Origin of the sequence: Nocardiopsis xinjiangensis YIM 90004, from assembly GCF_000341145.1 — a bacterium.
In the GTDB taxonomy this organism is placed as follows: domain Bacteria; phylum Actinomycetota; class Actinomycetes; order Streptosporangiales; family Streptosporangiaceae; genus Nocardiopsis; species Nocardiopsis xinjiangensis.
Genome location: NZ_ANBE01000011.1, coordinates 115,343 through 230,685, shown reverse-complemented (window position 1 = coordinate 230,685; position 115,343 = coordinate 115,343). Strand labels below are relative to the sequence as shown.

Below are 115,343 nucleotides of genomic sequence, written 5' to 3'. Positions count from 1 at the left end.
GTCGTCGGCAGCAACCACAGCGACAGGTCCACCGACAACCCGATCACGACCACGTTGCTCAGTGTGCCGAGCCCGGCCTTCTGGCGCAGGGGGAGCCACAACAGCATGAGCAGGGCGCCGACGATGATGCTCCACGTGCCGATCGACAACCCCGTCTGCAGGGACAACCCCTGGTGCAGTACGTCCCAGGGGGTGGCCCCCAGGCCCGAGCGGATCAGCAGGGCCCCGCTGAGCCCGTACAGGTACAGGCCGACGTAGAGCTGCACGAGGCGGCGCAGCCGGGGCCGCGGCAGAACGGGGGTGATCAACAGCCCCTGGACCAGGGCGGGGGCCGAACGGCGGCGGGACGGTGTGGACAAGGGGGACCCTTTCATCGATCGAAAACAGATCGGGTGGTCGGATGAAAAGCCTTAGGGTGAGCCGATTCCGTATACTGGCTCAGTACGTGGCCGGACGAAAAGAGCCAATCCGAGAAACTGGCCCGTTCCGGTTCCGGTGAGGGGGACTCACATGGCGAGGCAGCGTACGGACCGTCCGGGGACCGGGGGCGGCACACGCCGGATCAACGGCACACTCCTCGCACGAATGATCGGTGCTTCTCCCGTCGAACGCCCCTATTATCTCGCGATCGCCCGGGCCGTGAGCGGGTTGGTCCTGGACGGGCGGGTGCCCACCCACACCCGCCTGCCCGCTGAACGCGACCTGGCCACTGCGCTGGGGGTCAGCCGCAACACCGTCACCGCGGCCTACGCGTGGCTGCGCGACCACCGTTTCCTCGACAGCAGGCAGGGGGCGGGGAGCTGGACCGTGCTGCCCGACAGCGGCGGCAAGGGGCCCACCCCCTTCGCGCCCACCACCGAGCACATCGACCTCGGGGTGGCCGCGCCGCCGGCCGTCGACGGTCTGCGCGAGGCCTCCTTCCACGCCTCCGAGCAGCTTGCCGCGCACATCGGCGGGATCGGCTATTACCCCTACGGCCTTCCGGAGCTGCGCCACGCCATCGCCCGGCGCTACGTCGAACGCGGACTGCCCACCGCGCCCGAACAGATCTTCGTCACCAACGGGGCCCAGCAGGCGATCACACTGGTCATGGACATGCTCCTGCAGCAGGGCGACCAAGTGCTGGTGGAATCACCCACCTACCCGCACGCTCTGGACGCCGTACGCCGCAACGGGGCCAGGATCCGCACCGCCGGCGCGACCCCGCAGGGCTGGGACATGGAGTACCTGGTGGAGGCCTTCCGCCAGTGGAAACCCGCCCTGGCCTACATGATCCCGGACTTTCAGAACCCGACCGGTGCGCTCATGGACGACGACGAGCGCCGGGTGCTGGTACGCGAGGCCCGCCGGGCGGGTACCCACCTGCTCGTCGACGAGTCCGTCGCGGAGCTGGGCATCGATTCGGGTGACCTGCCCGCCCCGGTGGCCGCCCACGACCCCGACGGACGCGTACTGACGGCGGGTTCGGTCGCCAAACTCCTGTGGGGCGGTCTGCGGGTGGGGTGGATCCGGGCCACGGCGCCGATGGTGTCCCGGCTCATGGCGGTGCGGCAGCGCTTCGACCTGACCGGTTCGGTGCACGACCAGCTCACGGCCACACACCTGCTGGCCGACATGCTGCGCATCCGCGCCGAGCGCAGCCGCCAGTTGCGCCGCAACCGCGACGCGCTGGTCGAGGCGCTGCGCGAACGCCTGCCCACGTGGCGTCCCAGCGTGCCCCCGGGCGGTCTCGTGGTGTGGACCTCGATGCCCCAGCCGGTCGCCACCGCCCTGGCCGAGACGGCGGGCCGGCACGGGGTGCACCCGGCGGCAGGCCCGGTCTTCGGTTCCGAGGGCACGCTCGAACACCATCTGCGCCTGGCCTACACCCAGCCGCCGGATGTGCTGGCCGACGCGGTGGACCGGCTGGCCGCGGCCTACGGCGAGACCTTGGACCATCCCGTCCAACCACGCGGGCGCCTCTACGTCTGAGCGGCCGCGCCCGGCGCGGAGCCGGGCACGGCCCGACTTCTCAAAGCGAGAACCGGCCGGCGAAGCGGGTCACCTCGGCCAGCACCTCGTCCCGGTTGGTCTCGTTGAAGATCTCGTGGCGGCCCCCGGGGAAGATTCGCGCGCTCACGTCCTCACCGGCCAGCGCCTCGATCCCCATGGCCGTGTCGGAGACCGGCACCAGCTGGTCGTCGGAGCCGTGCAGCCACAGCAGCGGCAGCGATCCGATCGAACCCGCCTGGCGCCCGCGCTCCAGCTCCCTCATGAGTGCGTCGACGGTGGGGCGCTTGAAGGGTCCGTGCCAGACCAGTTCGTCCTCGACGTAGGCCCGTCCCACTGCGGGGTCGCGGGAGAGCACGGCCGGGTCGATGGGGGTGTCGGGGATCTCCTCGGCCGCCTGGATCTGTTCCAGGGAGGTCCACCGGCCCAGGACCGGGCCGGAGAGCACCAGTGCCTGCACGGCCTCGGGGTGGACCTGGGCGTAGCGCGCGGCGACGAGTCCGCCCATCGAGTGGCCGATCAGCACCAGGGGAAGGTTGCGGTAGGCGGTGCGGGCCTGGGAGACGATCCGGTGCACGTCCTCGACCACACCGCTGTAGTCGTCGATGAGGACCCGCTCGCCCGAGGACTTGCCGTGCCCGCGGTGGTCGGCTCCGTAGACCACCGCCCCTGCGGCGACCAGGTCCTCGGCGACCGCGTGGTAGCGGCCCAGGTGTTCTCCGTATCCGTGCACCAGGATCGCCAGCCAGGTCGGTTCGCTCCCGGCAAGGGCCCAGGCCCGTGCGGCCAGCTTGGCCGTTCCGGCGGGGGCGCCCGCCACGGCCCACTCGCGTGTGGTGATCACCGTGTTGTGCCTCCTCATTCCGTTCCCTCGTCTGGGAGCATCTGTGTGATGGTCCGAGGTCGGTCCACCGAACGAAGCCTAGAGGGCAGGAGAGGCATCGGGCGCGTAACGATCGGGGATCGACCCGCCGCCAAAATTCTCAGCAGGCCCTATTGTTCCCTTGACGCCTGTGAATCGTGCAATATGGCGTATATCAGTTACCCACTGTTAAAAGGGATTATTTGTGCTAAACAGTGAGTAACGCTCGGGTGGGTAGAAACACGTATAGACCCCCCGAAAGCTCAACGTGGAGAGGGGACGCCCGTGCTGGCCGACTCCTATGGCCGTGTGGCGACCGACCTTCGAGTGTCGCTCACCGACCGCTGCAACCTCAGGTGCACCTACTGCATGCCGCCCGAGGGACTGGAGTGGCTCCCCAAACCGGAGCTGCTCACCGACGACGAACTACTCCGGCTCATCGACATCGGTGTCACCCGGCTCGGCATCACCGAGGTCCGCTTCACCGGCGGTGAACCCCTCCTGCGTCGCGGACTGCCCAACATCCTCGCCGGAACCACGGCCCTGCGGCCCCGGCCCCGCACGGCCCTGACCACCAACGCCATCGGACTGGCACGCACCGCCGAGGCCCTGGCCGAGGCCGGCCTCGACCGCGTCAACGTCTCCCTCGACACCCTGCAGCCCGAGATCTTCGAGAAGCTCGCCCGGCGGCGCCGCCTGTCCGACGTCCTCGACGGTCTGGCCGCAGCAGCCGAGGCCGGGCTCACCCCGGTCAAGGTCAACACCGTCCTCATGCGCGACATGAACGAGCACGAGGCCGCCGACCTGCTGCGCTTCAGTATCGAGCACGGCTACGAACTGCGCTTCATCGAGCAGATGCCGCTGGACGCCCAGCACGGCTGGCGCCGCGACACCATGATCACCGCCGACGAGATCCTGCGCTCGCTGGAGGCCGAATTCGACCTCCGGCCCGCCGACGCCGAGACCCGCGGCAGCGCCCCGGCCGAACTCTTCCACGTCAACGNNCGGCCCCCCGCCCCTTCTGCGGGGCCTGCGACCGCGTGCGCCTGACCGCCGACGGCCAGGTGCGCAACTGCCTCTTCGCCCGAGAGGAGTCGGACCTGCGCACCCCGCTGCGCGAGGGCGCCACCGACGAGGAGATCGCCGAACGCTGGAAGGCCGCCGTGGCTCCCAAGCTGCCCGGCCACGGCATCAACGACCCCAGCTTCCTGCAGCCGGCCCGGCCCATGTCGGCGATCGGCGGCTGAGCCGATCGGCGGCTCTCAGGGCGCCGGGGCGGTACCGACCGCCTCGGCGCCCGTCCGCGTTCATGACCAGGGGTGGCAGCACACCGGTGCGGGTATGGCACTCGGACTCGCCTCGCCCGGAGCGGCGGGCCCGATGTGAGGAGCGCGGGATGAGTACCGTACAGGCTTGCGAACCCGTTCTGTTCCGTGGCGTACGGGTCTTCGACGGTGCGCGCGAGGAGCTCTCGCAGCTCCGCGACGTCTATATCGAGAACCGCCGTATCGCCGACCCCGCCACCCGCCCCGACCCCGAGGCCCGTGTGATCGACGCGGAGGGCCGGGTCCTCATGCCCGGCCTCACCGATGCGCACGTGCACCTGTTCGGCATCGGTTCCACACAGGCCGAACTGCTGCTGGGGCCCACCGGACTGGGGTATTACAACGCCTTGGCCGAGGCCGCAGGCATGCTCATGCGCGGTTTCACCACCGTGCGCGACATGGGTGGCGACACCGGCGCCCTCAAGAAGGTCCTCGACGCAGGGCTCTTTCCGGGGCCACGCATCTACCCCAGTCAGGCCACTGTCTCCCAGACCGCCGGACACGGTGACTTCTCCGCGGTCCATGAAACCCCGCTGCCTCTGGGCGGCACGCCTTCCAGAGCCGAGGACATCGGCTTGACCAGGATCGCCGACGGGCGCCCCCAGGTGCTGACCGCTGTACGGGAACAGCTCAAGAAGGGCGCCAGCCAGATCAAGGTCATGGCCGGCGGGGGAGCGGCCTCCAACTACGATCCCCTCGACGTGGTCCAGTACACCCGCGACGAACTCCGTGCCGCTGTCCAGGCCGCCCAGGACTGGGGCACCTATGTGGCCGTGCACGTCTACAACGTCACAGGTGTCCGCCGCGCGGTCGAGGCCGGGGTCCGCTCGATCGAACACGGACATCTGGCCGACGAGGAGACCATTGCGTTGCTCGCCGAGAACGATGTGTGGCTGAGTACCCAGCCTTTCCTGGAGAGCGACCACGTCTACGCCTCACCCGAATCGAGGGCCAAGAACGAGGAGATCTGCGACGGAGTCGCCCGGACTCTGGAATGGGCACGCCGGTTCGACGTCCGCCTGGCCTTCGGCACCGACCTGCTGCTGGACCCCGCCGCGGCCCACCGCCAGATCGACATGTTCGTGCGCCTGCACACCGAGTTCGGCTTCAGCTCCGTGGAGGCCCTGCGCACCGCTACCTCCGGCAACGCCGAGCTCTTCGCCCTGGCCGGAGCACGGGACCCCTACCGGGACGCACGCCTGGGCGTGATCGACACCGGCGCCTGGGCCGACGTGCTGCTCGTGGAAGGCGATCCCGTCCAGGACCTGAGCATCCTCGCCGATCCCGCCCACGCCCTGGCCGTCATCGTCAAGGACGGGCGCGTGTACAAGGACACGCTCACCGGCGCCGGCTGACTCCGCGCGGGGAAAACCGGTTGCCGTTGCCCTCCGACTCTGGCTCGATGTGCGGTGGCGCCCCGGACCCGCGCCGTCCATGATCCGACCCAGGAGGAGGTGAACCGGCGATGTCCTACCAGGAGGTGCCCGGCACCCGCGTGCCCATCCGCATGTGGGCCGGACCCGACGACGTCGACGATCAGGTGATGGGCCAGCTCCGCAACATCAGCGCGGTCCCCTGGGTGCACGGCCTGGCCGTCATGCCCGACGTGCACTTCGGCAAGGGGGCCACGGTGGGGTCGGTGATCGCCATGCGCGACGCCGTCAGCCCCGCCGCGGTCGGCGTCGACATCGGCTGCGGGATGACCGCGGTGCGCACCGGACTGCGCGCCGAGGACCTGCCCGAGGACCTGCGCCGCGTGCGCTCGGCCCTGGAGGCGGTCGTTCCCGTCGGCTTCGACATGCACGGTGAAGAGGTCGACCCGGCCTCCCTTCCACTGCTGGACGAACGCGACTGGGACCGCTTCTGGTCGGCCTTCGAGGACCTGGCCCCGAGCGTGCACCACCGCCGTGACCGCGCCCATCGCCAGATGGGCACCCTCGGCGGGGGCAACCACTTCCTCGAGGTGTGCCTGGACGACGACGGGCGGGTGTGGATCGTGCTCCACTCGGGCTCGCGCAACATCGGCAACGAACTGGCCGCCCACCACATCGAGCAGGCCCGTTCCCTGCCGCACAACCAGGACCTGCCCGACCGCGACCTGGCCGTTTTCGTCTCCCGGACCCCGCAGATGGAGGCCTACCGCCGCGACCTGTTCTGGGCCCAGGAGTACGCCAAGCGCAACCGGGACGTCATGATGGCCCTGGCCTGCCGCGCCGTCCTCGAGCAGATCCCGCACACGACCTTCGAACAGTGGATCTCCTGCCACCACAACTACGTGGCCGAGGAGACCTACGACGGTGTCGACCTGCTCGTCACCCGCAAGGGCGCCATCCGCGCGGGCCGGGGCGAGTACGGCGTGATCCCCGGAAGCATGGCCACCGGCACCTACATCGTCCGCGGGCTGGGCAACCCGGACTCGTTCAACTCCGCTTCCCACGGCGCCGGCCGCCGCATGAGCCGCAACAAGGCCCGCCGCACCTTCTCCCGCCGCGACCTGCTCGAACAGACCCGGGGCGTGGAGTGCCGCAAGGACACCGGTGTCATCGACGAGATCCCCGGCGCCTACAAGGACCTGGAGTCGGTCATGGCGGCCCAGACCGACCTGGTCGAGGTCGTCGCCCACCTGCGCCAGGTGATCTGCGTCAAGGGTTGAGAGCGCACCTGCCCGGCACGGTGCCCGGGCAGGTGCGCCATGCTGGGAGCATGCACCGCACCGACCCTGATCCGCACGGGCCCGTACTGGCCGCCGTCGTCCTCGCCGGAGGGGCGGCCCGCCGGATGGGCGGTGCCGACAAACCCGGGCTCGTCGTGGGCGGGCACACTCTGCTCGAAAGGGTCGTGGCGGCCGTGCGGACCCACCGCCCCGACACGCACGTGGTCGTGGTCGGCCCCGAGCGCCCCAGCCCGGCGGCGGAGTACGTCCGTGAGGATCCCCCCGGCGGCGGCCCCGTACCCGCCCTGCGCGCCGGTCTGGCCCGTGTGCACGCCCCGTACACGGCCCTGCTCGCGGCCGACCTGCCCCATCTGGGCGCGGCCGATCTGGCCGCCTTGGAGAGGGCCGCGGCCCCGGGCCCCGGCGCCGTCTACGCCGACACCGTCGGACACCCCCAGTGGCTCACCGGCCTCTGGCACACCGACGCCCTGCGCACCGCACTGCGGAGCTATGAGGGCGCTTCCCTGCGCGGCCTGTTCGGCCCCATGGAGCCCCGGCGGGTCCGTCCCGCCGACGACCGTGCCGTGACCGATTGCGACACCCCCGAGGAGCTGGACCGCGCCCGCAACCGGTGGTGAAGCCGGTCCCGCCCGGGCCGGCGCGGCAGCAATCGGACCGGCGGGCTCAGCCCTCGAACTCGTCCCAGGCCACGGTCTCGCGCAGGAACCCGCGCATGTCCAGGAAGTTGGCCAGGTACTCGCGGTGCTCGCCGCAGGCCGTCCACACCTTGCGGCGGTCCGGGGTGTGCAGCTTGGGGTTGTTCCACACGAGTGCCCACTCGGCCCCGGCGCGGCAGTCCCGCCGCGAGCACTGCGGCTCGGTGGTGTTCATCGTGTGGCCCCCTCGTGTCGGTGAATGTGCTCCGACGCCTCTGCGCCGGTACCGGCTGCAGCGTACCGGGTGCACAAAAAAGTGGCGCCGGGTGGTTACGGGGGCAAACCACCCGGCGCCGCACGCGATGTTCCGACGGGGGCTCGAAACATCGCCCCGCGCTCCGACGGGGGACCGAAGCGCTGTTCCCAATGTACACCGATGTGCCCCTCTGTACGTCAAGAGTCAGTTACGACGTTGTCTCGGGAGAGTCCCGCCAGGACAAGGGATTTCGTTCCGCCTCGTGTCCGAAATCGCTTCATGGGCGCAGATTCGGGGCCGTGCCCGGGGCAAACGGAGGATGCTGCGGGTCATGTGGGCGCCGGTCGGGCTCCACGTCCCGGTCAAGCCGGGTCAAGAACTCCTGCTCGGTCCCGCGCGTGCGTTCGGTCCCCGTGTGGTCCACGGGACGCGGGGGCAGGGGGTGAACGAGGCCGCCGGCGGGGCGGCCGGCTGCACCGATCGACACGAGAGGTTGCCATGTCCGACAACACCTATCGAGTCACGGAGATCGTCGGGACCTCGCAGGAGGGCGTGGACCAGGCGATCCGCAACGCGATCAGCCGCGCCTCCGCGACCCTGCGCAGTCTGGACTGGTTCGAGGTCACCGAGGTGCGCGGCCACATAGAGGAGGGCGAGGTCGCCCACTACCAGGTGGGTCTGAAGGTGGGGTTCCGCCTCGAAGAGTGAGCCTTGCCCAACGCCGAGGCGGACGGGTCCGCGCCGCCGGGCCCCGTCCCCTCGTGCGTGCCGGTGCGGCCGGCTCAGGCGTCCTCGGAGCCCTCGTCGCCGGCCTGTACGTCCACGTGCACGTGGTCGAGGTGGCGCAGGATCTCGTTGTCGGGATCGGCCTCGTAGTCGCGCCAGCCCATCGACGGGTGGTACGTGCTCCAGATCCGGTCGTCGAAGATGATGACGTCGATCTCGTGGTCGGGGGCGTGGGCGATCAGCCAGTGCGCCATCACCCAGCCCGCACGCCGGTTCTCCTCGTTGACCGGACGGAAGAAGGCGTCGATGGCGCGTCCGTCGTAGTGCGCGGAGCCCTCACCGTGGCCGGTGTCGTAGCCGCCGGGTTCGTAGCCGCCCAGGCTCGGATCGGCGTAGACCTCCTCGATGCCGTCCTTGAGGTTCTGCGCACGCGGCGTCAGCCCGGACGGTTCCAGCTCCTCCTCCACCTCCAGATCCGGGTTCTTGGTGGAGCGGCAGGTCAGCGACGGGCCGGCGTCCTCCTCCGGGCCGTCCTGCAGCACGGCCATGGCGTCGTCGGGCACATCGCTGGTATCGGGGGCCCGGACGGGGGAGTCCTCACCCTGATCGGCGGCCACGGCGGCGGTGGTGGCGCGTCGGGCCTGTTCGCGCTCGAGCTGGATCTGCTCCTCGCCGACCGTCACGGTGCATTCGGGTCCCCACGGTGTGCTGGGGAGGGGGACGTCGGCCCGGTCGATCGCCCAGCGGGTGCCCAGGACCCCGATCACGGAGAGCACGCCGAGGAACACGACCGAGAGGAGGAGGCCGTACCAGCGTCGCTGCGGCATGGTGGATCTGTGCATGACTCCTGTTCCCCTGGGTCAGGGCCGGGGCGGACGAGACAGGGCCGGGCCGGAGGTGCTCCGACCCGGGTTCCCCATGACACAACGAACAAGTGATCCATAGATTTCCGGCAAACGGAATCTGATGGCCAGATCACACCCGGGTCACTGTCCCAGGACCGACCACAGGACGAACAGGCCGCCCGACACCAGGGTCAGCGCCCAGATCCGGTCCATGGTCACTCCACGCCACCGCAGGGCGTGCACGCCGAAGAAGTCGTAGGCGATCAGCGCTGCCACGCTCGCCGCGGCCAACATCGCCAAGGTGTGCGCCCCGGTGGCGAGCAGCCCCGTGGCGGTCGCGTCCCACAAGCTCCAGGAGCCCTCTGAGGCCGTGGTGGGCTCCACCCCGGCCGTGGCCCCTGCCCCGCCGTCCTGTGCCTCGTGCGTGCCGTGTGAGCCGTGGTCGTGGTGGGCGTGCGTGAGCCGACCGGCCATGACCGGGAAGACCATCAGTCCCGCCCCGTGCGCCGACGACATCAGGAACGCCCACGTGCCCACCTGCCACAACGGCAACCGGATCTCCCGCCAGTGGTAGTGGCGCCGTCGCACCAGCATCCACAACCCGTACAGGGCGATCGCCGTGCCGCACACCACCGGGAAGAGCACCGAGGCCGACATCGAACCGGTCACGGTGATCGCGACCGCGGCGACCGCGACGGCCCCCGCGTGCCCGAGCGCGACCACCGGCAGGGAACGCAGGACCTGCGCGCGTCCGCCCTCCTGCAGGCCGCGGGTCACGGCCAACAGCCAGCCCATGCCGGGGTGAAGGCCGTGGAAGGCGCCGAGTGCGACCAGGGTCCAGAGTTGCGCAGCGGTCACCGGGAAAGGCTCACACGCCCGTGTCCGAACGGCAATGGGACGTAAGCCATCGACCGGTTCCGGCCAACCGCGGTGGTCGCGGCTCGCATGCCTGCCCCGGGGCAGTCCTCAGGGCCTCAGGGGCAGATCGTGTCCAGGTCGGTGGCCTCGGCACCCACCTGGCGGCCCGGGTCCTCGGGGGAGGGCTCGGCCAGGCCGGTGTAGTCCTGCCACTCGGTGCTCTCCTCCTCGCCGGAGCCTTCCTCGTCCCCGGCCTCCTCGGAGCCCTCCTGCGAATCCTCACCGGAGGGGCCGCCGCTCTCGGGCTCGGCAGGCACGTTGTCGCCGTTCTCGGAGCCGGCGGCGATGGCCTCCACGACCAGGTCCTGCACCTTGCCCCAGTCCGGGTCGGCGGTGCTCACCTGGGGCGGGGACAGCTGCAGCGCGCTCATCGACCCGGTCTCGGTGACCTGCTCCGCCAGATCGACGAAGGCCGGGACCTTCGACTGCGGAATGTCCGTGGTCAGCGTGCGCTGGGTGGCCCCGGCCAGATCCCGGTAGCTCGTCAGCAGCGTCGTGGGATCGATCTGCTCGGCCACGTACTTGACCAGGCACCCCTGGCGCCCCATACGGCCGTAGTCGTCGGAGCCGATGCGCGAACGCCCGTACCAGAGGGCCTCGTAGCCGTTGAGGAGCTGACTGCCCTCCTCCAGTACATTGCCCTGCATGCCGTACGGGATCGGCTCGTCGATGTGGACCTCGATCCCGCCCACGGCGTCGATCAGGTCGCGGAATCCCATCATGTCGACCATGGCGTAGTACTCCACGTCCAGGTCCAGGTTGTGGCCGATGACTTCCTTGAGGGTGTGGGCCGCGGGGTCGCGCACCCCGTCGTTGATGGCCAGCTCCTCGGGTTCGTCGGCCACCGTCTGGTAGACGTCGTTGAGCAGCAGGTCGAAACCGTAGGGCTCGGGGTAACGCTCGGCCAGCGCGGAGCCCTCGGGGAACTGCGCGTTCTCCAGATTGCGCGGCAGGCCCACGAGGACGGTGTCGCCCGTCTCGGCGTCGATGCTGGCCACCATCATGGTGTCGGTACGCACCCCGTAGCGGTTCTCGCCGGAGTCGGCCCCCAACAGCAGTACGTTCATGCGCTCGGCGCCGTCCCACGGGTCGGCCTCGTCGTGGGGGAGCCCGTCCTCCCCACCGCCGAACACGTCACCGACGGTCTCGTACGTCGTGTAGCCCGCGTGCAGCGCGTAGGCCGAGGGCACGGCGATGGTCAGCACCAGCAGTGCGACCACCGCGCCCGAGCCCAGGCGCAGGCCGCGTGAACCGCCGGGCGGGCGGGTGATGACCCAGGAGTGCACGATCACCGCGATCCACACCACGGCCGCCACGAAGACCACGGCCATGGCCTGCAACAGCCACTGGCTCGAGGTCGCCATCCCCGCCACCGCCGCGAGTGTGTTCGACTCGTCCGCCCCCAGCGCGTAGGCGCCCCACCCCAACAGAGCCAGCCCGCCCAGGTAGGCGAGCAGGAGGAGGGTGCCCCCGGTGCGCCGCCCCATCCGCAGATGGGTGATCCCCGGGAGCGGCACAGACGCGGCGGTCCACAGCAGGGCCCGCGGTGCGCTGCTCGGGCGCGCGGGCGCCCCCTCCTGCTGTTCGTCGTCCGCTGCCACCGACGTATCCTCTCCAGCCGGAGGGCGGACTTCTTCCCCGCCCCTCGTGTTACCTGTGTACCCGCCTCGGCCGTCGAACGCCGGGAAGGTCGCCGCGCTCCCGCGCGCCCCCTCCGGGCGTCACGAAACCCCGGGGCGGGAACAACGGGCGCCCGGCCTGCTGCGGCCGAGGGCGCCCACCGAACACACCTTGCCTCACAGTGTGGTGGTTGCGCGTGGCGCCGCGCACGGTCGTGGGTGACATGAGGGGTGTTCTATACAAGTCTGTTATGTAGCTTCGTGGTCGCTGATGGGGGATTGCGTGGCGCTTTCGGACGGCCGAACGGTCCGAATCAGGCCATTTCTTTTGCGATCAGTAGTGAATGCGCGCGACAGCTGCGATGATCTGGCCGCAGGAGGGGGCGCCGCCAGGTCGGGAAGCGGGCGGCGTCATGGGAACGAAAGGCAGCACCATCGTGCTCGATGCGGTTGACGCGGCGCTCATGCGTGCGTTGCAGGGGGACGGAAGAGCGACATTCCAGGCACTGGCCGACGGGGTCGGACTCTCGCGCACGGCCGTGCGCGCCCGGGTCCGGCAGCTCGTCCAGTCGGGTGCCATCAGAATCGTGGGGGTCCTGCACACGGGGATCCTGGGGATGGAGGCCCTGGGGCACGTCTCGTTCACGGTCAATGGTCCGGTCGGGCCACTCATGGGCGAACTCGACGAACGCGAGGCGGTGACCTTCGCGGCCCTGACGGCGGGCCGGGCCCAGGCCGTGGCCCAGGTGCGTGTGGCCGACGACCGCGCGCTCACCGCCGAACTGGCCGAACTGCGCTCCCTGCCCGGGGTGGAGCACGTGGAGGTCTTCCGGGCCGGGGCCGTCTTCAAGGACTCGCACAGCAGTGTGCGCCGGCTGCAGGACGTCGAGCTGGACGCCCTGGACTGGAGCCTGGTGCGTCGGCTCCTGGGCAACGGGCGCGCCTCCTACGCCGACCTGGCGCGCCAGGTCGGTCTCTCCCAGGCGGCGGCGCGCTCGCGGGTGGTGCGCCTGCTCGACTCCGGTGTCGTGCACGTGACCGCGCTGGTGGAACCCTCGGCCCTGGGAAGCAACGAACAGCTGGGGCTGGGGGTGCACTGCCGGGGCGATGCCGAGGCCCTGGGGGCGCGGCTCGCCGCCATCGACGGGATCTCGTTCCTCGCGAGCGGTTTCGGACGTTACGACCTCGTCGCCACCCTCATCGCTTCCGACCGCTGCCGTTTGGTGGAGGTGCTGGAGACGGTGCGCGCCGCCTCCGGTGTGGGCAGAGTGGAGACCTGGGACCATCTCTCGGTGCGCAAGGAACGCCGCGGCGGTGAGCATCTGGTGGACTGGCCGGCCGGGTGAGCGGCCCGGGGGTAACGGACACGGCCCTGGTTTTCGGTCTCACCTGTAACCAGCGGTAACATTTTTCTTTGTTTCCGTTCCCTATGGCTTGCGTCACGCTTAAGTTACCCGTGAGTATAGAAGGTGGGCCGGTGTCGGCCGGTCACACCAGGCGCGGGTGTAATGGAGGCATACGTGACGCTTGCGGAGACGTTGAGTGCGGTGGGAACCGTGGCGCTGGCGCGCTGCGGCGGTCGGCCCCTCGGGGCCCATCTCTTCTCCGTCTGGCCCGGGGCCGCCTTCGCCGCCTCGGTCTTCCCCGTGCGGTGCGCCCCCGGCGACAACCTCGCCCTGCACGTTGCGGTCGAACAGGCCCCGCCCGGGTCCGCGCTCGCCGTGGACGTGGCGGGGGAGACCGAGTACGGCTACGTCGACGAGATCCTCGCGGTGGCCGCGCACACACGCGGTATCGAGGGCATCGTCCTGGACGGTTGCGTGCGCGACATCGCCGCCATCGCCCGCTGTGAGCTGCCCGTCTTCAGCGCGGGCGTCTCGGTGCGCGAGGCCGGCCACCATGCCGGGGGCTCGGTGGGGCAGGCGATCACCATGAGCGCCACGGGCCCCGTCCCGCTCCAGGCCCGCCGCGGCGACTGGATCGCGGCCGACGACGACGGCGTGGTGCTCCTGCCCCGCGGCCAGGTCAGTTCCATCATCGGCAAGACCGTGGACAGCCTGTCCCACGAACAAGAGCTCATCGAGGCCGTGCACGCCGGACAGTCCACCCTCGACCTGCTGGGGCTGGACCCCTCCCAGGTCAGCGGTTGGGAAGGCGCCGGCGAACACCGCCAGCGCCGGGGCGTGCGCCCCGGCGGCCCGCCTCATGAGGGCGCCGTACACGGGGAGGCCCGCACACAGCTGCGTTCGTGCAACCCCCCGCACACCTCGGTGGGCGAGGGGCGCCGGCGGGATTGAAGGACGACGGCCCGGGGGCGGTGCTCGCCCCGGGCCGTCCGGCCTCACTCCCGGGTCAGGTTCAACAGCTCGTCGATGTAGCAGTTGGCCTCCCGCGCCGCCTCGGCGGGATCGGCGGCGCGGATCGCCTCCACGAGCTTGCTGTGGTCCATGCCCTCGTAGGCCGAGGAGGGCCGGTCCCGCCGGCCCGTGCGCTCGTCGTCCTGCTCGTAGGCGGTGTGGGCGATGCTGGCGTAGACGACCTGGGCGATGTCGTCGTACAGGTCGATCAGCAACCGGTTGTGTGTGGCCAGAGCCACCGCCTTGTGCAGTGTGAAGTCCGCCTCCACGAAGGTGCCCATGTCCCGGTCGCGCCAGGCTTCCTCGCGCATCGCCAGGGCACGGTCGATGTCGGCCATGTCGGCCTCGCTGTGGCGCTGCGCGGCCAGGCGCGCGGCCTCGACCTCCAGCGCCCGGCGTACCTCGAGGTTCTCCCGGAGGCGCGAGCGTTCCAGGCGGCGGCGCAGGGCCCCGCCGAGCTCGCTGGAGGCGCGGACGAAGGTGCCCGCTCCCTGACGGATCTCGAGCAGACCCGCATGGGCGAGGGCGCGTACCGCCTCGCGTACGGTGTTGCGCCCCACCTCCAGCTGTTCGGACAGTTCCGACTCGGTGGGGATCCGGTCGCCCACGCCCCATTCACCCGAGTCGATCTGTGCTCGTAACTGACTGATGACCTGGTCGACAAGACCGGTCCGGCGTGTAGAGGCGAGGGGCACGCGGATACCTCCTAGGGGCGGGGTCGCCGGATGACAGGACCAGCGCACGAATGCGGACGGTTAGGCGGGAGCATAGACCAGTTGGGAAGAGGAAATGGCTACGAACGGCAATGCGTTATGCTCATGATGTACATCGGGTCATCCTACGAATAATGCGAGTCGACTTCCATGAGTGCCGGAGTGGGGCCCCGCGAGCCCGTGGCCACTGAACCCCCGGCGGCACGACCGAACCCGGCACCGACACGATGGGTCCTGCTCATCATCGGTGTCGGCGTCGCGCTGGCCGCCCTCAACCTGCGAACCGCCATCACCAGCGTCGGTCCGGTCCTCGACGAGGTCACGGGCGGTCTCGGCATGTCCGGGGCCGGGGCCGGGCTGCTCACCACCCTGCCCGTGCTGTGCTTCGCGCTCTTCGGCGGGTTCACCCCCGTGCTCTCCCGCCGCCTGGGCGACCACCATCTGCTCGTCTACGCGCTCGCGGCCCTGACCCTCGGCCTGACCACCCGGGCACTGGCGACCGAACCCTGGCTCTTCCTGGCACTGAGCGCCGTCGCACTGTCCGGTGGCGCAGTCGGCAATGTCATCCTCCCGGCCCTGGTCAAGAAGCACTTCCCGCACCGGGTCGGGCTCATGACCACCGTCTACACCACCGCCCTGGCCGCGGGCACCGCCATCGCCGCCGCGGCCACCGTGCCGGTCGAACAGAGCACGGGGGAGTGGCGCCTGGCCCTGGGCATGTACGCGGTCTTCGGTGTGGTCGCCGCCCTGCCCTGGCTGGCGGTCCTGCGCCACAGCACCCGGGGCCGCAACGGCAGGGACCACCTCGGCTTCTCCCAAGTACTGCGAACCGGCATCGGATGGCAGGCGGTGGTCTACTTCGGAACCCAGTCCTCCATCGCCTACATCATGTTCGGCTGGTACGCGCAGATGCTGCGCGACCAAGGGATGGACCCCTCCACCGCCGGTGTGGCCCTGGCCTACCTGACCACGCTCGGCATCCCGATGTCGCTGATCCTGCCGGTCCTGCTCACCCGAACACGCGACCAACGCTTCTTCGTGGTGCTCTTCGCCACCGCCTACCTGGCCGGAGTGGCCGGTCTGTGGCTCTCCCCCCTGCAGGGCGTGTGGGTGTGGACCACCCTCATCGGCATCGGCATGGGCAGCTTCGTCTTCGCCCTGACCATGTTCGCGCTGCGCACCCGCACCAGCGCCGGTACCGCCGCGCTCTCCGCGGTCGGCCAGAGCCTGGGCTACCTCATCGGCGGGGCCGGCCCCTTCCTGTTCGGCCTGCTGCACGACCTCACCGACTCCTGGCAGGCGCCGCTGCTGCTCGTGGCCTTCCTGGTCGTGGTCAACCTCGCCATCGGGCTCCTGCTCGGCCGCAACCGCTACCTGGAGGACGCGGTGGAGGCCCTGGACCAGAACCCGGCCTGAGCCCCGGCCTCCGGGGGCAGAGGAATCTCCGTCCCCAGAAGCAGTGACGCCAGCGTCTTGCCATGGGTGTCCACGTGCAACGACGTGGTCACCGTGTCCTCCGAGGACCGCGCGAACACCAGGACGAGCGCGTGCACCGTGTCCAGGCGGTGCACCGTCAACGGGCCCCGCATCCGGTCCGCCAGCGCCCCGCGGACCCGATCCGGGGTCAGCGCCTCCCGCAGCACCGGGTACCAGCGGGGCTCGCGCGCGATGACCGAGACCGTGTTGAGGTTGCCCTTGTCGCCGGCCCTGGCATGGGCGATCTCGTGCAGCAGGACGTTCACCGTGTCTCCTCTCCGACGTGGGTGATGCCGGGCTCGACGAGGTCGCGGCCGACGGTGGTGGACAGGATGCCGATCACCTCCGTGCTACGGGTCCGTGCTCCTCCACCGCCCGCAGGACCGCACGTGTACAGCGCCGTGACCTCTTCCTCCACCGCCTCGGCGCCGGCCCGGTCGGGGCCCGTCCCCGCCACACGCAGCCGGCACTCGCCCGATACCTCGGTGGCGTCGCCGAGCACGTCGACCCGGGTCCGCACACGGTCCCCCAGACGCTCACGGACCACCTCACCGGCCAACCGGGCACGTGCGGCGGCGCCGGGACCCGCGTAGGAGATCTCCCCCTCGCCCCGGAACCCGGCCCGGTACCCCACACTGACCTTCAGACGGTCCGGCCGCGGCCTGCCCCGGGCCCCGGCCACACGCACACGATCCGCACCCGCCCGGGACAGCTCCACCCCCCTCATGTCCAGACTCACGTCCGGCGTCAGGTACGCGGCCGGATCCGTGACCTCGTAGGTCAGCTGCTCGGCCACCGTCATCCCGTCCACGCGCCCGCCCGTCCCGGGCAGTTTGGTGATCACCGCCGAACCGTCACCATCGACCTCCGCGATCGGAAAGCCCAGGTTCGCCAGGTCCGGCACGTCCTTGACCCCGGGGTCGGCGAAGTAGCCTCCGCTCACCTGGCCGGCGCACTCCAACAGGTGCCCGACCAAGGTGCCCGAGGCGGCCAGTTCCTCGTCGTCCGGATCCCAGCCCAGGCGTTCCGACAGCGGGGCCAGGAACAAGGAAGGATCGGCCGCGCGACCCGCGATCACGATGTCCGCGCCGCCCCGCAGGGCCGGCAGCAGGGTCTCGGCGCCCAAATAGGCGTGGGCCGAGACGAGTTCGCCGTGCGACTCCAGGGGCAGGCCGTCCTCCCAAGCCGGCGCCGAACGGTCGATCCGGTCCAGGACGTCGTCACCGGTCACGGCGGCGATCCGCGGTGAGAGGCCCTCGGCCCGGGCCAGCTCGCGCACCATCCGCGCGGCTCCGACGGGGTCGGCGGCCCCCGCGTTGGTCACCAGCCTGGTGCCGTGGCGGGCCAACGGCTCCAGGAGCGGGAGCAGGCGCCTGCGCAGCAAGGGATCGTAGCCGGGCCCGGACCCGTCGCCGGCGCGCAGGGCCGCCAGGGACACCGTCCTCTCACCCAGGCACTCCAGGACGAGGGTGTCGAGCTCCCCCCGTTCCACCAGGTCGACGGCGGGTTCGATGCGGTCACCCGCGAACCCCGCTCCGCAACCGATACGGACACCAACGGACACGAGTTCTCCTTTGTTCGTGTGGTTCGGACCCGCCGGATCAGGAGACCCACAGCGGGACGGCCCCCATCGCGGCCGCGGAACCGAAGACCACCAGGCTCACGAGCCAGGCCCACGGCAGCAGGAACCGGATGTGGGAGCCGATGGGCACCCCGGTCAGACCCACCAGGAGGTAGAAGGCACCGGTCATCGGGCTGACCGGGAAACCCACGGTCTCCTGGCCGGTGATGGAGGCCTGTGCCACCTCCACCGGAGCCACACCGAAACTCTCGCCCACCGCCGTCAGGACCGGCATCACAGCGAAGTAGTAGGCGTCGGGGCCGAACAGGAGGCTCATCGGGACGGCGAGGACCCCGATGAGCAGGGGCAGACCCGGGCCGAGGAAGGAAGGCATGGCGCCGGTCATGGACCCGGCCATGGCCTCGATCATGCCGCTCTCCTCCATGACCCCGAGGAAGACCCCGGCCGCCAGCAGGGTGCTGGCCATGAGGACCGCCCCTCGCGCGTGGGCGTCGATCCTGGCGGTCTGCTCCTTCATGCCCGGGTAGTTCAGGGCCAGGGCGAGCACCAGAGCCAGCATGAAGGCCAGCTCCGGGGTCAGAAGACCCGAGATGAGCACGCCGACGGTGGCCACGGTCAGGGCCGCGTTGACCCAGTACAGGCGCGGACGCAACAGTTCGGGCTGCTCCGACTCGTCTCGGGGCCCCTGCTCGGTCTCCTCCCGCGGAGGAGGCTCGGAGCCGGCGTGGCCGCCGCCGACAGGGTCGGCGACCCTGGAGCCCTCCGGCACGGCGCGAAGGCGGTTGCGTTCGCGTACACCCAGGTAATAGGCGATGGCCACGCAGGTGACCATGCCGATCAGCTGGGCGGGGACGAGCGGGGCCCACAGGTCGTTGGCGGGGATACCGGTGGCTGTGGCGGCCCGGGCGGTCGGCCCGCCCCAGGGGACGAGGTTCATGATGCCCGCGCCCAGGCCGGTGAGCGCGGCCAGCACGAGTCGGCGCATCCCCAGGGCGTCGTACAGCGGCAGCATCGCCGGGACGGTGATCAGGAACGTGGTGGCCCCGGCCCCGTCGAGTTGGGCCGTCATCGCCAGGAGCACGGTCGCCACCGCGATGGTCACCGGGTTGTCCCCGGCGAATCGCAGGACCCGGCGCACGATGGGATCGAAGAGGCCCGCGTCCCGCATCACCCCGAAATAGAGGATCGCGAAGACGAACATGGCCGTGGTGGCGGCCACCCCGTTGATGCCCTCCCCCACGAACCCGGCGATCTCGCTCGGGCCGAAACCCAGCAGGAAGGCCGCGGCCACCGGGACACCGATCAGGGCGACCACCGCGCCGACACGGTTGGACAGCAGGAGCACGAGAACGACGGCGATCGTCGCGAATCCCATGAAAGTCAGCATCGGGACTCCTCGGGGCCGGGGGAGGGGTGAGGGTGGCTCGCGCCACATGAGCACCATGTTTCCCTCGAGTTTCCGTGCGTGTCCAGCATCAAATAAGCAATAATTTATGATCTGAAGGCATGGATGTGACACTGAGGCAGTTCCAGGTCTTCGCAACCGTCGCGCGCTGCGGGAGTTTCACCGACGCCGCCGAACAGCTGCACGTGGCCCAGTCCTCCCTGAGCCGGACCGTGATGGCCATGGAACGTGCCCTCGGCGTTCCTCTGTTGGAACGCACGACCAGGAAGGTCCGGTGCACCGCGGAGGGGGCCGAAGTGCTCGCGGTCGCGGAGCGACTGCTGTCCCGGCACCGGGCGGAGATGAACGGTCTGGAGCGTTACCTGCGCGGTGATCGCGGGGCGGTGACCGTGGCGACCCTGCCCTCCCTGGCTGCCACACTCCTGCCTCCGGCGATCGTGCGTCTGCGCGAGGAGGCCCCCGGGGTCGACGTGCACGTGCTGGACGGCATGTCCGAGGCAGCACTGGACCGGTTGGAGGCAGGCGAGTGCGACCTGGCACTGGTCGTGGTCGGCCGCTCCCGCCCCGGAACCCGCTCCTCGCCGCTGGTCAGGGACCGGTTCCAGGCCGTACTGCCCGTGGGACACCCCCTCGCCGACCGCGCGGCGTTGGCGTGGACGGACCTGGCCGCCGAACCCTTCGTCGTCACCGGCGGGGACTCGAGCGTCCGCCGGGTCGCCGAGGGCGCACTCAGCGACGCCGGGGTCCTCTCACCGCACCTGATCCAGGCCGGGAACATCTCCACGGTCGGGGGACTGGTCTCGGCCGGCCTCGGTGTCTCGGCCCTGCCCGCTCTGTCCCTTCCTTTGATGGGCTTCGCCTCGCATGCCCGCAGGCCGATCGAGGGGCCGGTGACCGAACGCAGCCTCAGTGTGGTGGTGCCCGAACACGGAGCCCCGAGCCCGGCGGCACGGCGTTTCCTCAGGGTTCTGCGGAACATGCGTGAGGAGGGGCTGTCGTTGCCCGAGGGTGCGGAGTGGGACCGGTGAGCAGGGAAGGGGAGCACGGGTCATGAGACAGCCACGGGAAGGAGGGGCCGGGGAGTCGGCGCCTGGTTTGCGTTCGGGGTCTCAGGGCTTGGATGCGGTGGTTTTGGCCCCTGGGGCGGTGATCGGATGGTTCATTCTTCCTGGGGGCAGCGGGGGCGGGACCGTGGGGTTTCTCGTGGTGCCGGAGGTGGTGGTTCGTCGGGGTCGGGCTAGGATCGATGCTCCACCGAACACCACCCACCCCGAACCGATCCATCCATGAACCCCGCCCCGGGCCGGCCCGGGGCAGGACCGAGCGGCCCGCACGGGTTCGAGGGGGCGGGCCGCCTCCCAGGGTCAGTGCTCCGTGGCGGTGCCGAAGGCAGCGGGATCGATCGGGCGTTCGGCGCGGGGCAGGTTCTTCACCACCAGGCGGTAGGACTCGGTCACCAGCTCCTCCACCAGTTCCCCCACCATGTCCCCGACCACCCCTCGATCGCCCGAGCCGTCGGGGTACAGCGTGATCCAGTGGCGTTTGTTCATGTGGTAACCGGGGCCGATGCCGGGGTGCTCCTCCCGCAGGGCTTCGGCCTCCAGGGGAGTGGCCTTGAGGGTGAGGACCGGCTTACCGGCGAGCTCCGTCATCAGCAGGAAGACCTTCCCTCGGACCTTGAAGACCTCGTGCTCGGGGCCGAACGGATAGACCTGCTCGGTGCCCGGGAGTTCCTCGGCACGCTGCCGGGCCGTGTCCTGCAAGGTGTCGCCGTCCACGGCGCGCCCCTCCTGCTCTTCTCGTGCCGTCCGAGTCCACGGGTCCGCCGGAGCTGCGCGGCGCTGCCGGCAGTCGGTGGCCCTGCGCGATTATGCCCGATCGGTGCGGCCGACCTGGTCCGGGCGAAGAAGCCCGCGGAACGGGCAAGGGCCGGGAAGCGGTGGTGGCTTCCCGGCCCTCGTCACGGCTGTGCCCCGCTCACCGCTGGGGCCGGCCCCGTTCGCGGTGCGGCCGTCTCACCGCACGGGCAGTCCGGTGATCTGGCGGCCGATGATGAGCTTCTGGATCTCGCTGGCGCCCTCGAAGATCGTGAAGATCGTCGCGTCGCGGTGCCAGCGCTCGACCGGGTACTCGCGCGTGTACCCGTTGCCGCCGAGGATGCGTACGGCGTTCTGGGTCACGAACGTGGCGGTCTCGCTCGCGTAGAGCTTGCTCATGGAGCCCTGCGCGCTGTCGAAGTCCTTGTCGTTGCGGGCCATCCACGAGGCGCGCCACACGAGCAGGCGGGCGGCGTCGATGCGGGTGGCCATGTCGGCGAGCGTGAAGGCCACGCCCTGATTGTCGCCGATGGGCTTGCCGAACTGCTCGCGCTGGGTGGAGTACTCGAGCGCGTACTCGTAGGCGGCGCGGGCGCAGCCGATGGCCATGGCGCCCACGGTCGGGCGGGAGGCCTCGAAGGTCTTCATGGCGGCTTGGCCGCTGGAGCGCTTGCCCTCGCGGACGCGGGCGAGGCGCTCGTCGAGCTTCTCCTTGCCGCCCAGCAGGCAGGATCCGGGCAGGCGCACGTCGTCGAGGACGACCTCGGCGGTGTGGGAGGCGCGGATGCCGTGTTTGGCGAACTTCTGGCCCTGGCTCAGCCCCGGGGTGTTCGGCGGTACCACGAAGGTGGCCTGGCCGCGTGAGCCGAACTCGGGCTCGACGGAGGCGACGACGACGTGGATGTCGGCGATGCCGCCGTTGGTGGCCCAGGTCTTGACGCCGTTGAGGACCCACTCGTCCTTGGCTTGGTCGTAGACCGCGCGGGTCTTGATGGCCGAGACGTCACTGCCGGCGTCGGGCTCGGAGGAGCAGAAGGCGGCGAGCTTGATGTCGTCGGCGGTGCCGAACATCTGCGGGGTCCACTCGAACAGCTGCTCCTGGGTGCCGTTGGCGGCCACCGAGACCGCGGCCAGGCCGGTGCCGGTGAGGGCCAGGGCGATGCCGGGGTCGCCCCAGTACAGCTCCTCGAAGGCGACCGGGATGCCCAGACCGCTGGGTTCCATCCACTGGTTGGCGAAGAAGTCCAGGGAGTACAGGCCGATCTTGGCCGCCTCCTGGATCACCGGCCAGGGGGTCTCCTCCCGCTGGTCCCACTCGGCGGCGGCGGGGCGGATGACATCGGCGGCGAACCCGTGCGCCCAGTCCCGGACGTCGCGGACATCCTCGTTCAGTTCCAGATTGAAGCCGGATTCCGTGGCCTCGCTCATGCGTTCTACATCCTTTGTCGGGCCCTCGGGGGAGGGGCGGCCAAGTGCGTGTTACCAACGGTAACAGCGCGCTCGGGGCAGGCACAATCGTCCCCCTGCCCCTGCCCCTGCCCCTGCCCCGCGTCGGGCCCGTAGGTGGATTCGGCGCCCGGGGTGTTCGCTCGGGCCGATCCGGCGCTGCCTGACCCGCGGCCGGGGAACGGAACCCTCTGTCCTTCCGTCCCCCGGTTCTCCTGGCCCGGGGCCGTTACGCGTGCGCGCCCCGAGGCGGCAGGGACGGGTCCTCGACCACCGCGCCCGGGTGGGCGATGACCTTCGACGCCAGCGCGTGGCCGTTGCGGGCCGCCTCCACCATGGAGGCGCCACCGAACCGCCCCGCGAGGTAGCCGGCGTTGAAGGAGTCGCCCGCGGCCGTGGAGTCGACGACCTTGTCGACCGGGCCGGTCGGCACGTGCACGGGACCGCCGTCGACACCGACGACGCACCCGCGGGAACCGTCCTTGACCACGACCTCCTGCAGACCCCCTTCGCGCAGCCGCCGCACCGTGTCGTCGGGGGAGGCGTCACCGAACAGCGCCTGCTCGTCCTCGAAGGTCGACAGCGCCGTGGTGGAGAGCTCGTAGGTGGCCGAGACCGCCGCACGCGCCTCCTCCGGGCCCGGCCACCCGACCGGGCGGTAGTTGCTGTCGAAGACGATCTGGGCGCCCTTGCCACGGGCCTCCTCCAGCAGCGCCCACAGGTGTTGCCTGGCTCGCGCCGTCAACAACTGCAGGCTCACCCCGGACAGGTAGACCACGTCGTGACCGGACAGGCCCCCGGTAGGGGTAGGGGTGTGCCCGTCGTCGAAGAGCCGGCGTGCGGGGGACTGCGACCGGTAATAGGTGAAGGAACGCTCACCCTCCTCGTCGGTGCGGATCAAGTACAGGCCCGGATGCGCGCCCGCGACGCGGCCCACCAGGCCGGTCCCGATACCCTCCTTCCGCATCCCCGCCACCATCAGGTCGCTGTAGTGGTCATCGCCCGCCAGCGTCAGGTAGTCCACGCCCACCTGGTCCGGGTCCGTGCTGCGGGCCAGATACAGGGCGGTGTTGTAGGTGTCGCCGCCGAACCCCAACCGCAGGTCGTGGTCGCTCTTGTGGGTGAGTTCGACCATGCACTCACCGATGGCCAGGAAACGTGTCACCGCTCCACCTCCGCCGTCACGTGTCGTTCGCCCATCACGGCCTCCTTCACCAGTCGTGCATCGAGCCGTCCATGCGGCGGTTGACCGGCAGGTACTTGCGTTCGTACGGGTACCGCGCCGCGGCCTCCTCGTCGATCTCCACGCCGAGCCCGGGGGCCTCACCCGGGTGCATGTAGCCGTCCTCGAACGTGTAGGAGGTCTTGAAGACCTCGCTCGCCGGCTCCAGATGCCCCATGTACTCCTGGATGCCGAAGTTGGGAACGGTCAGGTCCAGGTGCAGCGCGGCCGCGAACGAGATCGGAGACAGGTCCCCGGGGCCGTGGGAGCCGGTCCTGACCCCGTACAGGTCGGCCAGGTCGAAGATCTTGCGCAGATGCGAGATGCCACCGGCATGTGAGACGGAGGCGCGGATGTAGTCGATGAGCCGTTCACCGATCAGGTGCTGGCAGTCCCAGATGGAGTTGAAGACCTCTCCCACGGCCACGGGGGTCGTGGTGTGCTGGCGGATGAGGCGGAAGGCCTCCTGGTCCTCGGCCGGTGTCGGATCCTCCATCCAGAACATCCGGTAGGGCTCCAGGGACTTGCCCAGCTGCGCGGCCTCCAGGGGAGAGAGCCGGTGGTGCACGTCGTGCAGCAGGTGGAAGCCGTACCCGAACCGCTCCCGGACCGCGGCCATCATCTCGGGGGCGAAACCCAGGTAGTCCGGGGTGTGCCACAGGTTCTCGGCCGGCAGGGAGGCGTCCGCCGGTTCGTAGATGCGGCCCGTGTCCGGATGGTGCAACCCGTAGGTGCCGGCCAACCCCGGCACCGCCGCCTGGACCCGGACGGCCCGGTAGCCGTTGTCCAGGTAGCCGGCCACGTCCTCCAGCAGCTCCTCGACGCTCTGCCCGCTGGCGTGGCCGTAGACCATCACCCCGTCGCGCGCCGCCCCGCCGAGCAACTGGTGGACGGGCTGCCCGGTCACCTTGCCGAGGATGTCCCACAGCGCGCAGTCCACAGCGGCGATGGAGGTCATCGTCACCGGACCGCGCCGCCAGTAGGCGCCCCGGTACAGGTACTGCCAGGTGTCGTTGATCTTGCCCGAGTCCCGCCCCACCAGCAGCGGGCAGACGTGGTCGCGCAGGTAGGAGGCCACCGCGAGCTCGCGCCCGTTCAAGGTCGCATCGCCCAGGCCGGTGACGCCGTCCTCGGTGGTGATCTTCAGGGTGACGTAGTTGCGTCCCGGGGACGTCACGATGACGTCCGCGGAGGTGATCCTCATGCTCGGTCCCCCGTTCGGTTCGTTCGGTCGGTCTCCGCGAGCTCCTCGACGTGGTGCAGGACCGTGTCGACCAGCGCGGTCTCGTGGGCAAGTGAGGTGTCCAGCAGGGCCAGGACGCGGGCGACGGCCTCCGGCGCCGGTCCCCGGGCCGCCTCGCGCGCCTGTTCGGACCGGGTATCAATGACCGGTGCACCCGGGCCGCGCAGATGGCATACCCACGCGGCCAGGATCCGCGCCGCGCCATGGGGCAGACGTGCCCGCTCCCGTTCGGCCTTGAGCGTGGGCAGGATCCGTACCGGGAGCTCGGCCGATCCGTCCGCCGCGATCTGGGAGAGCAGATGGCGCATCCGCGGGTTGGACCAGCGCCGAAGCAGCGCGTCCAGGTACGAGCGGATCTCGTCATCGGGCAGGCCGAGGTGGCGGGAAGCCTCCTGCCACCACTCGTGCAGCCAACCGAGACAGACCTGGTCCTCCACGGCGCCGGCGACCGTGGTGTTGCCGCGCAGGCTCCCCGCGTAGGCGAGCAGCGAGTGCCCTCCGTTGAGCAGGCCGAGCTCGCACCGCTCGTAGGGGGCCACGTCGTCGGTGACGACCGCGCCCGCGGCCTCCCTGACAGGGCCGGGATCGAGCAGAACGCCCTGGTGTCGGCGCCGAACCCCCGGAACGTGGGTGTGCGGTGGTTGCGCAGCACGCCCGGGTGCAGCGTCATGCCCAGGCCGTCCTCCGTGGACATCCGGGCCATCTCCGACAGCGTGTGGCGCCGGAACACCGTGGTCCCCGCGGGGGTGGCCGCCCCCGCGCGGGCGGAACGGTAGATGCGCTCGGCCTGCCCGGTACTGAGCGGATCGGTGCGCATGTCCACGTGGCTGTGGTCGGAGGAGGTCGCCCCGAGCTCGATGAAGCGGCCGCGCCGTTCCTCGAGGGCGCGCAGGTGACCCCGGTAATGATCCGTGTCGACACCGGCCACCTCGCTCCGGTGTTCCACTGCCCGGGACCACCCGTCGGCGCCGGCCGGGCAGGCTGCGCTCCACCGAGCGGGTGTCCCTGAGGCAGGGGCTCCTCGTGATCTGGCGTGCGGTGCCCTCGCTCCTGGTGATCGTCGAGGGGTTCGGGGATCGGCCCGGTGCACCTCGCGCTGATGGCGGTGCTGCTCCTCGTGGTGTTCGTACCGCAGCTCTCCCTGTGGCTGCCCACGGCCCTGGGGTTGTGAACCGCTCCGAACCACGGCGCACACGGGGGCGTGCTCAATCCCGGTTGTGGCGCTCCAGGAACGTGTACACGTCGTGCTCGTCCACGCCCGGGAAGGTCCCCGAGGGCAGGGCCGAGAGCACGTGCGAGTGGGCACGCGCCGACGGCCACACGTTGCCCTCCCAACGCGCCGCCAGGTCCGCGGGCGGGTGCACGCAGCACTCGCCGCCGGGGCAGTTGGACTTGGTGCGGTTGGTGGTCTCGCGGCCCCGGAACCACCGGGACTCCTTGTAGGGCACTCCCAGCGTGATGGCGAAGTTGTGCTCGTTGCTGGGGTCGACGTGGGCCACGCACCAGTGCGTCGCGTTGGGCTTGTCCGTGTACTGGTAGTAGATCGAGTACCGGTCGGGGGACGCGAAGACCTGGCGTCCGGCCCACTGGCGGCACATGCGCTGGCCCTCGATCGCGCCGGACTCATCGGTGGGAAAGACCAGTCCGTCGTTCTCGTAGGCCTTGTAGATGATGCCGGTCTCGTCGTTGCGGATGAAGTGGCAGACCAGGTCCAGGTGGCGGTTGGCCAGGTTGGTGAACCGGTGCGCGGCCATCTCGTAGGAGACGGAGTAGACGTCGCGCAGGTCCTCCACCGACAGGTCCCGCGCCGCCTTGGCCTCCTGCAGGTACTTCACTGCTGTGGACTCGGGGATGAGCACGGCGGCGGCGAAGTAGTTGGCCTCCACACGCTGGCGCAGGAAGTCGCCGAAGTCGGAGGGGCGGCTGTGGCCCAGGATCACGTGTCCCAGCGTCTGCAACAGGATCGTGCGCGGGCTGTGCATACCCAGCGTCGTTTCGCGCTTGAGGTAGATGCGCCGGTTGACGTGGTCGGTCAGTGAACGCACCGAGCGCGGCAGGTCCTGCACGTACTTGAGGCTGAAGCCGTGGTGGGTGGCGATCGCCAGGATCTGGCCCTGGGAGAGGGGGCCGGCGGTGTAGTTGACCGCGCGCAGGGTCTCGGCGGCGGCCCGCTCGATGTGCTCGAAGTAGTTGCCGCGCTCGCGCATCTGCCGGCGCAGCTCGGCGTTGGCGCGGCGCGCTTCCTCGGGGGAGGCGGTCGGCTTGGCGCTGCGCCGCTTGAGCTCGTCGTACAGGCCCACGATGTGTTCGAGCACGTCGTTGGGGACTCGCTTGCCCACCTTCAGGTGCGGCAGGTCCAGCCCTTGGTAGAGGGAGTCGCGCTGGGCCTCCTCCACCGAGATCTCCAGCTGTGCGCGCCGGCTCGGGGGTTGCTTGGACAGCAGTTCCTCGACGGAGACGCCCAGCGCCGTGGCCAGTGAGGTCAACAGCGACAGCTTCGGTTCGCGCTTGCCGTTCTCCAGCAGGGACAGCTGGGAGGGAGCCCGCCCCACGCGCTCGCCCAGGTCGGAGAGGGTCATCCCGCGTGCGCGGCGGAGGTGGCGGAGCCGCTGCCCGAAGGTGACGAGATCTAGGTCACCTGTCAAAGACGGGATTTCTTCGTTCCCAAAGTACGTCATGCGTTCATGGTACGGAAAGAATCAAGGATCTTCATCAAATTTTGGGTGGAAAACTCTTGGATCTTCCCGAAGAATCATAGTTACCGGCGGGGAACTTACCGGCCGGGGCTCACCCCTCAGCCCCGGACAGGACTCCCTCGACCGGTACGAACACCTTGGGGACTACACGTAAGGCGGGAACGAACATGAGTACCAGCGCTCGTCGCCAGGAAGCCAGCGCCGCGCTCCAGCGCGAGTGGGAGACCAACTCCCGCTGGGCCGGTATCGAGCGGAACTACTCCGCCGATGACGTGATCAAGCTGCGCGGTTCGGTCACCGAAGAGCACACCCTGGCCCGTCGGGGTGCCGAGCGCCTCTGGGAGCTCCTCGGCAGCGAGGACTACGTCCACACTCTCGGAGCGCTCACCGGTAACCAGGCGGTCCAGCAGGTCCGTGCGGGTCTGAAGGCCATCTACCTCTCCGGTTGGCAGGTCGCCGCGGACGCCAACCTGTCCGGTCACACCTACCCGGACCAGAGCCTGTACCCGGCCAACTCCGTTCCGTCCGTGGTTCGCCGCATCAACAACGCGCTCCTGCGCGCCGACCAGATCACCTGGTCCGAGGGTGACGACGACGCCCCGGACTGGCTCGCCCCGATCGTCGCCGACGCCGAGGCCGGCTTCGGCGGCACCCTCAACGCCTACGAACTGATGAAGGGCATGATCGCCGGCGGCGCCGCCGGCGTGCACTGGGAGGACCAGCTCGCTTCCGAGAAGAAGTGCGGTCACCTGGGCGGCAAGGTCCTCGTCCCGACCAGCCAGCACGTCAAGACGCTCAGCGCCGCCCGCCTCGCCGCGGACGTGGCCGGAGTCCCGTCCCTGGTCATCGCGCGGACCGACGCTCAGGCCGCGACCCTGATCACCAGCGACATCGACGAGCGCGACCGGCCCTACATCACCGGTGAGCGCACCGACGAGGGCTTCTACCGTTTCCGCAACGGTGTCGACGCCTGTGTCGCCCGCGGCCTGGCCTACGCGCCGCACTCCGACCTGCTGTGGATGGAGACCGCGACGCCGGACCTGGAGGTCGCCCGCGACTTCGCCGAGCGCATCAAGGCCGAGTACCCCGACCAGATGCTCGCCTACAACTGCTCGCCGTCCTTCAACTGGAAGCGTCACCTGGACGACGCGACCATCGCCAAGTTCCAGCGCGAGCTGGCCGCCATGGGCTACAAGTTCCAGTTCATCACCCTGGCGGGCTTCCACTCCCTGAACTACTCGATGTTCGACCTGGCCAAGGGCTACGCCGAGAACGGCATGGCCTCCTACGTCGAGCTCCAGGAGAAGGAGTTCGCGGCCGAGGCCCGCGGCTACACCGCCACCCGCCACCAGCGCGAGGTCGGTACCGGCTACTTCGACGAGATCAGCACCACCATCTCGCCCGAGGCCAGCACCACCGCCCTCACAGGTTCCACCGAGGAAGACCAGTTCTCAGCGGCTCACTGACTCTGGCTCTTCCCTTCCCTCGGCGGTCACCCCCTCCCCGCTTTCGTGGCTGGGGCGGGGCGGGGGTGACCGCCACCCCCCTAGCCGTCGACCATGCGCGTCCGTGTCACACGCGCATGGTCGACGGCTTTCTGCGGCCAGAAGAGGGCGGGTCCACCTCTGCTCACCGAACGGAGGCAGGAATAAGCTGACGGTTCTGGGTAACAGATGAATAACGCCCGGTTCGTGTCCTCGGTTCGGGCCGAGTATCGCGAGAGGGCCACCACGGTCCGCTCCGGGCTGACCCACGGCACACCATCCCCGACCTGTTGGAGCCACCGTGAAGCTCGAGGACATCAGCAACGAGACCCTGACCACGCTCCGCCGCACCCTGGCAGGCAGCGCCATCGCGGCCGCGGCCGTCTTCGGTGTGGCGGCCTGTGACGACACCGCCCCCGAGGACCCGGGTACGGACGACCCCGGTGTCGAGGTCCCCGAGGATCCGGGCGTGGACGAGGCGCCCGAGGACGGTACGGAGGGCTATTAGCACCGCATCGGCCGGGGTTCGCCCCGTCGCGCTGCTCAGTACGGCACCTCGCCGTGCCGGCGCAGAGCCCGTACAGGAACTACCGTGCGGGCTCTCCGCCGCCCTGTGGTGCACCAACCTGAGCACCGCTCCGCAACGGGCAGAGCCCGACCGACGCAGCACCGGTGGTCCTGCACCCGATCGATCGTCGCGGCGATCGCCCGGCGGGGGGTCCGTCCCCCTTCCGGCGGTCGCCGCTTCCGTGGCACGAGCCCGCCCCCGGCACGTAGATTCGACACGTGACCGACAAGACCCACGCCGCACCGGGCCACCGCACACCCGCAGCCTCCGCGCTCACCCCGCGCCTGATCCGTTGGGAGATCCTCTGCGTCCTGGCGCTGTCCCTGGGCGCGGCGGCCGTTTCGGCGACCATCACCTTCCTGGGTGTGGCCACCGCACCCGAGTCGCTCTCGGAGCAGAGCACCAGCCTCGTCAACACCCGGGCCGAGGACCGTCCCTGGCTCGACCTGTCCCTGCAACTGCACGCGGTCGTCTTCGCCCTGGCACCCGTCGCGCTCGTGGTGTACCTACTGCACCGCAGCTCCGACAGCGCCCGCACCATCGGCTTCGACCTGCGCCGGCCCGGGTTCGACCTGTCCAGCGGTGCGGGGCTGGCCGCCCTCGTCGGCCTGGGCGGACTCGCCGTCTATGTTCTCTCCTGGCGCCTGGGGCTCACGCTCACCATCACCCCCAGCACCCTGGAGGGCAACTGGTGGGACGTGCCCGTGCTCGTGCTGCAGGCCGCCAAGAACGGGATCCTCGAAGAGGTCATCGTCGTGGGATACCTGCTGCACCGGCTCGCCCAACTCGGCTGGAGCCCGTGGAAGGCCGTCCTGGCAGGCTCGGTGCTGCGCGCGTTCTACCACGCCTACCAAGGGGTGGGGATGTTCTTCGGCAACCTCGTCATGGGTGTGGTCTTCGGCTGGTTCTACCTGCGCTACGGGCGAGTGATGCCGCTGATCGTCGCACACACCCTCATCGACGTCGTCGCCTTCGTCGGCGCCGTGTACCTGCTCGGAAACACCGACTGGCTCCCGGTCTGAGCAATGCCGGGGCACCCCGGCCGGGGTGGAGGGGAGGGCCCGTGCCTATCCTGTGGCGCATGAGCCACATCACGCCGGTCGACGGCGACCCCCTCGTCACCATCGGCACAGCCCACAACGGGCCCGACGGATCGGGTAACGGCGGTTACAGCGCCGGTCTGCTCGCCGAACGCCTGACCGCGCCCGGCGGCCCGGCCGTGGAGGTCACCCTGCGTACCCCGCCGCCCCTGGAGACCCCGCTGACCCTGGCCACCGACGGCACGACCCTCACCATGAGCGGCCGCCGACTGGTGGCCGAGGCCCGCGCTGTCGACCTCACCGAGGAGGCCGTCCCCGGCGGGCCCGTCGACACCGCCACCGCCCGGGACGCCGAGCAGCGCTACCCCGGCCATGACGGGCACCCTTTCCCGCGCTGTTACAGCTGCGGACCCGAACGCGGACCGGGCGACGGACTGCGCCTGTTCCCCGGCAGCGTCCGCTCCGGCCACGGGCCCGACAACATCGGCAACACCGTCGCCTGCACCTGGGTCCCCGGGCCCGAACTCGACGACGGCACCGGGCACGTCGACCTGCGCCGGACCTGGGCCGCCCTCGACTGCCCCGGAGGATGGTCCAGCGACATCCAGGGGCGCCCCATCGTCCTCGGACGCATGACCGCCCAGGTCACCGCGGTCCCGCGCATCGGCCGCACCCACGTGGTCACCGGCCACCTGCACGCCGTCCAAGGGCGCAAGGTCCTCACCGGGAGCGCCCTGCACGACGCCGACGGACGCCTCCTGGCCCGGGCCCGCGCCACCTGGATCACCCTGCACGATTGACCGGACCCCGCCCCCTGCCCCGCAGACCCGCTAACGTGAAGCCCCGTGGCCCTCGAAGAAACACAGCACAGCGCCCCGACCGAGAACGGTGCCCGCCCGCGCCAGGCACCCCGCGCCCGGGAACGCAGCGCGCGCGGACGCGACCCCGAGCGGCGCCGGACGATCCTGGACGCCGCCGACCGCGTCATCCAGCGCGACGGCCCCGACGCCTCCATGCTCGCCATCGCCGCCGAGGCCGGCATCAGCAAACCGATCCTGTACCGGCACTTCGGCGACAAGGGCGGGCTCTACCGTGCGCTGGCCGAACGCCACGTCGATCCCCTCATCGAACGGATCCGCGCCGAGCTGCACCAGCACACCGAACTCCAGGTGCGCGCCCGTGCCACGGTCGGCGCCTACCTGTCGATGATCTCCCAGAACCTCAACCTGTACCGGTTCCTCATGGACCGGGCCACCTCCGAGGACCGGCGCACCCGCAGCGACCTGGGGCTCATGGTGCGCCGCCTCGGAGACGAACTGGCCGAACAGCTCGTGACCGAACGCGACATCACTTCCCGACCGCGTTCGCAGATCGTCGCGCACGCCGTCGTGGGCATGGTCCAGGCGGCGGGGGAGTGGTGGCTGGAGCACCCGGAGGTGAGCGGGGGCGAAATCATCGACGACCTCACCGACGCGGTCGTGGGTGCCATCCGGCAGAGCGAGAGCTGAACCGGTTTCCAGACACCTGGGAACAGGTGGCGCCGCAGATGGACAGAAGTGCCACAAGGACACCTTCTGTCTCATAGGTGTACATATGTGCGATCGTGCGGTTTTCGCGGCCCCCGAGCGGATACCTTCCCTACCGGGGCGGCCCCGCCGCTCGTCCACGGAACGCCGAGGAGGGGCACGTGTCGGAGAGCATTTACCACCAGATCCATTTCGCCTGGGCAGAACCCACCCTGCTCGGGCGCGTGGGGCCCGGCCCCGCCGCCTCCTCCCTGACCGAGAGCGACCAGCCCGCCCTCCGGTCCTGGCGCGACCGCCTCGTCCCCGCACTGACCGTGGACTACCGCTCCGCCCTGCCCGGAACCGCCCCCGCAGACCTGCCCGAAACACTGTGGTCGCGTACTTACGCCGACGGGCAGGCCGCCCTCGTCTACCGCTGGCCCGGCGACGTCCGTGAGGCCCACGCATGGGCCGTGGTCGGCCCCGCCCACGGGCTCACCCTGCCCCGCATCCTCAGCCTGCACGAGAACCCCAACACCAGGCCCGCCGCGCGCAGGCCGCCCACGCCCGGCTGGGCGAGCATGCCCACTCTGGCGACCCCCACCCCCTGGGAGCTCACCGCCGCTCCGGGCGCCGTCCGTACCCGGGACCGCCGTGCCGCCGAGACCGCGGTTCAGGGGCAAGCGGTGCTCGTGGGCGCGGTCGCCTCCGCCCTGTGCAGCCCCGAGCGGCCGATCCGCATCGCCCTGGCCCCCGAGAACGCCGACCTGTGGCAGGCCACCCAGATCCGGGTGCTGTGGGGTGTGCACCGGATCTTGCACGACATACTCACCCCGCCCCGGGCCATCCCCGCGGCCGGGTGGCAGTGGTCGTTCTCCACCTACGACCCCGACCTGAGCACCGAAGGCCGGCACCTGTCCTTCGGCCCGCCCGGGCAGGAGACCGACGGGCCCTTCATGGACCCGCCGCCCCCGGACCACCGCCGTGTCGCCGAGCGCCTGGTCGAGGTGTTGCGGGACGAGGGCGGAGACGCCCTTGCCGAGTACCTGCACGAACGCGGCGTCCCCGACGCGCCCACGTTCGGTGACCGGCGCGCATTGCTGCTGGAGTGGCTCGACCCGCGCGCGGCCACCGTGGCGTCGGGGCCGGGTCCCGGGGCGGACGTGAGCCCTGCGGACGGGGCCGAGGCCACACCCGGTGAAGGGAGCGACGTCGACCTCCCCTCCGCCGAACCGCTGCCCACCGACGACGAGGCGGAGAGGAGGGTCTCCTCCCGCGCCGCCCCTCGGCCCGGAGCGAGCGCGCCGGCGGCCGCGGGTTCCCCCGGTTGCACGGGCGGTCCCGTCGATGACCCCGATCCCGCTGGTGCCCCCGGACCTGTGGACGGTCCCGGCCGCGCAGACGATCACGTTCACACGGGCGAGCACCACCGCCCACGCCCGTACCCGCTCTCGCGTTCGGTGGCCGGCGCGCACCCCTCGTTCCGCCTGAACCGTCCGCCCGAGGGCGAGGACGGTGAGCCGCTGCCGGAGGCAGAGGATCTCGACGCGCCCTCCTCCGCGCACGAGGCGTCTGCGCGTGAGAGGCCCGGGGACGAGACGCACGCGCCCGAGCCCTCCGTGCACGAGGCGCCCCAACGCCCACCGGGGCCCTCCCGCGTCCTCTTCGGTGAACGCAGGCCCGGGTCGACCGCACGCGCAGACCATCCCATCTTCGGGGCCCCCGAACCATACGATCCCCCTTCGAACCCCGCCGACGAAGCCCCGCCTCTCGACCTCCCCCGCGCCTCCGCCCCCGAGCCCCCCGAAACCCCCGAGGAGCCCCGAGAACTTCAGCAGCCCCCCGAGGAACGTCCCGAGAGCCCCGAGAACCACACCTCCGCACCCGGCGATCTCGACCTGGAGAGCGCCCACGCACGCACCGGGGCACGCAGGCATGCCGAGGAAGCGTTCGGGGGCCCCGCCCGCCTCACCGAGGAGGACACCCGGACCGAGGACACCGGCCCCGGGACCGCAGAAGGGAACAGGGACGAGGGGCTCCTCCCACACGGGCGTTCCCCGGAACAGGCCCCGCCGCTGATGGTCGCGCACGACGCGGTCCCCGCTTTCGACTACGTCACGGAGACCGAACCCGAGACCGACCCCGCCTTCCACGACAGCGGAGCCAACTGGCCCACCCAGTACGCGGACCTGCCGCTGTCCCGCCTGGAACGCTGGCACGCCAAACGCGGCCCTGAGGGAGCCCACACCGACGTCGTCGACGCCAGGGCCGCGGTCCGGGCCGAACGTTCCGAACTGCAGCGGGTCCGGGAGGAACGCGACCACTACCACTCCGAGGTCCAGGACCTGCGGCGCGAGATCGCCCGGATCGATCGGCCCTTCCTCGACGGCCACGCCGACCAGGAGAGCGGAGCCGGAACCGGGGGCGGAACCGGAACCCGTCGAGGGCCGGTCCGCTTGCTGGTGTTCGTACTGCTGCTGGCCTTCCTCGCCACCGGGTTGGAGGCCGGGGCACGCTTCGGCGTCAGCACCCTGGATGTGCTCACGGCCCTGCTGCCCTGACAAGGCACGGGGGTCCTTCCCCTCGGATCTTCGGTGGGGGCGGGACGGGGTTTCTCGTGGTACCGGGGGTGGGTGGCTCGCCGGGGTCGGGCCAGGCTCGAGGCTCCGACGGACCACCACCCGCCCCGATCCCGAGTTCTCGGCCCTCACACCTTCCGCACGTGAGCCGGGACAAGCGTTTCCACATGGCCGGAACAGCCCGCACACGCTCTAGCCTGGAGCGATGAGTGGACTTTCCGAGGAGCAGACCAAACGTGTCATCGAACTGGCCATGGACCTGGCCCGAGCAGGGCAGACCGAAGAACTGCTCGAGTTCTTCGACCACGGTCTTCCGGTCGACGTGTGTGACGATGACGGCAACACCCTGTTGATGCTGGCCGCGTACCACGGTCACGCGGGTACCGTCACCGCCCTCATCGGGCGGGGCGCCGACGTGGACCTGCGCAACAACAATAATCAGGCTCCCGTGGCCGGGGCACTGTTCAAGGGCGAGGACGCCGTCGTGGCCGCGTTGGTCGAGGCCGGCGCCGACCTGGACGCGGGCATCCCCAGTGCCAGGGCCACCGCCGAGATGTTCGGGCGCAAGGACCTCCTGCCCGCGAAGGACTGACCGACGGGGCCGGGCACAGGCCCCATCAGGCAAAAAAAGGGGCCGGCGTGGTCGGTGAGGACCACGCCGGCCCCTCATGTGCGCGGATGCCGTTCAGGGCATCTCACGTGGCACATTCATTCTCAGAGGTTGCCGGCCTTGAGGGCCTCGATGGCCTTGCGCACACCCTCACCGTAGGCCGGGTCGGCCTTGGTGCAGTTGTTGATGTGGCGTTCGACGACGACCTCGGAAGCACCGTCGATGGCGCGAGCGGTGTTGGCGAACAGCCGCTGCTGCTCCTCCGAGCTCATCATGCGGAACAGGTCACCGGGCTGCTGGAAGTAGTTGTCGTCGTCCTCGCGGTAGTCGAACCGGTCGGCGGTGGCCCCCACACCCTGCGAAGGCTCGGCGTAGGCCGGCTGCTCGGCCCAACGGCCGTAGGAGTTGGGCTCGATGCCGGGCACACCGCCCTGGTTGCCGTCCACACGCATGGCACCGTCACGGTGGTAGGTGTTGACCTGCTTGACCCCACGCGGGTAGTTCACCGGGATCTGGTGGTGGTTGACACCCACGCGGTAACGGGCGGCGTCACCGTAGGAGAAGAGACGGCCCTGCAGCATACGGTCCGGGGAGGCACCGATGCCCGGGACCAGGTTCGCCGGGGTGAAGGCGGCCTGCTCCACGTCGGCGAAGTAGTTCTCCGGGTTGCGGTTGAGCTCGAACTCACCGACCTCGATGAGCGGGTAGTCCTTCTTGGACCAGACCTTGGTCAGGTCGAAGGGGTGGAAGCGGTAGTTCTCCGCCTCCGCCTCCGGCATGATCTGGACGTAGAGGGTCCACTTGGGGTTGTCGCCGCGCTCGATGGCCTCGAACAGGTCCTTCTGGGCGGACTCGCGGTCGTCGGCGACGACCTCGGCGGCCTCCTCGTCGGTCAGGTTCTCGATGCCCTGCTGGGTACGGAAGTGGAACTTGACCCAGTAACGCTCGTTGTCGTCGTTGATGAACGAGAAGGTGTGCGAACCGAAACCGTGCATGTTGCGGTAGCCCGAGGGGATACCGCGGTCCGACATCACGATGGTGACCTGGTGCAGGGCCTCGGGCAGGTTGGTCCAGAAGTCCCAGTTGTTCTCGGCCGAGCGCATGTTGGTGCGCGGGTCGCGCTTGACGGCGCGGTTGAGGTCGGGGAACTTCAGCGGGTCGCGGAAGAAGAAGACCGGGGTGTTGTTTCCGACGACGTCCCAGTTGCCCTCTTCGGTGTAGAAGCGCAGCGAGAAACCGCGGATGTCGCGCTCGGCGTCGGCGGCGCCGCGCTCACCGGCGACGGTGGAGAAGCGGGCGAACATCTCGGTCTGCTTGCCGACCTCGGAGAAGATCGCAGCCTTGGTGTACTGGGTGATGTCCTGGGTGACGGTGAAAGTACCCCAGGCACCCGAACCCTTGGCGTGCATGCGGCGCTCGGGGATGACCTCACGGGAGAAGTGCGCCAGCTTCTCGAGGAACCACAGGTCCTGGAGCAGCATCGGGCCGCGCGGGCCGGCTGTGAGGCTGTCCTGGTTGTTGGCGACCGGTGCACCACTGGCCGTGGTCATCGGGTTGGTGTTGTCTTGCGACATGGACTCCTGCTTCCTTGGGTGAAGACCTTCGATGCTGTGCGACAAGAGCTGGAGGATCAGGCTGCTTGACACGCGGGGCACATGCCCCAATAGGTGACCTCGACCTCGTCGACGACGAAGCCGTGGTCGTCCGAGCCCTCGAGGCAGGGCGTGTCTCCTGTGGCGCAGTCCACGTCCGAGATCGCGCCGCATCGACGGCAGATCACGTGGTGGTGGTTGTCGCCCACACGGCGCTCGTAGCGTGCGGGTGACCCCTCGGGTTCGATACGCCGTAGGAGTCCTGCTCCGGTCAGGGCGTTGAGGACGTCGTACACCGCTTGATTGGACACCGCACCGAGCCGAGCGCGGGCCACCTGGAGTACGGCGGCGGCGTCGGAGTGCGGGTGGGCCTCGACAGCCTCCAGTACCGCGACCCGGGGCCCGGTCACACGTAGCGAAGCTGCCCGGAGGACAGTTTCGGTGTCGGTCTGGTGCATGGCCCCAGTAAAGCACCTTTTCTTGAGTAGATCCAATCTTGGAGTCATGCTGCTTTAGTCACAGCGGCACACACCCTACGAGAGCCCGCGGCCCCTCGGAGAACCTCGGCCGATGCGGCACTAACCTGTGCCCATGACCGAAAGCGCGACCCCGGCCCCGCTCCCGCCCGAACTGGTGACGGCCGTCCTGGACCTCGATCTGCCCCAACGCCACGTGGACGCCATGGCCGCCGCCCCCGAAACCGTCGGTGACATCCTCCTGGAGGCCGCCGGGGAGCTGCGCGAGCACGACGCCGCCTCCGCCGAGGCCCTCCTCCAGGTCCTTCGCGAACACGCCCCGCAGGAGGACCACCGCCAGTACGCCGCACACATGCTCTCGCAGATCCTGCGCTCCGATGGCCGAACCGAGGAGGCCGACCGGCTCATCGGCGACCTCCTGCGCCCCGGTGCGCTCGGACGCGGGATGGCGGCCGTCCTCGCCGAGGAGTACGCCGAGAGCGCACCCGAGACCGCCCTGTACTGCTACAACGTGGCCTGCCGCAGTATCCTGGCCCAACCCGCGCAGATCGTCCGGCAGCTCGATCCCCTCGGGCTCGTCCTGCTCACCGGACGCGCACGCGTGCGCGAACGCCTCGGACTCGCCCCCGACGCCCACGACGAGCAGGCCCGCGCCGCCGACGAGTCCGGGCCCGGGATCGGCACCGAGACGGACATGCTCGAACAGGCCCTGCACGGCGCCTCGCAGGAGGAGGAAGGCGGCGGCCCGGCCGTGTACGTGGCCTACGCGCGCGAACACCTCGACGAGGCCCGCGCGCACGGCCTGGTCACCGACGCGCACACCCACCACCACGACGTCGAACGCGCCCTGCGCGCTGCCGCCCGGGACACCCCCGGCGTGCCGCTGCACACCGCCACGGCCACACCCGACCAGATCACCGCCTTCGCCATGGCCGCCGACCTCGACCCGGCCGATCCCGCCACCCGCGAGCGTTGGGCCCAGGCCCTGGACCCCGGTGCTCTGCAGCCCTGGCCGCCCGAGCGCAACCAGGCCTGCTGGTGCGGGGCCGGGCGTAAGTACAAGAAGTGCTGCGGGTCGCCGACCGTGCGCTGACACCGGGGGAGAGGCCCGCAGCGCACCGGCCGGTACCGAACACACGGCCGGGATCACCGGTGGCCTCACCAGGGGCGAAGGTCTTTGCGGCCCATCGTGGGCCAGTGTGGTCCCTGGCCAACACCCGGTCCGCCCCCAGGACGATCAGGAGCGCGAAGATCTGCCCGCGGTTGGTGGTGTCCACCCCGCGAACACCTCCTCCAACAGGATGCACCGGGGCGCGTGGGGACCGGTGGCGCAGTGCCTCGTCCACCTCGGGTCCCGTCCGTTCCGTGTTCTCGGATGCAACCGTGTGCGCGATGCACAGGGGGCGCTCAGTTCTCGTGGAAAACGGCGAGATCGATCTCGGGTGCGTCCGTGTACCTCACCCCTTCCTCCGGTGGGAGAGGCTCTCCCGATGCCGCGTCCATGCAGTGGGCGTCGAACATCGCGGTCTCGTCGAGCGGGTACAGGGTGCGGTCGCACGCCCACCATCCGCGAACCAGCTTCACGGGGATGTCGACCCCGTCCGTGCGTGTGTGTGAGACCTCGTCGGTGAAGCTGCGCAGCACCACCGACGCGAGGTCTCCGCGTGCCAGGGCGGTGCACAGCCTTTCGACCACCGCCGGGAGCTCGACCCGGAAGCCCTCTCCCCGGCGCTCGACGGCCGTGGACCGCACGCTTCCGGTGTTGACGGTCAGGATGTGGTTCTCGTGGGGCAGGTCCGAGAAGAGCGCGGCCAGCAGGAGGGGGGCGAGTGAAGAGGACATGTCATGAGTATCGCGCGATGTACAGGCCCGGAACGGGTTGTCCACAGGCCGGATTCGGGGACCGATGGTGCGGTGGCCGAAGAACCGCGTCCTGCGCTCTGCACCGGGCGCCCTCCGGACAACACTGGGACCGATCGAGCGGCCGTCGGCGCCGGTACCGGCCACGGCCCGCACCGGCGCCCCCGACGTTTGGCGAGGCCGTCCCCGGTCAGGACCACGAACAGGGACCGGAGCGCGAACACGCCGGTCCCAGCGACTCGAGGGGGACGAATGATCGCTTACCAGGAACTCATGGAGCATGTGGTCCGCGAGGGGAACGCGGTCGACAAAGACGAGGCGCGCCGGGCACTGGAGGCAGTGACGGGTGCCCTGGCCCGGCACACCAGACCGGACACACGCAAACGCCTGCGCGCAGACTTCCCCGCGGCTCTGCGGGATCACGTCCCCGCCCAGCCGGACGCTCCCGAGATGGAGACGACGGGAGCACTCTCGGAGGAGGTCGCACAAGAGATCGGCTGCCCCGAGGAGAAGGGGGTGCGCTTGGTGGGGGCGGTCCTGACCGGGATCCGTGAGAGTGAACCGGGGCTCGCCGAAGACCTGGCTTCCCAGCTTCCCGGCGAGCTCGCCCAGTGGGCCCATGATCCCGAGGGCGCTCACGGGCGTGCCGACACCGGGGAGTCCGGGAGCCCGAGCCGGCTCGATCGACCGACGCTGGAGCGGGCGCTGGAGCGGCTCCCCGCCTGGCAGGGCGACACCGCCGGCCTGACCAGGGACGTGGAGCTGCCCACCGACCGGGTCACCCCGCTGCTGAACCAGGCGGAGAAGGCCGCGCGCCGACTCGGGCACTCCTTCGAACACCGCACCACCGACAGCGGGGTCACCTTTACCGTGCGGACCGAGTCGACCGGTGCCGTGACCACCCGCGACATCGAGATGGCCGAACGCATCGACGCGGCCGTGGCCACCATCGGCTCGGGCGGCTGAGGCCGCCCCGCACCGGTCGCGGGCGCGCGTGCCCGCCCCGGGGCACGGATGACTCGTCCATGCCCCGGGTCGTGCCCGGACGATCGAGACCGACAGGATTCTTGTACCGGCTCTGCTCATCTGGACATGGAGGGTGCACGCACGGTGCACAGGGGTGGCCGGGTTCGGCCATGAACGGGCGGTTCCCCCCTTCCGGGGTGAGAATTCCGGGAGACCGTCAAGAAAAGAGGAATACCCCCGATGCTCAGGCGTGGTTTTGGTGGGCTGATCACCGATGCACAGTGGAGGACCCTGACCTCCTCGATCGTTCCGCGTGCTTTCACCCCGGGCCAGACTCTCCTACGCCAGGGAGATAACGGTGCCGGCGTACATTTGATCCTCAACGGCAGCGCACGAGTCGTTTCCGTGAGCACGGACGGTACTGCTGTCCCTTTGGCGTTCCGGACCTCCGGTGAGGTCCTGGGGGAACCGGCGCTCACAGCTGTGGGCAGGGTCCGCAACGCCACCGTGACCGCGGTCAACGGCGGGAGCACCGTGTTCCTCTCCGCAGAGCGTTTTCAACGCAGACTCACTGAGCTCGGCCTCGAAACGGCGTTGTGGCGCAGTGTTCTCATGCGTCAGGCCGAGAGTGATCAGCTCCGGGTCCAGCAGGCGACTCTGTCGGCCGAGCGCAGACTGTCGGCGGCGCTCGTCCAGCTCGCCGGGATGTTGGGTGAGCCCATGCCGCCTGCCTTGGGCCGAGCGGGTGTGCCGCAGGGTGGCGGTCACCTGTTGCGTATCGCCCTGCCGCAAGAAGATATCGCCGGTTTTGTGGGGTTGTCCCGCACCTCGGTCCACAACGCCTACACAAAATTGAAGGAGAAAATGCTGATCAGGACCGGACGGCAGTACGTCGCCCTCCTCGATCTGGCGGCCCTGAAGTCCTTGGCCCACGGCTCACCCAAGGACTGATGACGTGTTTCACCTCACACCTCGCTCGTAGCGTTCAGAAATGAACAGAGCAAGAACCTGCGTACGTGGAGGCTGACGTTCGGCAGTCGAAAAGCGGCTGCCCGACGTGAGGAGCCACCATGGACATCGATCTTTCCTCGCTCGGTAAGAGTGCGCCCTTGCCTCCCTACCGGGCCGTTCTCGCCGTGGACATGGAGAACTTCAGCCGTACCAGTGCCCACCATCAGCAGATCATCGGCCCCATGATCCTGAAGGTCCTGGAACAGGCGTTCACCCGTTCCGATATGCTTTCGGTCTGGAAAAACGCGCGTTTTCCCCGGCACAACGGCGACGGGTACGTGATGGGGGCCGATCCCGAACACCTGCCGTTCCTCATCGATCCGTTCCTCGAAGAGCTCCAGCGCGCGCTGAAAGAGGTCCAACCTTTCCTGGCCGCCCACGACCGCAGTCTACGTATGCGCCTGCGTGCGAGCATCGACGTCGGCCCTTTGCCGGACCTGGGTGACGGAAGCGGGATCGATGCCATGGGCGAAGCAATGATCAGTACCCACCGTCTCCTGGACTCGGACCCGGTCCGCGACGAACTCAAGCACACCGATCCCGACACCACTCTGCTGGCGACCATTGTTTCCCGGCGCGTTTACGAGGAGGTGGTGCTGGGCGGTTTCACCTCGATCAGTAGTGCCCGGTGGAAGCCCGTCCACGCTTCCGTACCCAGCAAGGACTTCCAGGCGGAGGGGTACCTCTTCGTACCCACACCCTCCTGGGGCTCTCCGCCGGAACAACCCGTGGAGACCCCTGGCGGAGGTGGTCGTTCGGATGCGTCGGGCCCGGCGTCCGACTCCCCGGACTCTCCGACCGTCAACCAGGTCGGGCACAACAGCGGCCAGATGTTCCAAGCCGGAACGGTCCACGGAGGTGTCAACTTCGGGGGCCGTGATGAGCGCTGAGCGTGAGAAGGAGAACGGGCCGGAGGAGGGCACCGACCGCCAGGACCAGAAGGGCCCGGCATCGGGGGAGGAGACACGGCCCACGGACGACCGGGACGACCAGAACGACAGGGACGAGCGGTCCGAGACGCAGCGACGCAAGGAGCAGTGGGCGAACCGGATACGGAAGAACACCGGGCAGGCGCTCCAGGCCGGGGAGATCAAGGGCGACGTCCATTATCACCAGCACATCGGTGAACAGACGACACGAAGGCTCAGGCAGACCGCTGAGGTGCCGCGGGAGCGGGTGGAAGAGGTGGTCTCTACCTTCTGCCCCCCGGACACACACGCGTATTCGGCCTTTCTCGCCGGACTCGACCGATCGGGGACCGGGGTCATCATGGGAAGGCCCGGTACCGGTCGCACGGTGACGGCCATCCACTCTCTGGTGAGTTGTCGGCCCGGAAAACCGATCGAACAGCTCACTCTCGATCTCGAGGAGAAGGACGCCGGCGTCTCCCACATCGACCTCGACGCCGACCATACGTATTATCTCGACCTGACTTCGTTCCCCGCCCTGGAGAGCACGCACCAGGTCGCCTTGCGCAATCTGGTGAAGCAAAATCGTGTGGCAGAGAGCATGCTGGTCTTCATCGCTCGTGCCGAACAGGCGAACGAACATGTGCAGGACCTGCAGAGCCGGTTGACCATCGACGGATCGGCCCGCGCCGTCGACGTCTTCGACCGGGTGATGCGCAGCCGCTGCGGAGACACCGACACTGCACACTGGCTCGGACACCGTGGGCTCCAGGAGACTCTGGACGGAGCCGAACCCGTCCGGGCCCTGCGGATCGTTCACAAAGCGAAGGAGTGCCGTCCGGGGGAAGGAGCCCTCACCGACGAGGACTACACCACCTGGATCAAAGAGGTCCTCCAGGAGTGCGCCGACGCCACCGAAGAGCTGGCAAGTTGGTTCAAGCGCCAGGATTTGGACACCGAGTTCCGACGGGTGCTTCTGGCCACAGTGGCCGTGCTCGAGGGCGGCCACCGTACGGTGATCGTCGAACACGCCGACCGGCTGGCCAGAAGATGGCACATTCCCTCGCTCTGGCGCACCCCTATCTCCGGTGAAGGCCTCACGCCACACCTTTGGGAGACGGGCGCCCAAGTGCGGGAGGACACTGTGCGTTTCAAGCGGCCGGGGAGCGCCGCCGACGTGCTCGACTACCTCTGGCGGGAGCATCCCGGTACTCGTGGCTCTCTCCAGGAATGGGCGGCCGAGGCTGTGCTCGACCTCCCGACGGACAGGAAGGTCGAGGCCGCACGGCGTTGGTTCGAGCTGGCGCGGCGCCACGAGGACGTGGCCCCGGTGCAGTCCCTGATCAACTTCTGGGGGGTCTCCCGCGACTTGATGTGGTATGCGGTTCCGGCGATCGCCGAAGCAGCGGTCACCCCCGAGTTGGGGGCACTGGTCCGGGCCGCCCTGTATGACATCGTGCGGAGCACCGGATCGCCGATGAAGGACCGGACCGTTCTGGAAGTCTGCCGAGTCTATGGTCGTGTGCGTCCCGAAAGCGCTCTGACCAGGATCCGGCTCATCACGGAGAAGGCCTCGGCCCTGTGGGACCAGAATCTGGTCAGCGCGCTCCAGGACATCGCGGCCGAACCCGACCACACTGCCGTGGTTCTACGGACCCTGGGAAGTTGGACGGCGGATCCCGGGAAAGGACGTAGGAAAGCGGTGGCGGGCACGGCCCTGGCACGCCTTCTCGGTGACCGCGGCGACGCCTCCGTACCAACTGTGCTCAGTGACGGTGTGGCCCCCGATGTGCTCGTCGATGCTTGGCGCACGCTCACGAGTGCCGGACAGAAGACCGGCCGACCGCTGTGGAACTGGTTCGACTTCCTGGAGTCCGGAGGCCGCGAGCGCAAGGCAGCGTTCGAGGTCCTCTGGTCGGCTGCGCACGGTGACGAGGTCTTCCACCGTGACCTGGAACGGTCCGTCCAACGCTGGAAGTGCGCCCATGAATTGGAGGGGACGGTCCCGGACCGGCTGCTCGAGCTGCTGAACGAACGTGAGGAGGACCGGTGATCGGACGCCGCAGGAACACCCGAGGTGAGGTCCCGTCCTGGAGCATCGCCTTCAGGCCCCCCGATGACACACACGCCTTTCAGGCACGTGTCCCGACCAATGCCGAGGGCATGTGGTTCGACGGTTCCTTCGAGGTCATCGTCTCGTGGAACGGCGCTTCCCCCGTAGCCCGGGCCCGGGCTACGGCACGGATCCAACGTGAGGTCATCCGTGTGGCAACGGAGGTGGGGGCGCGGTACTGCCTCGGTGACCGGGGCACGGCCGAGGCCGAGATCGCCTGTGCGGTCTCCGACAAGCAAGGGTTTCGTGACGACGCCGTACGCGACGTCGCCGTCTCCGTCACGTTGGCTGCCGACAAGGACGACCTGGCCATCGAACGTGAACGCGAACGGGTCGGTCCACGCAACGAGGTGCACAAGGCCATCCACCGTGTGCGCATGCAGCGGGTGGACGAACTGCGCCGGGACGTGCTCAGCGATCCGGAGGTCGCCCGCGTGTGGTGGTACGAACAGAACCCCGAGATGCTGTACGAGATCGAGAAGGCCGGGGAGGCCCTTGATGCCATGGCCACCACGGCCGAAGGGGCGACACCGGCCGTAGGCACGGGTGAGGGTAAGGCGGACCCCATCCTGGAGGCCTTCGTCGGAGGGTTGGACGAGGAGGAGAAGGAAGCGGTCCTGACACGGTTGACCCGTATGTTGGAGGGGCTCGGGCGCCCGGATCTGGCCGAACGGTTGCGGCAGCACTGGTCGCCGTCGCCTCCCGGCTGATGGAGACGTACCCCCCGTCCGGTCCGGAACACGTCCCGGGCCGGCCTCCGGCGCTGCGCTGGGCCCACTCCGCTCGGAGACGGGTGCCCACGCGGTACAGCCGCACATCGGGTTCCCCGCCCTCGGCCGCCATGTACGTGTGGTGCGGCTGCCTGCGGCGGTCGGTGGGCGATCCCGGATCGATCAGCAGGCGCATGGTCGGCAGGTCAGCTGCTCGGGCGGGTCAGGGGCCGCGGCTTCAGCGCGTGGGGCCGGGGCCTGGTTGCTCCGGCTGCGCGCAGGCGTCGATCTGTGTCTGCACGAGCGGTCCGTACAGGTCCAGGATCGCGTCGCGGGAGACCTCCTCGGTGGGAAACAGACCCAGGACCCTGATCCCTTCGGCCAGACCGAGTATCTGGGAAGCGACAGCGCTCGCGTGGCGGCGGTCGGGGGTGGTGTCCCCGATCAGGTCGCCGAAGCGGCTCAGGAGCCGCCCCCGTACCTCTTCGCGGGTGTGGTCGGGGTCGGGTGACTCGCGCACGTGGGAGACCGCGACCAGCAGAGGGTCGGAGATCCCGTGTTCACGCCGGGTGAGGATCTTCTGCACCAGGGCGCGCCCCAGCTGGGAGCGGGGCAGATCCAGTTCGGCCAACGGGATGTCGTTGGGGCCCAATTCGTTGAACAGCTCGGCCTTGCTCTGGTAATGCTTCATCACCAGGGCGGGGGAGACCCCTGCGGCCGCGGCGATGTCTCGGATGGTCACCTCTGTGTAGCCGTGTTCGGAGAAGAGCTGCCGTGCGGCGCTGAGAATGGTGCTCCGGCTGTCGGGCCTGCTCATGATCCCACCTGTTCCTCGTTTTCTCCGGCGCGGTGTGCCGGGTCGGCCCCTGCGGCCCCGCTGGGCGTTGCGTCCGCCTCCTCCTCGGTGTCTCTGCGGACCGGGATGAAGGCGGCGAACAGCACACTGGCCGTGCACACGGCCAGACCGAGGAAGAGAGCCAGGGTCATGGCCTCACCGGAGGGGAAGACCGCCCCGTCCACGGTCACGGTCAGCGACGCGAAGACCAGGGCGGTCACGGCGCTGCTGCTGGAGGTGCCCAGCGACCGGACCAGGGTGTTGAGCCCGTTCGCCGAGGCGGTCTCCCTCCGGGGCGCGGACGCCATGATCAGGGTGGGCATCGCCGCGAAGGCGATGGCGCTGCCCACGCTGACGCTCATGTTGCCCAACATGACTTCCCAGACGGCGTCGTTGTTGAACATGCGCCACAGGTAGGTCAGGCCCATGACCGCTCCGCCGAGCAGCAGTGTCGGTTTTCCGCCCCACCGGTTGAGCATACGGCTGGAGACCGGCGAGAAGACGAGCATCATCAGGCCGCCCGGCACCATCGCCAGCCCGGCGACGGCCACAGGCAGGGCCAGACCGTACCCGGTCTCGGTGGGGACCTGCAGTTCCTGAGTGGTGACCAGGCTGTTCAGGAACATCGAGAACCCGACGAAGTAGGAGGAGACGTTGGTGAGCAGGATGGGGCGCCGGAAGGCCGTGCGCAGGTTCACCATGGGCTCGCGCGTGCGCAGTTGCAAGGGGACCCAGATCGCCAGCGAGACGGCCGAGAGCGCGGCCAGGCCGATGACCTGCCCGCTGGCCCATCCCCACGACGCACCCTTGGACAGCGGGAGCAGAAGGCTGACGAGGACGACCGTGAGTACGAGTGCGCCGGGAATGTCGAAACGTCCGGGGAAGCGCTGACCGGACTCGTCGAGCACCAGAAGGAGGACGGCGATGAGGATCGCGCCGACCAGTGCGGTGGACCAGAACAGGGAGGTCCACCCGAACGCGCTGTAGAGCACGCCGGACAGGGGCAGGCCCAGCGCGGAGCCGATACCGAGGGTGGCGCTCATCAGGGCGATGCCCCCGGAGAGTTTCTCCTTGGGCAGTTGGTCGCGCATCACGCTCATGCCGACGGGGATCAGGGAAGTGCCGAACCCTTGCATGGCGCGGCCGATGAGCATCGAGGCGAAGTTCCCGCCCAGCGCCGCGATGAGCGAGCCCACGGTCATGACCGACAGCGCCAGGAGCAGCATCCTGCGCTTGCCGTACATGTCGGCCATACGGGAGACGATCGGCGTGGCCACGGCTCCGGTCAGCAGTGTCGCGGTGACCAGCCAGGAGGCGTCGCCGGCGGAGACGTCGAGGATCGACGGCAGGTCCGGCAGCAGCGGGATGACGAGCGTCTGCTGCAGTGAGACGACCATGCCGCAGAGGGTGAGGACTCCCATGGTGACCCAGGAGGGCACACGTAGGACGGACATACTTCGGCTCCAGGGCGACGAGCGGTGGTGGGCGCACGGGGGCGCACGACATAGGGGTGAACGGCTGTTCACCTTCTTCGAGTGAACACCCGTTCACCCCGATGCGTCAAGCGCTGCGCCCCTCATGGGGCCTATGTCACCTGGGGCCTGTGTCGGCGCGGGCCGCCTCCGAGAACGCGCTCAACCGGAGGGGGAACGCTCCCCGGACGGGGCAGAGAGGCGACCGCCGAGAGCGTGTTCGAGCCAACCGATGTCCACCGCCCCGGAACAGAACTCCGGGTCGGCCAGAAGGCGTTCATGCAGGGCCTTCGTGCTGCTCACGCCCTCGATCTCCAGCTCTGCCAGAGCTTGGCGGGCCCGTGCCAGGGCCTGGGGGCGGTCCGCGCCCCAACAGACCACCTTGGCCAGCAGCGAATCGTAGAACGGGCTGATCGTGTCAGCGGCGGTGAAACCGGTGTCCACACGCACACCCGGGCCGCCGGGGACGGTGAAGGCGTCCAGTGTGCCGGGCGTGGGCGCGAAACCGTTCTCCGGGCTCTCCGCGTTGATGCGGACCTCCACGGCGGCCCCGTTCACCGTCAGGTCGGACTGGTCGAAGGCCAGGGCGGCGCCCGAGGCGATCCTGAGCTGTTCCGCGACCAGATCCACCCCCGTGACCGACTCGGTGACCGGGTGCTCCACCTGGATCCGGGTGTTCATCTCCATGAAGTACACCGAGCCGTCCGGCCGCACCAGGAACTCCACGGTCCCCGCGCCGACATAGCCCACGTGCCGGGCGAGCCGCACAGCGGCGGCCACGGCCTCCTCACGGGCCCCGGGGTCCAAACGGGGGGCCGGTGCCTCCTCCACCAGTTTCTGCCGGCGCCGCTGGACCGAACAATCGCGCTCGAACAGGTGCACGGCGTTGCCGTGGGTGTCGGCGAGGACCTGCACCTCGATGTGGCGGGCACCCTCCACGGCGCGCTCCAGGTACAGGGTGCCGTCCCCGAACGTCCCGGCCGCTTCCGCGCCGGCCGCGGCAAACACCTCGGCGAGCTCTTCGGGGCCGGCCACCCGGCGGATGCCGCGGCCCCCTCCACCCGCGGATGCCTTGACCAGTAGGGGATAGCCCACGGTCTCGGCCTCTCGCAGCGCGGCGTCCACATCGGTCAAGGGACCGGAGCCCGGGACCACCGGGACGCCGGCCGAGGACGCGGTCCCACGCGCACGTGACTTGTCGCCCATGAGGCCGATCACCTCGGCCGGGGGCCCGATGAAGACCAGACCGCGCTCCCGTGCCGCCCGGGCGAACCCCTCGTTCTCGGAGAGGAAGCCGTAGCCCGGGTGCACGGCATCGGCCCCCGTGTCCTCGGCTGCCTCCAGCACGGCCCCGGTGTCGAGATAGGACTTCTGCGCGGGAGAGCCGCCGATGTACCGGGCGTCGTCGGCGAGCCGGACCCAGTGCGCGTCGGTGTCGGCCCTCGAGTACACCGCGACCGCCTCGATACCGGCCACATGGCATGCTCGGACGATCCGCAGAGCGATCTCGCCCCGGTTCGCCACCAGGACCCGTCGTAGTTCGTTCAAGGCCCGCCCCCGTCCCTGCTGTCTCCGGAACCGTGTGTGGTGCCTTCGGCCCCGGGGAGTCGGTCCTGGAGTTCGGCGATGTCCTGGCTGATGGAGACCTCGTCGCCGTCCTCGGCCAGGAACCGGGTGAGGGTTCCCGCCTGTTCGGCCTTGATCTCGTTGAAGTTCTTCATCACCTCGATCAGAGCGATCGTCTGCCCCGGTTCGACGGCCTCGCCCTCCTGTACATAAGGCTCCTCATCGGGGGAGGGACGACGGTAGAAAACTCCGGGCATGGCTGTCTTGACGGTCCTCACGTGGGCCTTCCTTCCTCGTTGCGGGCCGGCCCGCAGGCCCTGGCTCTTCCTGGGCGGCGGTCTCCCCACCAGAGGAGTGGGCCGGTGGTCCTCTCTCAAGCGTGTGCGCTCTTCTCGCGCAGGGACGCGCGTACTCGCTCGAGCCGGGCGCTGCGGCCGGCGCGGGCATCCAGGGCCGTCTGCAGGTCCACGGGTTCGAAACGCACGAGGTCGCCGGTCTTGGCCTGGGCGATGCGGTCCCGGTCGACCGAGATGATCGTGCCCACCGTGGCGNCTCGTATCCGCTGGGAACCTGGATCGAGCCGATGGGATAGCCCAGATCGACCACGTTCGCGGGATCGCTCCCGGCCCCGTGGGGCGGCTCCCGGTCCACGAAGTCGATCCGGCCCCCGCGCAGCCGGTAACCGATCCGGTCGGCGTCCTTGGTGACCTTCCACTCCATCTCGGAGAACGCGCGCAGGGACTCCTCGGTGACGCGGTAGCTGCACAGGCCGATCACGGTGCGCAACGCTGTCACGGCGGACAGGTCGGGGCGCAGGGCGGCCGTGACCGCGGACCCCGTCGGAGGCGGCGAGGCGTGTTCTTGCGGCCCCAGGGGGAGCAGGTCGCCTTCGGCGATGGGCCGTCCCTCGAACCCGCCCAGCCCCGTGAGCGTGTACGTGGACCGGGAACCGAGGTAGGGCTGCACCCCGATACCGCCGCTGACCGCGATGTAGGGGCGGGCCCCGCCGGTGAGCATGGAGAACTGCAGCACGTCCCCGGCCTGCACCGCCAGCGTCTGCCACATCGGTACGGTTTCGTCGTTGATGCTGATCGGCGCCGTGGCCCCCGTCACCGCCACACACCGGTCGTCGGTGAACTCCAGGGTCGGCCCGACGTAGGTCGCCTCCAGGGCGGCCGCCTCCTCGGGGTTGCCGACCAACATGTTGGCCACCCGGTGGGAGAACTGGTCCATCGCTCCGGAGGGAGGTATCCCAAACGAGTAGTAGCCGTCGCGTCCGGTGTCCTGCACAGTGGTGTGCAGGCCCCCGTTGCGCACCACGGCCACCCTTCCGGCCCGCTCACTCATCGGTACAGCACCTCCAGGATGTCGGCGTTGACCCCGTCCGGGTCGGCCAGGAAGTGCGCCGGGGCGAACTCGAACTCCCTGATGCGGTAACGGAACGTGCCCCGCTCCACCTCGGCCCTGACCGAGTCGAACTCGGCCCGGTCGATGGAGCGGTAACGCAGGATGTCGCCGGGCCGGGGAAAGACGATGCTGTCGTGGAAGTCGGGCAGGCTTTGGCTCAGGTCGAACACGGGGGCCGGCGCGAGCCCGAACAACTGGTAGCCGCCGGCGCCGCGCACCGGGTACACGACCGAGAACGCCCCGCCGTGGCCGAAAGCCCGTTCCGGGGTGTCGGTCCGCGGCCGCACGTACTTGGGTACCTCGATCTGCCGCCGCCGCGGCACCATCTGATAGCAGAACGGCAACCCCGGCACGAAACCGACCATGGTGACCAGGAACGGAGCCCCCGACAAGGCCTCGATCAACTCCGGAACGGAGGCGAAACCGTTGATCCGGGCCGCGTATTCGAGGTCGGTGCTCTCAGGGGCCTGGTGTGCGTCGCGGAACCGCATGAGGGTCTCGTGGGTCCAGGGGTCGTTGTAGAGGACGGGTACGTCGACAACGCGCGTCCGTACGACCTTGTCCGGGGCCAACGGCGCGACCGAACGCTCCAACCGTTCCAGATGCTGCACCAGTTCCGCCGGATGGATCCGCTCGGGGTCGACCCGGACCAGGTAGGAGGCGTTCGACGAGCAGATGTCGAGCACGCCCTCCACGTTCTCCGCCTGCAGAGCGGAGGTGATGGCCATGGCCTTGAAATTGGCCTCCAGACTCATGGCCCGATCCAGTTCGACGAAAACGAACTCGTCTCCGCCGTAGTCGTAGCGGGCCGGTGGCAGTTCCATCGATCTCCTGGCCATGGATCGCCTCCCCGTGGGCGCTGTTCGCCACCGCACTGACCTGCTGTTCCGCGATGGTCGAGCTCACCGGCAACCTTCCCAGGAGACCCTGGGCCGTACCCGTCGCCCACGCCGGAGTTCTGGTGCCCGCCCCGGCCCGGGCCAGGCATGGCCCGGGCCGGGGCGGGAATCCCGAGGTTGCTGGTGCACGCGTTCGTGTCTGCGATCCGCGCCCCGGGCTCCGAGCACGGACCGGGCGCCTCACAGGGGGCTGCTGATGAAGAAACTCATCGATCTGAACGCCGACGCGGGGGAGAGCTTGGGCCGGTGGACCTTGGGCCACGACGAGCAACTGCTGCCCATGGTCTCGTCGGTGAACGTGGCCTGCGGTTGGCACGCCGGCGACCCGGCCACGATGCGCAGATCGGTCGAACTCGCGCGAACGGGCGAAACAGCGCTGGGAGCGCACCCCGGCCTGCCCGACCTGGCCGGTTTCGGGCGCCGGTCGATGGCGCTGTCACCGCAGGAGGCCGCCGACACGTGTGTGTACCAGTACGGTGCGCTGCAGGCCTTCGCCGAGGGCGCGGGCGTTCCCGTCCGGCACGTGAAGGCCCACGGTGCGCTGTACGGCCTGTCCCTGCGCGAGCCCGGAGTTGCCGCCGCCATCGCCGATGCCGTCACCGAACGCGGCATGATCACGGTGCTGCTGGCCGGGCCCACGGCCGACCGGGCCCAGGCCCGCGGAGCGAGGGTGGCCCGTGAGGCCTTCGCCGACCTGGAGTACGACGACGACGGCGCCATCATCATCGAACCCGCACCCGAGCCCAAGGATCCGCAGGCGTGCGCCGACAAGGCGCTGGGCATCCTGCGGGGCTCCGTACGCTCCACGGGCGGGAAGGAGATCGCCGTGGAGGCCGACACGATCTGCATCCACGGCGACCGTCCCAACGCAGTCGAGGTCGCCGGGGCGATCACGCGGGCCTTCGCCGAGGAAGGCGTGCGCATGGCCCCGATGGCCGAGGTGCTGGCTGCCAGAGGAGCGTGAGGGGGCCGAGGCGGACACGGTCGGCCCGGCCCGCCCGGACCTCAGAGCACGGGCCGCAAATGGGCGTGGGCCCAGCCCGCGAGCGTGGTCGGTGTGGTGGTGAGAACACTGCGTTCCTGCTCGGGTGTGAAGTCCTCGCGCAGACCTGCCGACATGCCCACCAGGCCTTCGATCTGTCCGGTACTCAACCCGACGGAGCCCAGAGCGGCGCGCATCTGCTCGTCGGAGATCCGCTCGGCACGTACCCGCAGCCCCAAGGCCCGGCTCAGGATCTGCGCCACACGCGAGAAGCTCAGGTCCTCGGGGCCGTGCACGGCCTGCACCTGCCTGCCCGACCAGTTGCCGGCCAGGAGTCTGGCAGCCGCCACCTCGCCGATGTCGCGTGGATCGACCCAGGGCATGGCCTGATCGAGCGGCCACGGTGTGCTCAGCACGCCCTCGCGCAGCGAGTCCGACTCCATGGCCAGGTTGGTGAAGAAATAACCGCAGCGCAGGTGCAGCACGTGGGCCCCGGTGGCATCCAGCGCCTGCTCGGTCCGGGCCAGCCCGTCGATCTCGCCGGCCCCGTGCCGCTTCTCCGCCCCCACACTGCTGAGGAACACGGTGTGCGCGATGCCGTTCTCCCGCACCGCTCGCGCCGCGTTGGCGCCCAAGCGGGCATGGCCGGCGACCGGGTCCTCCTCCGGAGTGGGTGGATCCACCCAGAAGAGGCGGTCGGCGCCCCGCGTCGCGCGCAGGACGGAATCGGCTTCTTCCTGGTCGCCCTGCACGAGGTCGACCCGCTCGCGCGTGTGCGGGTCGAGTTTGTCGGGATCGCGCAGCAGCAGGGTCGGGCGCACCCCCGCCTGCAACAACAACTGCACGACCCGCGAGCCCACGTGCCCGGTGGGTGTGGTGACGACGATCTTTGTGTCCGTGTGTGCGTGTGCCATGTCCGGACGCTACAACCGGCCTACGACGAAGCACGGCCGCGGCAACACCCCGGCTCTGCCATCAACCCCGGCGCGCTGGGACCGGACGCCGCCCGCTCACCGCGCAGGCGGATCACGATCGCGGCTCTCCGCCTTCTCCCTGCGACTCGGAAGAGGGCTCGTCCCCGCTCTCGCCGTGCCCGTCCGGTGCCGGGGCTTCCCCCTTCCGGTGGGCGGCCGGGGCTGCTTTGCCCTCCTTCTTGTCGGCGGGCAGCAGGTAGTGCTCTGCGACCTCGTACCGGCGGATGTAGGTGCCCAGGAACGCCTGCAGGCTCGCACCCACCGGGAGCGCGAGCAAGGCCCCGGGTGCTCCCAGGACGGCGACACCGGCGATGACCGAGCCGAAAGCCACCGCCGGGTGCATGTCCAGGGTCATGGCGGTGATGCGCGGCTGGAGCAGATAGTTCTCGAACTGCTGGTAGATGACGACGAACACCAGCACCCACACGGCCGGCCACACGCCTTCCACCAGAGCCACCAGCACGGGAGCGGCGCCGCCGATGTAGGTACCGATGGTGGGGATGAACTGGGACAGCACACCCATCCACAGCGCCAGGGCGAACGCGAAGGGAACGTCCAGCACGAAGAGCACCGCGTAGTGCGCGCCCGCGCAGACCACGGCCAACAGCGCCCGGGAGTAGAGGTATCCGCCCGTCTTGCTGATGGCGATCTCCCAGGCCCGCAGCGCCTCGCGCTGGGTGGGCGGAGGCAGGACCGAGCAGATCACACGCCGAAAACGCGGACCGTCGGCGCACAGGTAGAAGGTGAACAGCGCGATCGTCAGCGTGTTGAACAGCAACGCCAGAACGGTCGTCCCGGCGCCCCAGAGGTTGTCGGCGATGCCGGAGGCGTACTGCTCGAGCAAGCCGCTGGCGTTGGAGAGCTCACTGAGCAGGGCGGTGGGGGAGTAAGAGGTGTCGAACGTGGTGTTGACCCAGTTCAGCGCGGTGCGGGCCATCGCGGGTACTTCGGAGGCAAAAGCCAGGATCTGGCTGAGCAGCATGGATCCGAGCAGGCTGACGAAGGCTGCGATCAGTGCCAGCAGCAGGAGCATCACCGCCCCGGTGGCCGCCCCGCGCGGCCACTGGTGCCGGTGGAGCCAGTTGACCGCGGGTTCCAGTGCCAGCGCGAGGAACAGCGAGATCAACAGCAGCATGAGCAGGTTCTGCAACCGGACGAACAGCCACAGGGCGAGACCGAAAGCCGTGACGAGCCACAGGGCCAGCATCATGGCGCGGGGAAGCCAGGGCGGCATACCGTCGCTGCGGTCGTGGCGCGAGGGCCTGGGTGAGGTGGTGCTCATGGGTAAGCCGGTTCTTCCTCGCTGTGCGCGGTGTGTGAGGGGACTGTCCTCTGTATCCGGGGCGGCTCGCGCCCCACCGGACGATAGTGCTCCCGCCGGCCTCGGCCCTTCCACCACCGCCGCACTGTCTCCGGTACTTCCTCCGGTTCTCCGAGGACCGTGGTGCCTTGTGCACACCCGGCCGGCGGAGGACGCTCCCGGCCGCTTCGAACACCAGGAGCCGGCCCGTGTGCGTGAAGAGCAAGCGTAAATCAGTGGTGTTCTGCACGCGGAACCGGAAGGCTCGCCCGCATGGTGAGGTGCGCCGGCTGAGGGGACCCGGCGCCACCTTCGTCGCCGACCACCGCGACCCTGATGGTTCGGGTGGGCGGTCCCCGCCGATCCCGAAGGGAACGAATTCTGTGTCCTGCGCAGTGAGTCCGACCGGGCCGCCGTGGACACCTGACGCGCACACACCGTCCCGGCCGGTTGCCCGAGCCGGCCAACGCGCGGACGTCGCGTGGCCGGGGCGCCTCAGTGCGGAACGGCCGGAGGGTGGAACCACAGGTGCGGGCGCCCGGTTCGCGGGTGGACGTCGACGTCCGCTTCGACATCGTAGACCTGCGCCATCAGGTCCGCGGTGAGTACCTCCCCAGGGGGCCCCGCAGCCGCGACCCGCCCCTGGTGCAGTACGACCAGGCGGTCACAGAAAGCCGCGGCGAGGTTCAAATCGTGCAACGCCGCCAGCACCGTCAGCCCGGAGTGTTCCACCATCGCCAAGAGCTGGAGGGCGTGGCCGACGTCGAGGTGGTTCGTCGGCTCGTCGAGCACCAGCAGAGACGGCTCCTGCGTCAAGGCCCGCGCGAGATGGGCGCGCTGCTGCTCGCCACCGGAGAGCGTGTGCCAACGGCGGTGCGCGAGGTGAGTGAGGCCGACCCGTTCGAGCTGATGCATCGCGATGGTCACGTCCGTGACCGAGTCCGCTTGCAGAGCGGCCCGGTAGGGAGTGCGACCGAGCAGGACCACGTCCAGCACACTGAGGTCGATGTCGGTGTCGGAACGCTGTTCGACGAGCGCCAGGCGCCGTGCCAGGGCACGGCGCGGCAGTTCGTGCACGTTGTCGGAGCCGATGTGTATGACACCCTCATCGAGCTTGCCCAGTCGCGCGAGCCCGCGCAACAGAGTCGACTTGCCCGACCCGTTCGGTCCGAGCAGGCCGGTGAAACTCCCGGTGGGGACCTGCACGTCGACGTTCGCGAGAATGCGCTGCCCCTCGACCGACCAGGAAACGTCGGCGGCCGTGAGCGATTCGCCTTCGGTGAGGTGGGTCATCAGCGATCAACCTTGCGTCTCAGAATCCACAGGAACACCGGCACGCCCAGCATCGCGGTCATGATGCCCACAGGCAGATCCCGTGGCTCGAACGCGATGCGGGCGGCCACATCGNCGGCCCCCGCCGGTGGTCCGGGCCGACCAGCGCCCGCACCGCGTGCGGGATCAGCAGCCCCACGAACCCGATGGACCCGGAACCGGCGACCAGCACACCGGTCACGAGCGCGCACACGACCAACAGCACCCATCGGACCCGCTGGACGTCGATGCCCAGGCTGGTGGCAGTGTCCTCACCGAACGCGAACGCGTTCAGTTGCCGGGCGGCGAAACCGCAGACCAACAGCCCGACCAGCACGGCCGAGGCCATGGTGTACACGCTCGGCAGCCGTGCCGCGGCCAGGGAACCGGACAGCCAGAACTGCGCCTCCTGGGTGGCGTGCGGGTCGGCGACCCAAATGATCAGGAAGGAGGTCACGGCGGAAGCGAAGGCACCGACGGCGACCCCGGCAAGGATCATGCGTGTGGACGTGAGACGGCCGGACCGTTGCCCCAGGGCCAGCACGAGCACGAACGCGCCCAGCGCGCCGACGAACGCACCGCCGGCGATGCCGAGACTGCCCAGGCTCACACCGGCGACGATCACCGAGACCGCCCCGAGCGAAGCACCCGAGGAGATACCGAGCAGGTAGGGGTCGGCCATCGGGTTGCGGGTCAGCGTCTGCATCACGGCACCGACCACCGCCAGCCCTCCACCGACCAGCGCAGCCGCGAGCACTCGCGGTAGGCGCATCTCCCACATCAGGTTCGCGCGAAGGTCGCTGACTCCGTCGACGCCGTACAGCCCGAGCATGTCGATACGCAACCAGGCCAGGCCGAGCCGGTCGGTCGCGATGGTCCACACCTCGCGGACCGACAGGTCGCTCTGCCCGAGGGCGACCGAAACGCCGATCGATACCGTCAGCAGTGCGAGGGCGAGCAGGAACACCAGGCCCAGCGATCCGCTCGTGTCCACCGGCGCGACCGTGCGCCGCTCGGCCTCTCGGACGGGGGAGACACTCACCGGGCGCCACCGTCGGACAGGTACGCGCCGATCGTCTCGATGGCGGTGACGTTCTGCAGCCCGGGAGTGGTCTGGGAGAACGGCAGCTCGACGACCGCGTCCTCACGGAAGGCCCGCAACTCCCGCAGGGTCGCATCGCCCTCGATGAAGGAGAGCTTGTCGTCGATGTCCTCCCCACCGAAGTCGGCGACGACCACCAGGTCGGGGTCGCGCTCGACGACCTGCTCCCAGCTGGTACTGGACCAGTGGCCGGGAAGATCCTCGAAGGCGTTGTTCACGCCGAGCTCGCGCAGGATCATGCCGGGGCCGCCGCAACAAGCGCCGGCGGCCGGACCGTCGCCGGTGCCCATGTCCCACCAGAAGACGTCCAGGTCACCGACCTCCTCGGGGAGGTCGGCGCGGACCGAGTCCAGGGTCTCCTGCTGCTCGGCGACGATCTCTTCGGCCCGTTCCCCGGCGCCCACCAGCGCGGCGACCTCGCGCAGCCCGGTCCAGATCTCGTCGAACTCCAGCGGCTGCTCGTCGTCGCGGTCGGGGCAGCGGTCGGGCGCGAGGTAGCTCTGCACGCCCAGATCCTGCAGCTCCCCGCGGGTGGCCACGCCCCCGTCCTGGCGGAACGCGCTCGGATAGACCGAGTAGATGAAGTCCGGTTCGGTCTGCAGGATCGTTTCGGAGCTCGGATAGTCCTCCCCGCCGGGGTGGACGATGTCGAGCCCTTCGGCCTCCTGCCGTACGTCCTCGGGCATGCGCTCCAGGTCGCCGACGGCACCGACGATGCGGTCCTGGACGCCCAGCGCGATCAGGTTCTCGATCGCGCTCGGGTTCATGGCGAAGATGCGCTCCGGCGGGGACTCGAAGGTGACTTCCATGCCGCAGTTGTCGACGCCGGCCCCATCGGCGGCCGCGGGAGGGGGATCGGAAGAATCGGCGCTCGCACAACCCGACAACAGCAGTACTGCGGCCGACAACACCGCGGGCACACGGCCCGGGGAACCAGGGCCGCTGCCTCGCACGGCAAGGGAGCGGACAGGACACAACGTGAGCACGACCAAGGCCGCCTTTCCACACCTCGTGGACGGATCGAGCGTGCCGTGGCCGGTCTCCTGGCTGACGGGTCGAACGGATCACGCGGCGTCTTCCCGGACCAAACTGTGGTCCAGTGACCCCATTGCGGGCGCGCGTGACCTTCCCGAACACAGTGGCGAGGGCCGCGCCGGTCTTGCACCGGCTTCCCGAGCACCACGGCCTGAGGGACCCTACACGGGGCGGCCCGGGCGCTTTCGCGTCGGGGCGTGCCTTGCCCCCACCCTGCCCGCGACGGATCCGGTCCCAAAGGGTTCAGGGATTCAGGCCCCGCAAACGCATCGTGATCTGGCAGGTGCACGGGTCACCGTGGTCGGTGACGTGCTCCAGGGCAGCAGCCCGCCCCTGGCATGCCCGTCCCACCCCACCCAGTGCGGCGTGCGCTTCGCTCAGGCCGAGTAACGCCACTCGCGTTCAACCCCGCAGACCGAGCAATCCCATCGCTTGGCCCTGCTACCCGTCTGTGACCACATCCGGCCAAGGAGAATCCCGCGACGGGTAAGGGGGCGGCCGAGTGGATGGGGTTCCATGGTTCGGACAGCTGTCACCGTGCTGTCCCGAGACGGCCCCTGCGGTGTCGGCGAGAACACGGGTGTTGCACTCGGCCGATGCGGGCGTCGCCGAGGTGCTGCTCGGCGCATCCGCCCCCTTGCTCGCCTCTGATCCCTTTGCCCGTACCCGGAAATGACAAGGACCCCCATGGCGGTAGAAAACTTCGACAGCACCAAAGAGTTCCTGGAAGAACTACTCAAGAAAGTGGCCGACGGCCGTATCCAACTCCCCGACTTCCAGCGGGGATGGGTTTGGTCCCAGGAAGGCATCGCCAGCCTGCTCGCCTCCATATCCCAGGGATACCCGGTCGGTACGCTCATGTTCCTGCGAGCCGGAGGAGAAACACGTTTTCGGCAGCGTTCGGTCGAAGGGGTCCACACGGTTGTCAACGACGCCGAATCACTCATCCTCGACGGGCAACAGCGGATGACTTCGCTGTTCCAATCCATTGCTCTCAACTCCCCCGTCCAGACGCATGACGAGAGGGGTAGGAAGATCATGGGCTGGTTCTACCTAGACATCGAGGCGGCGGTGAACTCGGAGACCGACCGTGAGCTCGCGGTGAAGTTCCTGCCCAAGGACAGGATCGACCGGAACCCCCGTAGGAAGACCACTCTGGACTGCTCCACGCCGGAGAAGGAGTACGAGGCCAAGCTCTTTCCTCTGAATCAGATTATGGATTCCAGCGACTGGGCGGAAGGGTTTCGCGAATACTACGATTACGCCAAGCCCATACGGGAGTTGTGGAAAAACTTCAGTACCGATGTCGTCAAGCGTTTCGAGCGGTACCAACTTCCGTTGATCGAGCTCGGCAAGGAGACGCCGCGCGAGGCGGTGTGCCAGGTATTCGNCCTTTGCCGCCGATGAGTTCGAGCTGCGTCCGGACTGGGAGGAACGGCGGAATGTGTGGCTGAAGGACAGCCGGTACAGGGTGCTCGAACACGTGAAGGACACCGACTTCCTCCAGATCGTCACACTGCTCGCCACCCAGGAACGGAACCATGTCTGGCTCGCAGGAGGAGGGGACCGGGATCGGGCGCCCAGGGTCGGCTGCCGCCGTGCCGAGATGCTGCGGTTGTCGCTGGAGGACTACCAGGGATGGGCGGACAGGGCCGTCGGTGCGCTGCTGACCACCGCGGAGTTCCTCTACGAGCAAAGCGTGTACGACACCAAGTTCCTGCCCTACGGGACCCAGATCATCCCCCTCGCAGCGATCTTCGCGACCCTCGGGGAAGAGGCGAAGACCCCTTCCGCGCGTGAAAAGATCTCCCGGTGGTTCTGGTGCGGGATTCTCGGCGAGATGTATGGGGGCAGTACCGAGTCCCGGTTCGCCCGGGATCTGCCTGACGTCGTCGCCTGGGTGCGAGGCAAGCCCTCCGTGCCGCGCACGGTGGAGGAGGCCCAGTTCTCCGCAGGGCGCCTCGAAACACTGCGCACCCGTAACAGCGCTGCTTACAAGGGCATCTACGCCCTACTGCTCAAGCGCGACATCAGCGACTGGCGGACGGGAGCCAACATCAAGGCGGACACGTACTTCGACCACGCCATCGACATCCACCATCTCTTCCCGCAGAAGTGGTGCGAGGACCAGGGCATCCCACGCGACCGGTACGACGGCATCGTCAACAAGACACCCCTGTCGGCCAAGACCAACAGGTCCATCGGAGGACGCGCACCCAGCTCGTACCTCGAGCGCATCCAAGAGGAGAACAAGACTTCCACCGAGCAGATGGACTCCTACGTGGAACGGCACCTGATCGATCCTGAGCACCTGCGCACGGACGACTTCGAGACCTTCTACGAAACCCGCTCAGCCCTGTTGACCGGTCTGGTCGCCGAGGCCATGGGCAAACCCGTCACTCCGGCGGGGGAGTAGAGGAACAGCTGGTTCTGCGCTCGGGTGGGGCGTCTCGGAAAGGAACGACGGCCCGCCCGAGCCGAAATCGTACCCGGTGCCGGCGCTGAGCAGCGGGTCCGGGATTCCCCGCGTCCGGTTCCCGCGCCGCAGCTGTGTCCATGCCGCGAAGCCGCGGACGCGGTGCTGCATGACCCGGTAGGGCCGGCCTTCCTCGGTGTTCCACTGGCCGACGGTCAGGTGCAGATCCTCCAGCGTCGAGCCGGGGATGACGTATCCGCCGTAGAACTGGGCCACGTGGGAGTCGTCCTCATAGCCCCACGCGCCGCCCCGGAGGAGCGCCCCGGAGGAGGGTGCGCCGGTGCGCGGCCGCGTTCGGGGGAATTCTGTCACCGCGGTCGTTCGAGTTCGCTCCTACCTGGGGGTAGTGGATGCTCAGCACCAAGAACCCGGGGCGGCGGTGTCAACACCCCAATGAGTAGTTCTACGGACGGTGGTAAGGGCGTGGCGCGCGGTTTCGGCGGTTTGGCGCCGGTCCCTTCCGAGTGACGAGGCAGAGGGTAGGCCCTCTGGAACCGGCCAGGTTGCCAGGGCCCATCGGTCACGGCCGGTCCCGGCCTGTCCACGGCGCACACCGCGGGGTCAGGCCTTCAACCCCCGGAGCCGTTCCTCGGTCCGGGCCGCGCGCGGATCCCCGTGATCGGTGAAGTAGTCCAGAGCGGCGCCCCACGCCTGCCGTGCCCGCTCCACCTCGCCCAGTTCGACGTGGGCGTGGCCCAACCCCAGCAACGCCACCGCCCGGCTGTCGGCGTCCCCGTGCTCCTCGAACACCCGCGCGGCCGCCCGGTACTCCTCCACGGCCTCGGCGGCCCGGCCCGAACCGGTCAGGACCCGCCCCAGAGTGCAGCCCGCCCAGGCCACACTCCACACCTCACCGATGGCCTCGAAGACCGCGACGGCCTCCCGGCAGCGCTCCAGGGCCTGGCGCCAGTGGCCCGAATCCGCGCCCGACTCGGCCAGACTCAGCAACCCCATCGCCTCGCCCCGGCGCTCGCCCGCGTCCCGGAAGACACCGACGGCACGCTCGACGAACTCCCGTGCGGCCTCGTGTTCACCGCGCTGCCAGGACACCTCGCCCAACTGGCGCAGCGCGAACCCCTCGATCCACGCATCGGCCACCCCTTCGTTGGCCTGCAGAGCAGCGCGGTAATGGCGCACGGCCTCGTCGAGTTCGCCCAGCAGCCATCGCGCATCGCCCATCCCCAAGTGGTTGCGGGCCGCACCGAAGGGGTCGCCGGTCTGCGCGGCGGCCCGCAAACCGAGGGTGTGCAGGTCACGCCACTCGTGCCAGTGCCGGTGCAGCTCGAAGAGCGGGTAGACCGTCGCGGGCAGGCGCCACGCGAGATCGTGGTGGCCGTGCTCGAGAGCGGATTCCGTCGCCGCCACCAGGTTCGCGCGTTCGGCCTCGAACCAGACCCGGGCCTGATCCGCGGACTCGACGCCGGGAAGCTCCTCGGGCCGTTCCCCGCCAGGAACGACCGGGAAGTTGGGCTGCTCGGCGAGCTGGGCCCGGGCCGCGGCGTGCACGTACCACCGCGCCACGTCCCCCACGGCCCGGTGCGCGTGTTCCACGGGGTCCTCGGCGCGCACCCGCTCGACCGCGTACAACCGCACCAGGTCGTGCAGGCGGTAACGGCCGGCATGCGGACGCTCCACGAGGTGGGCCCGCGTCAGCTGCTCCAGCAGCTTCCGCGCCCGGTCGAGCGGTGTGCCGGTGAGCGCGGCGGCGGCACCGGGGGAGAACTCCGGGCCCGGATGCAGGCTCAGACGGCGGAAGAACCGTGCGGTGTCCTCGTCCAGGTCCTGGTAGGAAGTCGATATCACGGCGCGCAGGTCAGACAACACGTCCTCCTCGGTGGTTGTTCGGACCGAAGGAGGAGGGCACCGGGCCCCGCCCCAGTCGGTGGGCCCGGTGCGGTGAGACCGAACCTATCTCTGGCGGTGCTGTTCGACTGCGGCAATGACGATTTCGGGGGAGATGCGCACTGCGGTTTCGCCGGGCAGGGGGTTTTGCACCTTCGCCCAGTCTTCCGGTGCCAGACCGGCACCCTGGACGACGAACTCTCCGGTGTCGCTGAGGTAGACCGAGGGGCAGCCCTTACCGCCGGAGGAGGGGTCCTTGGCGAGCAGTTCCAGGTCCATGGCTTTCCTTTCAGGGGTCGCTCGGGACCTTCAGAAGTCGCCGAACCTAGCACGCAAGCCTTACGGCACAGGGTTTCTGGCCGTTTGCGGCCCCTCCGTCGTCGGTGCTTTCTCTTCAACTGCGCCACTTGAGACCCATGGGTCTCGACAGATGCGCGCCAGCCGTCTGACATCGGCGGCGCCGAGCGCGGCGTGGAAGGAGAGTGGCGTTCGCTGGGGCCACGACCCCCACTTCGCAGTCACCGGCACGCCTATTATTGACTGCAAACCGAGGGCTTGATTCAGGACAGCGGCCGGTTGTCCACAGGCGTGGCTCGGGTGGTGGTGCGCGGGGTGACATGCGCGGATAGTGAGGTGATGGATTCCGCGCGGCCTGCCGCCCTCCGGTACCCCACTGCTGCCACCGCTGTCGCTGCCGAGCAGTACGGCGTCATCACCTGTTCGCAGGCCGTGAAGTGCGGACTGACGGACCACGACCTCAGACGACTGGTCCGGAAGGGCGAAAGAAACTGGCGTGCTTCGGCGGCGAGGCCGTCGAGCACCTGAAACGCATCGCGGGGGAGTACCGGTCTCTGGCGCAGGGGTGAGCCGTCAACAGCGCCGAAGCCCGTGAAGCGTGCTGAGCGGGGCTCAGGAGACGCGCACGGGGTGATCCAGAACAGAGCGGATCGCTTCGGTGTTGGCCGCGATGAACCTCCTCAGTGAGGCCGGCATGAGGTCGATGCCGAGCACGGCCTCCGGTATGAAGGGGAGGCGGACGAGCTCGTACCCGCCCCGTTCAGGTTGGTCGAACTCATCCCCGGTGCGGCGGTCGGGGTCCATGGACGCCAGGCGTGCGGCGAAGATGTACTGCACCTTCAGCCCGCCCGGTATCCGCTCGGTGATGAGGTGGACGAGCTGGGCGCTGTGCACCGTCCCTCCGATCTCCTCGAAGACCTCGCGGTGCAGCGCCGCCTCGACATCGGGGTCCTCGGGTTCCACGCCTCCGCCGATCGTCGTCCAGTACGGGGTTTGTCCCGGGCGGGTGCGTTTGAACAGCACCAGATCTTCCCCGTCCAGCAGGATCGCCCGGGCACTGGACTTGGTGATGGGCTCCGCCATGTTTCCCCTCTCCTGTACCCGCACCATGGTCGACCGGGCACGGCCCGGGACGGGGCTCCTCCTCGCGCCGTGGACATGGAACGGGCCCGGGAGAGCGCGTCCACGCCTCCCGGGCCCCAGCCTCGTGCTTCAGGCCTTACGCCCTCTGCCACCGCTGCCTCGGCGAGGTCTGGCGGGCTCGGGTCCGTCCGGGACTATCGCGGCATGACTTTGAGCGTCGCGGGCCGGGCGGTCGAGCTGGTGATCATACGCAGCGAATCCGGGCTGTAGTCGTACTTTTCCTGGTAGGCCTCGTCGATGCGGGGCTGCACGTCATCGTTCTCCCCGATGTCGGCGAAAGACACGTCGAGCTCGTTGTCGAGAGCCTGGATCCGGCCCTCGTTCCGGGTGTGGGCGCCCTGGTACCACCTGCCGGAGGTGCCGTTCACGGACCGGACGTAGTAGTCGCCGCCGACCCTGACCCCCCAGATGGTGCGGTAGGAACGGGGCGTGCCGTTCTCGTCCAGTGAGGTGATTTCCAGTTCGCGGGCACGGTCGAGCGCGCCGAGGTCGTCGTCGTTCCATCTCGCCATGGGTTCCTCGCCTTTCTCCTGGCCGTTCGAGCTGATCCTGGGCTCCGGCAGCCCAGAGATGCCCGGTAGGGCCACGATGGTGGAGCTGCTGACGGTCGGCGGAGCTGTGTGGCCACGAGGCCACCCCTGGTGAAGGAACCGCCGGACCTCCCGATCAAGGCTCTGTCACCGTAGCGATTCCGCCAACGGCACGGCCCGGGATGTTGGCAAAGAACGCGCCGGTGCACCTCGGAGACCTGTGGTGTCCAGTTGGAGGCGGGAGGTCGTCCGGCGCGAAGCGCAGAAGGCGGTGGCGAATCGAGCGGCGGCTCTCGGGAGACCGTTACGGAGGCAGCCCGGTCGTTGATGTCCTCGTGCCGGCGAGGAGGACGGTCAGTAGACCCGGATGACCTCGCGGACCTCGGTGGAGACCAGATAGTCCTTGGGTCGGCGACATCGCTTCGCCCTTGGTGCCGGGCATGTGCGGCTGAACGTGACCGCGGTCAAGAACCTGCTGGGTGCCCTGCAACCGCACCAATACAGCCCCCTACGACAGCCGTGTCCCCAGGTCAACTATCAAAGTACGGCTGCCGTACCGGGGCCGGACCGCGTCTCAGACCGCGAACTCGCTGCGCCCCTCATGGCGGTCGATGGACAATGACACTAATCGGATCTCTCCATCCTCTGCCCCCAGTACAGATTTGTCGCAGGCTCAGAGCGGGGACTCGACCTCCCATGTGCGATCCAAGATGTACTTCGGGAAGTACGTCGAGCTCAGGTCCGGGGCGAACCTCCCCAACTCCCGGCGCCGGTCGTAGGCCAGGCATGCGATAGCGAACAGCCCCAGCGGCAGCACGCCCTCCAGCGACGAGCGCCGCTCCTCGCCGGCCGTGTAGTACGCACGGAACAGCTCCAAGCCTTCACGCATCGCCTCGTCGAAGCCCTCGGTGCCGTCCTCGGCCAACCGCAGCAAGGCCTTCATCGCTGGGACCGCTAGCGAGTCCAGCTCTTGGGCACCCCACTGGCTCGCGTGTTCGGGCCTGGCCAGCCGCATCGCCTCACGCAGATGCTCGAGTGACTCGTCCCGATCCACGAGGAACCTCTGCAGAGCCCGCACCCAGGAGTAGACGAACTCGTCCTCGACCACGCCGTTGCGCTCGCCGGCCTCCCGCAACTGCCTGACCGGAATCTGCGCCAGCAGCGGTACCACCCACTCCATCCGACAGGTCAGCGCCACATAGAAGCTCTCCAGCCACGTGCGCACATCCAGACCCGGGCCGGGTTCGATCGCATCGAACACCCGATCGCGACGCAGTACACGACGCTCGAGCCTGGTCCCTGACGGCGCCAGGCTCGCGGCGAGGAAAGCCTCCGACACTTGCCCCCAGGTGCTCCACGGATCCCAGGTCAAGGCCTCAGCACAAACAGGATCCGCGGCCACACGGGCCAGCGCCAACTCCCGAAGCTGGACACGAACCTCCGACAACCGGGCCGAATCCTGCTCTGCTTCCTCCACCAACCGGTCCACGGCATCGACCGGCAGATCCGGTACTTGCGGCCGCAAGGGCGGGGTGGCCTCGTGGCGCTCGACCATCGGTGCCACATCGGCATCGGCCGGTCGGTGCACGCCGAAGCGCTCACGCAACGCCTGCGGATCGACCGTCTCAGGGATGTGCGCACGGTAGGGGAACTCGTTCTCCCACGCCCGTTCCAGGATCTTGCGCGGGAAGTACGTCGAGCTCAGATCTGGCTCGAACGAGGGCTCCACCTGGTGCAGGTCATAGGCCACACACGCCAAACCGAACAGAGGCAGTGGAACCGTGCTCTCTAGGTGTCGGCCGGGCCGTTCATCCTCACCACGGCCCTCGGTGTAGTACTCCCGGAACCCCAGCAACGCCCGGTACATCTCCTCATTGAACCCGGCCGAATCCCGTGCAGCCAACCGGTCGAGCACCCTCATCGCCGGCAGAGCCAACCGGTCAATATCTCGTGGATTGGAGACAACCAGATGTTCTGGACCGCACAACCGCATGGCCTCGTCCAGGTTCTCCTGAAAGGATGTCCGATCCAGCACAAAATCCTGCAGCGCCTCGGCCCACGACCAGGTCAGATCATTGTAGTACCCACCTTCACTCTCCGACCACGCTCGTAGCACCGGGACTGGGATGCGAGCCAGCTCTCGGACTCGGCTCTTATCCCGGCAGGTCAAGGCCAGAAAGAAGGCATCGGACCATTTAGAGAAATCGAAAGTCGACCCAGGCTCGACCCCGACGAGCTCACGTGTTTGATGATAGATCAGCCTGCTGACAGTCTCTCCCGGGTCGGCCACTGCCATGGCGAACATCGATTCGGCGGCCTGCATCGATGTAACCCACGCTTCCCACGTCAAAAGTTCTGACGCGTGAGGGTCCAAAGCCAGGCGCATAAAAGAACGACGCTTTATCCCGGAGGCTCTTGATTCCACTGCCCAGGGTTTATCGCAAAAATAGTCGACATGCTCATCAATAAAATCAGGAGTTGCCTCCATAAAGTATTTGAAGTTTTCCTTGACATCATTACTGATGCCATGGTGGCCCACAAAAAAATTTTTCATCACCCATCCCCCCTGCGCGAGTTGGTCGAAATATCAAACAAGCCATCCGTCACGGAGGCAGTCCTGTCACTGATGCCCTCGTGCCGCCTCAGATCGGGAACTCGTTGAACCACGAATGCTGGACCAGGTGCTTGGGCAGGTAACCCGAGACCACGTCGAGCTGGAAGTCCGGGTCGACTTGCGAGATGTCGTAGGCCATGCAGGCGAACGCCAGAAGGCCCAGAGGGAAGACCCCCTCGATGTCATGGGCTCGCGACTCGGTCGCAGTCCGGTACTCCCCGAACGCCGCCACACCAGCAGCCAGAGCCTCGTTGAAAGCCGCCGAGTCCCGCTCCACCAACCGCAGCAGCACCAGCATCTCGGGGAACACCAGTTTCCCCACGGACTCCTCATCACCGAACCCGGACACCTCCGGGTCGGACTTCTCTACCGCAGCAGCGAGCTCTTCTTCGGACCGTCCATCATTGAGGACCAGGGACTGCAACGCAGCAACCCAATGATAAAGGTAAGACGCATACACTGTCCCTTGAGATTCACCACGGACCCGGAGAGTTTCCACTGGAATCTGACAAAGATAGTCGACCATGGCCTCATTGCGGCAGATGAACGCATGGAAAAAAGCGTCGGTCCAGTTCGTCGCATTGAGGTCCGGGCCGTCTTCTATGGACTCAACAACTCTGCTCTCATGGTTAATGAGGAGAGCACTCTCAGTGCCTTGGGGCTCCGCTTGGATCCTGAACAACGCATGGTATGCCTGCATGGCAACCACCCAGGATTCCCACGTTTCGACGTAAGTAAATCGGGGGCCGTCCGCCGTGCGGAAACTCATGTTAGCAGTCAGGACAGCGAGTGAACTGTGCGCATACGCAGGGTGTTCTACAATGGCACCAACCCACTCCTCGGGCCCTTCGTCAAGAAGTTCCCTTTGTCCATCGTCAACGCGGTGACTCAAGTCGTGGCTGTCAATTTCATACATCAAAATTGAACTCTCATATCGCGAACTCTCCGCGTCAGGCCCCCTTGAGCAGGTAACCCGGCTCCACCTCGAACGAAAAACCAAAACCGGAGACAGCCAAACCCCAACCCCAGCATGTGATCGCGAACAGGCTCAGAGTTGCCGTGGGGTCAGATCCGGAATTCACCCTCCCACTGACGATTCAAGATGTACTTCGGGAAGTACGTCGAGCTCAGATCCGGAGAGAACCCCGGGTACCTGCGCAGGTCATAAGCCAAGCACGCGATCGCGAACAACCCCAGTGGCAGCACACCCTCCAGAGAAGCACGCCGCTCTTCAGTCTCGGTGTAATGCTCCCGGAACAGCTCCAAGCCTTCACGCAGGGACTCGTTGAATCCCTCGGTGTCGTACTCAGCCAACCGCAGCAAGGCCTTCATCGGCGGCACCACCAACCGGTCCAACCCCTGCGCACCCCACTGGTGCGCATGCTCGGGTGAAGCCAAACGCATCGCCTCACCCACGTGTTGGCCCAAGGCCCGCCGGTCCACAATGAAACTCTGCAGAGCCCGCGCCCAGGCGTAGACGAACTCGTCCTCGACCACACCGTTGCGCTCGCCGGCCTCCCGCAACTCCCTGACCGGGATCTGCGCCAGCACCGGCACCACCGATTCCAGGCGGCAGGTCAGAGCCAGGTAGAAGGCCTCCAACCAGGTGCGCACATCCAGACCGGGGCCGGGCTCGATCGCCCCGAACCTACGCTGCACTGCCAAGACACTGCGCGTGATGGTGGTGCCTGCCGGTTGCCGGCTCGCTGCGAGGAACGCATCCGAGACCTGCGCCCAGGAAGCCCACGCACTCCACGTCATCGACTCACCCGAATCCGGGTCGTCGGCCACACTGGCCAACGCCAACTCCCGGATCCTCAAACGCACAGACGGCAGGCGGGAGGGTTCCTGCTCCACGTGGTCCACCATCTCTTCGACCACGTCCACCGTCATCTCCGGCAAGTCGTACCGCAGCGGCGGGAGGGCCTCATGGCGCTCAACCATCGGCACCGCATCACCATCGGCAGGACGATCCACCCTGAACCGCTCGCGCAATACTTGCGGATCCACCGGGTCAGGGATGTGCGCACGGTAGGGGAACTCGTTCTCCCATGCCCGTTCCAGGATCTTGCGGGGGAAGTACGTCGAGCTCAGGTCCGGCTCGAAGGAGGGCTCTGCCTGGTGCAGGTCATAGGCCACACAGGCGAGGCCGAACAAGGACAGAGGCACTGCGCCTTCAAGGTTTCTTCTGGGGCTTTCGTCTTCGTCGGGTTCGCTCGTGTAGTGCTCCCGAAACCCCAGCAATCCCCGGTACATCTGCTCGTTGAACCCGTCAGCATCGCGTGCAGCCAGCCGGTCCAAGACCCTCAACGGGGGCAGAACAAGTCTTTCTACCTCTTCCGGCTCGATGAGTTCGAGGTTCTCCGGTTCACACAGCCGCATGGCCTCGGCCAGGTTCTCAGCGAAGGAGTCCCGCTGTAGGACAAAATCCTGTACGGCTTCAGCCCACGGCCAGACCCACTCATCCCGAACCGCCCCCTCGCTCTCCGACCACTCCCGCAGCACTGGAACAGGGATCCGCGCCAGAGCCTGTACCCGATCCCCATCACGGCAGCTCATCGCCAGAAAGAGCGCTTCCAACCAGGTCGAAACGTTGTACAACGAGGTCGGATGTTCGCCTTTGAGTGTTCGGACCTCGTGATGCATCAACCGCTCGAACGATTCACCCGGCTCCGCGGCCCCCATCGTCAGCAACGCTTCCGAAGCCTGCATCCAGGCAACCCACGCCTCCCACGTCATACGCTCCGAGACATCAGGATCCACCGACAAACACAACCGGGCCGATCTTTTGATCGGCGGTAGGTGGAAATCTGCCGCACTTGGCGATTCCTCGAAAACAGGTATATTTTTATCGATCTTCTGAGGAACCCTATTGCGGGTTGTGTAATAAGCAGCACGTGAAGCATCGTGCCGACGCACAAAGAATTTAGACATTGAAATCCTTAGGGGTTATAACTATTTTTCGAAACATCGAAAAGGCCAATTTTAGCGCCTGAATTTTTTCCAGATTCATTCGCTCCCTTCACTTCTGCGTAGTAGAGTTTGCCCTCTTTGAGGGCAGTTCTTATTTTTTGCGCAAGATCTTCTTCATTCCATCGCTCTACCTCATTTTCTGAATTTCCTTCGTAATAATCGGTTCCTCTCAGGTCATCTTCCCCTCGGGCCTCCATGCTTTCAAGGATATCCATCAAGTACTCGCGCGATCCCTGAGAGGCCTTTACCTTCCCCCCTTCTGAGGCAACCCTCCTTTCCCCCAGAGGGGTGCCAGTGTCAGCCTTGGCCTCAATGATTAGGATTCCACCATCGCTCGTGAAATAAATCTGATCAAACTGGTCATTCCCATTCTTGGGAGCGGTGTCAACCAAGTCCATGGCATTGCCACTTTCGATTTCAGGAACCAGCCCACTGACTCCATTTTGGTGCAAGCCACCATAATTGGTTTTTCCGTCGAAAAATTGGCCGATGTAGGCTTCTGCCGCCTTCTCTCCGTTCCGTTCACCTGCCCGGCTCATCTCCCATTGGGCAACAGAAATTTCCGCATCTAGGTCAGCGACACTTTTCCCCTCATGCTTTCCGTCAGGGGAATCCTTAGCCAGTTTCAAATTCTTGCCAAGTCTCGAAACCTCCTCGATCCAGAACTTTCTCTCTCGCGCAAAATCATCCAGCTTGTGTTGCTCGACCAGATCTTCATTGCGCTCAAGTTTTACCTTCTTGCCTCCCAGGAGATAATGGGGCTTTGGGGCTGGAGGGAGGTCTGTCTTGGACGCCAATCTTCCAGCCTTATTATCCCATTCAATTTGAGGGATTACCCATTTCCCAATAGTGTCGTAGATGCTCCATCGGTGCCGACTTCCGTCCCCGCGAAGGCTGTAGTAATTATCAAGAAGCCCCTTGTGCTTATTAAGCAAGTCAAGGAAATCTTTAATGAATTCCTCTCCGCTCTTCCAGGTCTTCCCGCGGATGTACTTTTCAGCCACGGCTCTTCGTTCTTCAGGAGTGCCCCTACGGCTTGTGTCCCGTTCGGGTCCTGCTCCATCAGTGGAGCCCTGGTCGCTGCTGCTGTCGCTGGAGTCGCTCTTGCCGTTGCCGGAGTCGGGTCCCTCGGGGCCGCCCGTGGGTGTGACGGGTGGTTTGCCGCCACCGCCTCGCGAGCCTTCCCCGGAGGTGCGGTCGGTGGGGCCGTCGCGGTGCCCCGACGTGTCGCTCCTATCGCCGTCACCGCTGCGGCCGGAGTCCGGCGTGTCCGGGTTGCGGCCTGCGGGGCCGTCCTCGTTACGGGTCTGGGGGCCGCGATCGTGCAAGTCCGGGGAACGCCCGCTCCCTCGGTCGGTGGACCAGCGATCGTGGCTCTGCGGCCGGTCCCGGCCGCCGTCGCGCTGGTCGCGGCGCGAACCCTCACCCGAGGGCCCGCGTTCGGCGCGCGCTCCCTCGACGCCGCGCCCGCTGCTGTCCAATCTGAACGCGGCCGTCGCAGCCGCTTTCAGCATCGCCCCTACAGTGGCCGGCTCCGGGCTCCGGTCGGGCCCGTCGAAGCGCGGGTCGGAGCTGCGCCCACTGTTCGCGCCACTGCCCTCGCCGTAGTCCCCGTGGTCGCCGTCCTGGCGCTGGGCGTGTTCCCATCCGCTGCGCGGGGCCGGGGTCTCGGCCAGGGATTGGGCCTTCCACCCCGGATCCTGCTCGGCCCTGGAGCGCATCGACTCGAGCGTGTCCCGGTTGTCCTCGACGAACTGCTCGTAGGGCGCGTTCTCCCGGTCCAGGAACTGCTTGAACCCATCGCTCTGGCTGCCCACGTCCCGTGCGGAGTCGCGCTGGAAGGCCGCTTCGAGCTCCTGAAGGAGGTCCTGGCCCTCCTTCAAGTGGGCGGCCGGATGGTCCTCGCGCACCTGCTCAGGCAGCCTCGGGTCACCGGCGCGGATGACCTCGGAGGCGTCCGGGTGGGTGGAGGGGCCACCATCGGAGCGGACGCGTTGGCCGTCCGCGCTCTCACGCAGCAGCGCGTCGGAGTCCTCCTGGCTCCGGTCGTTACGGTCGTTGCGGCCCTGCTGGTCCTCATCCATCCGGTCGGAACGGTTGTTGTCGCCGTCGGGACGGTCGGCCTCGGCCACGTCGGCGCGGGTGGGCTCGGGCGTCTGCGAAGGCGACTGTGCCGGCGACTGCGTCGAGGACTCGGAACTGGTGTCTTCGCGCCCGGCCTGTTCGGTGTGGCCCCAGCGGTCGCCGTAGGCGTCCGCTGTGTCGACGTCCCGAGCGGTCTCGGAACTCTCAGAGCTCTCGTCGGAGCGCGTGTTCTCGGAGCCGGTGTTCGTGTCCTCGTTGACGCCCCACCGGTTGCCCGAGGCGGGCTGTTCCGAGCCGGTGTCGCGCCCGTCCGAACCCTGCGTCTCACGCCCCGACGTTTCCTCTACCGGGCCGGGACCGGTGTCCTGACCGGAACGGTCCGCCCCGCCCGTGTTCTCGGCCGGGGGCTCCACGTCGGCGACCGGGGACGGCACGGGCCGCCGTTCCGGCGTCTGCTGGTCCGTGCGCCCCGACCCAGCCGAGGATCCGCCGCGTCCGGAACGCTGGCCCTCCGGAGCCTCACTCGCCGGGGAGATCGGAGCGCGGGGCACACCGCCCTCGCTGCCACCCGCACCCGTGCCTGAACCACCATGTTCGCCCCCGCCGGGGCCGCCCTCGCCCGGGAAGCTGAACGAGTCCGGCAGATCACCCGGGGAGAAGGCCTCCGGCGCCTGGAACCCCGCAGGATCCACCGTCGTCGGCACCGACCCGCCGCCGCCCCCGGCGGGGATACCGCCCGCAGGTGAACCGGAGCCCGCATCCACATCGGCGCCACCGCCGCCGTCCATCCCGCCGGCAGCGGGACCGGAGCCCATACCGTTGAGCATGGAAGCCCCGCGCCAAGCCATCAGCGGCACACCCACCACCGCGCCCACGCCCGTCGCGGTCAGCGCCGCACCACCCACCACACCCACGGTGTTGAGCACGGCGGTGGTGATCACATAGCCCGGCCGGTCCTCCCACTCGGTCCAGGGCACCACCGAGTGCGCCAGCTCCTTCCAACTCTCACCCACCGAGTCCCAGCCGGCCCACCCGAAACTGTCGCTGTCGCGGTCGTAGAGACCCACCAGGCCGGCCAGCTCCTTGAGGTTGTCGCCGTGGTACTCAGTGAAGGCATCCGACCAGGAAGTGCTGAACCAGCCCTCGGAGCTGTGCAGGCCAACGGCCCCGCCCACGTCCTCCACGAAACCGACCGTGTGGTCCCACCCGGCCGCCAGGGAATCCACCGCCCAGTTGTGGTCGGTATCGGCCCCGACCACACCCCACTCGGCCATCAGTTCCTCGGCCGTACCGTCGTAGCCGTGGTAGAAGACGTCCTCCTCCAGGGCGCCCTCATCGGCGCCCTGGGGCCTGGAGGAGAACTCGGTACTGTTCGGCACGCCGTTGGTGATGGCGTTGGCGCAGGCCACCTCGGCCTCGGCGTACTCGGTCAGCAACGCGATACCGCGCCGGATGAGCGTTTTGTTCTCCTCCACTTCCTCGCTCTCGCCGCCCAAGAGCCCGCCGTCGCGCCAGTCCTCGTCGTCGTCGATACGGTCGCGGAAATCGACGGCGTCGTCGTACAGGGTGGAGAAGCGGCGCTGGATGCTGGCCATCTCACCGGCGAAGGTCTCCAAAGCCGAGGCGGCCCGCTCAGTGCCCGTTTCGACGTCATCGCCATCTGCGGCCACGGTGTCCATGGCCGCGTACAGGGCGTCCTCGTGGTCGGGGGCCTTGTAGGCGTTGGTGAGCCCGCCCCAGGAAGACTTGATGTCATAGCCGGCCTCGCTGACCGTGGCCCCGTGGGTGCGCAGGTCCCCGGCCAGGGCCTCGATGCTCTCCGGGTCGCCTTTGGGGGCGACCTCGGCGATCCCGACCGGGCTGATCACCTCATCGCTGTTGGTCAGTGATTCTGGTTGCTCACCGAAGGGCTTGGGTTCGGGCAGTCGGGTGGGGCCGCCGGGATGGTCACTCACGGTTGAGGGCTCCGCAGAGGGGTCGTGCCACGCGTGTGGGGGCGCGCGGGGGGAGAACAAAAAAGGTGCTACCCGTGAGTTATACCGATACGCCCGCAACACCGCCCATCCGGGGGAAACACCACCCATCCGGCCGATTTCCGCGTCCTATGCCGGGTCTTGCCTTGACCAGGAACGATGCGTGGCGGGTCGGTCACAGCTGAGCCTCAGCGCGCATATCCATGACGCAGATCACCCTCGGCGCTCTCGCGGGAGCAGGCCCCCGGGCCTTCTGACCGGCCGTCTCACCGGGGAGGCGGACGGGCCCGAGCTGCACAGCACCCCGTGTGCGCTGGCCAAGGACCGGGAACGACAGAACTCCCTGCAAAAGCTGCACTCGGACGTGTGCATCGTCCGGTTCACGTGGGCGGGCCTCGGGAAGCCGGGATGCATCCTGATGTCGATGGTGGGGGAGAGCATCGGGACACGTCATACTGCTTCCCGCGTCCGTGGTCATCGGGGCGGCCCCATTGGGGAGCGTCTCCCCAGACCACAGTCCGGGCGTACTTTCACCGAGGCGGCTTGGGGAACGGGACGGCCAGTCATCCAGAGCAGGCGAGAACGACCCCCGTCCGGGGCCGAATCGAGACCCCTCCTGGCCCCACAGCGCGGTCGTCCGTCGTCGCTTCCCCCTATGCTGGGCGGGCACTCGCGCGTTACAGAACCGGACAGGGAGCCCTCGGATGTCGAACAGGTGGTGGGGAAAGCCCTCGGAATTCCCCTGGGAACAGGCCGCCCTGGAACACATCCGCGAACAGTTCCCCGATCGCGGCAACTATCGTGCCTGGGCGGGCTTCACCTTCACCGCGCGCAGCGGGCGCATCCGCGAGTGCGACCTGCTCATGGTCACCCCTACCGGCGTCTATCTGGTGGAGATCAAGAGCCACCCCGGGACGGCCGCCAACAAGGGCAGCGAGTGGACCTTCACCGATCGGTATGGGAAACGCAGAACCACCAGCAACCCGCTGCACCTGACCGACCTCAAAGCCAAGGAACTCAAGAACCGCTTGCGGTGGGCCGTCGGGCACCTCGGTTTGCGCAACGTGCGGGTGCCCTTCATCGAAGCCGCTGTCTTCCTGTCCGACCCCGACTTGCGGTGCAGGTTCGACGAGGTCCAGAGCGCCAACGTCTACGGCCGGGACGGTTTGGAACAGCAGACCCGCTTGCCGGGGGTGTGGGACAAGCTGCTCGGAGCCCCGCACAGCCGGGTCGACCCTGGGTTCCTCACACACGCGGCCCGTCTCATGGAGACCATCGGGATCAGGCCCATGGACCGGGCGCTGCAACTGGGTGAGTACACCCTGAGCAAGCGTTCCATGGACAGCGGCCCCACCTGGACCGACTACGAGGCCAAACACCAGCGGTTGGGCGGAACCAGCCGGGTGCGCCTGTACCACTACGGCGAGAACCCCCCGGAGGACGAGCGCCGCTCGGTGGAGCGCGCCGCCAAACGCGAGTACCTCTCCCTGGAGGGCATCTCCCACGAGGGCATCGTCAAGGCCGAGTACTTCGGGCTCATCGACGAAGGCGGCGCCGACCTCGGGCCGGCCATCGCCTTCCGCCACCACGAGTCCTGGCAGCGCCTGGACCACTTCATGGCCGAACACGGCGAGGGCCTGGACGTCGACACCCGGATGGTGATGGTCCGCCAACTGGCCGAGGCGGTCAATCACGCCCACCGCAATCGGCTCTACCACCGTGCCCTGGCTGCCAGCAGTGTGTGGGTGGAGATGGACGGGTTCTACCCGCGCCTGTACATCGCCGACTGGCAGGTGGCCTCCAGGGAGAGCCTGCGTCTGCGCGGCAACCGTACGTCCCAGGCCGCCTCCAGCAGCGGAGCCACCGCTCACCTGGAGGCGGCGTTGGGCGGGCGTGCTCTGGACGCCCACGTGGAGGCGGCCGCGGGCGCCTACTTGGCCCCGGAGTTTCCCGACTACACCGGCCGGGCCGCGCCCCAGGACCTGTTCGGTCTGGGTGCCCTGACCTATCTGGTCTTCACCGGACGCCCGCCGGCCCGCGACCGCCCCGAGTTGGGCCGGCTCATCCAGGAGCACGACTGTCTCACCCCGGCTGCGGTCAGCGACGACATCGTGCCTCAGCTGGACACGCTGGTACGCGAGTCCACCCAGCGTTCCCCCCATGAACGCTTGGCGACCGTGCGGGCGTTCCTGCGCATGCTCGACGAGGTCGAGGAACGGCTGACGCTGCCCGAGGTCACCACCGATCCGCTCCGGGCCCGCACCGGCGACGAGATCACTCCCGGGTGGGAGGTCGGCAAGGTTCTCGGTAAGGGCGCCACTTCCCGGGCGCTGTTGATGCGCAGTGCCCGCACCGGCCGCGAGATCGTCTACAAGGTCGCCTTGGACACCGATTCCGCGGGCGCGGCGCTGCACACCGAGTCCGAGACCCTGCGCAGGGTGGGCGCACATCCGCGCATCGTGTCCATGGCCGCTACGGACAAGGACGGCGCAGCCGGCATCGAGGAGGTCGGCGGCCGCACGGTCCTGGTCCTGGAGCGGGCCGGGCAGAAGACCCTCGCCGACTTCCTGGGGGAAGAGGGCGCACTCACCAGCGGCGAACTCAACACCTTCGGCCGGCACCTGTTCGAGGCCTTGGAACACCTGCAGGAGAAGCAGATCCTGCACCGGGACCTCAAACCCGCCAACCTGGGTGTGCGGGAGGTCCCCAAACAAGCTCGGAGCCTGGTGCTCTTCGACTTCTCCCTGTCCAAGGCCCCGCTCAGCCACACCTCGGCGGGCACCAGCGGTTACTTGGATCCCTTCCTCGGAGGCGAGCGGCCCTACGACGAGCTCGCCGAACGCTACGCGCTGGCCGTCACCCTGCACGAGATGATCACGGGTGAGCTCCCGGTCTGGGACGAGGACGGCGTCGGCACGGACTTCCTCGCCGAGGACGTGGTCGTGCCCCGCCTGGCCGAGGAGGCCTTCCCCAAACAGAGCCGTGAGACCATGGTGGATTTCTTCCACCGGGCCTTGCACCGGCGTACCGAAGAGCGTTTCGCCACCCTCGCGGACATGCGCAGCTCGTGGGAAGCATCCTTCCACAGCAAACCCGTGGCGGAGAGCCCTGCGGAGAGCGAGGAAACCCGTCGGCGCAACCAGGAGAGCGCCACGGTGGAGACCCCCCTGCACTTGTCCGGGCTCACCCCGCTGGCGGTGGACACCGCCCAACGGATCCTGCGCTGCGAGACGGTGGGCCAGCTGTTGCGCACACCGGTCCGGGACATCACGCACATGCGGGGCAGCACCCGCAGTATCCGCAACGAGCTGCACAGCGCCACCTCCTACTGGCGCAAACATCTGGACGTGGCCGAGTACGCGGCCCCCGCCAAGGCCAAACTGCCCAGCGGCGCCGATGAGGAGACCAAACGCAACGCCCTCGTCGACCAGGTGGTTCGCCAGTTCCTGCCCAGCACGACCGAGGCCAACCGCTGGTGGGTCCGGGTCGTGCGCGAGCTGCTCGGTCTGCCCGAGGACCGCAAGGGGCTTCTGGACTGGTGGCCCACCCACCGCAAGGTGGCCCGACGCCTGGATCTGCCTCTGGAACGGGTGGAGGAGGCACTGAGGGAGGCGTACACCTACTGGAGCAAGAACGCCTCCCTGCTCGGATCGGTGCGCGCTGACGTGGTCGACATCCTCGCGCGCAACAGCCGGGTGCGCGAGGTCCGCCAGATCGCCTCCGAACTCCTCGCTACCCGCGGCTCCACCCGGGAGACCGAGGAACGCTCGGTCTACGCCCTGGCCGCGGTGCGCGCGGTCGTCGAGTACGAGGGGCGGCGGGCCGAACAGCTCTTCGCGGTGCGCCGCTACCCCCGAAGGGTGATCGTTTCCCAGGTCATCGACAACGACCCCCTCGTTCCGGTCGAAGGCGACCTCTTCGACTACGCCGAACTGCTCGGCGCGCGCGCCGACGCCCTGGTCGAGCTCGACGGCTCCGACGCCCTGCCCGGTCCGAGCGCGGTCCGTAAGGCCCTGCGTGCCGTGGAGACCCCCGAAGGCATGGAGCCCTTCTCCGACACCGCTCTGGTCCAGATCGCCGCGGCCGCGTCCCAGAGGGCCGAAGCAACCCCGCGCCTGGAGCTCTACCCCATCGACCTGGACCTGGAGCGGGCCCTGCGCATCACCCAGGCCATCGGTTACCTGGGCAGGCCCGGGATCACCCCGGAGCAGATCCGCGACCGGGTCCGGTCGCGCTTCCCCGCTCTGCCGCAGCCGAGCCGCAAGCAGCTGTACGACCTACTGAAGGAACGCCACCCCAAACTCCGCGAGGAACGGGTGGGCGAGACCGTGTGCTGGTACCTGGAGCCGGAACTCACCACCTACCAGCCCTCCACCCACACCGGACACCAGAACGGGCCCGGGCAAGCGGACGCCGCTTCCTCCCAGACCTGGCAGCGCCTGGAACAGGCGGTACGGCGGGGCGGGTACCGGGCACTCAAGACGTGGCTACCCGACACCGAACGCTCCGCTCAGATGCTCACACGGATGCCGGGCACAGTGCCCTTCGACGTGTCCACGGAGTTCGTCCGAGTCGTCGACGAGGTCATCGTGTCCAAAGCACAAGGTCTGACCTGGGAGATCCTGGCCCAGGCCGATAACAGCCAGCCCAGGCCCCGCCAATTCGAGACCTTTCTCGCGGAGGTGTTCCAGCGTCTGGGCGAGCGGGTGCGCGCCGCCGGCACGGACACACCTACCGGCAGCGGTGTGGTGGTGCTCTACGGGGCGACCCCACTGGCCCGCTACGAGCCGGGCCGCGCCCTGCTGGGCCGCCTGATCCAGGAGGCGAGGGAGGCCGATCGCGCCCCGTACGGACTGTGGTTGCTGTGCCCCATGCGCGGTCCGCAGACCGCCGCGACCTTGGACGGCCGCCCCGCGGGCATCATCGCCGACGCCGAGCAGGTACTGCTGCCCAGGGGCTTCACCGCCCCGGAGGCCACGCTGGTGGGGTGAGTGTGCGGCGCTTCCCCTCCGCCTGCAGGAGGGGAAGCGCCGCACGCCACCGAATGGGTACTCACTGTCCGGTCAGCAGTGAAACTTGGTCGGTGAGGCCCAGCCTGGTGCACATCCCGTTGAAATGGTCGGGGTCCATCTGCTGGATCAGGGAGAACACGTCGGTGAGCGCGTCCCTGGTCTCCGGGTCGATCAGCTGCCAGTCGTCTCCCTTGGGGCTGCGGTGCGAGTTGTTGTGTACGTACGCCTTCAGCCGCTCCCGGCGGACGGACACGGACCCGGTGTTGCCCTTCAGCGCCTCATTCAACGCCCCCGTCACATCGGTCCCCTGTTTGGGGAGCTTGAACTGAAAGAAGTGCTCGAGGATCTTGCGCGCGTCGTTGGGGGTGGAAGTGGCCAGCTGGACATCGTCCTCGACCGACGTCGATCCGAGCGAGGCCAGCAGGTCTTGCGCCGCACGGTAGAAGACCAGGGCGTACTCGGTGCCGAGGGAGTTCAACTCCGAACCGGTCAGGTCGACCGGGTCCAGCACGGGGCGCCGTACGGTGCGGCTCTCGTTGTTCGGGTCTTGTTCGAGCCTTGACTTCATGATGTGCAGGGTGCGGTTCTCCGGCCACCTCTCCCGATTCTTCCCCCGGGTCAAAGAGTCCTGCCAATAACGGAGGAAAGTCGTGCTGTGCGTGAACACGAAGAGCTGGCGGCAATGGATACCCGGTTCCAGACGTGAGCTCAGTGTGGAGTAGACCGCCTTCATCAGGTGGTCGTCCAGGCTGGAGACCGGGTCGTCGATCACGACGATGGTGCGCTCCAGGTCGCGCCCCTGCTCGTGCAGGCTCTGGAGGAAGTAGAGCAGCGCGATCACCGTCTTCTCACCCTCACTCAGGTGCTGCGCTGGCTCCCCGTCGCGCAGGACCTGGTAGCGGCCGTCGACGTGGTCGAAACTCAGTTCCCTGCGCCGGAGCATGTGCGCGATGTCGTCGTTGAGTGTGGGAAGGAAGTGTTCGGGGTTCATCCCCTGTTCAGGGGTCTCCTTCAAGACGTCCTGACATCCGGCGAGTTCGATCTCGAAGGTCTTGATCTGCTTGTCGAGCGAGCCCTTCTCATCGCTGAACCCCTGCCAGGTCTCCCTGATGTCGTACAGCATGCGCTGGAAGCGGCGCTCGGCGGCCTGAGCACGATCGGCGTCCTGGTTGTCGACCCTTTTGTTGTGCTCATTGATGAGGCTCGCGAAGGCACTGATGTCGAGGGTGTGTACGGCGTCCTCGTCCAAGGGGGCGAGCGAGCGGAACATCGCCCCCCTCTTCTCGTCCAGGCTCTTGGTGAGTCGGCCCAGGTGGGAGAGGAACTCGTTGATGTTGTGCTGTGCCTGTCGGGCCGCGCTCTCGTAGGAGTCGTGGAGGTCTTCGAAGAACTGAGCCTCCCGGGGCAGTGCGTTGCCGAGCTGTTCAGTCTGGCTATGCAGTTCGCCGATGCGTTCGTGGAGTTGGGTGATCTCCGATTCGAGGCGGGTGTACCCCTCGTCGAAGTGCTCCTCCAACCTGCTGATGCGTGAGCGCGAGAGGGCGGAATCACAGAACAGACAGGTGTCCTCCCTGTCGTGCAGAGCCAGGCCCGTTCGTACCCAGTCGGACCGGGAGGGGGTGGCAGCCAATTCCTCGATCACGTTCGACATCGCGGTGCGTTGACGCACATCGTTGATCCGTGTCCGAAGGTCTCGGGTGGTCAGTCCGGTGCCTGTGGGCTCCGATACCGGTTTCCACGCTCGGCCGTGGAGCAAGGCCCGGTCCTGTTCTTCGAACCGCGTCAGTTCATCCAACGGAGTGGGTGGCTGATGCAGTGCCGCTTCGACGTGGCGCGCGTTGAAGCCCCTCTTGAACCGGGGGTTGAAGGAGGAGAGTTCGTTCACCGCGCTCGCACCCACCTTACGGAGGGTCTTCACACGGCCGTTCTCGGCCTTGTTGTACTGATTCTCGAGGTCCTGGATCTGTTTCGTCAGGTCCGGGATGCGTTCCAGGGCCTGCTCACGCTGCTTCTTCTGTTCGATGCTCGGCTCGCCGAAGTACATCAGCGCCGGTGCGCCGGTCTCGGCGTCCAACGAGTCGAACCTCAGGTTCCGCCGAACGTATTCGGCTCCGAAGACGCACACCTCGCCCCAGAGCCAGTGCCCCGGACCGTCGACCTTCTCCTGGGTCTCCTCGGCGCCGGGCTGGATGAGGAACTTCGCCCCGTGTGACCACTCGGCATCGTCCGGAACCCCGCTGAGCAGAGTGGCCAGAGTGCTTTTCCCTGTGCCGTTCGGCGCGTAGATGACATTCAGTCTCTGGAAGTCGACGGCCTGGGGGTGCTGCTTCCAACCCTGGTAGCAGCGGAAGTCCTTGACGTAGGTGATGCGTTTGATCATGGGGGCCTCGTCGCCGACGGTTACGGGGACCCCAGCGTGTCAGAGGAACGCAGGAGGCGTGGGGGTTTCACCGTGTCCGGCGGGAGTTGATCCGGTCGGCGAGCTCATCCAGGGAAGGCTCGGTTGCCCTCGGAGGGCCGGGTTTGCTCTTGGTCGGGGCGCGGCGAAGTTCCTCTCGGCGTTCACTGATGGCGGTTCGCAGCGTGCTGTCTTCCGACGGCGGAGACGAGCCGGCTCGTTGTGGGGACGCCGCTTGGTTCTGAGGCCGATCGCCTTGCTGCTCGTCCTGATCAGGTTCGGGAGAGGGGAGCGTTTCCAGAGCCAAGTCGATGAAGAGCTGGTCTGCCAGGACCAATGAGCCCCTGCGCTGACGGAGTTCCTCTCTGATCCGGCGTAGCCCGCTCTGATCACCTGTGTCGTAGGCCTTCTCTGCATCGGTGACGAGAGTGACCAGAGGAGTTTTTTGCAGTGACTGGAGCGGCGTGCTCTTTCTGGTCTCGGATTCCCTTCGGGCCTCTGCTTCCCTTCTGGCCTCGGCTTTGCTCTGGGCCGAGGTCCGATTCCGTGCCTCGCTGCGATCTGAAGGGAACCGCCTGGTCGAGCCCAGCGCGGTGGTGGTCCTCCTTGCAGTGGGAGACCGGTGGAGGGGATCACGCTTGCCGGCGGCCCGCCTCTTGCCGTGTTCGAGCTTGCGTGCAGCCCATCCGAGCAACTTCTCCGCTTTGCCACGAAAATTTTCGATGCCTGGGTCTTTGGAGCTCCGGAGTGCGTCGCGGAGCTGTTGGGAAAAGCGCCGTATATTTGCCCATTCGCCCCGTTTCAGAGAGACTTCCAAGCTGGTGACCAGCGGGTGTGGTTCGGGTTCCGGCTCTCGCGAGGAGGAGCTTTCACTGGGGACTTCCGTTGTGGACGCCTGTTGTTGCCGTGCCTGGAGCAGTTCCTCCATGCGCGGGGTCATGATGCCCTCGGGAGTGAGAGTGCACTTGTCGATCGGCTCCCATCGGGTCGACCCGCCGAGGCTGACCGTGCCGACCTCCAGGAGACGTTCCAGGCCCTTGGTGCGCATCCGAAAACGGAGGGCGACGTTGTTCTCGTGCAGGAGACGTCGGGTGAACTGCATGTTCTCCTGTACCAGCCAGGACGGGGACTGGTCCCGCATACAGGTGTAGAGATCGTCGAGCTCTTCGGTGCAGCGGGTAGAGAACTCGAAGAGGATAGCCGGGTGCTCGTCCGTGGAGGGCAGGATGACTCTCCGACAGGTGCCGCCGGATGCGAAGTCGCCGGTGAACTGTGGTTCCCGTGCGGGGCTGCCCAGGCTGCTCAACCAGCGGTTGGTCTGCTTGCTCGCGTACAGGTGGTCGGCGCTCTCGAGCCCACCGTGTTTTCGAGTGCACTCGTTGCCGGCGGCATGGTGTGCGAAGTGGCTGACCCGGTCCCGGTAGATCTTCTGGCTGAGTGGTCCGCCGCAGCCTCCCAGGAGGGAACCGCACCAGAAGGTGGACCGAAGGTGTCGCCTTCGAAACTTCTCTGCCTCTTGACGGTCCATGGGCAGATACACGGGATCGGCTGACTCGCGGTTTCCCAGAACGGCCGTCTGCACGAGTCTGTGATCGAGCACCATGATGAAGAGTTATCAGGCACACGGTGTCGGAGATAGAGCATTCGAACCGTTGGCCGGTTCCGGTCACCACGGGGACAATGCTTTGTCCTGGCACCCAGGGCCTCTGCCGTCTCCGACAAGGACCAGCAAGGCGTAGGAGGCAGGCCGTCTGTGCACACAGGGAACAGGGACGGCGTGGGCGTTGTCCGTCGGGGATCTGTAGGTTGTTTCCGTCACGGACCGTTTTCAACACCGAACGGAAAGAGAGCGCCGCCTGCATGGAACCGCAGCTTTGGGACAGGATGACCGCCTTCGTCAAGGAGACCCACGAAGTCCAGGGAGCTGATGCCGGTGGGGTCATTCCACCCACCGTGTTCCCGTTCCGCGAGGGGAAGCTGCTGGGGTTCGCTCGACTGCGGCCGGTACACCGCGGCGAGGACGCCCTCAGCGGTATCGCGGAACTGTCCTTTCTCCCCGCCGCCGGGGGCGCCGACGAGATCCTGGTCGCCTGGGAATCCCAGGACATCGCCGTGGCCTGTGAACTGCCTCAGCTCTATCCCTCTTCCTGCCTGAACCTGTTGTGGGCAAGCTCTGACGATCGGCTATTGCGCCGGATGCCTTACGAGGAGTACTTGCTTCCAGGCAGCACCGAACACGGAACCGCACGGGTGGGGTTCGACTGGGCTCCGCGGGAGAGGGACCTTCACGACCCCGAACTCGAACCAGCGATCGCCTCGCTGGTGGAATCCAGCTGGGATCCGATGGACCTGCCCCCAGCGAGTGCACTGCAGACCACCCAGGCATACATGGAGTCGTTGGGTTACCTGGTGGAGTTGGTGGCCTGAGGTGACCGAACCCGGCATGAGCAGACCAGGGCGGTGTCGAAGGAGTGCGCGGCTGTGGGATGGACACAAGGTCGGCATGGGAGGGGGGCGTGTGGCGGTCTCTCAGGTGCCAAGTATGGCAAGCCCGTGTGCGAAGGCCGGTTTCGGCCACTCGGTAGGGCCGATTTCCGTGCGCTGCCCTCGCTGGAGTGACTGCGCGATTACACCCCTACCTGAGGAGTATGGTGCCTGCCGAACGGATCTGGCTGGATGTTCCCTACGCGGAGAAGGACCTGGCGAAGGCGGAGGGGGCACGGTGGGATCCCCAGGCACGCCGCTGGTACGCGCCCAAGCCCGGCCTCGTGGGGTTGGAGCGTTGGGCGGCCCGGCCCGACCTCCCCGACCTGCTGCCGGGGGAGGAGCGCTCGCTCGGCTCGGGGCTGTTCGTCGACCTGGTCCCCACCACGTGCTGGTTCACCAACGTGCGTTCGTGCGTGTCCCAGCAGGACTGGGAACGATTGCGCCGCATGGTCGTGAACCGCGCCGGTCAGGTGTGCGAGATCTGCGGAGCCGGCGCCGAGCGGGAGGTCAAGCGCTGGTTGGAGGTGCACGAGAGGTGGACCTTCGACGAGCGGACCAGGATCCAGACCCTGCGCAGGTTGATCTGCGTTTGCACGCCCTGCCACACGGTCACGCACTTCGGCCTCGCCCAGGTACGCGGGATGACGGGTCAGGCGATGGCTCACCTGATCGCGGTCACGGGAGCGTCCCCGGCGGCGGCTCAGCGGCATGTCGATAACGCGTTCGCGTTGTGGGAACATCGATCGAGGGTGGTGTGGGAGCTGGACCTGAGCATGCTGACGGGCGTGGGGGTCACTGTTCAGCCGCCGCCCGAGGCCTGGCAGAGGGCACAGGATGCCCGAAGCGAGCTGTCGAGACAGCGAGCGTCGTGGTGATGCCGACGGGCTGGGCATCCGCTCGGGACGAGCGTTACCAGTGGGGAAGAAGGGTGCTGCGCTGCCTCTGAGGTGAGGAGCTTCGACGGGGTGGCGGTAGCTGAGCTATCCGGGTCGGGCGATTCACCCGACTCACTTGGAGAACCCTCAATGGGCCTCGGAGGCGGCGTTCTGACGGAGGTGCGTAAACACGCAGGCCCGAACCGCAGGGCTTTCCGGATGGCCGGAAGGGGACATCGGCTTTACCCTGACAACCCGTCACCGTAGGCTCACCGGGGGCGCGGACGCCTCACGGACTCGGGAATACGCGACCCCTCGGAGACGATGTGCGGCGACGCCAACGACTCGCCCTGATGCTGCAGCTGCTCCTCGTGTTGGCTGCCGGGCTACTGGGAGTGGTCACCAACTTCGCCACCGACGGGCGCCAGACTTCTCTTCCGCTCCGGCTGTTGGAACAGACCGCTGTTCCCGGCCTGGTCATCATCCTCCTGATCATGCTCGTCGGTCACTTCGTGGCCTACCGCTTGGAGAATCCGACCTCTCCCGAGTTCGTCTGGGAGCCGGGGCGCACGCCCTACCCCGGTCTGGCCGCCTTCCACGAGGACGAAGCCGCCGTCTTCTTCGGTCGGACTGCCCAGACCACCGAGGCCATGCGCCGCCTCAACGGTGCCGGCACCGACCCGCACGAACGCTTCCTGACCGTCATCGGTGCCTCCGGCAGTGGAAAGTCCTCTCTCGTCCAGGCCGGGATCCTTCCCCGGCTGAGGGGCCAGCGGTGGAACGTGCTGCCCGTCATGGTGCCCGGCGCCGACCCGGTCGGGGCACTGGCCAAGGTCCTGGCTTCGGCCAACGATCGAGCGCAGGCCGATGCCTACGCCCGTCGTATCCGACGCGACAGTGCTGAGCTCCTGACCCTTCTGAAGGAAGCGCTGCGCGCGGCAGGAGGGGCCCGCCGTACCGTGCTGGTCGTCGACCAACTGGAGGAACTGGTCACGCTCGGCGGCGAACACGACCGAACCCTCTTCCTGAACGCCCTGCGCGACGCTCTGCACGGAGATCGCCATCTGCGGGTGGTATCCACACTGCGCGTGGAGTTCCTCGGCGACCTCCTCAACGGTCGGGCCGCCGAACTGTTCACCAACCCCCTGGCTCTGGGCGCCCTGAGCCACCAAGACCTCGTCGAGATCATCGAACGTCCTGCCGAAACGGCGGGTTTCCGTTTCGAGGACGGTTTGGTCGAGCGCATCGCTGCCGACACCGGCAGCGGCGACGCCTTGCCCCTACTCGCTTACCTTCTCCAGGAACTCCACATCCGAGCCGGCGCTCGCGGGATCGCCACTGAAGCCGACTACCAAGCTCTCGGCGGCGTGGAGGGGGCACTGACACGCCACGCCGACCAGGTCACCGCCGAACTGCGCGCCGAGTCCGACCTCGACCGCATCCTGCGGGTTCTGCTGCGCTTCGTCACCGTCACCAACGGCGACGCCACACGGCGCCGAGTACGCCTGGCCGAACTCGACGCGCGCGACCGCCACGTCGTGGACGCCTTCATCGACGCCCGCCTGCTGGTCAGCGACCTCCACGAGGGCGGCCCCGTCGCCCAGGTCGCCCACGAGGCGCTCTTCCGTCAGTGGGCCCCGTTGCGCCAACAGGTGGAGGCGCACACCGAACGCCTGCGCCAGCGAGCTGAACTGGAGCGCTGGGCGGGCGACTGGGAGAGTTCGAGGCGCCACCCCGACTACCTGCTCACTGGCGCACGCCTGACCACCGCCGAACGTTGGCTGGAGGCCCTGCGCGAGAACGGTCAGGACACCCCCGCGCTCACCGCTTTCGTCGACGCATCCCGGCGCCGCGACCACCGGTTCCTGCGCCGGGTGTCCCTGTCGATCGCCGAGTACGTTCTGGCCGGTGTCGAGGAGCATCCCGAGCTCGCCGTCCTGCGCACCCTGGCCGCCCTGGAGGAGTGCGAACCCGTTCCGGTCGTCCGCGGCGCCCTGTTGTCCGCATTGGCCCACAGCCACTGCTCCGCCGTTCTCAACGGCCACACCGACACCGTCCGCAACCTGGCCTGGTCACCCGACGGAACGCGGATCGCCACCGCCTCGCGAGATGGAACCGCACGCCTGTGGGACACCCGTGGTGGGCTGCTCCGGGAATTGCACGGCCACATGGGCATGGTGGAGATGGTCTCCTGGTCACCGGACTCCCGACGTGTGGCGACCGCCTCCCGGGACAACACCGTGCGGTTGTGGGACGCCGACACCGGCCGGAGCCTACTGCGCTTCACCGACGCCACCGACGTGGTGCGGGGCGTCTCCTGGCGCCCTGACGGGCGCCACGTCGCGGCGGCCTCACGCGACCGTGTCGTCCGGGTCTGGGAGGCCGACACCGGCCGACTGTGCACACAACTGACCGGGCACACCGACAACGTCCTGGGCATCCGCTGGTCGCCCGACGGCACGCGCTTGGCCACCGCTTCCCACGACCGGACCGTCATCGTCTGGGACCTCGCCGAAGCCCGCCAGGCCGTCAGACTCGAGGGCCACCGCGACTTCGTCGAGGGGGTCTCCTGGGCCCCGGAGGGCGATCGGATCGCTACGGCCTCGGGTGACCACACTGTCCGGGTCTGGAACGCGGACACAGGAGAGCAGCTCCTTCTGCTGCGCGGGCACCGCGACCGCGTGTGGAACGTGGAATGGTCACCCGACGGGCGTCTACTGGCCACGGCTTCGGCCGACCGAACAGCCCGTGTCTTCACCGCCGACGACGCCGAGGAACGCACCGTTCTGCGCGGCCACACCGACGCGGTCTGGGGCGTGGCCTGGTCGCCCGACGGCACGCGTCTGGCCACGGGTTCCGAGGACGGCACGGCGCGCCTGTGGGAGATGGAACCCACGACCGTCGAGCACGTCGTCCATGAAGCGCAGGGGGCGGCGGTCAACGCCGTGGCCGCTCGGGACGGCGTGATCGCGGCCGGGTGCGAGGACGGGACCGTCCGCGTATGGGAACAAGACTCCGACCGCCCCGTGCACCTGCGAGGCCACACCGGGACCGTGCGCGATGCCGCTTTGTCCCCGGACGGCAAGGTTCTGGTCTCGGGCGGTATCGACCGGCGGGCCCTGCTGTGGAACCTGGAGACGGGCGAGACCGTGGCCGAACTGACTCACGAGGACGCCATTGTGGAATCGGTGGCTTGGTCACCCGATGGTGACCGTGTCGCGACCGGCGCCCAGGACCGGAGTATTCGCGTGTGGGACGCCCGTGACGGATCTCTGCTGGCTGTGCTGCGCGGACACCAGGACTGGGTCGTGGGCTTGGCGTGGTCGCCCAGCGGGCGCATGATCGCCTCCTGCTCCGACGACCGCACCGCACGCGTGTGGGAGTTGGCCACCGGCCGTGAGCGTGTGGTGCTCACAGGACACGAGAACTGGGTGGACGCCGTCACCTGGGCTCCCGATGAGACACACCTGGCCACCTCTTCAGCCGACTGGACGGTGCGGATATGGAACCTGGCCACGGGCCAGAGCGAACGGGTACTCACCGGGCACAGCGGCCGGGTACCCGCGGTGGCCTGGTCCCCCGACGGCAGCAGGATCGTCACCGCTTCCCACGACCGCACGGTGCGGCTCTGGAACGTGTGGGATGAGAGTGAACCCGTCACGGTGGGAGTGCACCGTGACCGTGCCCTCAGCGTCACCTGGAACGGTGGATCACGGCTGGTTGCTTCGGGTTCGGTGGACGGCACCGTGCGGGTGTGGGACGCCGACATGCCCTTGGAAGCGCTGTCCCGCGAGGCGCGGCAGCGCACATTCCGGGTCCTGACCCCGGAAGAGCGTGCCGCGCACCTGCTCGCGGTCGGCGAGGAGTGAGGAACGGGGTCAGTAGACCCGGGTGACCTCACGGACGTCGGTGGAGACCAGGTAGTCCTTGGGGTCCAGCACCATCGCCTCACGCTTGGGGGAGTCCCAGTACTGGCGGTTGCGCTCGGCGAAGGTCTCGGGGCCTTCGTAGGAGATCTCCCAGATGAAGTGGTGACGCTCCCGGTCGATCCAGGCGCCGCCGAGGGAGAACCCGAACTCCAGACGCAGGGGGACGATCTCCTCTTTCCAGCGCCGGACCCACTCGTCGAGCAGGCCTTCCCGGACGGTATAGGTGCGTACCTGAGTGGTGGCGGTCACGATGCTGCCTCTCACGGACGGAGGGCCGGCGCCCCGGCCCGGCGCCCCGGCCCGGGTGGTGCGGGCGGGGCGCCGCGGGTGAGGTGGTCGTTTCAGGGCTACGGGTGGGCGGTGCGGGCGAGGGTGAGGAAGGCTGTCCACTCGGAGGAGGAGAAGGGGAGGTGGCCCGCTTCCGGGTCCTTGGAGTCCCGGACAGCCGCGCCGCAGGGCAGGTCGGCGACCTCGACGCAGTTCTGATCGTGGCCGCTGTAGCTGCTCTTCCGGAACGTCAGGTAAGTCAATGGTCACTCTCTCAGTGAGTTCGCGATCTCCTGGATGAGAGTAGCGGACTGTTTGGTGCTCAGCGCAGACCCTTGCAGATCCCCATAGGTCACGTCATACCGCTCAACTTCATCTTCTTGCTCGAAGAAGACGGAACCAGCGATGGTCCCAACGTAGACGATGGAGCTGTCCCTAGGATCTGGGAAGTCCAGGATGGCGAAAGGTGCGGTTAGCCCTGCGTGCGATCCTGCCCGAAACGGTATGACCTGTACATCTACGTGTGGCATCTCCGCCATGTGCAGTAGATGCATGAGTTGTGTCTGCATGACCTCTGGCCCGCCGATGACTCGGCGTAGCGCAGCCTCGTCCAGGACAGCGCGCAGTCGTGCGGGTTGAACCCGGTTGAGGACCTCTCTACGAGCCATGCGGAAAGCGACTCTCTGCTCGATCTCGGGCAGGGACGTGTAGCGTCCGCCTTCGAAGAGCGCGTGGGAATATTCAGGAGTTTGCAGAAGACCCGGGATGCACAGGGCTTCGAAGGTCCGGATGGTTGATGCTTCGGCTTCGAAGTCTGGCAGAGCCCTGTCGTCATCGAAGAGCCCTTTGTACTTCGACCACCAGCCACGCTGCTTGGCGTCTTGGGCAAGTGCATGCAGGGCCTCTCGTGTCTGGGTGTCATGCACTTCGTAGAGGTTCAACAGCTTGTCGAGCGCTGCCGCTGGGACGGTCTTGGACTCAGCCTGTTCCATCTTGCCGAGGTTCGAACGGCCCAGGTCAGCGTGCTTGGCGGCTTCGGCGATAGTGAAACCTGTTTCAGCCCGAAGCCGTCGGAGCTCGGACGATAGGCGGCGCCGTCGAATGCTGGGGCTATAGGACGTTGGCATGGGGGAAGCCTAGCTGAGAGTTTTGGTGGATACCACTTTTTAGTGTTGACAATCGTGGATGCGCGAAGCACTATGAGGGTGTAGTCGGTGATCAGGTTCTCACGCAGAGTATCTGGCGAGCAGGCTACGCCGTGCCCCTTCCCGCTGAGCGGGAAACGCGAAGGCCAAACCCCTGCGGGCACGCCGACCCCAGTTCAACTCCCATGCGCGAAGGAGCTCGTTCGTCATGCCCGCAACCGCATCCGCGACCGCATCTCTGGCCGACCTGCCCGAAGTGACCGTCCCGCTCGGTGAGCTCGTCCCGCCCCGCTTCCGCCACTACTTCACTGGGCGCTCCGACCGTGCCCACTACCGAACCCGCCGCTACGACTTCGGCGGATTGACCCGGTACCTGCCCCTGGTGCGCGCCTTCCTGAGCACCTGCGCGGCCGAGCGCGATGACGATTACCGCTACCTGTTCACCCTGCTGGGCAGCGAGCTGGCCAACAACGCGCTGGAGCACTCGCGTTCGGGCCGGCCCTTCGGCACCTACAGCCTCACGTGTGAGCGCGGCCGGGACGGACTCCGCTTGACCTGCCGCGACCAGGGATCCAGCGACGGGACGACCGTGCCCTTCGGGCAGCGCGCACACCTGGCGGTCGCTCCGAACGCTCTGGGCCTGTCCGCCGAATCCGGGCGCGGGCTGGCACTGATCGATGCCCTGGCCACTTCGTGGGGAGACAACGGCATCCCCGACCGACGCCAGGTGTGGTTCTTCCTCGCCCATGACCTGAGCGGCAGCCTCTGGAACGCCGACCACGACGCCGGTCACGGCACCGACCTCTAGCAGTACCTCACGCCCCCGGACGTGAAACGGGCCCAGGAGAGCGCGCCAACGCCTCCCGGGCCCCAAACCCTGAAAACCACCACTGCGACATAGTGAGAAAGCAGGATCGATGACGCATCCTATCCCCGGGCCCCGACCCTCCAGCGACCCGCTGCACCGTTCGTTCCCGACGCTGCCCCAGCGTGGTCCGCTTGTGGGGCCCTTCTGCCCGATGTGCACGCACACCTCTTGCCGTCGGCGCCGGGCCCAGGAGCTGCCCCGCTTGGGCGGTCGGCTCGCCGAGTACGCCCGTGAACACTCCGAGGCCGCCGCAGCACAGCGACGGCACCCGAACGTGATCGTGTGGTTCGGGGAGTCCACGGGTTCGTTCTGGGTAGCTTCCTCCACCGGCCTGGCCGAGGTTCCCGACACGGCGCCCCTGAACCGGCTCCTGGCCCCCGACCCCGTTCATGCCTGACCCCGGACCTCGCCCTTACTGGTGGCGGCCGGTACCCACAGCGGGGACGGCCGCCACCACAGAACCCCCGGGGTAGGGCACGCACCCACGGGAGGGCCGCTGTACTGGATGCGGGAGCCGGTGCCAGGCGTCAGAATGAGGGGGTATCCCCTCGTCCCTCTCGTTGTGGTTGGAGCCTCTGTGGTCGATCAGGTAACGCTACTCAAGGACTTGCAGAAGCAGGTCCAGTTGTTGGAGAACGACCTCCGCGAACGTGGCCAAGATCCAACCGCGACCAAGGGGATCGACCCCGAGGGGAAGCCCGAGACCTTCAACGAGTACCTCAAGCGGGAGTACCGGAAGGCTCACGAGGAAAAGCGGACCGCTATCTCCGAAGGGGAGTGGCGGGAAGGCCAGATCACCCAGGCCGCAGTCGCGTGGGTGCTGTCCACGGTCTTCCTGCGCTTCTGTGAAGACAACGGACTCCTTGAACAGCCCTTCGTCGCCGGACCGAGGGATGAGGGCGACCGGTACGGCGTAGCCCAAGAGCTGAAGGAAGCATGGGTTCTCCAGGGCCGGAGCACGGACCCGGACGCGCCCGAGCGGACCGACCGTGACTGGTTGGAGCACGCCTTCGAGCAGATGAGCGTCTCCTCCGTCATGGCGGGGCTCTTCGACAAGCAGCACAACCCGATGTGGACCATCACCCCGTCGCACCAGGCCGCCAAGCAGCTCATCGACTTCTGGCGCGCGGTGGGAGAGGACGGGCACCTTGTTCATGACTTCACCGACCAGGACTGGAACACCCGTTTCCTTGGCGATCTGTACCAGGACCTGTCCGAGAGCACTCGGAAAAAATACGCGCTTCTCCAGACTCCGGAGTTCGTTGAGGAGTTCATCCTCGACTACACCTTGGAACCGGCGATCAAGGAGTTCGGCCTCGATGGCAACCGAATTTACCAGACGGACAACAAAGGGTTCCGCCTGATCGACCCGACCTGCGGATCAGGGCACTTTCTGCTGGGCGCTTTTCACCGACTTCTCGACAAATGGCGCGAGGCTGAGCCAGGCGCATCCGACTGGGACCTGATCAACCGCAGCCTGCGCAGTGTGCACGGTGTGGACAAGAACCCGTACGCGGTAGCCATCGCGCGTTTCCGTCTCCTCATCGCCGCGATGAAGGAAGGCGAAATAACTACTCTGAGCGCGAGTAACCCCGAGTGGCCCATCGTCGTGGCTACCGGGGACTCGCTACTCCATGGACGGGGCGCCCCACAGAGGCAGGAAGACCTGTTCGGTGCGGTAGGCCGCGTGCACCAGTACGCCTCTGAGGACATCTTCGAATACGAGGCCGAGTTCGACCTGCTGGGTGTAGCCAGTTACCACGCCGTAGTAGGAAACCCCCCTTACATTACGGCCAAGGGGGACAACCAAGAGAACCAGAACTACCGGAAACGTTACAGCAGCTGTAAAGGAACTTACGCTCTGTCGGTTCCGTTCGCGGAGCGCTTCTTCAACCTGGCCCGGCGCGCTGGCGGAGACAAGGTCGGGGCGGGTTTCGTGGGGCAGATCACCGCCAACTCCTTCATGAAGCGCGAGTTCGGGAAGAAGCTCATTGAAGAGTTCTTCCGGAATGAGGTTCGCCTCTCCCACGTGATCGATGCGTCTGGGGCGTTTATCCCAGGGCACGGGACGCCGACAGTGATTCTTTTCGGCCGCAACATGAAGTCTTCCCACACTGGGTCGATCCGAGCTGTACTGGGAATTCGCGGTGAGCCCGAGCAGCCGACAGTGCCTGCTGAAGGGCTGGTGTGGTCGGCTATCGTTGACCAGATTAGGGATTCCGGGGGTTCAGATTCTGAGTGGGTGAGTGTTAGGGAGTTTCCCTGGAAAGCCTTCAAGGTACACCCGTGGAGCTTGTCTGGTGGTGGTGCGGCAGCCGCCGTTCAGGAGATCGAGTCAGGTTCGCTGGCATTCCATAAGAGAATCGAAATGCCTGTGGGAAGGGCGATTCGCGCGGGGGCTGACGAGGCCTACATGCGCCCCGCGCGTTCGACTTATGCGCCGCTTGGTGCTGACCGGGGGCTCAAAGGCCTGGCAGTGGGTGAAGTAGTTCGAGACTGGGATTTGTCGCCTTCGGAGAGGATTTGGTATCCTTACGCTGTTTCCGATGAGTGCCTCTCCCGGATTAAGCTAGAGCTCTGGCCTTTGCGATCCGTTCTTGCTGCGCGGCGGACCTTCAAGGGGGATATGCTAGATGCTGGACTCCAATGGTGGGACTATATGCAGCACACTGCATCGGCTTATACTTCTCCTTTGTCAGTTGTTTTTGCTTTTGTGGCGACGCATAACCACTTTGTGCTCGACCGAGGGGGTAAGGTCTTCAACCGTTCGGCTCCGGTGATCAAGTTGCCGGAGGGGTCGACGGAAGAAGAGCATCTGGAGTTGCTGGGAGTGCTGAACTCCTCGGCGGCGTGCTTTTGGCTCAAGCAGGTGTGTCATGACAAAGGTGGTGGCGGAATCGGGGGTGGCATTGCAAGTGAAGAGTGGGAGAAATTCTACGAATTCACCGGTACCAAGCTCAAGGAATTCCCGATTCCCTCTCAGCTGCTACTGGCCCGTTCGAAGGAAATCGACTCCCTCGCGCAGAAGCTGTCCTCTCTCGAACCCTCCGCTCTGGTCGAGTCGACCACCCCCACAGCTGACACCCTCCGGGAAGCCCACTCCGAGCACACCGCAACCCGCCGCCGGATGATCGCGCTCCAGGAAGAGCTCGACTGGGACGTCTACCACCGCTACGGCCTCATCACCGATACCCAGCTCGCCGAGCTGACCATCGACGACACCGCTGACGTCCCCGCCATCGACCTGGGGGAGCGGGCCTTCGAGATCGTGCTCGCCCGCAAGATTGAGGCCGGCGAAGCCTCCACCGAGTGGTTCAACCGGCACAACTCAACCCCCATTACCGAAATCCCCTCCCACTGGCCGGACGCCTACAAGAGGGTCGTCGCCAACCGCATCGAGCTCATCGAGTCCGACAAGAACATTAACCTCCTCGAACGCCCCGACTACAAGCGCCGGTGGCAGTCCGAGCCCTGGGAGAAGAAACAGCAGGCCGCGCTCAAGTCCTGGCTCCTGGACAAGTGCGAGGACCGGCGTCTGTGGTTCACCACCGACGACTACGGTGACGAGCGCGCCCGTCCCCTCTCCGTTCGGGTGCTGGCCAACCGGGTCCGGGACCTGTTCCCAGAGGCCGCCGAGGTTGCTGCGCTCTACGACCCCGCCAAGGATTTCGGCGAGGTCGTTGAGGAACTCGTCAAGACCGAGCACGTGCCCTACCTCGCCGCTCTGCGCTACAAGGACACCGGCATGCGCAAGCGCGCCGACTGGGAGCACGTGTGGGACCTCCAGCGCGAGGAGGACCGGCTCAACACCGACCTGGCCGAGGGCGAGAAGGAACACCGCCTGGACATCCCAGTCCCGCCCAAGTACAAGCCCGCCGACTTCCGCAGGAACGAATACTGGTCCAACCGGGGCAAGCTCGACGTGCCCAAGGAGCGTTTTGTCTCCTACCCGGGAGCCGAGACCGACACCGACCCCACGCCCGTACTCGGCTGGGCGGGCTGGGACCACGCCCAACAGGCCGACGCCCTGGGCACCCTCGCCCACCAGCGCCTGGACGAACTCGGCTGGGGCAAGGACGCCGGCACCCGCGACAAGATGGTTCCGTTCCTGGCCGGGATGCTCGAACTCCTGCCGTGGGTGCAGCAATGGCACACCGAGACCGACGACTACGGGGAGACCCCCGCCGACCACCTCAAGGAAGACCTCGCCGAGCTGCGCGAGGCCACCGGCATCACCGAGTCGGAGATGACCGGCTGGCGGCCGCCCGCGCCCGTGCGTGGACGGCGCAAGAAGGCCTGAACCCACACCCAGGTCGGCGGGGCCGAGCCCGCCCGCTACCTCGGGGCGGTCCTGCACCCCGGGCCGGGGACACCCTCCGTGGAGGTCTCCGGCCCGGGACGGACCGGACGCCACTGTCGGCCCTGAGGCTTAGGCTGGAAGCCTCGCACCACCGACGGAAACCGCGATCCTGCCACCGGACGCCCGCTCCCGCGCCCCCGCTGCGCCCGGTCGGCCGGCCCAGCGGTGTCCGTGTCCGAGCAGACCGCAGAAAGGCGCGCCCCGGAGATGACCACCCCTTCCTCTGGTTCGAGCGGCACCGGCCGAGTAATCAGCGACCTGATCGAGATCCCCCTCGCGGTCCAGGACGGTGACCTGGTCGTCAAGCTCACCGAGAGCACCTCCACCCGCCAGGCCCAGGCCCTCGACGAGTACGTGGTCACACCCCAACTGGCGGAGAGCTTCGAAAAGGCCCTGGAGACCATCCGTTCCTCGGTCATCGAGCACAAGTCCCAGGCCGCCTACCTGCACGGCTCCTTCGGTTCCGGTAAGAGCCACTTCCTCGCCGTGCTCTCGGCGATCCTGGACCACCACCCCGACGCCCGCGCGAAGCCAGGGCTGGGCGACCTGCTCGCCGAACACGACAACTGGCTCCCCGACACGAAATTCATCGAGGTCAAGGCCCACCTCGTCGAGGAGGACGTCTCCATCGAGGCCAACATCCTCGGCGGTTACGTGCGCCAAGTGCAGCGGGAACACCCGGGCGCACCCGTCCCCGCCGTCTACCGGGCCGATGGCCTCCTGGACGACGCCCGTGAACAGCGCTCCCGGATGGGGGACGAAGCCTTCATCGCCCTGCTGCCGACCCGCGCCGACCCCGGAAGCGGCGAGTCCGGCGATGCGTCCGACGGCGGCGTCTGGGGTGACTTCGCCACGCCCTCGGCCTGGAACACCCAGACCCTCGACGAAGCCTTCGCCATCCACCCCGAGACCGAGGTCTCCACCGACCGCGCCCTGCGCGAGGAACTCATCAGCGCCCTGCTGAGCGGCCCCTTCAAGCGCTACGCCGACGCCGTCGGCGACTCCAGTGGCGCCTACCTCAGCATCGACGAAGGCCTGTCCGTCCTCAGCCGACACGCCAAGGAACACCTGGGCTGCGACGCCGTCGTCCTGCTCCTGGACGAGCTGATCCTGCGCTTCACCGCCTTCATCGGCGACGAGGGCCGCATCAGCAGCGAGGTGCAGAAGATCGCCAAACTGGTCGAGTCCTCGCACAGCCACCGTCCCGCGCCCATCATCAGCTTCATCCCCCGCCAGCGCGACCTGCGCGAACTGGTCGGGCTCGGGGGCGGAACCGAAGGCATCTCCCAGACCATCAGCTACTGGGACGGCCGCTTCGGGGACATCAAACTCGCCGACGCCAACCTCACCGAGATCGCCCGCCAACGCCTCATCAAACCCCGCAGCGACGAGGCCGCCGCCGAGATCGACGAGGCCTTCGAACGGATGCGCAACAGCCGGGCCGAGGTGCGCGACACCCTTCTGGACAGCGGAGGCGGTGCGGACACCAGCACCTGGGAGGACTTCCGCAGCCTCTACCCGTTCAGCCCCGCCGTGCTGCACGTGCTGGTGGAGATCTCCTACGCCCTGCAGCGCCAGCGCAGCGCCATCAAGCTCCTGCTCGAACTGCTGGTCAAGTACCGCACCACCCTGCCCGTCGGGCAGGTCGTGCCGCTCGGTGCGGTCTTCGACGTCCTCATCGAGGGTGAGGCCAAACCCTTCAAGGACCACCTCAGCTCCGAATACGCCAAGATCAGCACCTTCTACCGCGACAAGGTCCGCCCCTGGCTGCTGGACAAGCACGGCAAGACCGAGGCCGACATGGCCGCGCTCGACGTGCGTGAGCCGCTGCGCCGCGACGACCTGTTGGTCAAGACCCTCCTGCTGAGCGCCCTGACCCCCCACGTCCCCGCGTTCAAGGACCTCACCGTGGGCCGTGCAATGGCACTCAACCAGGGCATCGTCAAGGCCCGCCGCGAAGGCCAGGACGTCAAGGCGGCCACCAGGTTCTTCCAGGACATGGCGGCCCAGTTCGGTGAGGTGCGGGTCGGCGCGCAGAGCGACAACCCGACCCTGTCCCTCAACTTGCTCCGGGTGAGCACCGAGTCCCTTGAGCGCAGCGCCTACCCCGCCGCCAACGATCAGGCCTTGCGCCGGCTGTTCAAACGCCTGCTGTGGCAGCAGCTCGGCCTGGAGCCCGGCGCCGAACACAGCAATGTGGTCTGGCGCGGCACCCAACGCACCGTGGAACTGGTTTTCGGGAACGTGCGCTCCACCGACGACCTGGGCCGTGAAGAGTTCCGTCCGGTCGCGGCCAATGCCGTCCGGGTGGTCACCGACTACCCCTTCGACGAGGCCGACGCCAACCCCGCCTCGGACCGCCAACGGGTGCAAGACCTGCGCGAGGAGTTCGACGAGGCGGTCCCCGGCCTGGTGTGGCTGCCCACCTTCCTGTCCCCGGGCAAACTGGAGGACGCCCGCCGCATCCTGATGATGGACTACCTGCTGCAACCCAACGTCATCGAGGAAAAGGCCCCCGACTGGAGCAGCGAGGACCGCCGCGAGGCCCGCGCCCAGCTCGACAACCAGCGCAACCAGCTGACCAACCAGATCACCAACCTGCTGCGCGGCGCCTACGGGCTCGTGGAGATCGACCGCAACAGCACCGACTACGGGGCCCCCGCCGACCCGCACATCGAACCGCTGCCGCAGGGCCTGACCATCCCCCTGGAAGCGGGCAGCCAATTCCCCGCCGCACTGGAGCGCGTCACCACCAAACTCCTGGACCACCTCTACCCCGAGCACCCCGACCTGGCCCACCCCACCAGGAATACGGCGCTGCGGCGCACCGACCTGAGCACCGTGCTCAAGGCGGTCGAGGAAGCCAAGGCCGACAAACTCAACCGGTACGAGGACGTACCCAAGAGCGACCTGCCGGTACTGCGGCGCATCGCCGGTCCGCTGCGCATCGCCACCGTGGGTGAGGTCTTCGTATTGCGCGACGACTGGCAGCTGGAGATCGACCGCTTCGTCAAGGTCAACATGCCCACCAGCACCGACGTGCGGGTCGGTGACCTGAAGAAGTGGATCCGGGGCCGCGAGGACGGCCAGGGGCTGCCCGAGGACATCGTCGACCTGCTCGTCATGGTCTACGCCGTACAGAGCGACCGGCTCTGGATCCGGGCCGGCAAGCGCTACACCGGCGCGGAGATCGGCCGGCTCGCCGACGAGATCGTGCTGCGCCGCCAGGAACTGCCCTCCGAAGAGGACTTCGCCCGCGCCAACGAGCGCGCCCAGCGCGTGTTCGGGCTCACCGCCCAGCCGCTGCCCAACAGCCGGTCCGTGCAGAGGCTGGCCGAGCAGCTCAAGGAACGGGCCCACCGGCTGCAGGCGGGCAGCGAACACCTGGTGCGCGAGCTCACCAAACACGCGCACCTGCTCGGCCTGGACGAGGACGCCCCGCGCCTGCGCACCGCGCGTGCCGCCGACGAGCTCCTGGGGAGCCTGGCCGGACTGACCGACGACACCGCCCTGGTCAACGAGCTCGGCCAGGCCGACCTGCCCGAAGAGGGCGGGGTCTACCGCACCGGGATCGACGGGGCGGGCCAGCTCGCCCAGGCCCTGTCGGCCGCGCGGTGGGACCTGTTGGAGTCGCTGGAGCCCATCATCAGCGCGGGCGGGCAGCACTCCACTCGGGCCGAGCAGATCCTGACCCGGCTCAGGGAAGCAGCACGCCACAACGAGAGCAGCCGGCGTCTGGCCACAGAACTCAGCAGGGCCAACAGCGACGCCAGCGCGCTCAACAACCTGATCGTGCGCGAAGCCGCGGCAGCGACACCGGCTCCATCCACGCCCCAACCGGACGGCGGTACCACGCCGCGGGAGACCGGCGTGCGCGTGGAGAACGAACCGACCCTGCCGAGCGCGCCCTCCGGCCGGCCTTGGGTCACCCTCACCCCCGGCGCCGACATCGACACCGTGGTCGCCGACCTGCGGGCCGAGCTCGACATCCCCGAGGGTGCGCGCATCCAGATCAGCATCCGGGAGGCCGAGTGAACAGCTCAGTCGAACACGGAGAGCCCGCCCGGCCAACCTCACCCGCCCTGGGACAGGTGAACGCCGAGGCCGTGGCGGGCGCCCTGGAACGCGCCTTGGACGCCGAGGCCCGCCGAGTGGACAAAGGACATCCGCGCTCCGGTGCCACCGCCCTGGCGCTGTCCGCGAACCCGCGTTGGGACGGATCCGCCCGCCTGACCGTCCACATCCAGACGGGCGAGGGCGCGAGTGAGCCACGTTCCGTGCGTGTGGTGGGCGCCGACAGCGTCATCTCCCTCGTGTACGCCCTCAGCGGTCACGACGAGGACACCGACCACGTGGTGGTGCTCACCCCACTCGAGTCGGCCGACCTCGGCGAGGCCCTCCTGGGCCGCTTCCTGGGTGAGGAAGTCGTGCGCTTGGACAACTGGGAACTACTGCGCACCGAACTCAAGGTCACCAGCATCGACCCCCGGCTGTACACGGGACGGTTGAGCTGGCTGGCCGACACCCTGCGCAACATTCGGTCCGCCCACCAGTTCAAACTGGGCACCGGCGTCCTCAAACTCGAACAGGCGCTCTCCATCGCCGTGTCCGTACGTTTCGGGCGCAGCCCCGGCGAACAGATCGACAGCGCGGCCCTGCTGGAGTGGACCCGAAACCCGGCCTCCGTGGCCGCCTTCACCCACCTGCACGAGGACGAGAGGGACGAACTGCGTGCCGAGGTGGAGCGGACCCTGGGCGCGGTGCCCCGAGTGCTGTTCAAACTCCTGGACCGCGACCACGCCTTGGACGCCGTGCCCATCGGACTGGCCCTGGCCCAACTCGACGAGGCCGCCCAGGAGGACCGGCCGGGTGCCGACCGGGAAGCCGCCCGCACCGCCCAACACGCCCTCATCCGCGCCCAGGAACGCTACTTCGGGGCCAACCAGCCCGGGGCCAAGGACCTGAAGGACTTCGGCAACGCCTGCACCGCAGCCCTGATCCGTCTGCTCGACGGATCCGAGGACGCGCAAGCCGACGAAACCGTGCGCCGCGCCGAAGAACTCCTCTTCCAACTCAGCGCCTCCCACGTCGCCCAGGCCAGCAGCCTGCTCGACGCCGGACTGCACAGCCGCCTGGCCGGCCTGGGACGGCAGATCAGCCTCGCCCTGGGCGAGGACGGCCTGCCCCAGCCACAGGACCTGCGGGAGGTCGAGGAAGCACTGGTGCGGCTGCGCGAGCACCGCCGCCACACCGCCCGGGACAAACAGGACCAGGCACGGGCCGCCACCAACGCGGTGCGCCTCCTGCGCCGCCTGGCCCTGGGTTCCGCCGACCGGCCACTCGGGGCCGAGACCCCCACCACCGCCCACGCATGGATCCAGACCCACGTTCAGCAGACGGGTTGGGTGGACCGCGCAGCTTCGGCCATCCGGCACCACGGTGGTCAGGTGCCCGCGTTCGACCAGGCGCTCGGCACACTGTACGGACGGGTCCGCCACTGGCGGGCAGAGGTCGACGCCGAGTTCGCCACCGCGGTCAACAGGTGGAACAGCGCACACGCACCCACCGACACCCAACTGCGCTCCGAAAACCTCCTCAGCCGGACCGCTCGCCCCCTGGCGCAGGACCAGGCGCCGCTCATCGTCGTCCTGGACGGCATGAGCATGGAAGTGGCCGTGCAACTGGCCGAGGACATCCAAGCGGGCGGGCGTCTGGCCGAGGTCGGCCAGACCCGGAGCGGAGATCGTGTCGGTGCGCGTGAGGGCGCTCTGGCCACCGTTCCCTCCACCACCAACTGTTCCCGGGCCTCGCTGCTCACCGGGTCCCTCACTGTCGGCAAACAGGACACCGAACGCACCGGGTTCACCGCCCTGTGGTCCCAAGCGTCCTTCGGCAGCCGCAAAGCGGTGCTGTACCACCAGCGTGCCCTGGAGACGGGGGCCGGGGCCCACCTTCCGGCCGCCGTCCAGGAGCACCTCGACGAGGGCGAGACCGTCGTCGGTGTCGTGCTCAACACCATCGACGACGCCCTCTCCCGTGGTCGGGAAGGGGACGAAGCCACCTGGACGGTCAAACAGATCGGCAAGCTCGGCTCCTTGCTCGACGCCGCCGCGCGAGCAGGCCGCCCCGTCCTGATCACCTCCGACCACGGGCACATTTGGGACCGCGGAGAGGCCACCAAGACCCACTCGGGGGAGTCGGCCCGCTACCGCACAGGCCAACCCGGCGAAGGCGAGATCCTGGCGACCGGAGACCGGGTCCTGCTCGGCGACGGCACTCTGGTGGTGCCCTACCGCGAGGACATCCGCTACACCGACCGCAAGGACGGCTACCACGGCGGGTTCTCCGCCGCGGAGATGGTCATCCCTGTGCTGGCGTTCGTGCCCGTCCTGGACACCGCCCGGCGCGGCCGGGGAGGGAGCGCCGGCGACTCCACCCCGCGCGGTTGGCAGCGGCTGACACCGGCCGAGGTGGAACCCGTGTGGTGGTCCCAGCCCTTGGAGAACACCTCCGCGAGCGGTCCCGAAAATCGGATCAGCCATGGCAGCGGCCAGTCCACGCAGGCGGGTTCCCCCACGGAGCCTGTGTCCTCGGGTGAAGGATCGCCGGCGACTACGGGGGGAGCTCGTTCCCGAAGGAAGAACCAGCTCGAGCAGACCCCGGCCCTGTTCGGCGACGAAGCCACCACCCCGCCCAGCTTGGGCACGAAGGTGGTCGAGACCGCCGTGTTCGAAGCCAGCCGTGCCCGGGTCGGCCGGGCCCCGGCAGCCGAGGAGATCGCCGCGCTCATCGACGCCCTCGCGGCCGTGGGCGGAACCCACCCGCGCCTTCCCGTCAGCGCCTCCTCCCGCGCGGCAAGCGGCCCCGAAAGCCACCCGAGGGCCGTGCGCTTCCTCAAGATGGCCGGCAAGGTCCTCAACGTGGAGGCCTACCCGGTCCTGACCCTCACCGACGGCGACCGTAGCGTCGAACTCAACACCGCCCTGCTCCAGCAACAGTTCCTTGGAAGGGATTGACCGTGAACCCTGTCAGTGCCGCGCGCCGGGAGGAGGTCGTCGGTGCCCTGCGCCGCGGAACCGTCCCGCACGGCGGGCTCGACCTGTTCGCCGTCGGACTGCAGCGCTTCGAGAACGCCTTGGACAAGGAGTTCGGCAACGTCAGCGCCGGCGGGGCCGACTTCAAGGCCGTGCGCGGTGAATACGGTTCCGGCAAGACCTTCTTCGTACGCTGGTTGGGCGAGCGCGCCAAACGCGCCAACTTCGCCGTCACCGAGATCCAGATCTCCGAGACCGAGACCCCGCTGCACAGGCTGGAGACCGTCTACCGGCGCCTGACCGAACGCCTGACCACCGCCACCCAGCCGCCCAGCGCCCTGCGCGAGATCGTGGACAACTGGGTGTACTCGCTGGAGGAGGACGTTCTCGCCGGCGGCACGGTCGACGAGAGCGACGAGGAAGCCCTCAACGGGGCCGTCACCGCCCTGCTGGAACGCCGCCTGACCGAAGTGGCCGCAACCAACCCCGGCTTCGCAGCCGCCCTGCGCGGCTACCACCGCGCCCAGGCCGAAGGCGAACCCGCCATCGCCGAGGCGCTCATCGCCTGGCTGGGCGGCCAACCCAACGTCGCCGCCGCGGCCAAACGCTACGCCGGCATCAAGGGCGACCTCGACCACTTCGGCGCTTGGGCCGCACTCAAGGGCTTGCTGGTGCTGCTACGCGACTGCGGCCACCCCGGCCTGGTGATCGTCCTGGACGAGTTGGAGACCCTCCAAAGGGCCCGCACCGACACCCGGGAGAAGGGGCTCAACGCGCTACGGCAGCTGTTGGACGAGATCGCCAACCGGCAGTTCCCCGGGCTGTACCTGATCATCACCGGCACCCCGGCCTTCTTCGACGGCCCCCAGGGGGTCCAGCGGCTCGCACCCCTGGCGCAGCGCCTGCACACCGACTTCCTGCCCGACCCCCGCCACGACAACCTCTACGCCTCCCAGATCCGCCTGGGCGGCTTCGACCTGGACCGATTGCACGAGCTCGGTGTGGCCGTGCGGGAGTTGTACGCCGATGGGGCCGATGCTCCCCAACGCGTGCGCAACCGGGTCGATGACAGCTACCTGCTCGGCTTCGCCGAAGCGGTCGCCGGTGAACTCGGTGGCAAAATCGGGATCGCACCCCGCCTGTACCTGCGCAAGCTCGTGGACGTCATGGACCGGGTGGACCAGAACGAGGACTTCGACCCGAGACGGCACTACAACCTCACCGTCGGCGGGAGCGAGCTCACCGAGGTCGAACGCGGCGCCCACGTACAAAGGGCCGCCAGCGCCGACGAGGTGGAGCTGGACCTGTGAGCTTCCAGGCCACGAGTGGTGGGTCCGGCTCCGACGGGCTCGGGCCCAGCAGCCTGGACCTGCTCCACCCCACCCTCGCCCACCACGTGGTCAACACTCTGGGCTGGCCCGGCCTGCGCCCCCTGCAGCGCGAAGCCCTGCCCCCACTGGTCGAGGGCGACGACGCGATCCTCCTCGCGCCTACAGCCGGAGGCAAGACCGAGGCCGCCCTGTTCCCTCTGCTCACCACCATGGCCGGGCGCACGGGTGAGGGACCCTCACTGCTGTACGTGTGCCCCATCAAGGCGCTGCTCAACAACCTGCTGCCCCGCGTGCAGGCCTACTCAGGATGGTTGGGGCGCACAGCCGAACTCTGGCACGGCGACATCACCTCCGCCGGACGGCAACGCATCCTGCGGGCCCGACCCGACATCCTGCTCACCACCCCCGAGTCCCTCGAATCGATGCTGGTGAGCACCAAGGTCGACCACCGGGCCTTCTTCGCGAACCTGCACGGCATCGTGGTGGACGAAGTGCACGCCTTCGCCGGCGACGACCGTGGCTGGCACCTGCTCGCCGTGTTGGAGCGGTTGGCCAAGGTGGCCGGACGCCGGATCCAGCGGGTCGGGCTGTCGGCGACCGTCGGCAACCCCGACGAACTGTTGACGTGGTTGCAGGGCTCCCAAGCCGACGAACGGCAGGGACGAGTCATTGCTCCCGGTGTGCGTCTTCCCCGACCGGGGCAGACGCCGCAGGACCCGCCGCCCGGGGACATCGAACTCGACTACGTCGGTTCCCTGGACAACGCCGCCAAGGTCATCGCCGCGTTGCACCGGGGAGAAAAGCGCCTGGTGTTCTGCGACTCGCGCAAGTACGTGGAAGAACTCGGCCACGCGTTGCGCGAACTCGGCGTGACCACCTTCCTGTCCCACGCCTCCCTGGCCCTGGACGAACGCCGCCGAGCCGAAGCCGCCTTCACCGAGGCCCGTGACTGCGTCATCGTCGCCACCAGCACTTTGGAACTGGGTATCGACGTCGGTGACCTGGACCGCGTCATCCAGATCAACGCACCCGGCACCGTCGCTTCCTTCCTCCAACGCATCGGACGGACCGGGCGTCGGCAGGGGAGTACCCGCAACTGCCTGTTTTTGGCCGTGGACCAGTCAGGGCTCCTGGACGCGGCCGGACTGCTGCACCTGTGGGGCCGGCACTGGGTGGAACCGGTCATGCCCACCCCCGAGCCCCGGCACATCGTCGCCCAACAGTTGCTGGCGCTGTGCTTGCAGGAACCCGAGGTGGCCCAGAATCTGTGGCCGGAGTGGTGGGCCGGCTTGGAACCTTTCCACCAGGGCGAACCCATCGCCTCCCACCTCATACGTGAGGGGTTCATCGATCTCGACGGCGGGCTGATGATGATCGGCCCCGAAGCCGAGAAACGCTTCGGCCACCGCCACTTCATGGAGCTCACCAGCGTCTTCACCGCGCCACCGCAGTTCACCGCTCTGAACGGGCGCAACGAGATCGGCCGAGTGGACCCCGCACTGCTGGCCGCGGACGAGAGGGAAGAAGGGCCACGTCGACTGCTGCTCGCCGGACGTACCTGGATGGTCACCTGGGTCGACTGGCGTCGGCAACGGTGCTTCGTCGAACCGGTCGACGGGGGCGGAGGCAAGGCCAAATGGGATTCCGGTGGCCACCTCGGAGCCTTCTTCCACCTCACCAGGGCGGTCCGGGAGGTGCTGCTCGGTACTGATCCCGAAGTGAAGCTGACCCAGCGGGCAACCGACGCCCTGGCCAAGGCACGCGAGGACCACATGGATCTGGTCCACCCCGGCGGATCGGTCATCGTACGCGCCGACAACGGTGACCTGCGTTGGTGGACCTGGGCGGGGGCCAGAGCCAACATCACCCTGGCCGCCACCCTGGGGGCCGCCGCGGACCCCAAACAGCAGCCCAACGACGCCTGCCTGCGGCTCAACTCCGAGCTGGATCCACGCACCTGGGCGGCGGCCAAGAGCTCGGCGCAGGAGCGTGTGGTCCTCCCGGAAGTGTCCGTGCGCGCGCTGGACGGGTTCAAGTTCAACGCGGCCCTGCCCCAACACCTGGCCGAGCGCACCCTGTCGGCGCGCCTGGCCGACGTGGAAGGGGCTCAGGCCTTGCTGGCAGAACCCACCCGCTTCGTCCATACTTGATCTGCACGACGACCAGGCACGCCGTGGACCCATGGGAGAAGGTGCGGACAGTACTCTCCGCTGAACCCCCTCAACCCCGGCTCTGCGCCTTGTGTGCCGCGCGGCGCGCGGCCTTGGCCCTCCTCTTGTCCGGATGCACCCGCCCCAGAGCCTGGAGTACCGGAACGGTCGCCGGGTGGCCCGACCGCCACAGTCGGTCGGTGCCCTCCAGCAGGAGCCCACCGATGGTCCCCGGGCCCGAGCCCTCGTCGATCAGGAGCCCGATCAGGGTCGAGAGCTGCTCGTCCCCGTTCGAACCCGTGTACGCGCCCACCTCCCTCGGTGCGGCCGCCATGTCGATGGCCAACCACGGGCCGTGCTCGCTGATCAGCTGCTGGGCCTCCTCCTCCGAGCACGTCTCGGAGCCCAGCAGAGCGCTGGCGGCCAACCCGGCCACCGCAGCATCTGCCGAGTCCAGGTAGGCACGCAGGCCCTTCAGGCCCTGGTCACCGATGGCCATCAGGATGTCCTGGGCCATGATCCGCCGAACAGCGCTGGCCTCGGGGCTCCCGGCGGCGGCCTCGACGATCTGCTCGACCGCCTCTGAAGCCGTGCGGCGCTCCAACCAGGGCATGAACTCGCTCCGGTGGTTCTCCGGGGCCACCCTCATCAGAGCGTCGAGGAGTTCGGCGGCACCGGTCCCGGCCCAACGACCCTCGAGCGGAGCGGGAACACCCTCACGGGGTAGGGCCTGGCGCACCCCGTAGCGCCCCAAGGGGGTGAGCGTGACCGAACAGTCGATACCCGGGTCCGGTGCGTGGCCGTGAGCGGCTTCCCCGAGCAGCCGAACCCACAACGAACCCTGCCAGGCCAGCTCGGAGACCTTCGCCGGGGTGCGGTCGGTCAGAGCGAGCGCACCCGTCCAAGAAAGACGGAGCACGCACCGGTACACCGTTGCCCTGGACGAGAGTCGGAAGATCCTGAGCTCCTCGGCGGAGAACTCCTGTCCGTACGCGGTGGGGTCGAACAGAGTCTCCGCCAGTTCGTGCAGGCCGATGTCGCTGTCATCGGGCGCCTCGTAGAGCATCCGCAGGAGTGCGGGAAGCACATCGGACTCGTCGGGGAGGGCCTGGAACACGCCCGTGCCGTCGGGTTCGCTCTCGATGACTTCCTCGAACACCGTGGTCCACAGTTCCAAGGCCCGGGCCGCGCTCAGGCCGTCGACGACCTCGGGCGCGGTGCGAGCACCGGAGGGACCGACCTCGATCAGTCCCAGGTTCACCGCCCGGCGCCACAGACGCAGGAACCCGGGCAGGTTCTTGGCGGCGCGCAGCTTCTCGAGCCCGGCGCTGCGCTGGGTGGCCTCGTGTTCACTGACGGGCCGCAACAACTCTTGTTCGACCACCACGGTCCGTGCGTCGGCCGGCCGCGGCATTCCCGTGCTGGTCAGTTTTCGGGCAGGGGTGAACCATCGGGCCAACCGCAGTGTCTCGTCCAACGCCTCGGTCCCGCCGGCAGCTCGTGCCAGTTCCTCCTCGGAAGGCAGAAAGACCAGCCGCGCCGGTACGGCCGAAGGCCAGAAGTCCGTTCCTGCGCCCTCGGCCTGCTCCAGCGACAGCCTCCCGAACGCATCCCTCACCCTTCGACGCCCCGCCTCCATGTCGAGGTCGTCGGGTTCGAGCTTCTCCACCCAGGAGTGGAGATCCTCGGCTTTGTCACCACCGGCGTTCTCGATCTCCTCGGGGCGGTCGCGCAGACGACGTAGGAGGTCGAAGGCCCACACGCCGCCGCAGCCCTCGGGCGGCGGACCACCTTGGCCGCCGAGCAACCGCGGGTAGACGGTGCCGGGGACCGCATCACCGATCTCTTCCACGGCCAGCGTGTGGAACCACTTGTCGTCGGGGTCATAGATGTAGGTGCCCGCAGAACCCTTGCGGCTCAGGACGTCGCCGATCCTGACGGCGGACTCGTCAATACCGAAGGGTTCCGGGCCCGGCCTCGGGCCGTCGCTGTAGGCGCGCCCGGAGAAATCGAAGACGTGCAGGTACATGTTATCCCAGCCCATGACCGTCTGGATGAGCCTGTGCAGGTCGCTCAACCGGCTCATGGACAGGACCTTGACCCGGCGCCAGACCTTCGGTCTCGTGCCACCGAGGACGATCATGAGCGTGTGGACCCTGTCGGCTCGTCCCCGGGGTGCCATGAGTGTGCCCGCCTTCCTGTGTTCTCGGGTGCGTTCGTCATGGGCAGTGCCACGCACGAAGGCCGCTCGCGAGCCCCAGCCACGGTCGAGGTCGGAGCACTCGTCCATGAAGGAAGCCAAGCAGACACGGCCCCGTCGTCTCCGGTGATTCACAGAATGACGGCGCATCGGCCTTCGGCCCCGCGCCCGCAGCGGAGTAATTCACCAGATCCGCCACGAGGGAAGCCACATTCGGGCCCTGAACCCCGGTCGAGCTGTGCCACCGGGTCTGAGCGATCCTTGTCGATTCACCACCGAAGAGCGCCCTGGTGGACACGGGCCCATTCGCGCAGGATCAACCGGATCCGGAGCAACCGCGGCCGCACGGCCGGCGGACTTCGAGGGCGCGCGCACGGTGCCCGATGAGCCGGCCCGCCTCCAGAACCTGGCGTAGCAGGACCTTCCCAACCCCGCGCGCGGGTGCCGGCGCCCCGACCTGTGCCCGGGCCCGCGCCACCGGAGACCGATCGACCTCAGAGGTCCTCCTCCTCGGGCCCGTACGTGTTATCAGCGATCCAATCGATCTCCCTGGACGCAGCCGCGACCGCCCCGTCGGGGTCCTCGATCAGGTCGATGGTCTTCTCCACGTAACCGCTCACCGTTGCGTGCAGGTCCTCGCCGTTCATGCGCTGGCCGTTGACGAGGAACTGCCCGATGGTCTCTGCGGCAGCGTGCAGTGCCCGCAGGTACGCGGGCCCTCGTTCCTCAGCGGGCAGGGCGAAGACGTCGAGCGCTTCGTCGAAGAGCACCTGCAACTCGCGGGACCTTCCCAGAGCCACTTCGCGCAGAAGGGAGATCGCCAGGGGCGAGTCCTCGGGCGCCGATTCCCCGGTCCGCAACCGCCTCATCAGACCCTCGTGGTCGAAGGGGCGATCGTATGGCCCGCTTCGGGCCGGACGCGGCCGACGGTCGCGCCGGTGCCGGTCGAGGGTGAAGTTCAACCCCGTCAGGACCGCGTGGAGACAGGGGGCCTCGCCCGGTGGCTCGGGGCAATCACAGCTCCAGGTGAAGTGCTCCTCGTTCGAGAGGCGGGCACGGTGGGTCAGGCCCTGGTGGGTCACCGTTGCGCACACCTGGCCGTGCTCCTGGCGGAGGTCGTCGACGCAGTCGAGGTTCAGTAGGGCACGGGCGAAGGTCTGCGGATCAGCCGCGCGGAACAGGGAGTCCGTCGAGAGTTGGCTCATGCAACGAGTGAACCTCGGAATCCGTGCTCGTGGGGGTTGTCCACAGGGTCGATCGCCCAGCAGGGCCCGGAATTCCCGATTCCCGCGTGCGCGTGTGGCCGCCACCGCTCCCGGTACCAGTGGACCTGAGCCCGAGACCGATGAGAGCTGTTGGTGCCACCCTGCTTCGCAGACCGTACTCGGATGCCACTCCAGAGCCTTCGGGAAGGGACGGTTCGCCCTCTCGTGGTGGTCGGTGCTGCGGGAAGAGCCGTGTGGCCCGCATGACCTTTCTTGTCATCGCGCTGATCCCGACGACAAGGGCCTCCTGGACTCCAAGTGTTGACCCGGAAGATCCCCACTCGAGCCGGAGGCCCTCTTCCACCGTCACATCATCGCCGGGACGTGCCCACTTCTGTGGCCAGTGCCGCTAGACGCGGTTGAAGCGCCACCTGAAGTCGGGGTTGGCGGAGCTGTGGTAACCGAGCTTGAGGAAGGACCCATTCCAGCTCGGGTTCTCCAGGGTGACGCCGAGATGGGTGTTTTTCACGGGGATGATCTGATGTGCACCATTCCCGACGTCCGATACGTGCCAGCGCTGCTCGTTGCGGTTGCTGCAGGTGGTCTGCTCGACCCGCTGATTGGCGGTGGTGTTGCCGTCCTTGGGTTGCATGCAGAGACCGCTGCGCAGATTGCGGATCTCGTAGGAGGCCATCCCTGAGCTGTGTCCGGAATAGGTGACGTCCCACTGCATCCCCACGTGGTCGGCCGGCCATACGCGGATGTCGGTGCGCACGGTGGCCCCTGCGTACGGGACCATCTCGGCGCCGTTCTTCTCGAAGGCGATGCGGTAGTCACCAGGGGAGACGTTGGCTGACGCGGGGGCGGGGGAGGCGAGCAGCAGGCCGACGGCCGTAGCACAGGCGGTCGCCACGGATGCTACTTTGCGGGGAATTGCCATCATTTTCCTTCTGGTTCAGGGGTGTGCCAGTAAGATTTACACCCCCGCCGGTGCGGTTGGCGGGGCTGTCGCGGACAGTCTCCATTCATGCGCAGGCTGCTTTCAAGCGTTCTTCCAAGGACTTTTCCCGGAGGTGAATTTTCGCCTCTCCGTAACCGGAGCATTGGCGTCGGAGGTAGGGGATGTGTCGGATTTTCTTCCTTTATTTTCCACAGGGCAGGCACCTTGGGTGTGGGGGATCTGGGGTTTGCCTGTGGATTTTCTCTGCACTCCGAAACCGTTTGGAAGGGTCATGATTTTTCTCATGTGCGGGGGAGTGCAGATGGGTAGGGTTTTAGATGGTTGCGGCATTTGAGAGGTCAGGATCATTCCGGGTGTGGGGCCTCCTCCCGAACGCCTGCTCGATGAGGAGGTCTTCGGCCGGAGACCGCGCAAGTCCGCTCGGGAACGCTCCGAGGAAGCCGCCCTTCACCGAGGGCGTCCGTGCCATGGCGGGCCCTTCCCGGTGCATACCGACTGAGCCGGTCCGGCTTGTGCAGATCGCGGTTGGTGCGGACACGTGGGGGTGTCAGCGGTACCGAGGCAGGCGAAGCCGTGTGCTTCGCCAGAGAGGTGGTCGAGTACCCGGAACGCACCGCGGGGGAGTACCGGCTCCTGAGCCCGGCGCTCGCCGGGGCGTTCACAGCTCTCCGACCGGGAGCCCTGGCTCCTCGCTTCCCTCCCGGATCCGGAGGGCCTCAGGCACAAGAGGCCGGCACCACGATCCGGCTCAAGAAGGTGCCGGGCCGCCTCCGACGTTGCCGGTGATCTCCTCGCGCAGGCGTAGCGCCCTGGGGTCGGAAAAGCCCTCCAGGGCCTCCAACGCCTCGCGCCGGTGCCCGCGCGCCGCCTCCCCTTCCCCGGTGGCGGCGACCGCCGAAGCCAGTCGGTCCAGGCAGACCGCGAGCTTCCAACGGTCCTGGTGCCTGCGATAACCGCGGGCCGCCTGCCGGTAGAACTTCGCTGCCTCGCCCGGGCGTTCGAGCGCCTGGTAGGCCTCGCCCACACCCTCGAAGGCCTCGGTCTCGCGCACGTGGTCGCCGATCCTGCGGTGCAGGCCCGCCGCCTCGTGGAAGCAGGCCAGGGCCTCCTCCGGGTTTCCGAGCAACACGTGGATCCGGCCCAGTTCCAGGAGCGCGAAACCCTCCCGGACGGAGTTGTCCAGCTCCCGGGCGACGTCGAGCCCGCGCTGTGTCCAGGACAGTGCACGGTCGATCCGGCCCAGCTCTCGCCATGCCGCGCCCAGACAGGCCAGGCAGGCGAACTCACTCATCCTGTTTCCGATCTCCTGATGGATCGCGGCAGCCTCCTCGGCCAGGGCCGCCGATCCCTGTGGATCCCCTGAATCGAGCAGCGCATCGGCCAGATTGCCGAGCGCGATCCCCTCCCAGCGCCGCTCGCCCAAGCGCCTGACCGTGGCCAACGACCGTTCGAAGCGGTCACGGGCCTCACCGAGCCGGTGCTCGCGCAAGTGGGCCGGCCCCAGGGCGTTCAGAGACATGGCCTCCCCGAGCTCGTCTCCCGCCCCCTGGCGCAGCTCGAGAGCGCGTCGATGGTGGGTGATGCCCTCCTGCCACCGGTGGGACTGCACATAGGCCATCCCCAGGCTCTCCGACAGGTCGGCCTCGGCCACCGGCTCGTGTTCGCGCCGGGCAGCCCCCGGACCGAGCAGGGTCGCGGTGATCCATTCGGCCATGGGCGCTCGGTACACGAATATTGCCAAGGTCTGTCGCGGTTGCAGAATGCACCTGAAAATGCACGTGCATCCCCTTGAGTGGTGGAGTTCCCGCTGCTGTCCCGGAGCGCGCACGGGAAGTGACACTCGGGACAGAATTCTGTGCCCGGGCGGGTACCACAGCATGGCCGTATCCGGGGATGTCCGGTACCTGCAGGTGAGGGCAGGGTGGAGAGCGGTCCTGCGGTAGCACGACCGATCCCCCGGCCCCGGAGGTTTTGTGCAGCACAGCGAGCGGTGTGAGCAGGCCACCAAACCCCGATGTGTCTGCTCCATCTGTGGAGGAAGCAACCACGGTTGGTCCGGTCACCTGCAAAGAGCCCGCGAGGGAGACGAAGGGGTCAGGGCGCTGCGCGAGCCCGCCGAGCGTGTGTGGTGGGAACAACGCCGATATTTCGAGGAGAAGGGTCGGCGTACACCCACCAAGTACCTGCGACAAGCCGGTGGCGGAGTGGCCGTTGCCTCCCTCGTCGCCTGGCTCGCGGACGACCGGGCGACCGTGGACGAGGTCGGTGAACTCGGCAAGCTGCTCAAGAAGGACGTCTTCGAGAACGAGCTCCGTCCGTTCGCCGAGAAGCAGGCCGAGCGGGATCCGGCCTTCGCCGAGTACGGTCGCGCGATCGCGGGCCACTTCTGGTGTGACCTGCTCGCCGAGACCGCGAACGCCCTGGACCGGGGCGCCGAACTGCTGGGCAAGGTCCCCGACGAGATCAAGGAAGCGGTCCTGGAGCACGAGGATGCTGCCGAGTGGGGTCCCGTGCGCACCGAGCTCGCGAAGGCAGCGGTCGGCTTCCTCTGGAAGAGCCTGCAGAGGCTCATGGGCATCGACCCGGAGGCCCTGGCCCTGCAACTGCGTGTCCTCGCGGTCCTCATCTGTCCGGACCCCGGCGGGCACCCCCGTGTGGCCCGAGACTGCTTGCGGCCTCTGGTGCAGGACACCCTGCGCGAGCACCTCGAGACCAACCTGGAACCCGAGTGGCTCTGGGGCGACCAGCGCTGAGGGCAGGGACCTGCAGTCATACCGCACTCGACCGTGCAGGCATCATTCTTTCCTTGCTGAGCCCGATCACTACTGAGGAAGACCTTGGCAGACAACGACAAGACCGGTCGGTATGAATTCCTGGCAGCGGTGGCGGTGGCTGTCTTGATATTCTTGTCCGCGCTCTTCCTACAGACGTTTGTCGTGCTCCCATGGGTGATTCTCGGCTTCGCGGTTTTCGAACTGTTCTTCCGGCGGATCAGGTGTGGGGTACCCACCAGGCAGGACAGACCCTGCCGAATCAACGCTCGAGGGCGATGGCGGTCCTGCCGCCACGAGTCCCACCGCCGCATCAAACGGTCGGCATTGGTTCGGGCTCTGCGCGGGACGCCCCGGTACCACTTCAACAGGGAGAGAGATCGACGTGGGGTCATTCCGGGAGAGGGAGTTCCGCTCGACGACCCCTTCGTGAGCTCACCACTCGTTGTACGTTCCGTGACGGTCCTCGTTCTATTCATCCTCGTGGCTGCTCTAGTGTTCACCTCTTGGGCCGTTTCTTCGGTTTCTGTGTGAGCGTCGTTGCCCACACGGATCACTCGGCCTCTCTGGTCCTGGCCGTGCCCTCGTGGCGGCAGCGGGTCCGCTCGAGACGGCGGGTGAGTTCTTCGCGCCAACGGTCGAGCAGGGTCGGGTATTCGGCTGATACGGACGGTCGTGCGCAGACGTGGCCATCTCCGGTGTCTGTGGGGGATCAGCCCACTCGTGCTCAGCGGTGATCAGAGCGAGAAGCTCCCGGTCATCTCGGTCCTCGAGATGTTTTAGGAACGTCGACAGCGATGTTTTCCCGGACAGCCCCACGGCCTGGGGCAACGCCGGCTGACTCGGGTGACCGCCATCGGAAGTGTCGACGCCCGCCAGGTACAGGGCGCTTCTATGACTGGGCGCTCATCGATGACCACACCGACGCTGTTGGGGTGCGGTGGGTGCTGATCCGGCGCAACCGCACCAATGGTGAACTGGCCTTCTTCCGCTGCTATGCCCCTGAGATGGTGCCTTTGGCCCGTCTGGTGGTGGCGGCCGCACGGCGGTGGCGGGTAGAGGAATCTTTTGCCCAGGGCAAGAACCTGGCCGGGTTGGACGAGCACCGGGTGCGCGGGTGGAGGCCTTGGCACCGGTGGAGTCTGCTGGCGATGGTGGCCTATGCGTTCCTGGTCCTGTGCCGGCTGCGGGGACTGCGCCGCACTCGACCCCCGTCGGATCTGGTGGCCTTGCCGTGCAACGAGATCGCCCGTTTGTTGCACGAGTTGTTCAGAGTCGAGCACGACCTCGAACACGCCTTGGGCTGATCGGTGTTCAGACGTGCCTACCAAACGCGGGCTCAGCGGTGCCATTGTCGCAGACAAGCGGTGCTGGAATCATAACAAAACGGAAGCGCAACTGTAGTACCGGGAGCGGCGCCGGATTGTCGTGGGCCGTCCGTAGCATATGCGTGCTGGTGAGTCGGGACCAAGGATGAGGGAGCCGGTCAGTTGGAGCGCGGATCGGATGAGAGAAGGAGGCGCGTGGACAGAGACGACGCCAAGGAGGTCTACGTCTACGTAGGTCAACAGGCGAAGGACAATCTGCAGAGAGGGTTGGAAAGATCCGTCTGGGGGTGGAAAGCCGAGGTCGTCGAGGGTAAACCAACCGCACAGGTCATCGAGTTGCTCGGTGAGGGCGACCTGTTGCACCTCGGGCATTTGGGGATCGGCCGGGTGGATATCGCCGAGGCTCAGTACCGTGAGGTCTCGAGACTGTTCACAGCCCGTATCACCGGCCCTTGGTACATGAGCGAGGAACCGGTGTGGGACGACGAGGCAGCGGGCGTCAGCTACCCGTACCGGATCCCGTTCGAGGTCGAGGAAGTCCGAGAGGGCGTCTCCGTCGAACACATCGGCCCGGAAGGAATCGAAGCGCTCCGGATGTCAGGGATCCAGCAGGGAACTCCTCAGGTCCCGGGAGGCCGTGAGTCCGTGATGGAACAGGTCCTGCAGAAGCTCAACGCCGAGCGCTGGGCGGAGATCGTCGACGATGGGCAAGCACAAGCATCAGACCATGCAGACCTGAGGCTTCCGACGGACCTGGACGCGTTCAACTGGACTCTCGTCCGGCGGGAACAGTCGAAATTGAGAGAGGCGAAACTCAAGGGTAGGTCCGATGTCCGGTGCGACCTGTGTCAACGGGTTCTTCCGGAAAAACTCGTCCACACGGCGCACATCAAGCGACGCAAGAACAGTGACAATCAGGAACGCCGAGACCTGAACAATCTCATGTTGGCCTGCGTGCTCGGCTGCGACTCACTGTTC

At 68.1% G+C, this 115,343-nt stretch carries 88 protein-coding genes, 4 pseudogenes and 1 riboswitch (2 of these 93 running past the window's edge); of the genes and pseudogenes, 42 read left to right on the top strand and 50 right to left on the bottom strand.

Annotated elements, in window-relative coordinates; genetic code table 11:
- Positions 1–359: the 5' portion of a membrane protein YczE gene (gene yczE / locus D473_RS0108240; RefSeq protein WP_017608601.1), read on the bottom strand. Its footprint begins 331 nt before the window's first position; only the first 359 of its 690 coding nucleotides appear in the window; its start codon is at positions 357–359; its stop codon lies off the left edge, out of view.
- 151 nt (positions 360–510) lie between these two features.
- On the opposite strand from yczE, the gene yczR reads away from it, so the two are divergent.
- Positions 511–1,971 carry a MocR-like transcription factor YczR gene (yczR, locus tag D473_RS0108235; protein WP_017608600.1) on the top strand — a complete coding sequence of 487 codons (1,461 nt, stop codon included), beginning with the start codon at positions 511–513 and terminating at the stop codon, positions 1,969–1,971.
- 40 nt (positions 1,972–2,011) lie between these two features.
- On the opposite strand, the gene D473_RS0108230 is transcribed toward yczR, so the two are convergent.
- Positions 2,012–2,833: an alpha/beta hydrolase gene (locus tag D473_RS0108230; protein WP_026126729.1), complete on the bottom strand. Its 822-nt coding sequence runs from the start codon at positions 2,831–2,833 to the stop codon at positions 2,012–2,014.
- Positions 2,834–3,136: 303 nt separating this feature from the next.
- Here D473_RS0108230 and moaA point away from each other — a divergent pair.
- The 4 genes and pseudogenes from moaA (at position 3,137) to mobA (ending at position 7,467) form a co-directional block, all read left to right on the top strand.
- A pseudogene (gene moaA, locus D473_RS25605) lies at positions 3,137–4,098 on the top strand (GTP 3',8-cyclase MoaA).
- 149 nt (positions 4,099–4,247) lie between these two features.
- On the top strand, positions 4,248–5,531 hold the full coding sequence (locus tag D473_RS0108220) for a metal-dependent hydrolase family protein (RefSeq protein ID WP_017608597.1): 1,284 nt from the start codon (positions 4,248–4,250) through the stop codon (positions 5,529–5,531).
- Positions 5,532–5,641: 110 nt separating this feature from the next.
- A complete protein-coding gene (locus D473_RS0108215) occupies positions 5,642–6,829 on the top strand; it encodes an RtcB family protein (RefSeq protein ID WP_017608596.1) in 1,188 nt (395 codons plus the stop codon).
- 50 nt (positions 6,830–6,879) lie between these two features.
- Positions 6,880–7,467: a molybdenum cofactor guanylyltransferase gene (mobA, locus tag D473_RS0108210; protein ID WP_017608595.1), complete on the top strand. Its 588-nt coding sequence runs from the start codon at positions 6,880–6,882 to the stop codon at positions 7,465–7,467.
- A gap of 46 nt (positions 7,468–7,513) precedes the next feature.
- On the opposite strand, the gene D473_RS0108205 is transcribed toward mobA, so the two are convergent.
- Positions 7,514–7,720: a hypothetical protein gene (locus D473_RS0108205; protein ID WP_017608594.1), complete on the bottom strand. Its 207-nt coding sequence runs from the start codon at positions 7,718–7,720 to the stop codon at positions 7,514–7,516.
- 519 nt (positions 7,721–8,239) lie between these two features.
- Between D473_RS0108205 and D473_RS0108200 the strand changes: the two genes are divergently transcribed.
- Positions 8,240–8,449 (top strand): dodecin, encoded by a 210-nt coding sequence (locus D473_RS0108200; RefSeq protein ID WP_017608593.1) that lies wholly within the window; start codon positions 8,240–8,242, stop codon positions 8,447–8,449.
- Between the two features lie 74 nt (positions 8,450–8,523).
- Here D473_RS0108200 and D473_RS0108195 read toward each other — a convergent pair whose 3' ends face one another.
- From D473_RS0108195 to D473_RS0108185, 3 genes are all read right to left on the bottom strand, one after another.
- Complete coding sequence (locus D473_RS0108195; RefSeq protein WP_017608592.1) at positions 8,524–9,309, bottom strand: hypothetical protein; 786 nt, start codon at positions 9,307–9,309, stop codon at positions 8,524–8,526.
- A gap of 144 nt (positions 9,310–9,453) precedes the next feature.
- Entirely contained in the window at positions 9,454–10,170 is a 717-nt protein-coding gene (locus D473_RS0108190; RefSeq protein WP_017608591.1) for a hypothetical protein, read from the bottom strand.
- Positions 10,171–10,286: 116 nt separating this feature from the next.
- Complete coding sequence (locus D473_RS0108185; protein WP_017608590.1) at positions 10,287–11,831, bottom strand: LCP family protein; 1,545 nt, start codon at positions 11,829–11,831, stop codon at positions 10,287–10,289.
- Between the two features lie 455 nt (positions 11,832–12,286).
- Between D473_RS0108185 and D473_RS0108180 the strand changes: the two genes are divergently transcribed.
- Both D473_RS0108180 and D473_RS0108175 read left to right on the top strand, forming a co-directional pair.
- Positions 12,287–13,195, top strand: a complete 909-nt coding sequence (locus tag D473_RS0108180; RefSeq protein WP_026126727.1) for an Lrp/AsnC family transcriptional regulator — start codon at positions 12,287–12,289, stop codon at positions 13,193–13,195.
- 201 nt (positions 13,196–13,396) lie between these two features.
- Positions 13,397–14,146, top strand: a complete 750-nt coding sequence (locus D473_RS0108175) for an RraA family protein (RefSeq protein ID WP_017608588.1) — start codon at positions 13,397–13,399, stop codon at positions 14,144–14,146.
- 44 nt (positions 14,147–14,190) lie between these two features.
- Here the strand turns inward: D473_RS0108175 and D473_RS0108170 are convergent, their stop codons facing one another.
- Positions 14,191–14,901 (bottom strand): FadR/GntR family transcriptional regulator, encoded by a 711-nt coding sequence (locus D473_RS0108170; RefSeq protein WP_026126726.1) that lies wholly within the window; start codon positions 14,899–14,901, stop codon positions 14,191–14,193.
- 168 nt (positions 14,902–15,069) lie between these two features.
- Here D473_RS0108170 and D473_RS0108165 point away from each other — a divergent pair, with 168 nt between their 5' ends.
- Positions 15,070–16,335 carry a CynX/NimT family MFS transporter gene (locus D473_RS0108165; RefSeq protein WP_017608586.1) on the top strand — a complete coding sequence of 422 codons (1,266 nt, stop codon included), beginning with the start codon at positions 15,070–15,072 and terminating at the stop codon, positions 16,333–16,335.
- On the opposite strand, the gene D473_RS24445 is transcribed toward D473_RS0108165, so the two are convergent.
- Genes D473_RS24445 through D473_RS0108150 form a run of 3 tightly spaced genes read right to left on the bottom strand, consistent with a single transcriptional unit; the run spans position 16,290 to position 19,364 of the window.
- On the bottom strand, positions 16,290–16,661 hold the full coding sequence (locus D473_RS24445; RefSeq protein WP_017608585.1) for an AtuA-related protein: 372 nt from the start codon (positions 16,659–16,661) through the stop codon (positions 16,290–16,292). The genes D473_RS0108165 and D473_RS24445 overlap by 46 nt on opposite strands.
- Positions 16,658–17,959 (bottom strand): acyclic terpene utilization AtuA family protein, encoded by a 1,302-nt coding sequence (locus tag D473_RS0108155; RefSeq protein ID WP_017608584.1) that lies wholly within the window; start codon positions 17,957–17,959, stop codon positions 16,658–16,660. The genes D473_RS24445 and D473_RS0108155 overlap by 4 nt, the downstream gene beginning before the upstream one ends.
- 37 nt (positions 17,960–17,996) lie before the next feature.
- Positions 17,997–19,364 (bottom strand): CitMHS family transporter, encoded by a 1,368-nt coding sequence (locus D473_RS0108150; RefSeq protein WP_017608583.1) that lies wholly within the window; start codon positions 19,362–19,364, stop codon positions 17,997–17,999.
- A gap of 119 nt (positions 19,365–19,483) precedes the next feature.
- Between D473_RS0108150 and D473_RS0108145 the strand changes: the two genes are divergently transcribed.
- On the top strand, positions 19,484–20,410 hold the full coding sequence (locus tag D473_RS0108145) for a LysR family transcriptional regulator (protein ID WP_017608582.1): 927 nt from the start codon (positions 19,484–19,486) through the stop codon (positions 20,408–20,410).
- Between the two features lie 336 nt (positions 20,411–20,746).
- Here D473_RS0108145 and D473_RS0108140 read toward each other — a convergent pair whose 3' ends face one another.
- From D473_RS0108140 to D473_RS0108110, 7 genes and pseudogenes are all read right to left on the bottom strand, one after another.
- A complete protein-coding gene (locus D473_RS0108140) occupies positions 20,747–21,160 on the bottom strand; it encodes an MmcQ/YjbR family DNA-binding protein (RefSeq protein ID WP_017608581.1) in 414 nt (137 codons plus the stop codon).
- Between the two features lie 237 nt (positions 21,161–21,397).
- The gene (locus D473_RS0108135) at positions 21,398–22,627 is read right to left on the bottom strand and encodes an acyl-CoA dehydrogenase family protein (protein WP_017608580.1); all 1,230 of its coding nucleotides are present in this window, start codon (positions 22,625–22,627) and stop codon (positions 21,398–21,400) included.
- A gap of 247 nt (positions 22,628–22,874) precedes the next feature.
- A complete protein-coding gene (locus D473_RS24440) occupies positions 22,875–23,810 on the bottom strand; it encodes a sugar kinase (RefSeq protein ID WP_017608579.1) in 936 nt (311 codons plus the stop codon).
- A gap of 46 nt (positions 23,811–23,856) precedes the next feature.
- On the bottom strand, positions 23,857–25,071 hold the full coding sequence (gene manD, locus D473_RS0108125) for a D-mannonate dehydratase ManD (RefSeq protein WP_017608578.1): 1,215 nt from the start codon (positions 25,069–25,071) through the stop codon (positions 23,857–23,859).
- On the bottom strand, positions 25,068–25,649 hold the full coding sequence (locus D473_RS28665; protein ID WP_017608577.1) for a mannitol dehydrogenase family protein: 582 nt from the start codon (positions 25,647–25,649) through the stop codon (positions 25,068–25,070). Before D473_RS28665 ends, manD begins: the two co-directional genes overlap by 4 nt.
- Before the next feature lie 74 nt (positions 25,650–25,723).
- Positions 25,724–26,200 (bottom strand): annotated as a pseudogene (locus tag D473_RS28660) (glucuronate isomerase); the annotation flags it as partial.
- A 115-nt stretch (positions 26,201–26,315) separates the two neighbouring features.
- Complete coding sequence (locus tag D473_RS0108110) at positions 26,316–27,755, bottom strand: helix-turn-helix domain-containing protein (RefSeq protein WP_017608575.1); 1,440 nt, start codon at positions 27,753–27,755, stop codon at positions 26,316–26,318.
- A gap of 218 nt (positions 27,756–27,973) precedes the next feature.
- On the opposite strand from D473_RS0108110, the gene aceA reads away from it, so the two are divergent.
- The 7 genes from aceA (at position 27,974) to D473_RS0108075 (ending at position 35,574) form a co-directional block, all read left to right on the top strand.
- Positions 27,974–29,272: an isocitrate lyase gene (gene aceA, locus D473_RS0108105; RefSeq protein WP_017608574.1), complete on the top strand. Its 1,299-nt coding sequence runs from the start codon at positions 27,974–27,976 to the stop codon at positions 29,270–29,272.
- A gap of 319 nt (positions 29,273–29,591) precedes the next feature.
- Positions 29,592–29,798, top strand: coding sequence for a hypothetical protein (locus D473_RS0108100; RefSeq protein WP_017608573.1), 207 nt, complete (start codon positions 29,592–29,594; stop codon positions 29,796–29,798).
- A gap of 278 nt (positions 29,799–30,076) precedes the next feature.
- The gene (locus D473_RS0108095; RefSeq protein WP_017608572.1) at positions 30,077–30,880 is read left to right on the top strand and encodes a CPBP family intramembrane glutamic endopeptidase; all 804 of its coding nucleotides are present in this window, start codon (positions 30,077–30,079) and stop codon (positions 30,878–30,880) included.
- Positions 30,881–30,939: 59 nt separating this feature from the next.
- On the top strand, positions 30,940–31,698 hold the full coding sequence (locus D473_RS0108090) for a hypothetical protein (protein WP_017608571.1): 759 nt from the start codon (positions 30,940–30,942) through the stop codon (positions 31,696–31,698).
- Between the two features lie 45 nt (positions 31,699–31,743).
- Positions 31,744–32,406: a TetR/AcrR family transcriptional regulator gene (locus tag D473_RS0108085; RefSeq protein WP_017608570.1), complete on the top strand. Its 663-nt coding sequence runs from the start codon at positions 31,744–31,746 to the stop codon at positions 32,404–32,406.
- 179 nt (positions 32,407–32,585) lie between these two features.
- Positions 32,586–34,964, top strand: coding sequence for a hypothetical protein (locus tag D473_RS0108080; RefSeq protein WP_026126725.1), 2,379 nt, complete (start codon positions 32,586–32,588; stop codon positions 34,962–34,964).
- A gap of 223 nt (positions 34,965–35,187) precedes the next feature.
- Positions 35,188–35,574: an ankyrin repeat domain-containing protein gene (locus tag D473_RS0108075; protein ID WP_017608569.1), complete on the top strand. Its 387-nt coding sequence runs from the start codon at positions 35,188–35,190 to the stop codon at positions 35,572–35,574.
- 122 nt (positions 35,575–35,696) lie between these two features.
- Here the strand turns inward: D473_RS0108075 and D473_RS0108070 are convergent, their stop codons facing one another.
- Together D473_RS0108070 and D473_RS0108065 are read right to left on the bottom strand one after the other, a co-directional pair.
- A complete protein-coding gene (locus tag D473_RS0108070) occupies positions 35,697–37,166 on the bottom strand; it encodes a catalase (RefSeq protein ID WP_017608568.1) in 1,470 nt (489 codons plus the stop codon).
- Between the two features lie 56 nt (positions 37,167–37,222).
- The gene (locus D473_RS0108065; RefSeq protein ID WP_017608567.1) at positions 37,223–37,642 is read right to left on the bottom strand and encodes a Fur family transcriptional regulator; all 420 of its coding nucleotides are present in this window, start codon (positions 37,640–37,642) and stop codon (positions 37,223–37,225) included.
- Between the two features lie 133 nt (positions 37,643–37,775).
- Between D473_RS0108065 and D473_RS0108060 the strand changes: the two genes are divergently transcribed.
- Positions 37,776–38,753 (top strand): SEC-C metal-binding domain-containing protein, encoded by a 978-nt coding sequence (locus D473_RS0108060; protein ID WP_017608566.1) that lies wholly within the window; start codon positions 37,776–37,778, stop codon positions 38,751–38,753.
- Between the two features lie 314 nt (positions 38,754–39,067).
- Here D473_RS0108060 and D473_RS0108055 read toward each other — a convergent pair whose 3' ends face one another.
- Positions 39,068–39,502 carry a hypothetical protein gene (locus D473_RS0108055; protein ID WP_017608565.1) on the bottom strand — a complete coding sequence of 145 codons (435 nt, stop codon included), beginning with the start codon at positions 39,500–39,502 and terminating at the stop codon, positions 39,068–39,070.
- 270 nt (positions 39,503–39,772) lie between these two features.
- Between D473_RS0108055 and D473_RS0108050 the strand changes: the two genes are divergently transcribed.
- From D473_RS0108050 to D473_RS0108030, 5 genes are all read left to right on the top strand, one after another.
- A complete protein-coding gene (locus tag D473_RS0108050; RefSeq protein ID WP_017608564.1) occupies positions 39,773–40,486 on the top strand; it encodes a DUF2267 domain-containing protein in 714 nt (237 codons plus the stop codon).
- A 264-nt stretch (positions 40,487–40,750) separates the two neighbouring features.
- On the top strand, positions 40,751–41,437 hold the full coding sequence (locus D473_RS0108045) for a Crp/Fnr family transcriptional regulator (RefSeq protein WP_338044137.1): 687 nt from the start codon (positions 40,751–40,753) through the stop codon (positions 41,435–41,437).
- A gap of 119 nt (positions 41,438–41,556) precedes the next feature.
- Entirely contained in the window at positions 41,557–42,387 is an 831-nt protein-coding gene (locus D473_RS0108040) for a hypothetical protein (protein WP_017608562.1), read from the top strand.
- Positions 42,377–44,458 (top strand): hypothetical protein, encoded by a 2,082-nt coding sequence (locus tag D473_RS24430; RefSeq protein WP_020380408.1) that lies wholly within the window; start codon positions 42,377–42,379, stop codon positions 44,456–44,458. The genes D473_RS0108040 and D473_RS24430 overlap by 11 nt, the downstream gene beginning before the upstream one ends.
- Complete coding sequence (locus D473_RS0108030; RefSeq protein ID WP_017608561.1) at positions 44,455–45,228, top strand: hypothetical protein; 774 nt, start codon at positions 44,455–44,457, stop codon at positions 45,226–45,228. Before D473_RS24430 ends, D473_RS0108030 begins: the two co-directional genes overlap by 4 nt.
- A gap of 238 nt (positions 45,229–45,466) precedes the next feature.
- Here D473_RS0108030 and D473_RS0108025 read toward each other — a convergent pair whose 3' ends face one another.
- The 6 genes from D473_RS0108025 to D473_RS0108000 all read right to left on the bottom strand — a co-directional run bounded on the left by D473_RS0108025 (position 45,467) and on the right by D473_RS0108000 (position 51,347).
- Positions 45,467–46,045 (bottom strand): TetR/AcrR family transcriptional regulator, encoded by a 579-nt coding sequence (locus D473_RS0108025; RefSeq protein WP_017608560.1) that lies wholly within the window; start codon positions 46,043–46,045, stop codon positions 45,467–45,469.
- Entirely contained in the window at positions 46,042–47,517 is a 1,476-nt protein-coding gene (locus tag D473_RS24425; RefSeq protein WP_017608559.1) for an MFS transporter, read from the bottom strand. Before D473_RS24425 ends, D473_RS0108025 begins: the two co-directional genes overlap by 4 nt.
- 180 nt (positions 47,518–47,697) lie before the next feature.
- A complete protein-coding gene (locus D473_RS24420) occupies positions 47,698–49,083 on the bottom strand; it encodes an acetyl-CoA carboxylase biotin carboxylase subunit (protein WP_033352935.1) in 1,386 nt (461 codons plus the stop codon).
- Positions 49,080–49,379, bottom strand: coding sequence for an acetyl-CoA carboxylase (locus tag D473_RS24415; RefSeq protein ID WP_083917931.1), 300 nt, complete (start codon positions 49,377–49,379; stop codon positions 49,080–49,082). The genes D473_RS24420 and D473_RS24415 overlap by 4 nt, the downstream gene beginning before the upstream one ends.
- Positions 49,321–50,304: a 5-oxoprolinase subunit C family protein gene (locus D473_RS25600; RefSeq protein ID WP_449406445.1), complete on the bottom strand. Its 984-nt coding sequence runs from the start codon at positions 50,302–50,304 to the stop codon at positions 49,321–49,323. Before D473_RS25600 ends, D473_RS24415 begins: the two co-directional genes overlap by 59 nt.
- 140 nt (positions 50,305–50,444) lie before the next feature.
- The gene (locus tag D473_RS0108000; RefSeq protein ID WP_026126723.1) at positions 50,445–51,347 is read right to left on the bottom strand and encodes a 5-oxoprolinase subunit B family protein; all 903 of its coding nucleotides are present in this window, start codon (positions 51,345–51,347) and stop codon (positions 50,445–50,447) included.
- Between the two features lie 256 nt (positions 51,348–51,603).
- Here D473_RS0108000 and D473_RS0107995 point away from each other — a divergent pair, with 256 nt between their 5' ends.
- Entirely contained in the window at positions 51,604–52,371 is a 768-nt protein-coding gene (locus D473_RS0107995; protein ID WP_017608555.1) for a LamB/YcsF family protein, read from the top strand.
- A gap of 41 nt (positions 52,372–52,412) precedes the next feature.
- Here the strand turns inward: D473_RS0107995 and D473_RS0107990 are convergent, their stop codons facing one another.
- On the bottom strand, positions 52,413–53,303 hold the full coding sequence (locus D473_RS0107990) for an NmrA family NAD(P)-binding protein (protein ID WP_017608554.1): 891 nt from the start codon (positions 53,301–53,303) through the stop codon (positions 52,413–52,415).
- A 112-nt stretch (positions 53,304–53,415) separates the two neighbouring features.
- On the bottom strand, positions 53,416–54,645 hold the full coding sequence (locus tag D473_RS24405) for an AI-2E family transporter (protein WP_017608553.1): 1,230 nt from the start codon (positions 54,643–54,645) through the stop codon (positions 53,416–53,418).
- Between the two features lie 296 nt (positions 54,646–54,941).
- Between D473_RS24405 and D473_RS28045 the strand changes: the two are divergent.
- Positions 54,942–55,090, top strand: a pseudogene (locus D473_RS28045) (VOC family protein); the annotation flags it as partial.
- A 68-nt stretch (positions 55,091–55,158) separates the two neighbouring features.
- Here the strand turns inward: D473_RS28045 and D473_RS0107980 are convergent.
- The 4 genes from D473_RS0107980 to D473_RS0107970 all read right to left on the bottom strand — a co-directional run bounded on the left by D473_RS0107980 (position 55,159) and on the right by D473_RS0107970 (position 57,996).
- Complete coding sequence (locus D473_RS0107980; protein ID WP_017608552.1) at positions 55,159–55,956, bottom strand: ABC transporter ATP-binding protein; 798 nt, start codon at positions 55,954–55,956, stop codon at positions 55,159–55,161.
- Entirely contained in the window at positions 55,956–56,027 is a 72-nt protein-coding gene (locus D473_RS28360) for a hypothetical protein (RefSeq protein WP_275040641.1), read from the bottom strand. The genes D473_RS0107980 and D473_RS28360 overlap by 1 nt, the downstream gene beginning before the upstream one ends.
- A complete protein-coding gene (locus D473_RS25595) occupies positions 56,015–56,941 on the bottom strand; it encodes a FecCD family ABC transporter permease (RefSeq protein ID WP_449406444.1) in 927 nt (308 codons plus the stop codon). The genes D473_RS28360 and D473_RS25595 overlap by 13 nt, the downstream gene beginning before the upstream one ends.
- A gap of 71 nt (positions 56,942–57,012) precedes the next feature.
- Positions 57,013–57,996, bottom strand: coding sequence for an ABC transporter substrate-binding protein (locus D473_RS0107970; protein ID WP_026126722.1), 984 nt, complete (start codon positions 57,994–57,996; stop codon positions 57,013–57,015).
- A gap of 96 nt (positions 57,997–58,092) precedes the next feature.
- Positions 58,093–58,275: riboswitch (cobalamin riboswitch) on the bottom strand.
- A 508-nt stretch (positions 58,276–58,783) separates the two neighbouring features.
- Here D473_RS0107970 and D473_RS28040 point away from each other — a divergent pair.
- Together D473_RS28040 and D473_RS28035 are read left to right on the top strand one after the other, a co-directional pair.
- Positions 58,784–59,518: a DUF262 domain-containing protein gene (locus D473_RS28040; RefSeq protein WP_449406443.1), complete on the top strand. Its 735-nt coding sequence runs from the start codon at positions 58,784–58,786 to the stop codon at positions 59,516–59,518.
- A 37-nt stretch (positions 59,519–59,555) separates the two neighbouring features.
- The gene (locus D473_RS28035; protein ID WP_241474732.1) at positions 59,556–60,527 is read left to right on the top strand and encodes a hypothetical protein; all 972 of its coding nucleotides are present in this window, start codon (positions 59,556–59,558) and stop codon (positions 60,525–60,527) included.
- Here D473_RS28035 and D473_RS27630 read toward each other — a convergent pair.
- The 5 genes from D473_RS27630 to D473_RS0107940 form a co-directional block, all read right to left on the bottom strand.
- Entirely contained in the window at positions 60,462–60,803 is a 342-nt protein-coding gene (locus D473_RS27630) for a hypothetical protein (RefSeq protein WP_193373266.1), read from the bottom strand. The two genes, D473_RS28035 and D473_RS27630, sit on opposite strands and share 66 nt — an antisense overlap.
- Positions 60,804–61,148: 345 nt before the next feature.
- Positions 61,149–62,411, bottom strand: coding sequence for a tetratricopeptide repeat protein (locus tag D473_RS24390; protein ID WP_017608550.1), 1,263 nt, complete (start codon positions 62,409–62,411; stop codon positions 61,149–61,151).
- An 84-nt stretch (positions 62,412–62,495) separates the two neighbouring features.
- Entirely contained in the window at positions 62,496–62,708 is a 213-nt protein-coding gene (locus tag D473_RS0107950) for a hypothetical protein (RefSeq protein WP_017608549.1), read from the bottom strand.
- A gap of 630 nt (positions 62,709–63,338) precedes the next feature.
- Positions 63,339–63,809, bottom strand: coding sequence for an NUDIX hydrolase (locus D473_RS0107945; protein WP_026126720.1), 471 nt, complete (start codon positions 63,807–63,809; stop codon positions 63,339–63,341).
- Between the two features lie 194 nt (positions 63,810–64,003).
- Positions 64,004–64,381, bottom strand: coding sequence for a DUF2255 family protein (locus D473_RS0107940; protein WP_017608547.1), 378 nt, complete (start codon positions 64,379–64,381; stop codon positions 64,004–64,006).
- On the opposite strand from D473_RS0107940, the gene D473_RS28355 reads away from it, so the two are divergent.
- A complete protein-coding gene (locus tag D473_RS28355; protein WP_275040639.1) occupies positions 64,380–64,514 on the top strand; it encodes a hypothetical protein in 135 nt (44 codons plus the stop codon). The genes D473_RS0107940 and D473_RS28355 overlap by 2 nt on opposite strands.
- Before the next feature lie 558 nt (positions 64,515–65,072).
- On the opposite strand, the gene D473_RS0107935 is transcribed toward D473_RS28355, so the two are convergent.
- The 4 genes from D473_RS0107935 to D473_RS26010 form a co-directional block, all read right to left on the bottom strand.
- Positions 65,073–66,953, bottom strand: a complete 1,881-nt coding sequence (locus D473_RS0107935) for an immunity 49 family protein (protein WP_241474731.1) — start codon at positions 66,951–66,953, stop codon at positions 65,073–65,075.
- 88 nt (positions 66,954–67,041) lie between these two features.
- A complete protein-coding gene (locus tag D473_RS26400; RefSeq protein ID WP_083917929.1) occupies positions 67,042–67,782 on the bottom strand; it encodes an immunity 49 family protein in 741 nt (246 codons plus the stop codon).
- A gap of 296 nt (positions 67,783–68,078) precedes the next feature.
- Positions 68,079–69,776 (bottom strand): immunity 49 family protein, encoded by a 1,698-nt coding sequence (locus tag D473_RS0107925; protein ID WP_241474730.1) that lies wholly within the window; start codon positions 69,774–69,776, stop codon positions 68,079–68,081.
- A 179-nt stretch (positions 69,777–69,955) separates the two neighbouring features.
- A complete protein-coding gene (locus D473_RS26010) occupies positions 69,956–74,026 on the bottom strand; it encodes a hypothetical protein (protein ID WP_152436790.1) in 4,071 nt (1,356 codons plus the stop codon).
- A 722-nt stretch (positions 74,027–74,748) separates the two neighbouring features.
- On the opposite strand from D473_RS26010, the gene pglW reads away from it, so the two are divergent.
- Complete coding sequence (gene pglW, locus D473_RS0107915) at positions 74,749–79,035, top strand: BREX system serine/threonine kinase PglW (RefSeq protein WP_017608542.1); 4,287 nt, start codon at positions 74,749–74,751, stop codon at positions 79,033–79,035.
- Between the two features lie 61 nt (positions 79,036–79,096).
- On the opposite strand, the gene D473_RS0107910 is transcribed toward pglW, so the two are convergent.
- On the bottom strand, positions 79,097–81,436 hold the full coding sequence (locus D473_RS0107910) for an AAA family ATPase (RefSeq protein WP_017608541.1): 2,340 nt from the start codon (positions 81,434–81,436) through the stop codon (positions 79,097–79,099).
- Between the two features lie 67 nt (positions 81,437–81,503).
- Positions 81,504–83,057, bottom strand: coding sequence for a hypothetical protein (locus tag D473_RS27110; RefSeq protein ID WP_152436789.1), 1,554 nt, complete (start codon positions 83,055–83,057; stop codon positions 81,504–81,506).
- A 257-nt stretch (positions 83,058–83,314) separates the two neighbouring features.
- Between D473_RS27110 and D473_RS24380 the strand changes: the two genes are divergently transcribed.
- From D473_RS24380 to D473_RS0107890, 3 genes are all read left to right on the top strand, one after another.
- Complete coding sequence (locus D473_RS24380; protein WP_017608539.1) at positions 83,315–83,881, top strand: hypothetical protein; 567 nt, start codon at positions 83,315–83,317, stop codon at positions 83,879–83,881.
- Between the two features lie 224 nt (positions 83,882–84,105).
- The gene (locus tag D473_RS0107895) at positions 84,106–84,816 is read left to right on the top strand and encodes a DUF5710 domain-containing protein (RefSeq protein ID WP_051043003.1); all 711 of its coding nucleotides are present in this window, start codon (positions 84,106–84,108) and stop codon (positions 84,814–84,816) included.
- Positions 84,817–85,169: 353 nt separating this feature from the next.
- On the top strand, positions 85,170–88,685 hold the full coding sequence (locus D473_RS0107890; RefSeq protein WP_017608537.1) for an nSTAND1 domain-containing NTPase: 3,516 nt from the start codon (positions 85,170–85,172) through the stop codon (positions 88,683–88,685).
- A gap of 9 nt (positions 88,686–88,694) precedes the next feature.
- Here the strand turns inward: D473_RS0107890 and D473_RS0107885 are convergent, their stop codons facing one another.
- The 3 genes from D473_RS0107885 to D473_RS0107875 form a co-directional block, all read right to left on the bottom strand.
- Positions 88,695–88,994, bottom strand: coding sequence for an NIPSNAP family protein (locus D473_RS0107885; RefSeq protein ID WP_017608536.1), 300 nt, complete (start codon positions 88,992–88,994; stop codon positions 88,695–88,697).
- Positions 88,995–89,092: 98 nt separating this feature from the next.
- On the bottom strand, positions 89,093–89,275 hold the full coding sequence (locus tag D473_RS0107880) for a DUF397 domain-containing protein (RefSeq protein WP_017608535.1): 183 nt from the start codon (positions 89,273–89,275) through the stop codon (positions 89,093–89,095).
- Between the two features lie 3 nt (positions 89,276–89,278).
- The gene (locus D473_RS0107875) at positions 89,279–90,139 is read right to left on the bottom strand and encodes a helix-turn-helix domain-containing protein (RefSeq protein ID WP_083917927.1); all 861 of its coding nucleotides are present in this window, start codon (positions 90,137–90,139) and stop codon (positions 89,279–89,281) included.
- A 226-nt stretch (positions 90,140–90,365) separates the two neighbouring features.
- On the opposite strand from D473_RS0107875, the gene D473_RS0107870 reads away from it, so the two are divergent.
- The 7 genes from D473_RS0107870 (at position 90,366) to D473_RS0107840 (ending at position 105,900) form a co-directional block, all read left to right on the top strand.
- On the top strand, positions 90,366–90,965 hold the full coding sequence (locus tag D473_RS0107870) for an ATP-binding protein (protein ID WP_017608533.1): 600 nt from the start codon (positions 90,366–90,368) through the stop codon (positions 90,963–90,965).
- A gap of 211 nt (positions 90,966–91,176) precedes the next feature.
- Positions 91,177–91,422 carry a hypothetical protein gene (locus D473_RS0107865; protein ID WP_241474729.1) on the top strand — a complete coding sequence of 82 codons (246 nt, stop codon included), beginning with the start codon at positions 91,177–91,179 and terminating at the stop codon, positions 91,420–91,422.
- Positions 91,423–91,602: 180 nt separating this feature from the next.
- Positions 91,603–95,325, top strand: coding sequence for a BREX-2 system adenine-specific DNA-methyltransferase PglX (gene pglX, locus D473_RS0107860; RefSeq protein WP_241474728.1), 3,723 nt, complete (start codon positions 91,603–91,605; stop codon positions 95,323–95,325).
- 267 nt (positions 95,326–95,592) lie between these two features.
- Complete coding sequence (locus D473_RS0107855; RefSeq protein WP_017608530.1) at positions 95,593–99,420, top strand: DUF6079 family protein; 3,828 nt, start codon at positions 95,593–95,595, stop codon at positions 99,418–99,420.
- A complete protein-coding gene (gene pglZ / locus D473_RS0107850; protein WP_051042993.1) occupies positions 99,417–102,401 on the top strand; it encodes a BREX-2 system phosphatase PglZ in 2,985 nt (994 codons plus the stop codon). The genes D473_RS0107855 and pglZ overlap by 4 nt, the downstream gene beginning before the upstream one ends.
- Before the next feature lie 2 nt (positions 102,402–102,403).
- Positions 102,404–103,729, top strand: a complete 1,326-nt coding sequence (gene brxD / locus D473_RS0107845; protein WP_152436788.1) for a BREX system ATP-binding protein BrxD — start codon at positions 102,404–102,406, stop codon at positions 103,727–103,729.
- Positions 103,726–105,900, top strand: coding sequence for a DEAD/DEAH box helicase (locus D473_RS0107840; RefSeq protein ID WP_017608527.1), 2,175 nt, complete (start codon positions 103,726–103,728; stop codon positions 105,898–105,900). The genes brxD and D473_RS0107840 overlap by 4 nt, the downstream gene beginning before the upstream one ends.
- A gap of 70 nt (positions 105,901–105,970) precedes the next feature.
- Here the strand turns inward: D473_RS0107840 and D473_RS0107835 are convergent, their stop codons facing one another.
- The 4 genes from D473_RS0107835 to D473_RS24375 all read right to left on the bottom strand — a co-directional run bounded on the left by D473_RS0107835 (position 105,971) and on the right by D473_RS24375 (position 111,980).
- A complete protein-coding gene (locus D473_RS0107835; protein WP_017608526.1) occupies positions 105,971–108,190 on the bottom strand; it encodes a plasmid pRiA4b ORF-3 family protein in 2,220 nt (739 codons plus the stop codon).
- Between the two features lie 404 nt (positions 108,191–108,594).
- Positions 108,595–109,305, bottom strand: a complete 711-nt coding sequence (locus D473_RS0107830; protein WP_017608525.1) for a hypothetical protein — start codon at positions 109,303–109,305, stop codon at positions 108,595–108,597.
- 409 nt (positions 109,306–109,714) lie between these two features.
- Positions 109,715–110,218, bottom strand: a complete 504-nt coding sequence (locus D473_RS0107825) for an RICIN domain-containing protein (RefSeq protein ID WP_017608524.1) — start codon at positions 110,216–110,218, stop codon at positions 109,715–109,717.
- A gap of 796 nt (positions 110,219–111,014) precedes the next feature.
- Entirely contained in the window at positions 111,015–111,980 is a 966-nt protein-coding gene (locus D473_RS24375) for a tetratricopeptide repeat protein (protein WP_017608523.1), read from the bottom strand.
- Between the two features lie 490 nt (positions 111,981–112,470).
- Between D473_RS24375 and D473_RS24370 the strand changes: the two genes are divergently transcribed.
- The 3 genes and pseudogenes from D473_RS24370 to D473_RS0107805 all read left to right on the top strand — a co-directional run.
- Positions 112,471–113,019, top strand: coding sequence for a hypothetical protein (locus D473_RS24370; RefSeq protein ID WP_017608522.1), 549 nt, complete (start codon positions 112,471–112,473; stop codon positions 113,017–113,019).
- Positions 113,020–113,915: 896 nt separating this feature from the next.
- Positions 113,916–114,419 (top strand): annotated as a pseudogene (locus D473_RS25585) (transposase); the annotation flags it as partial.
- Positions 114,420–114,560: 141 nt separating this feature from the next.
- Positions 114,561–115,343, top strand: partial view of a hypothetical protein gene (locus D473_RS0107805; protein ID WP_017608520.1) — the 5' portion only. 180 nt of this gene lie beyond the right edge of the window; 783 of the gene's 963 nt are visible here — the first part of the coding sequence; its start codon is at positions 114,561–114,563; its stop codon lies off the right edge, out of view.

Bases quoted from the DNA above. Each gene is read 5' to 3' on its own strand.
- yczR (WP_017608600.1), top strand. From the start codon at position 511: ATGGCGAGGCAGCGTACGGACCGTCCGGGGACCGGGGGCGGCACACGC.
- D473_RS0108220 (WP_017608597.1), top strand. From the start codon at position 4,248: ATGAGTACCGTACAGGCTTGCGAACCCGTTCTGTTCCGTGGCGTACGG.
- D473_RS0108215 (WP_017608596.1), top strand. From the start codon at position 5,642: ATGTCCTACCAGGAGGTGCCCGGCACCCGCGTGCCCATCCGCATGTGG.
- mobA (WP_017608595.1), top strand. From the start codon at position 6,880: ATGCACCGCACCGACCCTGATCCGCACGGGCCCGTACTGGCCGCCGTC.
- D473_RS0108205 (WP_017608594.1), bottom strand. From the start codon at position 7,720: ATGAACACCACCGAGCCGCAGTGCTCGCGGCGGGACTGCCGCGCCGGG.
- D473_RS0108200 (WP_017608593.1), top strand. From the start codon at position 8,240: ATGTCCGACAACACCTATCGAGTCACGGAGATCGTCGGGACCTCGCAG.
- D473_RS0108195 (WP_017608592.1), bottom strand. From the start codon at position 9,309: ATGCACAGATCCACCATGCCGCAGCGACGCTGGTACGGCCTCCTCCTC.
- D473_RS0108165 (WP_017608586.1), top strand. From the start codon at position 15,070: ATGAGTGCCGGAGTGGGGCCCCGCGAGCCCGTGGCCACTGAACCCCCG.
- D473_RS0108150 (WP_017608583.1), bottom strand. From the start codon at position 19,364: ATGCTGACTTTCATGGGATTCGCGACGATCGCCGTCGTTCTCGTGCTC.
- D473_RS0108145 (WP_017608582.1), top strand. From the start codon at position 19,484: ATGGATGTGACACTGAGGCAGTTCCAGGTCTTCGCAACCGTCGCGCGC.
- D473_RS0108135 (WP_017608580.1), bottom strand. From the start codon at position 22,627: ATGAGCGAGGCCACGGAATCCGGCTTCAATCTGGAACTGAACGAGGAT.
- manD (WP_017608578.1), bottom strand. From the start codon at position 25,071: ATGAGGATCACCTCCGCGGACGTCATCGTGACGTCCCCGGGACGCAAC.
- aceA (WP_017608574.1), top strand. From the start codon at position 27,974: ATGAGTACCAGCGCTCGTCGCCAGGAAGCCAGCGCCGCGCTCCAGCGC.
- D473_RS0108090 (WP_017608571.1), top strand. From the start codon at position 30,940: ATGAGCCACATCACGCCGGTCGACGGCGACCCCCTCGTCACCATCGGC.
- D473_RS0108075 (WP_017608569.1), top strand. From the start codon at position 35,188: ATGAGTGGACTTTCCGAGGAGCAGACCAAACGTGTCATCGAACTGGCC.
- D473_RS0108070 (WP_017608568.1), bottom strand. From the start codon at position 37,166: ATGTCGCAAGACAACACCAACCCGATGACCACGGCCAGTGGTGCACCG.
- D473_RS0108065 (WP_017608567.1), bottom strand. From the start codon at position 37,642: ATGCACCAGACCGACACCGAAACTGTCCTCCGGGCAGCTTCGCTACGT.
- D473_RS0108060 (WP_017608566.1), top strand. From the start codon at position 37,776: ATGACCGAAAGCGCGACCCCGGCCCCGCTCCCGCCCGAACTGGTGACG.
- D473_RS0108055 (WP_017608565.1), bottom strand. From the start codon at position 39,502: ATGTCCTCTTCACTCGCCCCCCTCCTGCTGGCCGCGCTCTTCTCGGAC.
- D473_RS0108050 (WP_017608564.1), top strand. From the start codon at position 39,773: ATGATCGCTTACCAGGAACTCATGGAGCATGTGGTCCGCGAGGGGAAC.
- D473_RS0108040 (WP_017608562.1), top strand. From the start codon at position 41,557: ATGGACATCGATCTTTCCTCGCTCGGTAAGAGTGCGCCCTTGCCTCCC.
- D473_RS24430 (WP_020380408.1), top strand. From the start codon at position 42,377: ATGAGCGCTGAGCGTGAGAAGGAGAACGGGCCGGAGGAGGGCACCGAC.
- D473_RS0108025 (WP_017608560.1), bottom strand. From the start codon at position 46,045: ATGAGCAGGCCCGACAGCCGGAGCACCATTCTCAGCGCCGCACGGCAG.
- D473_RS24425 (WP_017608559.1), bottom strand. From the start codon at position 47,517: ATGTCCGTCCTACGTGTGCCCTCCTGGGTCACCATGGGAGTCCTCACC.
- D473_RS0108000 (WP_026126723.1), bottom strand. From the start codon at position 51,347: ATGGCCAGGAGATCGATGGAACTGCCACCGGCCCGCTACGACTACGGC.
- D473_RS0107995 (WP_017608555.1), top strand. From the start codon at position 51,604: ATGAAGAAACTCATCGATCTGAACGCCGACGCGGGGGAGAGCTTGGGC.
- D473_RS0107990 (WP_017608554.1), bottom strand. From the start codon at position 53,303: ATGGCACACGCACACACGGACACAAAGATCGTCGTCACCACACCCACC.
- D473_RS24405 (WP_017608553.1), bottom strand. From the start codon at position 54,645: ATGAGCACCACCTCACCCAGGCCCTCGCGCCACGACCGCAGCGACGGT.
- D473_RS0107980 (WP_017608552.1), bottom strand. From the start codon at position 55,956: ATGACCCACCTCACCGAAGGCGAATCGCTCACGGCCGCCGACGTTTCC.
- D473_RS0107950 (WP_017608549.1), bottom strand. From the start codon at position 62,708: ATGGACCTGGAACTGCTCGCCAAGGACCCCTCCTCCGGCGGTAAGGGC.
- D473_RS0107945 (WP_026126720.1), bottom strand. From the start codon at position 63,809: ATGGCGGAGCCCATCACCAAGTCCAGTGCCCGGGCGATCCTGCTGGAC.
- D473_RS28355 (WP_275040639.1), top strand. From the start codon at position 64,380: ATGGGTTCCTCGCCTTTCTCCTGGCCGTTCGAGCTGATCCTGGGCTCC.
- D473_RS0107940 (WP_017608547.1), bottom strand. From the start codon at position 64,381: ATGGCGAGATGGAACGACGACGACCTCGGCGCGCTCGACCGTGCCCGC.
- D473_RS0107935 (WP_241474731.1), bottom strand. From the start codon at position 66,953: ATGAAAAATTTTTTTGTGGGCCACCATGGCATCAGTAATGATGTCAAG.
- D473_RS26400 (WP_083917929.1), bottom strand. From the start codon at position 67,782: ATGAGTTTCCGCACGGCGGACGGCCCCCGATTTACTTACGTCGAAACG.
- pglW (WP_017608542.1), top strand. From the start codon at position 74,749: ATGTCGAACAGGTGGTGGGGAAAGCCCTCGGAATTCCCCTGGGAACAG.
- D473_RS0107910 (WP_017608541.1), bottom strand. From the start codon at position 81,436: ATGATCAAACGCATCACCTACGTCAAGGACTTCCGCTGCTACCAGGGT.
- D473_RS27110 (WP_152436789.1), bottom strand. From the start codon at position 83,057: ATGGTGCTCGATCACAGACTCGTGCAGACGGCCGTTCTGGGAAACCGC.
- D473_RS24380 (WP_017608539.1), top strand. From the start codon at position 83,315: ATGGAACCGCAGCTTTGGGACAGGATGACCGCCTTCGTCAAGGAGACC.
- D473_RS0107890 (WP_017608537.1), top strand. From the start codon at position 85,170: ATGCTGCAGCTGCTCCTCGTGTTGGCTGCCGGGCTACTGGGAGTGGTC.
- D473_RS0107875 (WP_083917927.1), bottom strand. From the start codon at position 90,139: ATGCCAACGTCCTATAGCCCCAGCATTCGACGGCGCCGCCTATCGTCC.
- D473_RS0107870 (WP_017608533.1), top strand. From the start codon at position 90,366: ATGCCCGCAACCGCATCCGCGACCGCATCTCTGGCCGACCTGCCCGAA.
- D473_RS0107865 (WP_241474729.1), top strand. From the start codon at position 91,177: ATGTGCACGCACACCTCTTGCCGTCGGCGCCGGGCCCAGGAGCTGCCC.
- D473_RS0107855 (WP_017608530.1), top strand. From the start codon at position 95,593: ATGACCACCCCTTCCTCTGGTTCGAGCGGCACCGGCCGAGTAATCAGC.
- D473_RS0107835 (WP_017608526.1), bottom strand. From the start codon at position 108,190: ATGGACGAGTGCTCCGACCTCGACCGTGGCTGGGGCTCGCGAGCGGCC.
- D473_RS0107830 (WP_017608525.1), bottom strand. From the start codon at position 109,305: ATGAGCCAACTCTCGACGGACTCCCTGTTCCGCGCGGCTGATCCGCAG.
- D473_RS24375 (WP_017608523.1), bottom strand. From the start codon at position 111,980: ATGGCCGAATGGATCACCGCGACCCTGCTCGGTCCGGGGGCTGCCCGG.